This window comes from Massilicoli timonensis, from assembly GCF_900199515.1.
Classification (GTDB): Bacteria; Bacillota_I; Bacilli_A; order Erysipelotrichales; family Erysipelotrichaceae; genus Massilicoli; species Massilicoli timonensis.
The window spans coordinates 57,672-173,014 of sequence record NZ_LT963433.1 but is presented as its reverse complement, the minus strand read 5'-3'; the positions used below and the strand labels follow the sequence as shown (position 1 = coordinate 173,014).

Below are 115,343 nucleotides of genomic sequence, written 5' to 3'. Positions count from 1 at the left end.
GCGATGAAGCTGGCAAATCGGATTGCCGCAAATGCACCGATTGCCGTGGCAAATGCGAAAAAGGCGATCAATGACGGCTTACAGACAAATATGGACGCCGGTGTTTCCATTGAGGTAAAGGAATTCTCCGCTTGCTTTGCAACGGAAGATCAGAAATTGGCGATGAATGCTTTTGTCAATAAAGAAAAAGTAGAGCAGTTTCACAATAAGTAATCATATCGATCAGGCAGATGGCAGATGCCCTCTGCCTATTTTTGAAAGGAGCAAAAGGATGAGTAAAATCATAAGCTTAGAACAAGCGGTATCCATGATCAAAGACGGCGACAAGATCGGCATCGGCGGTTTTATCGGTTCCGGGCATCCGCAGGAGTTTTCAGTCGGGATCGAGGAATCCTTTTTGAAAAGCGGGCATCCGCGTGATCTGACGATCATGTTTTCTGCCGGAATCGGTGATGGAACCGATCGTTTGGGACTCAATAAGCTCGGTCATGAGGGACTGTTGAAGCGTATTATCGGCGGGCACTGGGGGTTGATCCCGAAACTGCAGCGACTGGTATTTGAAAATAAAGTGGAAGGCTATAATCTTCCTTTGGGAACGATCTCACTGTTGTTTCGTGAAATTGCCGGACATCGTCCCGGCGTTATCACCAAGGTCGGTCTAAAGACGTTTGTCGATCCGCGTTTGGAAGGCGGCAAGATGAATGAACGCTCGAAAGAAGACTTAGTAGAACTGATGCACATTGACGGGGAAGAATGGCTGCGTTATAAATCGTTCCCGTTAAATGTCGCCTTGATTCGTGCCACGTATTGTGATGAGGACGGCAATGCGACAATGGAAAAAGAAGCGGCGACGCTGGATTCTCTTTCGATTGCGCAGGCTGCTAAAAATTCCGGCGGCATCGTATTGCTTCAAGTGGAGAAAGTCGTACAGAACGGTACGCTTGATCCCCGTAAAGTAAAGATACCGGGCATTTATGTCGATGGTATCGTCGTATCACGTCCGGAAAATCACTGGCAGACGTATGAAGCGCCTTATAATCCGGCATTAAGCGGTGAAGTAAAGGTGCCGGTTGACAGTATTGCACCGATGCCGTTAAATCCGCGTAAAGTCGTATGTCGTCGGGCAGCGATGGAATTAGACCCTAAAGCCATCATCAATTTGGGCATCGGGATGCCGGAAGGCATTGCCAATGTTGCCAATGAGGAAGGACTGCCGGGCCTGAAATTAACCGTAGAGGCCGGCGGTATCGGCGGTGTGCCGATGGCGGGAACGGCTTTTGGTACTTGTACCAACCCGGATGCGATCATCGATCAGCCATATCAGTTTGACTTTTATGACGGCGGTGGTCTTGATCAGGCTTTCTTAGGATTGGCGGAATGTGATAAAGACGGCAATATCAATGTATCACGCTTTGGTCCGAAGATTGCAGGCTGCGGCGGTTTCATCAACATCACGCAGACAGCACCGGTCGTTGTTTACTGTGGTACTTTTACCGCAAGCGGTCTGAAAGAAAGCTTTGCAGATGGAAAACTAACGATCGTGCAGGAAGGAAAGATCAAAAAATTCAAGGAAAATGTGGAACAGATCACCTTCTCTGCTCAGTATGCGCATGAAGTCGGACAAAAGGTCATGTATGTGACAGAACGCGCTGTGTTTGAATTGCTGGAAGGAAAATTAACACTTACGGAAATTGCGCCGGGCGTGGATTTACAGAAAGATATTTTAGATCAGATGGAATTTATGCCGGCAATATCAGAAAACTTAAAAGAAATGGACGCCCGTTTATTCAGAGAAGAAAAAATGGGACTGGTATAGTTGAAAGAAAGCGGAGGAACTGCTGCGGCAGGGAATCTGCTTTTTTATTTGCGGAAGCAGGAGTAGCTAAAAACTTTAATGTAAATAAAGAAAATATGCGCTAAGATAAAGACCTACCATTCAACTGATTTGCATCTCTTTTGATAGAAATCCAGTTTGGCATTGTGAAAAGTGATGCAACGCGATAGAATAAAAGAATCAAAGAGGAGGGATTGGATGAAATACAGTTTCGCAAATGATTACAGCGAGGGATGTGCCGCAAAGGTGTTAGATGCCCTGATCGAAAGCAATGCGGTGCAGACATGCGGATATGGACTGGACGGGTATTGTGAAGAAGCGAGAAAAACGATTCAGAAGCTGATAAAGTGTGAAGAAGCAGACGTACATTTTTTAGTAGGCGGCACACAGACGAATTTAACGGTCATCGCTGCTGCGTTAAGGCCTTATGAGGCGGTCATTGCCGTAGATAGCGGGCATATCCATGTGCATGAAACTGGTGCAATCGAAGCGTGCGGGCATAAGGTCATCGCCGTCAAAGGAAACGATGGGAAATTGGAGGTCGAAGCGGTTAAGAGCGTATTGGATGTGCATATTGACGAGCATATGGTAAAGCCGAAAATGCTTTATATTTCTAATGCTACGGAAATCGGTACGATTTATAAAAAAGCAGAATTGCAGGCGCTGCGGCAATTTTGCGATCAGAACGATCTCTACTTGTTTTTAGATGGGGCAAGACTGGGATGTGCACTTAATGCGGAAGGAAATGATCTATGTTTTGCGGATCTCGCTGCATTATGCGATGTGTTCTATATCGGCGGAACGAAAAACGGTGCCTTGTTTGGAGAAGCGGTGGTCATTGTGAATGAGGCATTAAAGGCAGATTTTCGTTATATGATCAAACAGCGTGGCGGTATGCTTGCCAAAGGACGACTGCTTGGCGTACAGTTTTTGATCTTATTAAAGGATGGGTTATATGCGGAGTTGGCGAAGCATGCCAATGAAACGGCGCAGCATTTACAAAAAGGCATGAAAGAATTGGGATGTCAGCTGTTATTGGAATCACCGACCAATCAGGTGTTTGCGGCGCTTTCTCATGAAGAAGCCAAACGCTTATCACAAAACTATACGTTCAATCACTGGGAAAAGATCGATGCCTGCTGTGATTATTATCGCTTTGTTACTTCGTGGGCAACACCGATTGAGGCAGTTGATGGATTGCTGGAAGAGCTGAAACGAATCAAAGAGGAAATCGCATGCGGCTTGTAATGGCGGATGAACATCACTTGCCGGGCATGCTTGCCTGTATCGAAGCAGCACGTGCTTATTTTAAGGAAAAGCAGATTCCGCAGTGGCAAAGCAATCATTATCCGGGACGAGCAGATCTTTGTGCGGATATCGCAAAGAAAAATGCCTATGTCGTGATCGAAGCGGATCAGGTCATCGCAACGGCGGCGATTCAATTTACGCAGGATCCAAACTATGACAAGATTGACGGTGCGTGGATCTGTGATGGCAAATATGCAGTGATCCATCGCATTGCCGTATTGCCAAAATGGAAAGGGCAGCAAGCAGCGGCTTTATTTGTGGCATTCGCAAAGGGAAAAGGCAAAACCATAGGCTGTAAAAGTCTGCGTATTGATACGCATTGTCAAAATATCGCAATGATCCGTTTCATTGAAAAATGCGGTTATCGTTATTGCGGCGTCGTTGTTGTGGGAGATGGAACCAAGCGCAATGCGTATGAACTGCCGTTATAAGCTCATATAAGATGAAAAACAAAAAACAACATGCCGGTAAAACGTACATGTTGTTTTTGATTGCTTTATTGATAAGTAATCTGTTTTTGTATTTGCGAAGTGGCGATGATTTCATAATCACCGCTTTTTTTACGATCTGCTTCGCTCGGTGCCTTGCAGGTATCATCATATACCCAAATTGCCTCTGCTTGGATGCCTTGCGCTTTCAGGTTTTCGATCAATGCCAGTCCTTCTTCATAAGACATCGTAAACAGCGTGGTCGATAAAATATCGGCAATCGTGGAATCTTCACAGATTACGGTTACGCTGCGGGCATAGGTGGCAGGCATAGCGGTAGCAGGATCGATGATGTGATGATAACGAACACCATCTACTTCAAAATAGCGCTGATAATCGCCGCTGGTAACAAGCGAGGTTTCTTTTGGCAAGGCTACCTGCAATAAGGAAGTGCTGCTTTGCGCGGCAGGATCGGGAATTTGGATCCCGACATTCCAGTCGCCTTCAGGTTTCGTGCCGATCAGTTTGACATTGCCGCCGGCATCGACGATCCCGCTTTTCAAACCGGCTTCTTTTAATGCTTCGGCACATTTCTGTGCCGCATAGCCTTTGGCAATGCCGCCTAAGTCAAGAGAAGCATGGGGATCATTTAAGTAAACCTGATGACTGCTTTCCTCTAATTCTACATAAGCAAAGCCGGTATAGGCGCGTGCTGTTTCCAATTCTTCTTGATCAGGCAGCTGCGCGTTTTCAGGATCAGCCAAAGCTGCTTCTCTGGCATCATGCCAAAGCGACAAGACCGCTCCATAGCTGATATCAAAACGCTGATCGCTTAACCGGGCATATTCCTTTGCCAAAACGATCAGATCAAATAATTCCGCATCGACGCTGATCGCTTCTTTTCCGGCATGATCATTGATCGTTTTGACATTATTGACGCCTTCATAGGTATGATAGTTGTCAAATAAGCGGTTATAATGCAGAAAGGTCTTTTCTGCTAAAGCGAAGTATTCATCAAATTCACTTTGGCTCTCACAATAGGCATGAAGCGTAATTGCCGTATCAAAGCCCGCTGACAAAGTCGTGCGGGAATAACGTTTTGTTTCATTTTGTGATGCGCAGCCGTTTAGGGCAAACAGTCCGAGCAGCACTGTGAATGACAAGATTATTTTTCTCATAAGATCACCGTTTCAAATTATAGCATAAAATGAATAATTGTCTATTTAGAAAAGGCCGGGAAGTTTCGATTTCACATGATGTTTCGTGTATTTGGTATAGTGGGAAACAGCATTTTATTGTATAATAATATGGATTATGAGAATGAGGTGATGGTTTTGTCATTCGTAGATCAGTTGAATGAAAAGCAAAGAGCGGCAGCTACCTGTGTCGATGCACATGTTCGCATCATTGCCGGAGCGGGAAGCGGAAAAACCAGAGTGGTTACGACGCGCATTGCTTATTTGATAAAAGAATTGGGTATTTTGCCTGATCGGATCATGGCGATCACATTTACCAATAAGGCAGCCAATGAGATGAAGCAGCGAATGGAAGAGATGCTGGAAGAAAGTGTCGGGATCCAGATTTCTACGATTCATTCCCTCTGTGTGAGAATGCTGCGGGAAGATATTGCGGTATTGGATTATCCGCGCAGCTTCACGATCTTAGACAGCGATGATCAAAAAGCGATCTTAAAACGAGCGTATAAGGAGTATGGCGTCGATGCGAAAACATATAGCTATGGCAGTGTGATCGGCTATATCAGTGCCAATAAGACGGCGTTTGTATCAGTGGAAAAGGCAAAGGATCTGGCCGGTTCTTTTCAGAGCGAACAGATCAAGGCGCAGCTGTATGCGTATTATGAAAAGGAATTGGCGCAGATGAAAGCGCTGGATTTCGATGATCTGCTTTTATTTGTGTATCGGATCTTGGAAAAGTATCCGCTGATTCGTGAAAAGTGGCAGAATCGCTATGATTACATTCATGTGGATGAGTTTCAGGATGTGGATCGTTTGCAATGGGGGATCATTCGTCATCTGGTTTCCGATCAGTGCAAGCTATGCGTAGTCGGCGATCCCGATCAGACGATCTATACGTGGCGCGGTGCGGATATTGACATCATCATGCGGTTTGACCGTGATTTCCCCGACTGCAAGACGATCGTGTTAAATGAAAACTATCGTTCTACGCCTTCGATCTTAAACGGCGCCAATGCGGTCATTGCCAATAACCGCAACCGGATCGAAAAAGAATTGTTTACCAGAGCGAAGGATCAGGGAAAGATCGTGCATTTTTCGGCGATGGATGATGCCAATGAACCGGTCTGGATCGCTGCCAAGGTGCGGGCGCTGCATGCGTCCGGTGCGCGGTATCGGGATATTGCGGTGCTATATCGCAGCAACTATCTGTCGCGTTCATTAGAAAAAGCAATGCTGGATGCGCAGATTCCTTATCGGATCTATGGCGGCATGCGTTTCTATGATCGTGCGGAAATCAAAGACGCCTTATCTTATTTGCGGCTTTGTCTTGATCATGCCGCAATCGATCTGGCGGTAAGAAGGGTCATCAATGTACCGAAGCGGGGCGTCGGCGACCGTTCGCTGGAAGCCTTGGAAGCGTATGCCCTGTCGCATGGTGTCAATCTATATGAGGCGGTAAAAGCGGATGCTGTGGTAAAAGGCAAAGCGCGCGCAGCTTTAGGTCAGTTTGTGGAAGCGGTGGAAGCGGCACGCGCCAAGGTGCATGATGTGGCGATCTCGATCTTATTGCAGGAGCTGCTTTTAGACAGCGGTTATCTGCATGCCTTGGAAGAAGCAAATGAACAGGAACGCATCGAAAACATCAAAGAACTGATCGCGGACATCGAGCATTACGAGGAAGAAAACCCAGACGGCACGCTGGATGACTATATGCAGATGATCTCGCTTTATACCGATAAAGAGGAAACGGAGAGCAACCAGGATTTTATTCAGTTAATGAGCATTCATGCCGCTAAGGGGCTGGAATTTGATTATGTATTTGTTTACAGTTTGAGCGAAGGGGTCTTTCCCAATGAGCGCAGCGTGGCGGATGGCGGCGCAGCGGCGTTAGAGGAAGAACGCCGTCTTGCTTATGTGGCATTTACCAGAGCAAAGAAAAAGCTGTTCATCAGCGATGCGCAAGGATACAGCTTTGTACTGGATCGCTTAAAAAAGACCAGTCGTTTTGTTGCGGAGATCGACCCGGACTGCATCGAACATGTCGGCTTGGCAAAGCAGGAAACAAAACGAGATGGACAAGAGGTTGGCAGTTCCAACGCTTATATCAAAGCGAATACATGGCAAAACACGCAGCTGGAAAGCAACAGTCCTGCGAAACGCAAGGCACAGCTGCGCAAAGGGGATAAGGTCCAGCATCAGGCGTTTGGGGAAGGCATCATCGTGCGCGTAGATGATGGACTGGCGACGATTGCCTTTGCTCATAAATTCGGGATCCGCAAGATCCGCATCGATCATCCTTCGATCAAAAAGATCGGATAACGAAGCGAAGCAGTCATGGTATCAAAAAAGAACAAACGGGTATGAGATCGGTTGGATCGGTTATCATAGAAGCAAAACGAAAGGAGCAGTATATGGAAGCAGAAAAACGAATCAAAGAACTGCGGGAATTGCTGGAAAAGTTTTCGTATGAATATTATGTGCTGGATCAGCCCAGTGTAGAAGATCGTGAATATGATCGCTATTATCAGGAATTGGAGGAGCTGGAAAAAGCGTATCCACAGTTTCAGGACGCCAATTCGCCAACCCAGCGGGTCGGCGGTACGGTGCTTGCGGGATTTGCGAAGGTCGTTCATGAAAAGCCGATGCTTTCCATGGGAAACGCGTTTAACCTAGAGGATCTGAAAGCATTTGATGAGCGTATCCGCAATGAAGTCGGCGAGGTACATTATCATGTGGAATATAAGATCGACGGTCTGGCGATTTCTTTGCTTTATCGCGATGGACGTTTTGTAAGAGCCGCAACCAGAGGCGATGGTACGGTTGGAGAAGATGTTACCAATAATGTCAAGACGATCAAGAGCATTCCGATGGCGATTGCGGAAACCAAAGAGATGGAAGTGCGCGGCGAGGTGTTTTTGTCAAAGGCGCAGTTTGCCCGCATCAATGAAGAAAGAGCGGCACGCGGGGAAGAACTGTTTGCCAATCCGCGCAATGCGGCAGCCGGCAGCATTCGACAGCTCGACAGTGCGATCGTTGCCCAGCGCAAGCTAGATGCTTTCCTGTATACACTGGTCGATGCGGAAACATTCGGCATTGCCAAGCACAGCGATGCACTGGCTTATCTGGACCGTTTGCATATCAAGACCAATCCCAACCGTTATCTTTGTGATACGATCGAAGAAGTATGGGAGACGATCTTAAAGATCAGTGAGATCCGTGATACGCTGCCTTATGAGATCGACGGCGTTGTGATCAAGGTAGATGAACTGGAAAAGCAAGAACGGCTGGGCGCAACGGTCAAAGTGCCGCGCTGGCAGATCGCTTATAAGTTTCCGGCAGAGGAAGTGGAGACGAGACTTTTGGATATTGTCTTAACGGTCGGCAGGACCGGCCGTATCACGCCGAATGCGGTATTGGAGCCGGTGCGGGTGGCAGGCACCAGCGTCAAAGCAGCGCAGCTGCACAATGAAGATATGATCAAGGAAAAAGATATCCGTATTCATGATAAGGTCATCGTACGCAAGGCGGGCGAGATCATACCCGAGGTCGTGCGCGCATTGCCGCAAAAGCGGGACGGCACGCAGGTTCCTTATCAATTCCCGACTACTTGTCCGATCTGCGGCGGACATTTGGTGCGCTATCCGGATGAAGCGGCGCATTATTGCATCAATCAGGACTGTCCGGCACGAGTGGTGGAAAGCATGATCCATTATGCGAGCCGTGATGCGATGGATATCGACACATTGGGGGAAAAACGGATCAAGCAGCTGCATGATCTGGGTTTCTTGAATACGATCGAAGACATTTATCGCTTAAACAAGCGAAGAGAAGAACTGATTGCATTAGAGGGCTACAAGGATAAATCAGTGGATAAGATGCTGGAAGCGATCGAAGCAAGCAAGCAGAATCCATTAGAAGATGTATTGTTTGGCATGGGAATCAGGCAGGTCGGCAAAAAAGCTGCACAGATTTTAGCAAAGCGCTATGGAACGATGGATGCGCTCATGCAGGCGAGCGAAGCGGATCTGACGATGATCAAGGACATCGGTGCGATCACGGCGAAATCGATTCGTGATTTTTTCGATGAATCAGGCAATCAGGAGCTGATCGCGCATTTGAAAGGCTATGGGCAGCGCATGGACAGCGAAAAGGAAGAACGCATCGAAAGCATCTTTACGGATAAAACGGTCGTGCTGACCGGTACGCTGCAGCACTATAAGCGCAGTGACGCCAAGGCGTTGTTGGAAAAGCTGGGCGCCAATGTCAGCGGTTCGGTCTCGGCAAAGACAGATTATGTCATCTATGGTGAAAATGCCGGCAGCAAGTTGAAAAAAGCCAATGAGCTCGGTGTGGAAACGATGAGCGAGGAGGCGTTCATGGAGGAGGTGCAGGCGTATGAAGTGGAGTAAAGGAATCATTTTTGCCCTGAGTGCAATGATGCTGTTAGCGGGATGCGGCAGTAAGGATAACAGCGGCAGCTCGGACCAGATCAAGGTCAAACCGATCGAAGAGGGCGACTATGAAACGATCCTGGGGCAGGAAAGCAACCAGGCGCGGATCTTGAATAATAAGTCCAGCGGCAGTATGTTTGATGTCTATGAGATCGGCAAAGGACTGCAGGAACTTGCCAAGGCGCACTTTTCAGCAGACAGCTATCAGGTGCAGGAAGGACAGCTTCTCACTTACAGCAGTTTGGCAGCCTCTCAGAATGGACTTTTGGGAAATCAAAGCGACGATAACAAGACCGGCTTAAATCCAAAAGTCGGCGAAGCTTTTGATTTAGGAAACGGCGATACGACGGATGATCCTTTCATCTTGACCGGGATCCAGGAGATCGACTTCCTGCAAAACGGCGATCTGTCCGGTGTTGCGATCGCCATGGTGATGCGGCAGGAATGGTACGAGGATCATGAAAGCGGCTTGTATCAGGTGAAGAAGGAAATGACCGATGAAAAATTCAGACTGTTTGGCGAAGAAGCAGCGCGGAAGCTGGTCAATTATTTAAGAGCGCTGCCGGAGGTCGGTGATGAAATGCCGATCTATGTTGCGCTTTATAATGCCAACAGCGCTGATGATACACTGCCCGGTCATTATTTTGCGGAAGGTTATTTTGTTTCAAGAAGCACCAATTTTGAAGATATTGACGAACAGTGGTATATTTTCCCAAGCGATGCGGGCAGTGAGATCGACAGTGTGACAGCCGGCCGTATGGATACGCTCAAAGCATCGCTCTACGATCAGCTGCCGGAAAACATCGGCGTTGTCGGCAAAGGCAAATATGTGGATAAAGAGCTGCGGCAGTTGCATATCACCATTACGATGGATGCGAAAACCTATGTAGAGTGCAGTGCGATCGTACATTATACGCTGTCACTGATGAAAGACTTTAATCAGGATGATTATGCGATCAAGATCGAAGTTTACAGCAACAAGGATTTGATCGCCACGATGGTACGGGCAGAAAACGAATCGGATTTTACGACACACCTCATGCTTTGATGATGGAAGCGGGCATGGGAAACTAACAGTGTGAAGAAGAAAAATATAGAACGAATAAAGAAATAGAAAGGAAATGAAGGGAAAAGCGTATGGAACAGTTTGATGATGCGTATTTTCGGAAACTGGCGAATCAGATCATGTTTGATTTGTCAGAGGAAGAAATCAGGGAATTAAAGGAAGAATTTACGACTTTATTGGAACAGCTGGATCTGTTGAATCGAATTGATACGGAAGGTGTAGAGGAAATGATCTATCCTTTTGAAACACCGACTCATTATCTGCGCAAGGATGTGAGCGATCATGTTATATCCAAAGAGGAAGCGCTGCGCAATGTCGCTTCTGTAAAAGAAGGGCATGTTGCAGTGCCGAAGGTGGTGAAGTAGGATGAAGTATGCGGATTATCAAAGACAGGATGCGGCTGAAAATGTGAAAAACGCTTATGCGGATGCACAAAGGCTGCAAAAAGCGCTCAATGCGGTCGTTACTTTTGTCGATGTGGAAGCGCAGTTGGAACATTTGCGTGATGTTGATGAAAATGCGCCGCTGTATGGCATTCCGATCGTCTTGAAGGATAATGTATCCACGAAAGGGATCCGCACGACCGCATCATCACGGATCTTGGATAACTATGTACCGGTATATGATGCAACGATCGTGAAAAAACTGCGGGAAGCCGGGGCGATCTGCATTGCCAAGGCGAGCATGGATGAACTGGGCATGGGAGGAACCAACTTGAATGCCTACACCGGCAAGGTAAACAATCCTTATGATCTAGAACGCATCTCCGGGGGCAGCTCCGGCGGCAGTGCGGTTTTGGTAGCAGCCGGCGTGGTACCGATGGCGATTGGTACGGATACCGGCGATTCGGTGCGCAAACCGGCGGCATATTGCGGCGTGGTTGGCGTGAAGCCGACCTATGGCAGAATTTCCCGTTATGGGATCATCCCTTATGCTTCTTCACTGGATCATGTCGGTTATTTTAATACGAATGTGAATGACGCCGCTAAAACATTAGAAGTATTGGCGGGCCGTGATGATCTGGATATGACTTCTTCATCAGCGCATATCCCTGCTTTCAGCGAACAGTTAAACAGCGACCTGCATGGAAAGCGGATCGCGGTATTAGGCAACGTCCAGGACGCGATACAGGATACGCGGATCAAAGAACAGTTTACGGCGATGATAAAGAAATTAGAAAGCCGCGGAGCAATCGTGGAAACCGTTTATCTGAAAAAAGAACTGATGGAGGCGCTGCTTCCGACTTACTATATTATTTCTAATGCGGAGGCGGTTGCCAATCATTCTAACCTGGATGGCATTCGCTTTGGCATTCGGGAAGCGGGCGACAATCTGGAAGAAATTATGATCCATTCCCGCACCAAAGGCTTTTCCAGCGCAGTGCGCAAGCGTTTTGTGATCGGCAGTTATTCTTTGTTTGTGGAAAATCAGGAGAAACTGTTAAAGAAAGCACATCGGGTACGGCGGGTGATCGTAGATGCGTATCGGGAGCTATTTGCTTCGCATGACGCCGTTTTGGCAGTTGCGGCGCCGACAACAGCGCCCTATCCGAATGAAAGTGTTGATGAGCAGTTATCCGCATCTTATCTGATTGCGGAAAATCATATGTTGTTGGGAAACTTCTCCGGTTTTCCAAGTATGAGCGTACCAAGCGGCTTGATCGACGGCTTGCCGATCGCCATCAATGTCAGCGCCAAAGCGTTTGATGAGCAGACGATGTTCAATGTGGCCAAGGCCATCGAAGAAGAAAGCGGCATGGTCGGAAACTGTGTGGAGGTGAAAGCATGAGCTTTGAAACAGTGATCGGAATTGAAATTCACTGCGAATTAAAAACCGCAACCAAGATGTTTTCCGGGGCGCCGGTTTCTTTTGGGAAAGAAGCGAACAGTTGTGTGAATGAGATCGACTTAGGACATCCGGGTTGTTTGCCGGCAGTCAATGAAAAGGCGGTGGAGTTAGCGATTCGCGCTTGTACAGCGACGCATTGTGAAATCGACCCGCTGATTACGTTTGACCGCAAAAACTATTATTATTCGGATCTGCCGAAGGGCTTTCAGATCACCCAGCAGTTTCATCCGATCGGCAGCAACGGCTATGTGGAGATCGATACGGAAAACGGTCCGAAAAAGGTACGAATCAACCGCATTCATATGGAAGAGGATACAGCGAAGCAGTTTCATTATGCCAGCGGCACTTTGATTGACTTTAATCGTGCCGGTACACCGCTCATTGAGATCGTAAGTGAAGCGGATATGCGAAATGGGAAAGAGGCAGCCGCCTATGTGGAAAAACTGAGAACGCTGCTGTATTATCTTGGGGTAAGCGATGTGCGTATGGAAGAAGGATCGATGCGCTGTGATGTCAATGTTTCGATCAGACCGCATGGTTATGAGGGTTATGGTGTCAAAGTGGAAATCAAGAACTTAAATTCTATTTCCAACGTGCAAAAGGCGATCGAGGCGGAAGTCGCAAGACAAAGTGATCTCATCCTGCATGGAGGCGTAGTAGAGCAGGCAACGCTGCGCTATGATGAAGCGAGCAGAAAAACGGTAATGATGCGAAAGAAAGAGGGCAGCATTGATTATAAATACTTCCCGGAGCCGAATATTTTTCCGATTCAATTAGAGGAAGCGTGGATCCGTTCGATTCAGGAGCATTTGGGTGAATTGCCGGATGCGCGCAAGAAACGCTATATGGAAGTATGCGGTCTGAGTGAAAAAGACGCAAATCAGTTGGTTGCCAGCAAAGAAGTTTCCGAGTTTTATGATGAAGTATGCACGTACAGCAAGGAATATAAACTGAATGCGAACTGGGTATTGACGGAATTATTGGCGGTCTTAAATAAGGAAAATCTGACGATGGCACAAAATCCATGCCGGGCGGACTATTTGGGTGAAATGATCCTGATGATCAAAAACGGTGAAATTTCCGGGAAGCAGGCGAAGATCGTCTTTGAGGAAATCATCAAAGGAAAGGATCCGAAGCAGGTCGTAGAGGAAAAGGGCATGAAGCAGATGAGCGATGCCGGCGCATTGTTATCGCTGATCCAAACGGTGCTGGATCAAAATCCACAGTCGATCGAGGACTTTAAGAACGGAAAGGATCGCGCTGTTGGCTATTTGGTTGGACAGGTCATGAAAGCAAGTCGGGGACAGGCGAATCCGGCCATGACCAATCAACTGATACAAGAAGAACTGAAAAAACGATAAAAAGATGGTCAAACGGGCATTTTTCTAGTACAATAGGTATTGTTAGGAGTGATAATCTTGGCTAAGAAGGAAAAAAGTAATCATTCAGCACCGGGAAAATCAGGAACGGGAAAAGGAAAAAAGAATCGCAAGAGCAATATCATTTTGTGGATTGCGCTCATCGTATTTTTGATCCCGTGTTTGATTTTAGGATATATCATTTTGGATTCGACGGGGAATCAGCATGAGCCGGTAACGGCGGATCGTTTTAAGGGCGATCTGGATCCGGCGATCAAAGATGAGGAATTAAAAGAGATCGAAACGGCGCTGAAGAGCGATACGGTGGAATCGGTCAGTGTGAACTTGCGGCAGGCAACACTGCGCATTTTGATCGATACCAATGATGATCTAAGCAAAGAAGCGATCGCGACCATGGCGGAAAGCGCATATGGACAGGTTGCGAATGTGCTTCCGATCGATACTTATTTTACTAATCAGAAGCAGAAGATCATGTATGATCTGGAAATCCATGTCTATAATGTGATTCCGGATGGGGAGACAAGCACGGCGCAGATCTATTATCTGAAGTCGAAAAATGCGGCGGAAGAGGAACCGCTTTTGGAACTGCTGAGCGAAGCGAAAAATCCGGAAGTGGCAGATCCGCTGTTGAATCCGAAAACGGAACCGGAAGAAACGACTGAGGATGCGCAAAATCAATAAACAAGAGGGCAGTTTGCCCTTTTTCTATCGAAAGAGCAGGGATATGTATGAAGAAAAATGAAATTGTGGTCGGTGTTTGTGAAGATTATACAAATGAAGGACTGGGGGTTGCCAAGGTTGACGGCTTTCCGCTTTTTGTGAAGGGGCTTTTGCGCGGGGAAAGGGCTCGGCTTCTGGTCATGAAGGTCAAAAAGGGATATGGGTTTGCGAAGATCGTGGAGCTTTTAGAGGAGAGCGGAGAACGGCAGAAACCTTTTTGTAAGATCTATCAGTGGTGCGGCGGTTGTCAGCTGCAGCATATGTCGTTGAAAGAGCAGGCTTATTTCAAGCAGCAGAAGGTGGCGCATGCACTGCGGCGGATCGGGAATTGTGAGGCAAAGGTGGAGCCGATCTTGGCAATGGATTCTCCTTACGGCTATCGCAATAAAGGGCAGATTCCGGTCGGGGTGGACGCATATGGGGAAGTGGTATGTGGTTTTTATCGGATGAACAGTCATGATATCATTGATATGGAGGTTTGCCCGATTCAAAGTGATTTGATCAATACTTGTGTTGCGGTGATGAAGGAAGGGCTGCGGCGCTTTGGCTGTGCGGCTTATTTTCGGCATTTGTTAGTGAAGCATGCGTTTGCGAATGATACGGTGATGTTAGTGTGGATCGTGCGGGAGCGTGTATTTTCGCAGATGCAGGAACTGTGTGATTGGGTAGTAGGGAAGCTGCCGATGGTGAAGAGCATTGTGCTGAATGTGAATCAGCGAAAGGATAATGTGATTTTGGGGGAAGAGGAATTTTTGCTTTATGGGGAGCAGATGATCTATGATATGCTGGGCGGTATTGAGTTTGGGATCTCGGCAAAGTCGTTTTATCAGGTGAATCCGGTGCAGACGAAGGTGCTGTATGAGCAGGCGCTCGCATTTGCGCAGTTGAGCGGCAGCGAGGAGGTATTGGATCTATATTGCGGGGTTGGGACGATTTCACTGTTTTTGGCGCAGCATGCCAAGCATGTAACGGGAATTGAGATCGTGGGGGATGCGATTAGGAATGCCAAGGAAAATGCGCGGCGAAATGGGATAGATCATGTGGACTTTATATGCAGTGATGCGGCGCAGTATGCGGCGGTTTTGGCGGAAAGGGGGAAGAAGGTGGATGTGGTCGTGGTGGATCCGCCGCGTAAGGGGTGTGATGAATTGACGCTTGCTTCGATCTTGCAGATGGAGCCGAAGCGGATCGTGTATGTGTCGTGTGATCCGGCGACGCTTGCGCGGGATGTGCGTTATTTGGAGGAGCGGGGGTATGAATGTGTGCGGGTGCAGCCGGTTGATATGTTTGGGTGGAGTTATCACGTCGAGTGCGTAGTCTTGATGTCAAAAGTACAGAAGTAAATACCGAAAAAGGCTTGAAAACAAGGCATTTCCGAGCAAATGGCATATTGTTTTGATGGCTGCGTAACGGAAGATTTAACACCTGACGTATGGTGAAAATGATAGGTTGAGTTGACAGGTTGAAAATGGGCAAAGTCGAGTGGACAAGATGATTTTGCCTATTGTTGAGTTGATAGAATGGTTAATTGCACGAGGAGGAATAGAGTTGATTAATTTAGGAAAATTGAAAGAAATAAAAGACTTGAGAAAGGTATGGCCACATGAGGCAATAGACTTCACTCCTTGGCTTGCAGAAGAGGATAATCTTGCGTTGCTGGCGGATGCCGTTGGCTTGGAGATAACTGTTGATGAAACCGAGTCCAGCGTTGGAGATTTCAATGTGGACATTTATGCAACCGAAACCGGAACGGACAGAAAAATCATCATCGAGAATCAGCTTGAAGATACAAACCATGACCACCTTGGTAAGTTGATTACATATGCATCCGGCAAATCTGCTGATATTGTAATCTGGGTTGTTAAGAGAGCAAGAGAAGAACATCGCGCTGCAATTGAGTGGCTGAATAATCACACCGATGAGAATATTGCTTTCTTCCTGGTAGAAATCAAACTGTATCAAATCGGAAGTTCTGATATTGCCGTAAAGTTCGAAGTGGTAGAAAAGCCGAATGACTGGACAAAGGAAATCAAGCGTAACACCAGTAATTCCCCTACGTTGCAGGCGAGATATGACTATTGGGTTGCTTTCAACGACTATGCGTTCCAAAACCATGCATTTGCAAAGCAGTTCAATAAGAGGAAGGCAAGTACAGACCATTGGATGACTATGAGCGTGGGTTCCTCCGCTTGTCATATCAGCATCAATCAGATTCGCAAGGATAACCAGATTGTTGTAGAGTGGTACATTTCCGATGATAAAGAACTGTTCCATAAGTTTCATTCCCACAAGACGGAAATTGAAACGGATATGGACATGAAACTTGATTGGAGAGAATTGCCGGACAAGAAAGCCAGCAGAATCCTTATATCCCATCCGGCAGATTTTGATAATAAGGATAAGTGGTCTGAACAGTTCGATTGGGCGATGGACATTGCCTTGAAGATGAAAAATGCCTTCAAGAAATACTTATAAACAAGTGAATACTGATGGACTCGAAATCATAAGGGTTCCGGGGGTTGGAGGTATTCTTCTGACCCTCGGATTTTTTATTATGGCTTCCACACCCGAAACATCATCAAACATCAAGAAACATCACATAACCTATTGAAAACAGGCGGAAATAGTGATATAATATAAAAAGGAGTTTTGTAACCATCAACATTTGACGAGGTGAAAATAGTGAATGAAGTGATGAATGACAAATGGATAGGCATTGAAGAAGCCGCAGAATATTTAGGTGTTAAGCCTATTACAGTTAGAGACTGGATTAAAAAAGACACAGGTATTCCTGCCCATAAAATCGGAAAGAAGTGGAAGTTTAAATTCTCTGAATTAGATGCATGGGTAAAAAGCGGAAAGAGTGCTATCGAATGATAGTGTATATTTTAAAGAATAACTTATTAGAATGGAGATAAAAGAGGGCTATGGCTGTGAAGAAATCTGAATTGTATTCAATGCTCTGGGAGGCTTGTAATAAGCTGAGGGGCGGTGTAGAACCATCTCGATATAAAGACTATGTGTTGGTTTTACTGTTTTTTAAATATGTGTCTGACAGATATAAGGGGCAGCCGTTTGCTGAGTTCACAATCAGCAAGGGAGCATCCTTTGAAGATTTGATTGCCGCAAAAGGCAAAAGCGATGTAGGTGAACGTGTAGATAAGATTATCCAGAAATTCCTTGAGGATAACCGTCTGCAAGGTTCTTTGCCGGATGTCAGCTTTAATAACCCTGAAGAACTCGGATCTGGAAAAGAACTTGTTGACAAGGTTTCCGGTTTGATTGCTGTGTTCCAAAATCCGGCGATTGACTTTAAGAATAACCGTGCAAGCGGTGATGACATTATCGGTGACGCATACGAATATTTCATGATGAAATTCGCACAGGAATCCGGTAAGAGCAAAGGACAGTTCTATACACCAAGTGAGGTATCCCGCATTATTGCTCGTTTGATTGGTATTGGTGATATTAAGCAGATGCCTACAAAGAAGTGGACTCTTTATGACCCGGCAGCAGGTAGTGGCAGCCTTTTGATTAGAGCTGCAGACGAGGCTCCTGTTGATGAAAATGGGGATTCAATAGTAACTATTTTCGGGCAGGAAAAGTATCCGGATACTGCAGGTTTGGCGAAGATGAATTTCATCCTGCACAATAAGGGAACTGGAGAAATCAAGAGTGGCAATACGCTCTCCACCCCTCAGTATTTGGATGAGTTTAATGAATTAAAGAAATTTGACTTCATCGTTATGAATCCGCCGTTTTCCGATAAATCCTGGACGGATGGAATCAAACCGAGTGAAGATAAGTATAAGAGATTTGATGGGTATAGTATTCCGCCGGAAAAGAACGGTGACTATGCCTGGTTCTTGCACGTTTTGAAATCCTTGGACAGCAACGGCAAGGCAGGTATTGTTATGCCACACGGAGTGTTGTTTAGAGGAAATTCGGAAGAAACTATTCGTATTGAGGTATTGAAAAAGAGATATATCAAGGGTGTTGTAAGTCTGCCTCCAAACCTCTTTTACGGCACAGGTATTCCTGCCTGCATCATCATAATTGATAAAGAAGATGCAGAAACCAGAGAGGATATCTTCTTGATTGATGCCAGTCGAGGATTTAAAAAGGACGGTAGCAAGAATAGACTCCGTGAACAGGATATTGAAAAAATCGTACAGACTTTCATTAACCGCGATGTGATTAAAGGATACTCATGCACAGTTAAGTATTCGGATGTGTTGGAGCAGAATGGCGGAAATTTGAATATCCCACGTTACATTCAAAAGATTGACGATACTCTGCCACAGAATATTGCTGCTCATTTGAAAGGCGGAATTCCTGGTACGGATATTGATTCGCTGAAAAAACTGTGGGGCATTGCACCCAACCTTAAACAGGAAATCTTCACCTGCACGGATGTTGCTCACGATGTATATACCCTTGCCCTTCCGTCTGATGAAATTGAAGGTATTATCAATCAAGATGATAACATTCTTGCTGAAAAGAAACATGAAATTGAAGCACTGTTTTCACAGTGGAAATCTGCCATCAAGGATATTCTTTTGGGAATCGAATCCGACACAAACCCGAAAGAACTTATCCGTGCAATTGCAGCGAAACTCTTGGAAACCTATGAATCTGCAAGATTACTTGACAATTATGATGTATATGATTGCCTGCTGAATTATTGGAATGCCAAGTTGCAGGATGATGTATACGCCATCAAAGCAGGCGGTTATGTAGTAGGTCGTGAAATCGACTATGAATACGCAAAGAAAAAGCAGAAGGACGAAAGCGGTGAAACCGTTGAGATTGATGATACATCCAAGGTGAAATCTTTTGAAGGAGCACTGATTCCGAAAGAAATCATAGAGGAAGTATACTTTGCAGAGGAACTCGCCGAACTTACTGCCTTGATGGAGCAATCCGGTGCATTGGAAGCTGAACTGGATGAAATGCGTGAAGAAGAATCCGGTGATGAGGGCTTACTGAAAGAGGCACTCAATGAGAAGGGCGATAGCATTCCGAAAGCAAATCTAAATAAGCGTATTAAAGAATTGGATGCCAAGAAAACCTCGGCTCTCATGGATGCCATGACACAACTCTATGCACTGTTCGAAGAAGGAAAAACTGCTGAGATGGAAGCTCTTATTCGTGAAGTGCCTGAGTTGGCTGAATTTGATATTCGCAACAAAAATGGTACATTCGGCAAAGCAAAACTGAAAGCAGCCTTGAAACAGGCTTCTGAAACGGCTGCAGTGCCGGAAATCTATGCAGACGAATACGCCGCGTTGACTGCATATGCAGTGAAAGCCGCAGAAATGGATGCCGTGGATAAAGAGTGGAAAGCTGCTCGTAAGTCACTTGATGAAAAAGTGTTGGCAAAGTATGGCGAACTTACCGATGAGGAAATCAAACATCTTCTCTTCGATTTGAAATGGATGTATAAGCTGGAGAGCGATGTACGAGATGAAGTCGAACAGGTGATGAATACACTTTGTTCCAGAGTCTTATTAATTGCCAAACGTTATGAACGCACACTTGGAGAAATCGAGGAAAAGACAGCAAAATCAAGGACGGTTGTTATTGCTGCCCTGGAAAGGATGGGATACAAATGGTAACTTATCCAGAGGATTGGACTCCTGGCCAATTACGAGATTTTGGTTATATTCAAATGTGCCGTCGTATTTTTCAAAGTCAGACGAAGGCTTTTGGAGCCATTCCGTTCTATAAAATTAGTACTTTTGGCGGTAAAGCCGATGCATATATTTCGCAAGAATTATATGAAAAATATAAGATGCTTTATCCATACCCTGAAAAAGGCGATGTCTTGCTTTCAGCTGCTGGAACAGTGGGCAAAGCGGTTATTTTTGATGGTAAAGATTCTTATTTTCAGGATTCAAATATCGTATGGTTGAAAGTAGATAAAGATGTTGTTGACAGAAACTTTTTATGGTGGTTCTATAGGTCATATCCTTGGGATGCATTAGAAGGAACAACTATACAGAGATTGTATAATAACATCATATTAAACACTGACATCCATCTTCCTTCATTGCCTGAGCAAGAGGAAATTGCGCAGACTCTTTCAGAGTTTGATACCTATATCGATGACCTTACAGAACTGATTGAGAAAAAGAAGGGTATCCGAGATGGTGCGTTGGAAGATTTGATTTGTAGAAAAACACGACTTAAAGGTTTTTATGGCAGATGGAAAAAGGTGTCTTTCAATCAAGTTATTATTCCGAAAGCGAGAATCGGATGGCAAGGATTGAAAAAGCATGAATATCTGCGAAGTGGCTACAGTTATTTAATTGGTGGCACGGATTTTGACCACGGAACTGTTAGCTTGGACGCTATTTCATATGTGTCGCAGGAACGTTATGATATGGATGCCAATATTCAAGTTTCTGCAAATGATGTGTTGGTTACAAAAGATGGTACTATTGGTAAAGTGGCAATGGTGCCGGAATTGAGTAAACCAGCAACATTGAATAGTGGTGTGTTTGTTTTCAGAACTAAACAGGGGCTTTTACCCGTGTTTCTGTTCCGTGTATTACAGTCCTCAGTATTCAGAGAATTTATTGATACGCTGTCTGCTGGCTCTACTATTAAACACTTGTATCAGAAGGATTTGAAAAAGTTTGAATTTGAAATTCCTGATGACACAAAAGAACAAGAAGCTATTGCGGAAGTTCTTACAGCGATGGATAAGGAAATTGCAGACTTGGAAACAGAGCGAGAAAAAATCATTCAAATCAGAGAGGGCGCTATGGATGACCTGCTGACAGGTCGCGTCCGTTTAACTACGTAAGGAGGCGCAAGATGGCAACTGTAGATGCGGAGAAAAAATTACAAAAAAGAGTCCTGCATTGGTTGGTTGATGACCTTGGTTATACTTATCTTGGAAACCTTGAAGATATCGATAACACACCCGTTAAGGAAGATTTGCTGAAAGCTAATCTGAAAAAGCGTGGGTACAGTGATGACCAGATCAAAACTGCTATCAGTGAACTCTTGAGCAAGGTAAATAACCAGGTCGATACGCTTTATCAAATTAACCGAGGTGTATATTCCCTGCTCCGTTACGGACGACAGGGAGCGAAGGATGAGCATGGACGTCGCCAGACAGTACACTATATAAATTGGGACGATACCGACAGCAACGATTTCTATGTTGCGGAAGAAGTGTCTGTTCTGCGTTTTGATAAGGTGACGAGAAAACGTCCCGATGTTGTACTGTATATTAACGGTATCGCACTCGGCGTATTTGAATTGAAGAGTTCTTATGTCAGTGCCGGAAAAGGCATCCGTCAGATGTTGCAGAATCAGAAGCGTGAAAACATTCTGAATTTCTTCAGTACGGCACAGTTTCTGTTTGCGGGCAATGAAGCAGAAGGTCTTTTCTATGGTACAACCGATACGCCTGAAAAGTATTATCTGAAATGGAAAGAGGACAAAAAAGCAACCGACGATTTATCTGCTGCTGTGAAATTGTTACAGGTCAAAGAAGTTAACCGTTTGAGAGATGGCGTAATTTCCATTTGCCATAAGGAACGCTTCTTGTCTCTTATCCACGATTTTGTGATATATGATGCAGGCATCAAGAAGGTAACAAGACACAATCAGTATTTTGCTAATATTGCTGCCCGTAAGCGAATCCAAGATAAAGAAGGCGGTATCATCTGGAACACCCAAGGTTCCGGTAAATCGCTGATTATGGTTTGGCTTACCAAGTGGATTATTGAAAATGTCACAGACAGCCGTGTTGTTATTATTACGGACCGTGATGAACTGGATGACCAAATTGAAAGCCTTTTCATTGATGTAGACGAAAAGGTTCGCAGAGCAAAAAGCTGTGCTGACCTGCGTTCCATTTTGGATAAGAATGAGGATGCTATTGTGTGTTCGTTGATTCACAAATATGGACATAACGCAGGAAATCAGTCTGATATCGACCAGTACAGAAAAGAATTGCTGAAGGACCTGCCGAAGGATTTCTGTGCAAAGGGCAATATCGTGGCATTCATCGATGAGTGTCACCGTACCAATTCCGGCAAATTGCATGAGGCTGTAAAAGCGCTGATGCCTAACGCCGTTCTGATTGGTTTTACGGGTACTCCTCTTTTGAAAACGGACAAGCAGACGAGCCTGGAAACATTCGGTACATACATCCATACTTATAAATTCGATGAAGGCGTAGAGGACGGCGTGGTTCTTGACCTTCGTTATGAAGCGAGGGATGTAGATCAGGATTTGTCCAGCCAGGATAAAGTCGATTTGTGGTTTGAAAACAAAACACATGGATTGACTGAACGTGCAAAACTCCAATTAAAGCAGAGTTGGACTTCTATCAATAAACTGTATAGTTCCAAGCAGCGTCTGGAGAAAATTGCATCCGATATCGTTTTTGATATGAGCCTTAAGCCGAGACTTAAGGAAGACCGTGGCACAGCTATGCTTGTGGCAAACAGTATTTATGAGGCTTGCCGCTATTGGGAAATCTTCATGAGCATGGGATTTACCAAGTGTGCTGTTGTTACTTCTTATGAACCTACCACACAGAGTGTCAGAACGGCAACGACCGACCCTAATCAGGCAAGCGAAGACGAGTATAAAAAAGCAATCTATGAGCGTATGCTCGGCGGAAAGAAACTCGCTGAGTTTGAAAAGGAGGCCAAGGAACGCTTCAAACACGAGCCGGCGCAGATGAAACTGCTAATTGTGGTTGATAAACTGCTGACTGGCTTTGACGCTCCGAGCGCAACCTATCTTTATATTGATAAATCCATGCGTGACCATGACTTGTTCCAGGCTATCTGCCGTGTTAACAGACCGGATGGCGAGGACAAGGATTATGGATATATCGTGGATTATATGGACTTATTCCGTAATGTGCAGCTGGCGGTTGCAGATTACACAACCGAGGCCTTCGATGGCTACGATAAAGAAGATGTCGAGGGGCTCATTAAAAATCGCTACGATGAAGCAAAATCTGAGTTGGAAGGAACACTCACTTCCCTTGAGGCGTTGATTGAGAATGTTCCTATGCCACAGGCAGATACCGACTACATTGAATATTTCTGCGGTGATGACAGCGAAAGTGATGAGAAAACTGCAAGAAGAGACACACTGTATGCATTGACGGCGGCTCTTTCTCGTTCCTTTGCCAACTGCTGCGACAGATTGGTTGCTGATTATGGTTATACCGAAGAGGATGTAAATCACCTGCGTGGTGAAATATCCGGCTATAACAAAATCAAAGAAATGATTAAGTTGGCAAGCTGCGATTATATTGACCTCAAGCCATATGAGGCTGATATGCGCTATATTTTGGACACCTACATCCGTGCCGAAGACACAAAAGTGGTGAGCGAACTTGGAAATATGTCTCTTGTTGAACTTCTCTTACAAGGGAAAACGACAACTCCAGCGGATCTGGTTAAAGACCTGCCTGGTGACAACGAGGCAAAAGCTGAGACAATCGACAACAACATACAGCATGAAATTGTTAAGAAGATGAGTTCCAATAGTGTGTACTATGGAAAGTTGTCTGAGATGCTGAAGAAAATCATCATGCAGCGAAAAATTGAAGCTATGAGTTATGAAGAATATCTCAGACAGGTTGTTGAATTGGCGGAAGCCATTCTCCATCCAGAAACCAGTGGTAGCTATCCTGATGAGATTAAGGATAGCGCCGCAAGACGTGCGTTGTATGACTATTTTGAGCAGAATGTTGAATTGACGATTGATGTTGATGGAGCAATCCGAGTATCGATTCAACCGGAATGGAAGAGAAACTTTCAAAAACAGCAGCGTATAAGACTTGCTATTTATAAAAAATTATTGCTTCATAGCTATAGCGAAGACAAGGCGACCGAAGAAACCAATAATGTCTTCGATATTGCACAAAGGCAGGAAGAATACGATGCGTAAAGAAGAAATGGAAATCGGTGGGTTGACTGTTGAAATTATCAGAAAGAGCAATCTAAAAAATCTGTATATCAGAGTCAACCCGCCAGAAGGCAATGTGACTGTTAGTTCTCCTCTGGAACTGAAGGATGAAGATATAAAATTATTTGTCCTGAAGAAATTGCCGGAGATTACTAAGGTTCGTGACAGAATGTTGGCGCAGGAGCGTCAGAGCAAAAGAGAATATGTGTCCGGTGAGTCCCATTACTTGTGGGGTAAACCATACCGTTTGCAGGTCATCTATGAGGGCAAGCAACAGAAAATTGTAAAAACGCCAACCAAAATAGTAATGACTGTGCCAGAAGGTACATCAACGGATGCAAAAGAGAAATTATTTATTGAGTGGTATAGACAGGAATTGAGCCGTGTCCTGGATACCGTTGTAGCAAGTTGCGAAAAGAAAATGGAAGTCTATGCGAGTGAAGTTCGTATCAAGAATATGAGAACTCGCTGGGGCACGTGTAATATTGACAAGCGCAGGATTTGGATTAATTTGCAGCTTGCAAAGAAACCTGTGGAGTGTCTTGAATATGTGGTTGTTCACGAATTAGTGCATTTGTTAGAGAAAAACCACACACATAGGTTCCATGCTTTAGTAGAGCAGTATTATCCGACATGGCGTGAAGCAAAGAAATTGTTAGCTACTATGCCTCTTGATTACATGGAAAAAGGAGAATCCGATATTGATGACGAAGAAGCTGACATCGAGCGATATCTATGATATCAATAAAAAAACAGGAGCCTTGATTCTTGGCAAGAATCGCCTGGATGATTATGCAACTAAATATCTGACTAAGCATTGCAAAGAGGCTCTTCTGTCTCCGATGCCACTTCCCGTTGAGAAGATTCTCGCAGAAGCACAACTTACAGTCAAAGAAGTTTCACTTTCGAGAAATCTCGATATATTTGGATGTTGCTTGCTTTTAGATGGAGAGGTTGATGTATATGATGCCGATAATGGCACATCTCAGCCCGTTCACTTTCCTGCGGGGACAATATTGATTGACCCTGCCTCTGAGGCGGTTTACGGTGAGGGCGCAAAACGAAATACTCTTATACACGAGGCACTACATTGGGAAAAGGATAAGATGTATTTTGAAATTTTGGCATTGAAAAATGCTGCCGCATCAGAAAAACTGTATCCAATTATGTGCCGACAGTCTGAAACATTCTTTGAGCCTCCAGAAGGAAAAAAGACAAAAGAAAATGAGGTAAAGTGGTTGGAGTGGCAGGCACATAGATTGGCTCCAAGAGTGTTGATGCCTTTTGAAATGTTCAAACAGAAGGCACTGGAGTTAATAGCCAGTTATAACGACCCACAAAACGATATATTTCCATCCTGCGATATCCTTATTGAGGATTTGAGTACATTTTTTATTGTATCTCGTGTTTCGGTCAAGTACCGTTTGATTGAGGTTGGTTTGCTTGATAAACTCCGAATTTTTGATGATTTTGATGCAGTATTTGCGGAAATAACAGGAAGCAAGGAACTGGTGGCATTAACGCCGCTTGAAGCCTATCAACTTCTATCCGCAGACTCATCATTAAGAGAGTGGGTAGATGGAGGCCGTTTCGTATATGCAGATGGCTATTTTGTCCTTGCTGAGAAGCAGTATGTTCTATTAAAAGAAGGCGAACTCCATTTAACAGCAAAAGCAAAGAAAAAGCTGGCTCAATGTGCTATTAATATCCGAGAGTATAAGTACACTGAATACCGAAATGTATCGAAAGACTTGATTGGTTTTTCCGTTCTGCATCGTGTGGAAGGGATAGACCAACGAATATTAACATTTCATCCGAAATATCAGGCTAATTTTGCATACGAACCCGACGAGGCTTACGATGCGTTTCATGATTATATTTCTGTTTATGATGAAGCTGAAGAAATAGAACTGATGAAAAGATTGGGCGACCCGACGAGTACGCTATGCCAATGTCTGTGGTATTTGATGGAAAACAGAAAATGGAATTACCCGGAAGTGTTCAATGATAGAACAGGACTGCATAAAAATTATCACGGAAAGATAAAAAACGATAAATACAACAATATGGGTACGGATGTCCTTATGGCTATATGTGTTGGTATGAAATTAAGTCTTCGTATTACAGAAAAGATTTTTGAAAAGTCAAAGAATAAGCTGGACTATTACCATGACCCAGATAAAACCTATATTCGCATTATGGAGAATATGCCTGGTATTTCCGTACAGGATTTCAATAGCATCTGTAAAAGAGCAGGCGTTGATGAATTAGGAAGTACAATAAAAGATAATGAATAAATTTTGATAACTCACTGAGTTGGTTTTGGACCCCGAAAGGGGTCCTTTTTTTATGCCCAAAAACAGAAAACACCGATATTATGGGCATTCCTCGACCAACTCACCGAGTTGGTCATGAAAAATTTTAAAGAATTATAATGTCTATGACAATCAACACAAGGAGATTGTCAGAAAAAATATTCCAATGCCCGAAGTGGTCGACCTTAAGGCGGCGGGATACATCAAGAGTCAATTTCACGGTATAGCCGTGGACTGACCGCAGATGTACCCACCGTACTTTGTCATACCCATTTTCGGTATCAGAGTCGGTGTGTACCATCACATCGGCTCTTTTTGTGTCCCTGCCGCCACCCAATCGGGCGTAAAAGAAAGGCAGGGACTTTAAATGAGAAAGTTCAAAACAGCGGAAGACAACCGTACAAATTACATTTATTACTTCAACGATGGTACAAGCTATACCATCACTCCCGGCGAAAACGGAGAAAATGCAACCATCATCTCACAGCTTCATGGTATGGACGATGATGAACTGGATGCCGACCGTAGAGAGGCATATCACTGTCCAGTTCATTATGAAGGCTACCACGATGGGGACGGCGACGATGCGGATGACCGCAACCCGTATCTTGAGGATGATACTTACAATCCTTTGCAGCAGATTCTGAACTCTATCGCAAACGAAGAGCGTTCTCTTCAGATTGAAAAGTTGAAGGTGGCTCTTTCGGAACTGACGGACAAGCAGAAGGATACCGTGGTTAAGAAGTTCTATCGCAACATGACCAATGTGGATATTGCAGCAGAAGAAGGCGTTTCTGAGGCGGCTATCCGCAACAGGCTCACTAAGATTTATGCAACGCTGAAAAAGAAAATTTGAAAAAAGTTGATTTGAGGGGGTTCGATTCCCCCTCATTTTTCGCTTATGGACAGAGGGGTGAGAAAAACTCCTCGGAAAGGAGCCAAGTGCAATGGGAATTAAACACAAGGTATGTATCAACATTGCAAAACCCGGCGGCACACCTTCTCCGGTAGTCCGAAGCGGAACGATGCAGATTCGCAAGAGAATACTTGATTTTCTCTTCGGTCAGCAGGTCAACGTTCTGGTTCTCTCTCCAGGTGATTCGGTGCAGACCGTCGAGATTCACGAACTGAAAGGAGGCGAGAACCATGACAAACGCTAACAAATTTAATCTGCTCCTCGATGTGGTGAAGCTGATGCACTCACTGGCAGACGGACTGGAAGCTGTGGCTTACGCATTTGCTGACAGCCAGGAAATCTTCGTTGATGCCAAGGAAGTGTCGAAGCCTGTCGAAACAGGACAACCCACAAAGCAGATAGCAGAAAAGGTGCCTACTTTGGCAGATGTCCGTGCTGTGCTTGCGGTTAAGACGCAGAACGGTATGACAGCCGAGGTAAAGGGTTTGATTACCAAGTACGGCGGCAGCAAGCTGTCGGATGTGGACCCGAAGCACTATGCAGACCTTATTAAGGATGCGGAGGTGCTTGGCAATGGGTAATCACGCACTACTTTCCCCTTCCAGTTCCCACAGGTGGTTACAATGCACACCGAGTGCGGTCTTGGAAACGGAGTTTGAAAACAAGAGCAGCAACGCTGCCGAGGAAGGTACTGCGGCTCACGCTTTATGCGAACACAAGTTGAAGAAGGCACTCCGCAGGCGCAGTAAGCGTCCGGTATCCCCGTTTAATACGGATGAGATGGAAGAACATAGCGATGCTTATGTGGAGTTTGTCTTAGAACAGCTTGAAAAAGCAAAGCAGAACTGCCCCGATCCTTTGGTGCTGATTGAGCAGAAGGTTGACCTCTCCGATTATGTTCCGGGCGCATACGGAACGGCGGATTGCCTCATCGTCTCGGATAACAGTCTCCACATTATCGATATGAAATACGGACTTGGTGTACTCGTTGACGCAGAGGAAAATTCGCAGCTGAAGTGTTACGGCATCGCAGCACTCAGTGCCTATGAAAGCCTGTATGACATTAAGGAAGTTTCACTTTCGATTTTCCAACCTCGCAGGGAGAATGTTCAGACATGGACGGTGTCTGTGGAAGAACTGAAAGCCTGGGCGGAAAACGAACTGAAACCCAAGGCTCAGATGGCTGCCAAGGGCGAAGGCGAATATTGTCCGGGAGAATGGTGCCAATTTTGCCGTGCGGCGGTCAAGTGCCGTGCGAGGGCAGCAGAAAAACTCCGTATCGCAGAGGAAGAATTCAAACTTCCGCCTTTGCTTACGGATGAGGAGATTGAAGAAATTCTTCCGATGCTGCCGGACATCACCAAGTGGGCAAACGAAATCAGTGCCTATGCCTTGGAAGCGGCACTAAACCACGGCAAGTCGTGGAGCGGGTTCAAGGTTGTCGAAGGTCGTTCTAACCGTAAGTTTTCCGATGAGGATGCGGTGGCGGCAGCAGCCAAGGAACACGGGTACACAGACATTTACCGTCAGAGCCTTATCACTCTGACAGAAATGCAGAAGCTGATGGGCAAAAAGCAATTCGAGGAAATCCTGGGCGGCCTCGTTATCAAACCACCCGGAAAGCCTACCCTCGTTCCCCTTTCGGATAAGAGGCAGGCAATGAACGTATCAGACGCAAAAAACGAATTTATTATGGAGGATTAAAATTATGGCAAACGTAAACAGAACTAAGGTTATCACTGGCAAGAACACTCGTCTTTCTTACTTCCACGGTTGGGAGCCTGTCAGCATCAATGGTGGTGCTGAAAAGTATTCCGTATCCGTGTTGATTCCGAAGGACGATACCGAAACCATCAACGCTATCAACGCTGCAGTGGATGCTGCGATTGAGGAAGGCATCGCCAAGTTCGGCGGCAAAAAGCCTAACAAGGGTGCAATCAAACTGCCTCTTCGTGACGGCGATGTTGAAAGAGATGATGATGCCTACAAGGGTCATTATTTCGTGAACGCAAACAGCACTACGGCTCCTCAGATTGTGGACAAGGCGGTTAAGCCTATCCTCGACCGTGATGAGGTTTACTCCGGCTGTTATGCGAGAGTGTCTTTGAACTTCTACGCATTTAACAGTAACGGTAATCGTGGTGTTGCCTGCGGTCTTGGCAACATTCAGAAAATCCGTGATGGTGAGTATCTCGGTGGCCGTACTTCCGCAACCGATGATTTCTCCACTGTTGAGGATGACGATTTCTTGGCATAAGGATAACCCTGGCAGGCGGTGTGAAATACCACCGTCTGCCATAAACGAAAACTGCGAAATACGAGGTAAAACGATATGAACGAATTATACGAATTTATGAAACAGGTCGATGTGATTGTGCTTTTCTGCCTGATCTACGGTCTTGCCATCAACGGCATCGTGTGGACGGTATGTGAAATCATCAGCTTTATTGTCAAGAAGGTCAAAGCCTTCCGTGAAAAGCGTAAGCAGAAAAAGGCTGCACAGAATGAAGATGTGACCGAGTAAACATGACGGGCGGCGGAGGATATTCTTCTGCCGCCTTTGTCATAGAAAGGAATGTGCTATGAAAGTATTAAGTATAGATATTGAAACCTTCTCCTCGGTCAATCTGCAAAAATGCGGTGTGTACAAATATGCAGAGAGCGAGGATTTTGAAATATTACTGTTCGGTTATGCCGTGGACGGCGGTGCTGTGCAGGTGGTTGACCTTGCCTGTGGGGAGAGTATACCTGCAGAAGTTATTGATGCACTGACCGATGATTCCATTATAAAAACGGCGTATAACGCAACTTTTGAAAGAGTCTGCCTGTCCCGATATTTATCGGATATGGGTGTAAGCCTTGACCCGTTCTATGATAACCACCCTTTGTCGCAGGAGTGCGCCCGTTTCTTAAATCCGGCAAGTTGGCACTGTACTATGATTTGGGCGGCAACTTTAGGTCTGCCGCTTTCTCTTGAGGGTGTGGGTGCTGTTCTTGGTTTGGAGAAACAGAAGCTGACCGAGGGTAAATCCTTAATCAAATATTTCTGCGTTCCCTGTGCACCGACCAAGGTAAACGGTGGTCGCACAAGAAATCTGCCGGAGCATGATATGGAAAAGTGGCAGCAGTTTAAGGCATACAACCTCCGTGATGTGGAAACCGAAATGGGTATCCAGGCAAAGCTGTCACGCTTTCCGGTATCGGATAAGATTTGGGATGAATACCATGTGAGTGAAGAAATCAATGACCGTGGTATCGGTGTGGATATGGTGCTTGTAAAAGAGGCAATCGAAATCGACAGTAAGAGCCGTGAACATCTGACTGCCAGAATGCAGGATATGACAAATCTCGACAATCCTAATTCCGTGCAGCAGATGAAGATGTGGCTATCGGATAACGGTATGGAGATGGAGAGCCTCGGTAAAAAAGAAGTGGCGGCGGCAATCAAAACGGCACCACAGGATATTACCGATGTACTGTCCCTTCGTCAGCAGCTTGCCAAGAGCAGTGTTAAAAAATACACGGCTATGGAGAACGCTGTGTGCAGAGATAACCGTGCAAGGGGTATGTTTCAGTTTTACGGAGCCAATCGTACCGGACGATTTGCAGGAAGGTTGATTCAATTACAGAACCTACCACAGAACCACATGGAAGATCTGGCAGAGGCTCGTGGTCTTGTGCGTAGCGGAAATTACGATGCCTTGGAACTTTTATATGAAGATATCCCCGATACCCTGTCACAGCTTATCCGTACTGCCTTTGTGCCACAGAAGGACAGAAAATTTATCGTAGCAGACTTTTCTGCAATTGAGGCGAGGGTGTTGGCTTGGCTTGCAGGCGAACAGTGGAGAATTAAGGTATTCGAGGAAGGCAAAGACATTTATTGCAGCAGTGCATCGCAGATGTTTGGCGTTCCGGTAGAAAAGCACGGCGTGAACGGACATCTCCGTCAAAAAGGTAAAATCGCAGAACTCGCCCTGGGTTATGGTGGCTCGGTCGGTGCCTTGAAAGCAATGGGTGCCTTGGATATGGGCATTGCGGAAGAAGAACTGCAACCGCTTGTGTCTGCGTGGAGAAATGCCAACCCTATGATAACCAGGCTTTGGTGGGATATTGACCGTGCCGTAAAGACCTGCGTGAAACAGAAGACTGCCGTGGAAACGCATGGCTTGAAGTTCCACTATCAAAGTGGATTCCTGTTTCTGACCCTTCCGTCCGGCAGACAGCTTGCCTATGTAAAACCACGCATGGGAGAGAACCAGTTCGGCGGCGAGGCGGTCACCTATGAAGGTGTGGGTGCTACAAAGAAGTGGGAGCGTTTGGAAAGCTACGGTCCCAAGTTTACGGAGAATGCCGTGCAGGCCATTGCCAGGGATATTCTGATGTTCGCCATTCAAACACTCAGCCACTGCGACATCGTTGCCCATGTCCACGATGAAATTATCATTGAATGTGACCGTAGGGTTTCCCTGGATGCCGTTTGTGAGCAGATGGGCAGGACTCCGCCTTGGGCGAAAGGTTTGCTCCTTCGTGCAGACGGATACGAATGCGATTTTTATAAAAAAGATTAAAATTTGGGGGTTCGATTCCATCGGATTTTTCGCTTATAGGCAGAAGGATGATTTGTCCTTCTGTCTATTTCATTTTAAGAAGGAGGATTCGATATGGACGAATTCAGAAACAGAAAAGAACCGTACAAACCGATGGTGTATATCTGTAGTCCCTATTCCGGGGATACGCAGTATAACACTGAGCAGGCAAAAAAGTATAGCCGTTTTGCCTATGAACAGGGAGCGATTCCTATGACTCCCCACCTGCTTTACCCGCAGTTTATGTGTGATGAGAACCCTGCGGAGCGTAAGGATGCCATGCATTTCAATTATGTTCTTCTTGGCAATTGCTCGGAACTTTGGGTGTTCGGCAGCAGAGTGTCCGATGGTATGGCACACGAAATCGGTATCGCAAAGAAGAGAAAGTTGACCATCCGTTGGTTCAACGAAAGCTGTGAGGAGGTGTCCGGTAATGAGTGAATTCAAAGCAGTACAGACAGAGTATAAAGGATATTTGTTCCGTTCCCGCCTGGAGGCTCGTTGGGCGGTGTTCTTTGATACCCTTGGTATCCAGTGGGAGTATGAGCCGGAAGGCATTGTTTTAAGTGACGGCACACATTATCTGCCGGACTTTTATCTCCCTGACTTCCATTGTTTCTTTGAAGTAAAGAGAAAAGGCATCCGTGGAACTGCCGAAGGTGATGCTGCAATTGCAAAAATCAGTGACGGTCAGAACCATGACAGTTGGGCAGGCATTATCTGTTTCGGTGACCCGATGGACGATGACCTGTATATCTTCTGCCAGGAAACGGACGATGGCGGTGCTGGCAGTTATGAAAACGAAGTGACCATCGGATTGCATCCGGATACCCGCAAGCCGTATCTCTTTGCTTACAACGATAGACGTGACCGCTGTTTCTTTACCCACTTCGGTGAGGACATGGATGATGAGATGATTCCGATGCTCACCCATGAATACGGCAAGTACAGATATAGCGACTTCGTAACGAGCCGTGTCCGTTATGCCCGTAAAGTTGCAAGACAGGCGCGTTTTGAATATGGGCAGACACCGAAGGTAAGGAGGGACAGATAATGAGAAGTTTAGCACTTGCATACGGCAACAGCCGACAGGCAAAGACCTGGGTCAATAAAACCATCGGCTTTGATGAATTGAAGGAACGCTTAAAAGTCACTATCCGTACCCCGGAGTCGGCGGAAGAATACGCAAAGATGAATAAGGCACAGCGTGATCTGGCAAAAGACCACGGTGGATTTGTGGGCGGTGTCCTTAAGGGCGGCCGCAGAAAAATCGACACTGTGGAGTCACGCTCTATGCTTTCCCTGGACGGCGACCGTATTACAAAGGAATTTCTGGAAGGGTTTGAATCCACCTTTCCATATACCTCTGTGCTTTACACCACACATAGCAGCACGGAAGAAAATCCGAGGGCAAGAATCGTCTGCCCTCTGACCCGTGATGTAACACCGGAGGAGTTTGTTGCCGTATCTCGTTATGTGGCACATATGCTCGGTATCGACTATTTTGACGAGTGTTCCTATCTTCCCAATCAGCTGATGTATTGGCCGTCTACCCCGCAGAACGGCGTTTTCGCATACAAGGAAACGGACGGTGGTTGGATTGACCCCGATGAAATCCTCTCCGCACATCCGGAATGGACTGACCCCACAAGACTGCCTACTTCCTCCAGGGAGAGTAAGGCAAACAGCGTAACGCAGCAAAAGGTACAGGACCCGCTTTCCAAAGAAGGTGTGGTGGGTCTTTTCAACCGTGTCTATCATCCTATCTCCAAAGCATTGGAGATTTTCCTCTCCGATGTATATGAGCCGACCGATAACGAGAGCCGTTGGCATTTCATTCAGTCAAGTAGTATGGCGGGTGTGGAAATCAAAGAAGACAAGTTTGTCTACAGCCACCATGCCAAGGACCCTGCATATCTGAAACTCTGCAATGCCTTCGATATTGTCCGTATCCATAAGTTCGGAGATGCCGATGATAAAAAATCTTTCAATGCTATGTGCGAGTTTGCCATGCAGCAGGATGAAGTAAAACTCCTTGCTGCCAATGAAAGACTGGCACAGGCAAATGTGGATTTTTCTGCTGACAGTGATGAGGACTGGAAGAAAAAACTCCGTTATCAGCCGAGGTCAAGCCTGCTTGAAAACAGCGTGTATAACCTCAATCTCATCTTAAACAATGACCCCGATTTTCAGAATTTTGCGTTCAATGAGATGGCAAACCGTATTCAGATTACGGGTCCTCTTCCTTGGGAGCGTCCTGCGGGAAATGCATTCTGGCGTGATGCGGATACGGCGCAGCTTAAGTCTATCATTGACATCCGCTATTTGCCGTTTTCCAGCCGTAACCACGATGTTGCCTTTACCAAGGCTGCCGATGACCGACACTTCCACCCTGTTCGTGACTATTTGGACAGTCTGCCTGAGTGGGATGGTGTTAAACGTGTGGAAGACCTCTTTATCAAATATCTGCAGGCGGATGATACGGAATATGTACGCACGGTTACAAGAAAAACCTTTGCCGCCGCCGTTGCCCGTATCTATGTTCCCGGCATTAAGTTTGACTGTGTTCCTGTGCTTGACGGGGAGCAAGGTATCGGTAAGTCCACCATCGTAAAAGACCTGGTGGGTTCAGAGTATTATTCGGAAACCTTGTCCCTTACGGATATGGATGATAAGTCCGGTGCAGAAAAACTGCAGGGATTTTGGGCGGTGGAAATTGGAGAACTTGCAGGTATGAAGAAAGCCGACATTGAGAAAGTGAAGGCGTTCCTTTCTACCTGCGATGATAAATACCGTCCTTCCTATGGTCGAGTGGTGGAATCCCATCCAAGGCAGTGCATTATCATTGCTACGGTCAACGGTGAGCGTGGATATCTGCGTGATATTACGGGTAACCGCCGTTTTTGGATTATCAAGGTACATCAGAAGAAACAGAAAAAGACCTGGAACTTTACCGATGAATACCGTCAGCAGTTCTGGGCGGAGGCAAAAGCTATCTGGAAGTCCGGCGAGAAATTGTTCCTTGAAGGCGATGTGCTTGCGGAGTCCGAGAAGGTGCAGCAGTCTGCGATGGAAGTAGACGAGCGTGTCGGCATGGTGGAAGAGTACCTTAATGCCTTACTGCCGACCGATTGGGACAGCATGGATTTGTACCAAAGAAGAAACTTCCTGCAAGGAAGTGAGTTTGGGCAGCCTGATCATAAAGGCACGGTGGTTCGTACAGAAGTCAGTAATCCGGAAATTTGGTGTGAGTGCTTTGGCAAGAATCTGCAGGAACTGAAACCTTCGGACAGCTATGCCATTGCAGCACTGATGAGCCAAATCAGCGGTTGGGAGCGAACCAATTCCATCAAGCGTCAGCCGATTTACGGCAGGCAGCGACTTTACAAATTCGGAGGTTAAGAACACAAGAATGCGACACAACACAACTATTTCCCTTATATTCAAAATGGCTTTTATTTAGGGTATAAGTGAAAAACACCTGTGTATAGGCGCGTAAGGAATATATAGGGAATGGTTGTGATTTTGTGTTCTTGTGTCAAATGAGGTGTAGACATGAGAGAACAGTTTATAGAGAAAAAATTCACGGACGCAGTGAAGAAAATGGGAGGCATCGCACCGAAGTTTGTAAGTCCTGGTTTAGATGGTGTGCCGGACAGACTTGTGCTTTTGCCAATGGGAAGAATGGCATTTGTGGAACTTAAGGCTCCCGGTAAAAAGATGCGTCCTTTACAGATAAGACGTAGAAAACAGTTGGAAAGCCTCGGTTTTAAGGTTTTCTGCGTTGACAGTATCGAGCAGATTGGAGGTGTGATTGATGCGATACAATCCCCATGAATATCAGACTTATGCAACGAATTTTATACTGGAACATCCGGTGGCGGCGGTTCTACTTGAGATGGGTCTTGGTAAGAGCGTCATCACGCTGACTGCCATATACGAACTGATGCTGAACCGATTTGAAGTGCAGAAGGTTCTTGTGATTGCTCCCCTTCGTGTGGCAAGGGATACCTGGCCTGCGGAGATTGAAAAGTGGGAGCATCTGGAGGGTCTTACCTATTCCGTAGCAATTGGAACGGAGGCTGAAAGGCTTGCAGCCTTAAAGCGTCCCGCACACCTGTACTTAATCAACCGAGAAAATGTGGACTGGCTGATTACAAAAAGCGGTATCCCCTTTGATTTTGATATGGTGGTGATTGATGAGTTGTCTTCCTTCAAATCCCACTCAGCGAAAAGGTTCAAAAGCCTTCTGAAAGTAAGACCTACGGTAAAAAGAATGGTGGGACTTACGGGTACTCCGTCAAGCAACGGTCTTATGGATTTATGGGCAGAGTTTAGAGTGCTTGATATGGGTCAGAGGCTTGGCAGATACATCACCCACTACCGAAACAACTTCTTTGTGCCGGATAAGAGAAATCAGCAGATGATTTTCTCCTACAAGCCAAGACCTGGTGCGGAGGATGCCATTTACAGACTGATTTCGGATATTACGATTTCCATGAAATCAGCGGATTTCTTGAAAATGCCGGAATGCATCATCAATGAAGTGCCTGTTTCCCTTTCGGAAAAAGAGTGGTCGGTGTACCAAGCCTTGAAAGAGGATATGGTGGTTGACCTTAAGGATGAGGAGATTGATGCCGTAAATGCTGCAGCACTTTCCGGTAAACTTCTTCAGATGGCAAACGGTGCCGTCTATAACGAAGAAAAAGAGGTCATTCACATCCATGACCGTAAACTGGATGCCCTTGAGGATTTGATTGAAGGTGCAAACGGAAAGCCTGTGCTTGTGGCATATTGGTATAACCACGATTTGCAGAGAATCAAACAGCGTTTTTCTGTAAGAGAAATTAAAACAAGCCAGGACATCAAGGATTGGAACAACGGAAATATCCCTGTTGCCGTTATCCATCCTGCCAGTGCAGGACACGGTCTGAACATCCAGTTTGGCGGCTCCACGATTATATGGTTTGGGTTGACCTGGTCACTGGAACTGTATCAGCAGACCAACGCCCGCTTGTGGAGACAGGGTCAGCAGAGTACCGTTGTTATCCATCATATTATTACAAAGGACACCATTGACGAGGATGTGATGAAGGCACTCCGTAAAAAAGAGAAAATCCAATCGGCTCTTATCGATTCCGTGAAAGCCAGAATTGGAGGTGCTGCCCATTGACCGACCCTTATGAAAATCTTGCAAACAGCATCGTCCTGTTAGCTGTAAAAGACTACAGGGATGCCCTTAAGAAACTGAAAAAATGGCCCAGAAATGAGTCAGCGAAAATAATGAAAGATGAGGTGGAGAGGTTCTTCCGCTCTGCGTGGTATAGGGAACTTACCTCAGTGGATGGAGAGTATTTAATCTCCAAATTACAAGCGGAGGTGGAAGAATCGTGAAAGTTAAAGAATATTTAGGACAGGCATACCGACTTGACCAAAGAATCAACTCGGATATTGAGGAACTTGGGAAATTGAGGGAAATGTCGAGTAGCATTTCTTCTCCCACATGGGAGGAGCGTGTGCAGACTTCAAGAAATACGGATGCACCTTTTGTACGCAGCGTTTTTAAGATTATGGAACTGGAAGATAAAATAAACGCAGAAATCGACAACCTTGTGGAACTGAAAAAGCAGATACGCACTGTTATTGATGAGGTTTCCAATACCGATGAGCGTATGGTTCTGCGTTACCGTTATATCCATAACCTTACCTGGGAGCAGATTGGGGATGAACTCCACGCCGACAGAACCACGGTGTACCGTTGGCATAACAGTGCCCTTAACCATGTGGTGATGCCGGAAAACCCCATCAAAATATAAAGCCTGCACACTTTGCAACACTTTGCAACAAGATACCACAGTGGCAATTATGATATGATATAATCAGCGAAAAGCAGAATGATGAAAGCCTTGAGGGAGCAATCCTTCAGGGCTTTTCTTATGCCCAAGGGAGGTGAAACGAGTGCCAAGAAGACCAACGCGTCCCTGTTCTTTCCCCGGCTGTCCCAACCTAACGGACGGGAGGTTCTGTGAGAAACATGAAAAGCAGGAAAACAAACGCTATGAAACCTATGACCGTGACCCCGCTGTGCGTAAGCGTTACGGCAGAGCGTGGAAAAGGATAAGGGATTCCTATGCGGCTGCCCACCCGCTGTGTGAGAAATGTCAAGCCGAAGGAAAACTTACACCAACGGAAGAGATACATCACAAGCTGCCGTTGTCACAGGGTGGAACTCATGCAAGAGAGAATCTGATTGCTCTCTGCAAGCCGTGTCATGCAAAGATACACGCAGAAAGCGGCGACCGTTGGCATAATCACTGACCCTGCCCAAGGCGGTCAAAATCTCCGGGACCTTTATCCCGTGCAACGGGCGTGGGGTTTCGTGTGAAAAAATTGCGAAATCAAAAGGGTAATAAGACCCGCAGACAGAAAGACGGTGAGAAATGTGCCAACAAAATCGAATAACACAGGCGGCCGTGGTGGAAAACGTCCGGGTGCAGGTCGTAAGCCGAAGTCCAATTTAGAAAAGGCTCAGAACGGCAACCCCGGCGGTCGCAAACTTACGATGCTGGATATCCCCGATGTGGAGGGTATCCAGATGCCGAAACCAAATGAACTGCTCAGTGCAAAGCAGCGTGACGGTACGGAACTGAGAGCAAAGCAGATTTATGAGGATACCTGGAACTGGCTCAATTCCATCGGCTGTGCGGGTTATGTTTCCCCACAGACCATTGAACGCTATGCCATGTGCGTTGCCCGTTGGCTGCAGTGCGAGGAAATGACAAACGAGCTGGGATTTCTATCAAAGCATCCCACAACCGGAAAGCCTGTCACCTCCCCGTTCATCAACATCGGCATCAACTATATGAACCAAGCCTCAAGGCAGTGGGACAACATCATGCAAATCGTAAAAGAAAACTGTTCCGTGGACTTCTCTGGTACGAATCCGAATGATGACCTGGAACGACTATTGCACCAACGAAAGGGGTTTTAACTATGATTGAAAAAGTAAATCCGAGCCATCCGGACAAGGTGGCAGACAGAATCGCAGGAGCCATTGTGGATCTGGCTTATGCAAAAGAAGAAAATCCGAAGATTGCTGTGGAGGTTTTAATCGGCCATGGTGTGTGCCATGCCATTATTGAAACCACAGCAGATTTGGACAGAGCAGAAATTATAAACGCCGTGCATCGTATCGCAGGCGTGATGGATACGGACATCGTTATCGTTCCCCAGGATAAGCACCTGTCGGATAATCAGAAGGACGGTGTGCGTTGCGGAGATAACGGGATCTTTAAGGGTATGCCTTTAACACCCGAGCAGAAGAACCTTTCCAGAATGGCTCGTGAAATTTATGAGGAGTATCCGTATGACGGGAAATACATCGCAGACGGAAACAGATTTATTGTTTGTCAGAGTAATGCTCCGACCGACATTCTTCGTATCAAGTGTCCTCTTACAGAGGTAAATCCTCTCGGTGATTGGACTGGCGGCACCAATGTAGATACAGGTGCTACCAACCGTAAACTCGGTTCGGATATGGCTGATTCCGTTACAGGTGGCGGTCTGCACGGTAAGGACTTATCCAAGGCGGATGTGTCTGTAAATATCTATGCGTTCCTTAAGGCACAGAAAATCAAAGAGCCTGTGCAGCTTTGCTGTGCCATCGGAGATGACACCATTGATGGTAAGCCTTATGCGGAAATCGTAGACATTGCCCGTCAGTACATTCACAGCCTCGGCGGTTTTGAAAAGTTCGCTGAATGGGGTCTGTATTAAGGAGGGTGCTATGGGAAGAACAACAACGCAGATGGAACTCGTTTCCATTACAAAATTAGTGCCGTATGTAAATAATGCCCGCACCCATTCTCCGGAGCAGATTATGAAACTCCGTTCTTCGCTCCGTGAGTTCGGCTTTATCAATCCCGTCATTATTGATAAGGATTACGGTATCATTGCCGGACACGGCCGTGTGATGGCTGCCAAGGAAGAAGGCATCGATGAGGTGCCTTGTGTTTTTGTGGACTACCTTACCGAGGCACAGAAGAAAGCCTACATCCTTGCAGACAACCGTATGGTGCTTGATGCAGGATGGGACGAGGAGATGTTAAAAATCGAAATCGAGTCCTTGCAGGGCATGGATTTTGATATCGGCCTGGCAGGCTTTGACGATGATGAAATCGCAGACCTCTTTACAGGAGATGATAAGTCTGATGTGGAAGAGGACGATTTTGATTTAAGCGATGCCTTGGAAAAGGCTGCCTTTGTGGAACGTGGTGATGTGTGGACGGTAGGCAGACACAGACTGATGTGCGGTGATGCCACAAATCCCGATGACGTTGCAACACTTATGGATGGTAAGAAAGCCAACCTTGTGCTGACCGACCCTCCATATAATGTAGCCTTTGAAAGTTCCGATGGTCTGTCCATCAAAAACGATAAGATGGCAAGCGAGAAGTTTTATGAATTTCTGCTTTCGGCATTTCAGAATATGGCTGCCCACCTGGAAAAAGGCGGTGCTGCCTATGTGTTCCATGCTGATACGGAAGGCTTGAATTTCCGTAAGGCATTTATCGATGCAGGCTTTCATCTTTCCGGCTGCTGCATTTGGGTGAAAAACTCCCTGGTGCTTGGCAGAAGTGATTATCAGTGGCAGCACGAACCCGTGCTTTACGGTTTCCTTCAGAACGGCAAGCACTACTGGAGCAAAAACGCAGGCAGAAGTCAGACCACCATCTGGAACTTCGATAAGCCGAAGAAAAATAAAAACCATCCGACTTCCAAGCCACTTGACCTGCTTGCCTACCCGATTGGAAACTCAAGCCGTGAGAATTCCATCGTGGTCGACACCTTTGGTGGCAGTGGTTCTACGCTGATGGCTTGTGAAAGAACCAATCGCATCTGCCATACGATGGAACTGGATGAAAAGTACGCATCGGTCATCCTCCGCAGATATGTGGAAGATACAGGTGATGCAGACGGTGTCTTTGTTATCCGTAACGGTGTGCAGATACCGTATGCCGACCTTGTGAAGGAGGTTGGTGCAGATGAATAAAAAACCTATGACCCTCGGCAGCCTCTTTGACGGCTCCGGGGGATTTCCTCTGGGAGGCTTGATTTCCGGTATTACCCCTTTGTGGGCATCGGAAGTTGAGCCTTTTCCTATTCGTGTAACAAGCAAGCGTATTCCGCAGATGAAACACCTCGGTGACATCTCCACCATAAGCGGTGCGGAGATTGACCCCGTGGATATCATCACTTTCGGTTCTCCCTGCCAGGATATGAGTGTGGCGGGAAAACGCAGTGGTCTTGATGGAGAACGCTCCTGCCTGTTCTACGAAGCAATCCGAATCGTAAAAGAAATGAGGTGTAAAACCAATGGTGAGTATCCAAGATACATCGTGTGGGAAAATGTCCCCGGCGCCTTCTCCTCAAACGCAGGAGAGGATTTCAAAGCAGTCCTCGAAGCAGTCGCATCCGTCAAAGGCGACTATGCTGTGCCTTGTCCTCCAAAAGGAAAATGGACAGGAGCAGGAGAACTGTTGGGAGACGGTTTCAGTATCGCATGGAGATGCGTTGACGCGCAGTATTGGGGAGTTCCCCAGAGAAGAAGACGTATCTATCTTGTCGCAGATTTTAATGGTGGGTGTGCCGGAAAAATATTATTTGAGTCAGAAGGCCTGTTTGGGAATCTTGAGGCGAGCCGATGCCCGTGGAAAAGAACTGCCGGAACTTCTGAAGAAAGCACTCCTGCGACAGGCATCGTCTTAAATGACCAGGGTGGTAACCGTATGGATGTCACCGATGATGTTACCTGCACTCTCCGAGCCGAGGCACACCATCCGCCTTGCGTAATGGAGTCTGCGGGATTTTGTACGGAACATTCTGCTGATAGCCGTGGCATCGGTTATGAGGAGGAAAAATCTCCGACGCTCCGAGCGGGAGTCGTTCCTGCAACGGTTTATGAAAATCACTCCCAGGATACCCGCTATGTGGGCCCCCTTGATGTTGCACAGACCGTGGCGGCTACTTACGGCACAGGCGGAAACAATCAGCCGTTTGTGGTAGAGCCGACCGCTTTTGGTGTCTGCTCCAAGGACAGCAATGCCATGAAATCGGCAAACCCCAACAGCGGTTTTTATAAAGCAGATACCTCCCGTACCCTTGATGGGAACGGTGGTAACCCCACCTGCAACCAGGGCGGCATTGCCATCGTGGAAGGCAACGGCTCCCGTCCTTCCCACCACGGCAACGGTTATGCGGAAAGTGATGTCATGTACACCCTAAACACCGTAGACCGTCACGCCGTTGTTTACGCTATCGACCGTGAAAGTTATAACTGCGGTCAGAACTTCGCAAGGAATATGGGAATCAGTGATGAGGGCATCAATTCTACACTGAAAGCCACGGGACCCGATGCGGTTGCCGTTCCCACCTACTCAAGCAGTAAGGCATCGTTCTTTACTTCTGCGGAAGAGGAACTTGCCAACACTTTAGTAGCTACGGATTACAAAGATCCTCCGCTTGTCAATGACACAGATTCGGATCTGGAATACATTGTCCGCAGACTTACCCCTACGGAGTGTGCAAGGCTCCAGGGATTTCCAGATTGGTGGTGCGCTGACCTTGGTGAGAAACTTCCTTCTGAAGAGGAACTCACACGGTGGGCAGAAATCTTTGAAACACATCGTAAGATTGTGGGAACATCAAGCAAACCAAAGACACGGAAACAAATCTTCAAGTGGCTGCAGAATCCTCATTCCGACTCGGCGGAGTATAAGATGTGGGGCAACGGCGTGGCACTGCCCAATGTGGTGTATGTGCTGACAGGCATCGTGTACTATACACAAAATGAAGGGGTGTAAATCTACAACTATTCTCCCTTATATTTTGCACATATGACTTGCTATTTATCGGTTTTAGAGCGAATATGTGTACTACCAAAACGATAGGAGGTTTTGCACATGAAAATTCATTACAATGTTCCCGGTAAAAAACGCAAGGAACTGGCACAGACCATAGCCACCTGGCTTGAGGTCGATTGCAGGTATAAGGGAGTCCCTTCCTGCGCATACGAAGTAGACTACTTCACAATCGACAAGGAAGGCAACCTGCTGTTTGATGATATGGCAGACAGCGAGGTCATTGAAAGACTTCTGGAGCATCTTTACGATGCAGGCTTTGAGAGTGACTTCTCCCGTTATGACAGCGAACAGCAGGAGGCCGTAATTTCCGAAGAAGAGCCGACGGAAGATTGCCCGTCGGATTACCTTGCCCCTTCCGAAAACGAGCCACAGGGCGAAACGGTGGGGCTTACGGTGGCGATTCCCCTTGATAAGGTTGCGGTCGGTAACCTTAAAAATCTTCTGGATGCCAAGGGCAGTCTTATCAAGAAGGCACTGGGCATTTCGGCAACACCAATCGAAATCGGCGAGGACAGGGTTTCCTTCCCTTGGTTTGAAGAAGGATTGGATGCCGATGAGGTCAAGGCTTACAGCCACTTCATTGCCGCCCTTTGTGAAATGAGCAAAAATCAGAAACGCATCAATGCCACGGAAAAAGCGGTGGACAATGAGAAATACGCATTCCGCTGTTTTCTCCTCCGCCTCGGCTTTATCGGAAATGAATACAAGACCGAGCGAAAAATCCTGCTCCGCAACCTTTCCGGCAGCAGTGCTTTTAAGGCACCGAAAACGGAAAAGACCTACCGAGTGGAACTTGACGATGATAACTTCAAAATCTTCACTGCCACAAACAGTGTGGAGGCTGAACGCATCGGTGCGGACATTGCAGAAGAACTTGGCAGTGGATACTGCCTTGTCGAGGAGGTGGCAGAATGAGATTTCCGGATAGAGAAGCGGTTGAGCGTGTCAGAAAAGAATACCCTGTAGGATGCCGTGTGGAACTGGTACAGATGGAAGATGTACAGGCACCACCTATTGGAACAAAGGGTACGGTCAGAGGCGTAGATGATACCGCATCCATCATGGTTCGTTGGGATACAGGCTCCGGCTTGAATGTGGTGTATGGTGTCGATATTTGTCGAAAACTGGATGCTGTGAAGATTACCTGCTACGGTCAGACGGAAGTTTGGGACAGCAGAAAAGAGGCTGCCGATTTCTACCTTAGAGCCATTGCGGGTTCCGAGGGCAGCGAGTGTGAACGCTACACCAAAATTTACACGGAACTTCTTATGGGCAAGGAGGTCTGCACCGATGAATAAAATCAAGGAACAGATTCTCGCCATCCGAGCAACCGGACGTACCAATATGTTTGATGTGCCGATGGTACAATACATTGCCAACGAGATGCATTTTTACGAATTAGTGGTGTATCTTGAGGAACACCGAAAGGAATACACCCACTTCATTCTTACAGGCAAAATGGAGGACTGACTATGTGGAAAGAAGGAACAATCGGTATTCCGCAAAAGGACGGCGGTTACAAGGCAGTCCACTACTGGATTAAGGCTTATGAGGAAGGCAGCCGGTTCGGCATCAACGGCGGAAAAATCAGCAAGCTGATGCTGAAACTCGATGGCGGGATTATTGCCAACTACGACAGAGGTTGGGATGTTGAACCCATAACCGAAGAAGCAAACCTTGCTCTTTGCATTTTGCTGAACGAACACAATTAAAAAATCCTGTAAAGGCAGGACGGAGCCGTGAGGCTCTGTTCCTCGTATACGAAGGTCGCACCGATTACGGTGGCGGCTATTTTTTATGCCATTTTTGAGGAGGTGACGGCATTTGCGAAAACTGAAAAACTACAAACCAACCCGCTTTATGGCGGAGGGCAGCTATTACGATAAAGATGCTGCCGACCACGCAGTATGCTTTATCGAAAAATTCTGCTGTCATACCAAAGGCACATGGGATGGAAAGCCATTTGAACTGATTGACTGGCAGGAGCAGATTATCCGTGATATTTTCGGTGTTCTGAAACCAAACGGATACAGACAGTTTAACACAGCTTATATCGAGATACCGAAGAAACAAGGCAAATCGGAACTTGCAGCGGCTGTGGCATTGTATCTTCTGTGTGCTGACTTTGAGCCGGGTGCAGAGGTTTACGGCTGTGCTGCGGATAAAGACCAAGCACGAATCGTATTTGACGTTGCTTTGGAGATGGTAAGGCGAAGTCCTCTGCTGAAAAATAAAATGACCATCCAGGCAAGCCAGAAGACCATGACCTACAATCCTACAGGAAGTAAGTACAAGGCACTGTCTGCGGATGTGGCAAACAAGCACGGTTTCAATACCCACGGCGTTATTTTTGATGAGCTGCATACCCAACCGAACAGAAAACTGTTTGATGTAATGACCAAGGGTTCCGGCGATGCAAGAATGCAGCCGCTTTATTTCCTGATCACCACGGCGGGAAACGATACACAGTCCATCTGTTATGAAACCCACCAGAAGGCAAAGGACATCATCGAAGGTCGAAAAGTTGACCCTACCTTCTACCCTGTGATTTACGGTGCAGAGGACGATGACGATTGGACAGACCCGGAAGTATGGAAGAAAGCAAATCCATCCCTGGGTGTGACGGTTGGCATCGACAAGGTGCAGCAAGCCTGTGAACAGGCAAAGCAAAACCCCGGAGAAGAGAATGCCTTTCGTCAGTTAAGGCTTAATCAATGGGTCAAGCAGGCTGTCCGTTGGATGCCGATGGCGGTGTGGGATGCCTGTGCGTTTCCTACCGACAAATCTGAACTGGAAGGCCGTGTCTGCTATGGTGGTCTTGACCTTTCTTCCACAACGGACATCACAGCTTTCGTGTTGGTGTTCCCACCGGAAGATGAGGATGATAAATACATCATTCTTCCATACTTCTGGATACCGGAAGATAACATCGACCTGCGTGTGCGGCGTGACCATGTGCCGTATGACATTTGGGAACGACAGGACTTGCTTATGACCACCGAGGGCAATGTAGTCCATTACGGTTACATTGAGAAATTCATCGAGTCATTGGGCGAGAAATACAACATCCGTGAAATCGCATATGACCGTTGGGGTGCTGTGCAGATGGTGCAGAACCTTGAGGGTATGGGATTTACAGTAGTGCCTTTCGGTCAAGGGTACAAGGATATGTCTCCTCCAACCAAGGAGCTAATGAAACTTGCGATGGAGAAGAAACTGGCACACGGCGGGCATCCCGTTCTTCGTTGGATGATGGATAACATCTACATCAAGACCGACCCTGCCGGAAACATCAAGGCTGACAAAGCCAAATCCACAGAAAAGATTGACGGTGCTGTTGCTACCATTATGGCGCTCGACCGTGCAATCCGCTGTGGCAACACCAATAGTGCCAGCGTGTACGATGACCGCGGCATTTTGTTTATTTAGGAAGGAGCGTGATTTGATATGGGTATTTTTACGGGAATGTTTAAGTCCAGAGATAAGCCTGAAAACAGAACGGCAGGCAGTGCTTACACCTTTTATATGGGCGGTACGACTTCCGGCAAAGCAGTGACAGAGCGTTCTGCCATGCAGATGACGGCGGTGTATTCCTGTGTCCGTATCCTGGCTGAAGCCGTGGCAGGCTTGCCTTTGCATTTATATAAATATAACGATGATGGTGGCAAGGAAAAAGCCATCGACCATCCTCTTTACCGATTGCTCCATGATGAGCCGAATCCGGAAATGAGTTCTTTCGTATTCCGAGAGACCCTCATGACCCATCTGCTCCTGTGGGGCAATGCCTATGCCCAGGTTATCCGAAACGGCAAGAATGAGGTGGTTGCCCTGTATCCGCTGATGCCAAACAAGATGAGTGTGGACAGGGATGAAAACGGACATCTGTACTACACCTATTACCGTGGTCCCGATGAGGCTATCAAAAATAAGGAGTTTGCAGTAACCTTGCAGCCTTCCGATGTGCTTCATATTCCGGGACTTGGGTTTGACGGCCTTGTGGGATACAGTCCGATTGCTATGGCAAAGAACGCCATCGGCATGGCGATTGCCTGTGAGGAATACGGTGCCAAGTTCTTCGCCAACGGTGCAACGCCGGGCGGTGTGTTGGAACACCCAAGCACCATCAAGGATCCGCAGAGGGTCAGAGAAAGCTGGCAGGCTGCCTTTGGCGGCAGTTCCAACTCCAATAAGGTGGCTGTTCTGGAAGAAGGAATGAAGTATACACCGATTTCCATCTCCCCGGAACAGGCACAGTTCCTTGAAACAAGGAAGTTCCAAATCAATGAAATTGCTCGAATTTTCAGAGTCCCTCCCCATATGGTGGGCGACCTTGAGAAGTCGAGCTTTTCTAATATAGAGCAGCAGTCCCTTGAGTTTGTGAAATACACCCTTGACCCCTGGGTCATTCGTTGGGAGCAGTCCATTCAGAGGACGCTCCTGTCACAGGATGAAAAGAAATGCTACTTTGTGAAATTCAATGTGGAAGGCCTGCTCCGTGGCGATTATCAGAGCCGTATGAACGGCTACGCCATTGGTCGTCAGAACGGTTGGATGTCGGCAAACGATATCCGCGAACTGGAAAACCTCGACCGTATCCCTGCGGAAGAAGGCGGCGACCTTTACCTTATCAACGGCAATATGCTCCCTCTGAAAGATGCGGGTGCTTTTGCAAATGCAACCGACAATGACGGAAAGGAGGAAAATTCCGATGAAGAAGTTCTGGAAGTGGAAGAACCAGGCACAGACGGAAACGATGCCGGAGGCGAGGACACTGTTTCTGAACGGAACAATCGCAGAAGAAAGCTGGTTTGACGATGACGTCACTCCACAGCTTTTCAAGGACGAACTCATGGCAGGCTCCGGTGATATTACCGTGTGGATTAACTCACCCGGCGGTGACTGCGTGGCAGCAGCCCAGATCTACAATATGCTGATGGATTACAAGGGCAATGTCACGGTCAAGATTGACGGCATCGCTGCCTCCGCAGCATCCGTGATTGCGATGGCAGGAACGAAAGTGCTGATGTCCCCGGTATCCATGATGATGATTCACAATCCTATGACGGTAGCATTCGGTGATTCCGGCGAAATGCAGAAAGCCATCGATATGCTCGGTAGTGTCAAGGATTCCATCATCAATGCCTATGAGATTAAGACAGGATTGTCCCGTACAAAGCTGTCCCACCTCATGGATGCAGAAACATGGATGGACGCAAACAAGGCCGTGGAACTTGGCTTTGCTGATGAAATCATGCAGAGAACTACCACGGACGAAGTGGAAGTGCCGCAGGTGTCTATGCTTTATTCCAAGGCAAATGTGGTCAATTCCCTTATGGATAAGGTTGCCGCCAAGTGTGCAATCAAGTCCGAAGAAACCCGAAAAACCAAAGCCGATGACCTTATGGACAGGCTAAATCTTATTAAAAATTGGAGGTAATTTATTATGACTATCAACGAACTGCGCGAAAAGCGTAACCAGGCTTGGGAGGCTGCAAAGGCTTTTGTGGAAACCAAGCGCGACAAGGACGGTCTGCTTTCCGATGAGGATGCAAAGACCTATGCACAGATGGAGAAGAAGGTTCAGGACTACGGCGCTGAAATCGAGCGTATGGAGGCTATGTCCGCTATGGATGCACAGCTTTCCAAGCCTACCTCTGCTCCCATCACTGAAAAGCCTATGAACGGCAAACCTATGGACGGCAAGAAGGAAAAGACCGGACGTGCTTCCGATGCCTATAAGGACGGTATGCTTAAGGCTCTCCGTACCAACTTCCGTAATGTTTCCAATGTTCTCCAGGAGGGCGTGGATGCAGACGGCGGTTATCTCGTACCCGAAGAGTATGACACCCGCCTTATCGAGGCATTGGAGGAAGAGAACATCTTCCGTAAGCTGGGGCACACCATCACCACAAGCGGTGAGCGTAAAATCAACATAGCTGCCACTAAGCCTGCGGCTGCGTGGATTGACGAGGGTGAGGAACTCACCTGGGGTGATGCGAAGTTCGCCCAGATCAACCTGGACGCACACAAACTCCATGTTGCCGTTAAGGTAACCGAGGAACTTCTGTATGACAATGCCTTTGGTCTTGAGAATTACATCATCCGCCAGTTCTCCAAGGCTCTGGCAAATGCCGAAGAGGATGCCTTCCTCAACGGTACCGGCACTGGTCAGCCTTTAGGTCTGCTTGCCGAGGAAGGCGGTGCTGAAATCGGTGTGACTGCCGCATCTGCAACAGAAATCACTTCCGATGAAATCATAGACCTTGTGTACTCCCTTAAGCGTCCTTACCGTAAGAATGCTTGTTTCCTCTGCAATGACCGTACTTTGGCAGCTATCCGTAAGCTGACTGACAAAAACGGCCGTTACCTCTGGCAGGATTCCATCCAGGAGGGAGAACCTGGTCATTTGCTGGGTTACAAGGTCTATACCTCTCCTTACTTCCCTGAAATTACTGCCGGACTTCCTGCAGTGGCATTCGGTGACTTCCACTACTACAACATTGGCGACCGTGGTACTCGTTCCTTTGCGGAACTGAAGGAACTCTTCGCCGGAAACGGTATGGTCGGCTTTGTTGCGAAGGAGCGTGTGGACGGTAAGCTGATTCTTGCCGAAGCCGTGAAGCTCCTCAAGATGGCTGCTGCCTAAGATGGGAGGTGGCAGTGATGAGCGAACTTCTTAAGAAGGTCAAAGAAAATCTGATACTGGAGCATTCGGTGGATGATGGACTGATTGAAAGGTTCATCACTGCCGCCGTTTCTTATGCGGAAAGCTATCAGCACATCCAAGCAGGATATTATACGGAAAATGCGATGCCCGCTACCACGGAACAGGCCGTGATTATGTTGGCATCGCATTTCTATGAATCAAGGGACGGCTCTACGGGCGGTTTCTTTGCCGACAACGTGCAAGCCGGACAGCAGGTCTGGAATACGGTCAATCTTCTATTAAGGCTCGACCGAGATTGGAAGGTGTGACATGAGTTTCGGAAAAATGAACGGCTTTGCTGATATTGTCATTACAAAACGCATTAAGGACAGCGAGGGTTTCACCACTACGGCGGATGAAATCCTCGCATCTGTCCGTGTGTACAGAGAAGGTCGCCACGGCAGTGAACGGTGGGCAAACCTCGCTGCGTTCTCCGAGGCAACCGACCTGTTCCGATTCCGATGCATTCCCGGTCTTGCCATTACCACAGACCATATTTTGGTATGTGAGGACGGACGCTTTGAAATCACATCCGTTGAAGATGTGAAAGGCAGAGGGATGTATACGGAGGTGCTTGCGAAAAAGGTGGTGGCGACCAGTGGCTAAAGTGGATATTAAAATGCCAGAGGAGTTTTTGCAACGTGTTTCACGGCTCGGCTCTAATTTTGACCCCGTGGCAGAAAAGATGCTTGAAGCCGGAGGCGAGATTGTTCTTGCCAAGGCACAGAGCAATCTTTCTTCCGTAATCGGAAACGGTACAAAATATGAGTCCCGTTCCACGGGGGAACTGGAGTCGGCGCTTGGTCTGTCCTCTGTGAAGATGGATAAGAACGGCAATCACAACATCAAGGTTGGCTTTGCAGAACCCCGCCGTGATGGCATCAGCAACGCAAAACTCGCCAATATCATCGAATACGGCAAACACGGTCAGCCTGCCAAACCTTTTATGAAACCCGCAAAAACAGCATCCCGTGCTGCCTGTATCAGTGCCATGCAGGATAAATTTGAAGAGGAGGTCAGAAAGCTGTGAGCGTACTTTCAGATATCAATACGGCTCTGGAGCCTTTGGGCATCCCGCTTGAAACGGGTGTCTTTAAGGATGATGCGCCGGAGAAATATATCGTAATCGTGCCGATGGCAGACAGCTTTGCACTTCATTCGGATAACGCTCCCGGATGCGATATCCAGGAGGCACGAATTTCCCTGTATGCCAAAGGCAGCTATACCAAAGAGAAAAACGCAATCGTCCGTGCCATGCTTGGTGCGGATTTTACCATAACTGACCGAAGATACATCGGTTATGAAACAGAAACAGGCTACTTCCATTACAACGTGGATGTGGCAAAACATTATGAAATGGAGGAATAATCAATGGCTACTATTGGTCTTGACAAACTGTATTATGCCAAAATCACCGAAGACGAGAACGGAAACGAAACCTATGCATCTCCGGTACAGTTGGCAAAGGCAATGACCGCCGATTTGTCGGTGGAACTTGCAGAAGCAACCCTTTATGCCGATGACGGTGCATCGGAAATCGTGAAGGAATTTAAGGCCGGCACTCTTTCCCTGGGTGTGGACGATATCGGTGCTTCTACGGCATCTGACCTTACAGGCGCTACCATCGATGCAAACGGCGTTGTGGTTTCCACAAGTGAGGACGGCGGTGAGCCTGTGGCTGTGGGTTTCCGTGCCAAGAAATCCAACGGCAAGTACAAGTATTACTGGCTTTACCGTGTGAAGTTCGGTATCCCTGCCACAAACCTTGCCACCAAGGGTGACAGCATCACTTTCAGTACGCCTACCATCGAGGGTACGATTCTCCGCCGTAACAAGGTGGACGGTCAGAACAAGCACCCTTGGAAGGCAGAGGTTACAGAGGGAGATTCTGCTGTTGCAGCGGATGTTATCACGAACTGGTATCAGGAAGTGTATGAACCTTCCTACGCTACCGAGGCCGCGGAATAAGGAGGATATGACACATGGATAAAGAACGCTCTGCAAATATCAATATTGGCGGTGACGAGTATACTTTGCTTCTCACTACCCGGGCAACCAAGGAAATCGCAGGACGCTATGGCGGTCTTGAGAACCTTGGCGATAAGCTGATGAAATCCGAGAACTTCGAGATGGCTATCGGCGAAATCGTGTGGCTGATTACCTTGCTTGCCAATCAGTCCATCCTTGTCCACAATCTGAAGAACAAGGAAAACAAGAAGGATGTCCTTACAGAGGAGATGGTGGAACTTCTGACCACACCTCTTGATCTGGCAGATTACAAGACCGCCATTACCGATGCTTTGTATAAGGGCACCAAAAGAAATGTGGTCAGTGAGGCTGACTCAAAAAACGCAGTGGTCGAGTAAGTGACGATGAGTTATTTACTCGACTTTTATATTACGGCATCGCCCACCTGCATCTGACCCAGGATGAGGTGTGGCTGATGCCGTTTGGTCTGCTCCTGGATTTATGGGAGTGCCACAAACAGTATAACGGGCTTGCGAAGCCTGTAAGGGAATATTTCATTGATGACATTATTCCTGTCGGAATCTGATGAGGGAGGTGGTTTGAAGTGGCAGATGATTTTGGCTTAAAAATCGGTCTTGAGGGCGAGAAAGAATTCAAGAAGGCACTGTCCGAAATCAATCAGTCCTTCAAGGTTCTCGGCTCGGAAATGAAAGTCGTTCAGTCGCAGTTTGATAAAAACGACAGTTCCGTAGAAGCTCTTACGGCAAGAAACAAGGTGCTGAATAAGGAAATCGAGGCACAGAAACAGAAAATCGAAACACTCCGTTCTGCTCTTGCCAATGCCTCCGAGTTCTTCGGAGAAAATGACCGCAGGACACAGAACTGGCAGATTCAGCTTAATAATGCGACAGCCGCCCTTAACAATATGGAGCGTGAACTGGAGCAGAATGAAAAAGCCATCGATGAACTCGGAGATGAGATGCAGCAGGCAGCAAGGCAGGCTGACAATTTCGGTGATGAGATGGAGGGCACTGCCAAGGATGCGGATGACGCATCTTCCAAATTGGATAAGGTCGGTTCTGTAGTAAAGGGTCTTGGTGTTGCCATTGGTGCTTCCGTTGCGGCGGCGGGTGCTGCCCTTGCAGGACTGACAAAGAGTTTTCTTGATTTGGCGGAATCCACACGGGAATACCGTGAAGACCAGGCAAAACTGGATGCTGCGTTTACTACCGCAGGCTTTACGGCGGAACAGGCAGGCAATGCCTACACGGACTTTTATTCCATTTTGGGAGAGGAAGACCGAAGTGTTGAGGCGGTCAACCACCTTGCAAAACTGTGTGAAACCGAAGAGGAGCTGACGCAGTGGACAGATATTGCCGCAGGCGTATGGGCAACCTTCGGTGACAGCTTGCCCATTGAAGGCTTGACGGAGGCTGCCAATGAAACGGCAAAGACCGGACAGCTTACGGGTGTCCTTGCCGATGCACTCAATTGGGCGGGTACATCGGAGGATGAATTCCAGGCATCCCTTGATGCGTGTAATTCCGAACAGGAACGAGCAGCACTGATTACAAAAACCTTAAACGGTCTGTATGAAGATGCCGCTGAAAATTACAAGGAACTAAACGGCGATGTGATGGACGCAAGACGCGCCCAGGCAGAACTGACCGATGCCTATGCACAGCTTGGTGCGATAGCAGAGCCGATTATGACCACGCTTAAATTTATGGCAGCAGATGTGCTGAATGAGATGATTCCCTTTGTTGCCATGATGGGAGAAGGACTGCAGGGCGTTCTGGAAGGAACAGCAGGCTCGGCAGAAACCTTTGCAGAAGGTATGAGGGGCATCGTGGATGTTCTTCTCACACAGCTTTCCACTATCATTCCGATGATAGGTCAAGCCATATTAACGAGCCTTCCGACACTGCTTCAGGCAGGAGTGGATATCATCGTTACCTTGCTTGACGGTATCGTGTCGGCACTGCCTACCTTGGCAGAGGCGGCGGTCATGATTGTCCTTGAATTGGTAAACGGTCTGCTTAGTCTGTTGCCACAGCTTGCAGAGGCAGCCATGCAGGTAATTGCCACACTGGCCTCCGGCATTGCAACGGCACTTCCGGAGTTGATTCCGACCATCATTGAGATTTTAACAACAGTGGTACAAACACTGATTGAAAATCTGCCGTTGATTTTGGATGCAGCACTTCAGCTTGTCATGGGATTGGCACAGGGACTTCTTGCGGCAATTCCGGTACTGATTGAGGCTCTGCCGTCCATTATTTTGGCAATCGTGGAATTTGTCCTTGGTGCGATTCCTCAAATCATAGACGCAGGCATTCAGCTTTTGACATCCCTGGTATCTGCATTGCCGGAAATCATCGTGGCTATCGTGGAGGCAATCCCTCAGATTATTGAGGGTATCATCACAGCCGTGCTTGGCTCCATTCCGCAGATTATCCAGGCGGGTATCGACCTGCTCGTTGCCCTTATCCAGGCACTGCCGGAAATCATCACAACCATTGTGGCGGCAATTCCGGAGATTATCGGTTCTGTGGTAAATGCTCTTATAAACAGCATTCCGCAAATCGTACAGGCAGGTGTAACGCTCTTTGTATCACTCATTAAGAACCTGCCGACCATTATCGTGGAAATCGTGAAAGCCGTACCGCAGATTCTGTCCGGCTTGGTTTCTGCTTTTGGAAAGGGTGTATCGCAGCTTGCAAGCGTGGGTGCAAACCTTGTCCGTGGCTTGTGGCAGGGTATCCAGTCTTTGGCATCCTGGCTTTGGAACAAGGTATCCTCTTGGATTTCTTCCATTTGGGATGGTATCTGCGATTTCTTCGGCATTCACTCGCCTTCGGATGAGATGGCATGGATTGGTGAAATGCTTGTGGAAGGTCTGGCAGGCTCCATCAATACCAATGGCAAGGATGCGGTTGCCGCCGCTGAAGGCATGAGCAAGGACATCAACGATGTGATGCACAGCCTTGCAGATGATATGACCACGGCACTTCCTGCGGACTTTAGTGTGAATGGCACGGTCAATCGCAATGACACGGTATCCGGCACAGGATTCGGTGGCAGTGCGCTGATTACCATTCAGCAGATGATTGTCCGAAGCGAAGAAGATATCCGCAAGATTTCCCAGGAACTTTACAATTTGATTCAGAGTGGCTCCCGTGCACAGGGGCACTTCACTACGGCATAAAGGAGGGTTTTGACCTATGGGTTTTATTTTTAATGATATTACGTCGAGCAGCATGGGCATCAAAGCCCGCCTGACTTCCTGGCAGGTGTGTGGTAAGATGCGTAATTTTACCACCACCGTGCCGGGTAAATACGGTGTGGCGGATTCCGGCGCAGATTTTGACTATCGTGAAATCAATGTCCACTGCAACATTTACCCGAAACACAATTTTACGGCATTGGTATCTGCCTTGGACGATATCGCAGCATGGCTTGACCCTGTGCAGGGGTTGCGCCAGCTTATTTTTGATGATGTGCCGGACAGATACTTCATGGCAAGGCTTAACGATGCGGTGGACTGTGAAAGGCTAATCCGCTCGGCAGGGTCTTTTGATTTGAAGTTCTTCTGTCCAGACCCTTTCGGTTATGCCATCACGGATGAAACTTTCTCCATCACGGCAGAAGGCACTCACACCGTGACCCGTGCCATTGGCAATATTGAGTCGTTGCCCGTCTATCGTATCAGCGGTGTGGTGACCGCCGGGGCAAGCAATTATATCAGCATTACCACAAACGGCATGGAACTGAAAATCGTAAACGCAACGCTGTCAGAGGGAGAAACTCTTGTTGTGGATACGGATAAAATGACCGCTTATGTGGTGGATGAAAACGGCGAGACACTCCGAAACGGTCTGCCATATTTACAGGAATTGAACTTTCCGACCCTTGCTGTCGGAGATAATACCGTCACGGTGGAAGTGAATAATGCTACACTGACGGAACTACAGATACAAGCCAAGAGCAGATGGAGGTGACGGCATGGCTCTGAAAATGATACTGAACAAGCAGACGGATTTCACAGGAGAGTTTCCTGCGGATTATGCCGCCTCCGGTCTTTGGCGTTTCAATGAATCTGCACCGGATGAAGATACGGCTCTTGCTGATTCCTCCGGTTATGGCAGAAATTTTACTGTTGTGAACTGGAGTGGTACAACAGCCAACCTTTCAAACAGTCCGAAAGGCAGACAGATTCGTTTTAATATCAATAATCCGACCACAGAGAAAACTCACCTGCAGGTGACCAATGACGGCAGTATTTTCGCAAACCTCGGTGAGCGTATCATCGTGGGCGGCTGGATGTGTCCGACCACCTATTCTGTCGGTAACACTTTCTGCCCGATATTCAATACCCGTTATGGCCCTGGACAGCCGATTTTCTATCTGTCCCTGTATTCCGGTAAGCCGAGAATTATGCTCTATAATTCCTCCGGTAGCTTGATTTTGGATAAGACCGTTACACCGTCTTTTTCTTTGCAGAACGGTAAGTGGTATTTTATCGCAGGGGTCATTGAGCCGAATAACAAGCAGTTCACTTATGTTGTGGGCGACCGTTCTGCAGGAGTGGTTTGGAAGTCCGAGGTGCTGACCTTTACGGGAACGCTGAATGCATTCTGCACAGCGGATCTGGTTATCGGTATGCACGCCGACACCTATTATTACGCAGGTGGTTTTGATGAATGGTTCCTGGACTGCGACTCTCAACTTACCGCAGATGATTTGGTGGATTATTTCAACGCCACCATTCTCTGCAACGGTGCTGACAGTTCCGCTGATGTGGATGCCCTTACCGATGCAAGCGGTGTAACGCTGAAAGCTACAGATGGTGTCTACCCGGAAAGCGGTGTCCTTTATACCAAGGCGGCAGAATGCAACCTCTCCGGCACAGGCAAGGTGTCCTACACAAGTGAGTATGTGGCAGGCACAACGGCTGTGGCTTCGGTGGAAACATCCACCAGTGATGACCTCACCGATTGGAGTGATTGGGTAGCTGTGGGAATGGACGGCAAGCTGCAATCTCCGAACCGAAATTATATCCGTTTCAAGGTCACACTGACCACTACGGATACAAGCAAAACACCGAAGTTGGTGGACATCCGCCTTTATGACATTCCAAAGGCTCCTTATAAGAAAATCGGTTATGCACGTCCTGTGGTGCTTGATGATAACGGTGCGTGGGAGGCCATTTTGGAGAATGCCTATGACATCATCGTTACGGGCGAAATCAATGGCGAAGACACGCTGACCTTTTCCATTCCGTTCCGTGACAGTAAACGAAAGTACCTGGAAAACGAGAAGAAAATCCAGATCGTAGATGATGTGTATAAAATCCGTACCGTTACCGATGTGAAGGACAGCACCGGAAACACCGTCACGCAGATTTATGCCGAAGCGGAGTTCTACGATTTGACCTTTTCTGTTCGTAAGGAAGAAAAGAAGTTTGATGCGGAAACGGCAGATGTTGCGATGGCGTATGCCCTTGCAGATACCGAGTGGAGTGTGGGAACGGTCAATGTTACCTCAAAGCGTACCTGGACTTCCACAGAAAAGAACGCTCTGTCCATCCTCCGCAGCGTTGCCAACCTCCACGGCGGTGACCTTGTTTTTGACTGTCCGAACCGACTGGTGCATCTGCTGACAGTAAACGGTAAAGACAGCGGTGCTTTGTTTGCATACAAGAAGAACATGAAAAGCATCGAACGTGTGGTGGACACCCGCTCCCTTGTAACAAGGCTTTATGCGGTCGGTGCTAACGGTATGACCTTTGCCGACATTAACGGCGGCAAGCCTTACCTTGAGGATTTCACCTATTCCAAGGAAGTGCGTATCACCACCCTGGATTGTTCTTCCTTTACCAATCCATATCAGATGAAGGAATACACGGCTATGCGCCTTGCGGAATACTGCAAGCCTTCCGTTTCCTATGTGCTGAATGCGATGGACTTGTCCGTGCTGACAGGATATGAGCATGAAGCCTGGAATCTTGGCGATTATGTCCGTGTGGAAGATAAGGATTTGGGACTTTCTGTTACCACCCGTATCGTGCGCCGTGAATATAACCTGCAGGAGCCTTGGAATACCGTGTTGGAACTTTCCACTACGCTCAAAAACCTCGGCAGTTCGGTCAGTTCCATTGATACCATTGCTGATGCGTTGGAAGGCACAGGAATGGTATCCAACAACGATATCCGTGAACTGGTGCCGTTCAATCATCTGCGAAACTCCCGTGCCGATGACGGTCTTGCTTATTGGGTCAGTTCCGGTTTTGAGGCTGACGGAGAAAACGGTGCATCCGGCACAGCATCCTTTAAGGCTGTGGGTGTGGAGGGTATGACCTTGAGTCTTGCTCAGACCGTGTATCCGTCCAACCGCAGCAGTTATACACTGTCGGCGCAGATTGCCTCAGATGACTTAAAGAAACTATCCGATGATGCCCAGGTCGGCATTGAGGTGGTCATTGAATATGAGGACGGCAGTATAGAAACGAGATTTATTGATTTGTACTGATGGAGGTGCTTATGGCTTATTTTTCTAAAACCTCGGAGAAGATTACGCCGGAAAGCTACTTCTCCAAAGTAAAATCCATTACGGTGCGTGTGTGCGTTACAGACTGCACAGGCACTTTATATATCACAGACCTCTTGCTGCAGCCCGGTTCTGTAGCCACGGGATGGGTAGGTCATCCCTGCGAGATGAAGTGGGTGCTGGATGGCTAATCCTGTATTCATCCGTCTTGCAGAGGTCATAAATAAAAAGCAGGATATGCGTGTCATGAGCGTTACGGTGAAACCTACCGTCACCAACTGCTCCGGCACGATTTGGTTTACCGACCTGCAACTGCAAGAGGGACCGGCACTGACAGGCTATGTGCCACATACTGAGAGTCGACTTAAGGAAGATACCAAGGTATGGTTCAACGGTGTGGTTCGTTCCAAAGAAACAGTCATTATCTGCAATGTGGGAGATACCTCCGGCGGCTTGGATGTCCATATCTATCCGAAATCCGATATGGCGGCAGGCTCGGTACAGCTTGCCCAGGGTGTGGGCGGTCAAAGAGTAACATTCCCCAATGCTCTGTCTGCGGAGGATGATTTGGCTCTGCTTGCTTCGGTGCGTGAATGCACCAGGAATGGTGTGACCGAGCCGAAAGAGGGTTTTTATCAATACAGTGCCGCTTGGGATTCCAAGCACAAAGTTACCTTGGAGGACGGTAAGTCTGCCAGGGTGCTTTTTGAGTTGCAGCAGATGACGGATGGGGGTGTGTCGATTTGAGGGATAAATTAAAAGGCAAACGCATCATGGTGTGGACTTTCATGGGAAATTCCAGAATGTATGAGGCTCTCCGCGATTACGGTGACCGTATCGACACCATTGGTCTGTTTTCCTTCAAGGTGGATAAGACCGGAACGATTACCGAAAGCGGTGTGGCAATCAGCAATATGCTGACCTATATCAATAAGTGGCCACATATCCGTTGGCTACTCACCGTTGCCAATGACGGTGCGAACAGCATCTTCAAGGCTCTGCGTGATAACACAGATGGTGCACAGGACACCTTCTGCTCGGAACTTGTCCGTATCATGGAGAAATACCCGTGGTGCAGCGGCGTGGATATCGACCTTGAAAAAGGAGATGGCTATTCCACCCACGAAGCGTCTACGGCAATGTTCAAGCACATCTACGAAACAGTCAAAGCCTATGACTCCACCAAGGAGATGAACATTTGTCTTCCCGGTATGACTTCTGTCAACGGCTCGGTCGGTGGCGAGAACTGGTGCGTATATGGTGATCTGGATAAATATTGCGATACTGCATCCATCATGAGTTACGGTATGGCTTGGTCGGGTTCTGCTCCGGGTCCTGTTTCTCCGAGGAGTTGGCTTGAGGGCATTTACGATTATGCCACCAAGGTAATGAACCCCGACAAGGTGTTCCTTGGTATGCCTGCCTACGGATGGAACTGGCAGATTTACGATACCCCGGAGAACCTCGGTAAGTATTATCGTGGTACATCCCACACCTATTACGCTGCGAAATACTGGATGCAAGGTCTGTATAACTTTACGGACGATGCACCTCCGCAGCCTTTCATCCCTATCGTTTCCTATTGGGATGACTACGATATGGGACCATGGGCATTGCCTCATGTGTATGACTATATGGAAGGCAGAGATGCCGTTTACAAGGAATATCCGCAGATGTCGGAAACCTACAACCGAAGAAGGTATCTGACGGCTTATGCTAAACAGCAAAAGACGGAGTTCGGAGATATTATTATCGACCACAATGCCGAGCCGGACAGTTATTCCGGCGTGGTTTCTGTGTCTGAAACCCTGGTCACTTTGGGTGATGAGGGTTCTGCCACCTATAAGTTCACCATTGATGAAGAAGGCATCTACGATGTTGCCATTCGCCTTTGTTATCCGTTTTGGGATAAAAACAGCATCTACGCATCGTTGGATGGCAGCACAGTACATTTCTCCGAGGACAGGCTTTGGTGGTCGTATTGGAGAACTACCTTCTGGACTACGCTTGCCAAGGGTGTGAGCCTTTCTGCCGGAGAGCATACACTGACCATTTCAGTTGGCGTCAACGGTGTTCAGTTCTATGGCTTTAGGGTTTGCACTAACTTCTCCGAGGAGCCGACCGCAGGGCAAGCGGAATACACCCTTGCTCCGAGAAAGTTCAAGGATGTAAACGGTGATATGGTGGGTCCTGCCACAGGCTTCAAGCTGACCCTTGAGATGCTACGCAGAAAGCCTGACTCGGCACTTGTTTGGTATGAGGACTTCCGTGATGAACAGAAAATCCCCGAAAGCTACTGGACGGTTCTCTCCGGAGAGTGGGATGTGTGGCAGGAGGATTTGCCCTATGGTGATACGAGCCGACCTTATTCACAGCTTGAGGGTTACGGTCAGCTTGCGTGGAACTACAACGGCTTTTCCGATATTCATTTGAGGGCGCAGATTATCTTCCCGGAAGATGGTGGCGGCAAAGCGGGTGTGTTCCTCGGTTCGCTGTTCTGCTGTTTCAATTATGACAGCCAATGCATTGAACTGTATGAGGGGTCAACGCTGAAAGGTAGCTACGCTACGGATTTTTCCAAAACAGCAAAAGCAGACCTGCGTACCAATCCCAATGTCTATACCATTGAGATGCGTAAGCGTGGAAATAAGGTGCGTGTTTATTCCTCCGCATCCAATACGCTCAGATTCACGGCAACGGTCAGCAGTGGCGGCGGTTATGCGGGCATCCGTTCCGATAACCAAATCAACTGCCAATTGCTCCGTCTGGGTGATGCCTGGACATATGAGCCGTATGAGAGGTTCGATGTGGTGATGCCGGACGGTACGGAGACTACCTTCGGCAGGATTGAGCGTAGCAACTGCACTTGGGATGAGGAGTTCCAGGTATTCACGCTGACTTCCGATGTGGAGGAATCCTCTACCAGAAGCGAAAGCATCTCCTTGGACTATGAGTTCTACCATTCCCACATCATGCCACTTGAGTGCGGGAATGATTACACGGCAAAAATCATCCCAAGGGACATCAACATTTGGATTTCACGATTGTTCCTTGGGGATTCGGACGGCTTTTCCATTCTGTATTACCAGGATGTGGACAGCCTGATCTATTGGGCGAACCAGGCAGCATACCGATGGAAACTTCGAGGGATGTGTATGTGGTCCCTTGGACAGGAAGATATGCGAGTCTGGGAGTGGCTGCCCAAGCAAACTGAATAACGGCTTTAAGGGTATCTGCCATGTGGTGGACGCCCTTTTTGTATATCAAAAAATTTATGAAAGCGAGGATTTTACTATGAAGGATTTATGGAACACCATTCAAATCATTTTTGCCGCCATTGGTGGTTGGCTCGGCTGGTTTCTTGGCGGGTTTGACGGTCTGCTTTATGCATTGATTATTTTCGTGGTTGTGGATTACATCACGGGAGTCATGTGTGCTGTTGTGGACAAGAACCTCTCCAGTTCGGTCGGGTTTAAGGGCATTTGTCGAAAAGTGTTGATTTTTGCGATGGTAGGAATCGCACACGTCTTGGATGCCAATGTCATCGGCGACGGCAGCGTACTGAGAACGGCGGTTATTTTCTTCTATCTCTCCAACGAGGGCGTGAGCCTTTTGGAAAACGCATCCCACCTTGGTTTGCCAATTCCGGAGAAGATGAAGGATATTCTGGAGCAGCTCCATGACCGCGATAATAAGGAAAGCGAGGGCAAATAACATGAATTTACGCAAACTTATTTTAACGGAAAACGCCTGCTACAAGGCAGGCAGAAAAATCACGGTTAAAGGCATCATGGTTCATTCCATGGGTGCAAATAACCCGAACCTCAAGCGTTATGTAGGACCCGATGATGGTCTGCTTGGCAAGAACCAGTACGGCAATCACTGGAATACTTACCATCCCGGCGGTAGAGAGGTCTGCGTTCATGCTTTCATCGGCAAGTTGGCTGATGGCACGATTGCCACTTACCAAACGCTCCCTTGGAATCACCGTGGATGGCACGCCGGGGGCAGTGCAAACAACACACATATCGGATTTGAAATCTGCGAGGACGGTCTTACGGATTATGCCTACTTCAAGAAGGTGTACCGTGAGGCCGTTGAACTTTGTGCCTATCTCTGCAAGGAGTACGGCTTGACCGAGCAGAACATCATCTGCCACTCCGAAGGATACAAACAGGGCGTTGCATCCAACCACGGTGATGTGATGCACTGGTTTCCAAAGCATGGCAAGAGCATGGATACCTTCCGTGCAGAGGTCAAGGCACTCCTGGCGACAGCCGATGAGGAGAAAGACGAAACTCCTGCAGGACCTACGGTGACTTATCCAGAAAAGCTGACCACAGGTTATTACCGTGTGCGTAAGACCTGGAAGGACAGCAAGTCCCAGGTGGGCGCTTATCGTATTCTCTCCAATGCGAAGGCGACGGCAGATAAGAACCCCGGCACTTTTGTTTTTGCCAATGACGGCACTGCCATTTATCCTGCGGACAGCACGGCAGAGCCGGATTATCGTGTTCACACGGTGGTCAAGGGAGATACCCTTTGGGATATTGCCGTGCAGTATCTCGGAAAAGGCAGCAGATACACTGAAATCAAAAAACTGAACGGACTGACTTCCAACGTGATTTACAGCGGTTGGAAACTCAAGATTCCAAACTAAGATGATGCCCTTTGGGGATTTTTCCTTGGAGGGCATTATTTTTTTGCCCGTTTGGGGGTTCGATTTATCCGGTCTTTTCGCTTATAGGCAGAGGGGAACATTTCCACCGTTCCCCCAGATTGGAGGAATTGATATGGAAGTAAGACAAATTGAGAATTTTAAGATACCCAATGCCGTGGCACACGAAATCACACAGGAAGAATTGCAGCGTGAATTTGACTATTACAGGGCACAGCAGATGCTTGAAACCATGTTTATGTTCGGCATGATTTCTGTGGATGAATTCCACAAAATATCGGCTTATAATCGCAAAACTTTCTCCCCTTTTCTGGCGGAGATTATGGGCTAAATGACTTGATATTTCCGCAATAGTACGGGAATATGTCACTACCCAAAAAGCGAGGTGAGTTGATGAAAAGGATAACAAAAATCGGGGCAAACGAACCCCTGATTCAAAAGAAAAAATTAAAAGTGGCTGCCTACTGCCGTGTATCTACGGCAAGTGACGAGCAGCTTATCAGCCTTGATGCACAAAAGGCCCATTACGAAAGTTACATCCGTTCCAACGATGAATGGGAGTATGTGGGTCTTTACTATGACGAGGGTATCACGGGCACGAAGAAGGATGTCCGTGCCGGACTTCTTTCCATGATTGCAGGCTGCGAGGATGGGAAGATTGAGTTCATCATAACCAAGTCTATCAGTCGTTTTGCCCGTAATACTACAGACTGCCTGGAGATGGTGCGAAAACTGACAGACCTGGGCATTTCCATTTTCTTTGAAAAAGAGAATATCAACACAGGTTCGATGGAGAGTGAATTGATGCTTTCCATCTTGAGCAGTCTGGCGGAAAGCGAATCGGTGTCCATTTCCGAAAACAGCAAATGGTCGGTTCAAAGACGCTTTCAGAACGGCACTTTCATCATTGCCTATCCACCCTACGGATATGACAACGATAACGGCACGATGGTCATTGTGCCGGAACAGGCAGAAGTGGTAAGAGAGATTTTTGCAGCCTGTCTTGCGGGAAAAGGTACACACGCCATTGCCAAGGAACTGAATGCCAGAGGACTAAAAACCAAAAAGAATGGCAAGTGGGGTGCGGGAGCCGTAAACGCCATTCTTACTAACGAGAAGTATACGGGCGATGTGATTTTTCAAAAAACCTACAGTGACAGCAGCTTTAATCGCCACATCAATTACGGCGAGCGTGACCGTTTCCTTTGTCAAAACCATCATGAGCCGATTATCAGCCACGAGGATTTTGACAGGGTTCGTGCAGTTCTCGACCAAAGGGCGATGGAAAAAGGCAACGGCACTGACACTTACAGATATCAGAACAGATATTGTTTCTCCGGCAAAATCAAGTGTGGAGAATGCGGTGCCACTTTCAAGCGTAGGCAGCATTACAAACCGAGTGGAGATTATGTGGCTTGGACTTGCGGAACACACCTGGAAAGCAAAGAGAATTGCTCTATGCTCTACATTTCCGATGAGGGCATTAAACTGGCTTTCCTTACCTTGATAAACAAGCTGGTCTATGGTCACAATGCCGTGCTGAAACCACTCCTGCGAACACTACGTGGTATGGACGATAAGGACAGGCTGCTCCGAATACAAGAACTGGAAAACCGCATGGAGGAGAATACTGACCGAAAGCAGACTCTTACAAGCCTGATGGCAGCAGGGTTCTTGGAAGCTGCAGTTTTCAATAAAGAGAATAATGCCCTTGTGGTGGAAGAACAACAGCTGCGACAGGAAAAGGAGCAGTTGATGAATTCCGTAGGCGGAGATAAGGTCAAAATCAAGGAACTGCAAAAATTGATGGCTTTTACCTCAAAGGGTGAGATGCTGACAGAGTTTTCGGATGAAACGTTCCTCGCCTTTGTGGATAGCATTACAGTGGAAACAAGGGAACGGATTGTGTTCCACTTGAAAAGCGGTCTGAATTTAACGGAAAGGTTGGTGATGTAAATGACAGCACATATTCCCTACGGATATCGCATAGAGGACGGCAAGGCTGTGGTGGATGAAATTCAGGCAGAGCAAGTCAGAACCTTCTTTAAAGAGTATATTTCCGGCAAAGCACTGAAAGTGGCTGCCGAAACGGTAGGCTTGAAGATATTCCACGGTAGTGCCGGGCGAATGCTACGAAATACCCATTACCTTGGTGATGATTATTATCCTGCCATTATAGATCAGGAACTGTTCGATAAGGCGGAAGAGGAACGTCAATCCAGAGCAAATCAGCTTGGCAGGGTCAGAGAATTAAAGGTTAAGGAAACGCCCTCTGCACCCCTGCATTTTACGATGGGAAAGCAGATACAACAATTTGAAAATCCATTCAGACAGGCAGAATACGTCTACAGTTTGATAGAAAGCGAGGTGGAAATGAATGGAGGTAACTAAGAATATAACAGTGATTCCGGCACGAAGACGTGTCGGCAATACCGTAAACAAAGAAGAAAAGCCGAAGCTGAAAGTTGCTGCATACTGTCGTGTTTCCACGGACAGTGATGAACAAGCCACCAGTTATGAGGCTCAGGTGGAGCATTACACCGATTTTATTAAAAAGAACCCTGAATGGGAGTTTGCCGGAATATTTGCTGACGATGGTATAACAGGCACGAACACCAAAAAGCGTGAGGAGTTCAATCGCATGATTGATGAGGCTATGGCAGGAAGAATTGATATGATAATTACCAAGTCCATCAGCCGATTTGCCCGAAATACACTGGATTGCCTTAAATACATCCGACAGCTTAAAGAAAAGAACATCCCTGTATATTTCGAGAAGGAAAACATTAATACGATGGATGCCAAGGGCGAGGTTCTGCTTACCATTATGGCGAGCCTTGCACAGCAGGAAAGCCAGTCCCTCTCCCAGAACGTGAAGTTGGGATTTCAGTATCGATACCAACAGGGGCAAATGACCGTAAACCACAACCGTTTCCTTGGATTTACCAAGGATGAAAAGGGGCAGCTGATTGTTGAACCCGATGAAGCGGTAGTGGTCAAACGCATTTACAGAGAATACCTTGAGGGCGCAAGTTTGCAGCAGATTGGCAGAGGCTTGGAGGCTGACGGTATTCTTACGGGTGCCGGAAAAAAGAAATGGCGACCGGAAACCTTGCAGAAAATCCTCAAGAATGAAAAGTATATCGGTGATGCACTTCTTCAGAAGACTTACACGGTGGATTTCCTTGAAAAGAAACGTGTGCCAAATAATGGCTTGGTGCCACAGTATTATGTGGAAAACAGCCACGAAGCCATTATCCCCCGTGACCTTTATATGCAGGTGCAAGAAGAAATGATTAGACGAGCCAACCTCCACAGCGGACAAGACAGGAAAAAGCGTGTGTATAGCAGCAAGTACGCACTTTCCAGCATCGTGTACTGTTCCAAATGCGGAGATATTTACCGTAGAATTGCATGGAACAACAGGGGTAAACATTCCATCGTATGGCGTTGCTGCACCAGGGTGGAACACGGTCCGGGAGCCTGCGATGCAGATACCATTCAAGAGTCGGAACTTCAAAACCTCACGGTCAGAGCCATAAACCTGGCACTTGGCAAAAAAGAAACCATGAACGAAACCTTACAGAAAAATGTAGAGGCAGTGCTTACCGGAGCAGATGGCATTCCACTTGATGAGATTGACAGCCGTTTAGAGCAGCTACAGAAAGAACTTCTAAAGGTGGTCAACGCCAAAGGCAACTATGACAGCATCGCAGATGAGATTTACCACCTTCGAGAAATAAAGCAGAATGCGTTGGTAGACAATGCCGAGCGTGAAGGGATGAAACAGCGAATCAGTGAGATGCAGCAGTTCCTTTCGGAGCAGACACAGGAAATCACCGAATACGATGAGCAGTTGGTTCGCAGGCTGATTGAGAAAATAACGGTCTACGAAGAAAAGGTCACAGTGGAGTTCAAATCAGGCACAAGCGTAGATGTAAGAAGATAATACGGCATAAAGTAACGAACCTCGGTATCAGAATGTACAGATACCGAGGTGTTTTTATGGTTGATGCTTGTGAATTAGTCTGTTAGTATTGACAAAATTACTAATTTGTAGTATAATTTATGATGTATTATTTTATGTGAACGGAGGCAATTTGATGAAGAAGAACATTTCATTTAATGTAGATGCAGATGTATATGATAAATTTAATATGGCACTTAATCTTTCCGGTGAAACATCAGACGAGGCTGCAGAATCGTGCCTTCGTTGGTATATAGCTAAGACTTTTGAGAGTGCATCAAAGGAATATACACCAAAGGTAACAAGACCAATAGACACTGATGAAAAAGATTTTTATGGCAAGGCTGTGCAGCGTATACCTATGTGGGCATTGAAACCTAACCAATATAACCATAAAATCATAAAAGCATATTTTATGTCTGTAGACATTGCAGGAGAGGCTACTTTGAATATGATGGAGCGTTTATGTAGTGATAAAGAACGCCCAGATTTATACGTTCCTACTTTCAAGAATAACTACTCTCAGATGAAATTAGATGGTCCTAAATCGCACGGTAAAGTTTTTGAGGACGATGGTGAGAGGGTTTGGATTTGGGACGAAGTAGAAGAAACCCTTATGAAATATAAAAATAGCTTTTATATCGAGGAGGCATAACGATGAGCGTTTTGATAGATAATAGCATCACTATTTATGAGGCTTTGGAAAATATAAAAAACGGCAAATATGTTATGCCGGCGTTCCAAAGACAGTATGTGTGGAATATGGAGCAGATTGAAAAACTGTGGGACTCCATTCTTTTGGATTACCCGATCGCTACATTCCTGTTCTGGCACGTGGACGATGATAATGTCAGTTGGGATACATATTTCTGCAACTTCCTATCCGAGGTAAGTTTCGATAGTAGAAAACAGGCTGTTAGCGTGAACTACGAATTAAGCAACATTAATGTGAAAATAACCGATACTGCTGTGTTAGATGGGCAGCAGCGTCTTACATCTCTCTTCTTGTCACTTCTCGGTCAAGCATATGTGAAACAAAAATATGCGAGAAGGACAGCAGTTGGTGGTACGGTGGTTAAACTTGTAATTGAATTGAACAAGCATAAGCTCACCGTTGATGAAGAAGAGTACAACAGTAAAAAATATGATATAAAATTCACCGAGAAGGTGGGCAAATTAAGTCCTACGCAGTTCGAAATCAAGGAAATTCTCGGTAGTAAATTCCAGGATGAAACCACAAGAGAACAAGCCATAGAGGCGGCTATAGTGAATGTTCCTGCTGACAGCAAGGATTATGCTCGTGGTATTCTTAATAAACTATACAACAAGATTTTTGTAGAAAAGTTGATTCGATATACAGAAATCCAAAATATGAACCAGGACGATGCTTTGGAAATGTTCGTCCGTTTTAATAGCGGTGGTAAGGCTCTTAAAAAGCACGAAATAACTATGTCTATTTTGGAGGCATATTGGCCTAACGCCAAAACAGAATTCGGAAGACTTCTGGTTGACTCATACGAGGGGTTCGGTTCGGATTTTATTGTCCGTTCTGCTCTTATGCTCTATGGTGATGTTATTAAGTCTAATATCAATAAGCAGATTGCAGAAGACCTCAAGAACAACTGGCAGGACTTCAAGAAGGCGTTGAAAAATCTTGAAACTGTGCTTAAGGGTATGAAAATCGAGGTTAGCCGTTTCGCAAGTAGCTGGAACGTGCTTTTGCCTATCATTTATTTCATATACTACAATCCCGACTATGCAAATAATCTTGACGGTATCAAGGCATATTTGATTAGAGCCGTTCTGTTTACATATTTCCAATCTGGCACAACAAGTAAACTGCAGCAGATGAAGAGCAACATCAATAATAACGAATACGAAATCACTATTGATATGCTTGAGCAGATGAATGACCTGCGTGTAACAGATGGTAAAATCGATGACATTATAAATTCTGAAAAAGGTAGCCGTGTTGCTGGCGAGGCTCTTTACTTCTTGGGTATCGACTGGATAAACAAAACCTTTAAATACGAGCAAGACCATCTTCATCCGTATGATAGGTTTGACAGTACTAAGCCTATCAGCGTTTCAATGGAGGATTGGCGTAGATGGCGTGGCAACCGAAATCGCCTGCCGAATCTTCAGTTGCTGGAAGGCAGAAGTAACGGCAGTAAAAATGCTATGCGCCTTGTAGATTACTACAACGATATGAATGACGAACAGAGAGCAATGTTCCGTAAAGAGGCACTTATCCCGGATGATGTTTCTCTTGAACTGGAGAACTTTGAAGAGTTCTATGAAAAGCGTAAAGAACTGCTGACTGCTAAGATTCGTCAGTTGCTTGGATAAAAGTAGAAGTAAACAGATAGGAGGTGTACCACAGTGGCTGATATGAAACAGATACACGATTTCGCTGTGAAATGGTGTGATAAGTTCAGAGACCAAAACATCAACTACATAGAACTTGTTGACCACTATATGGCCGACGATTGCGATACACTTGGTTTTGAGATGGACTGTGGTCATGCCTTTTCAGAGAAATATGGCAACGCCGCAAACAATCATGAGGCTTTAGACAGGATTATTGATGATGTGACCGATATTCCCTTGCTTGGTTCTGCAATCTATTCTCAATGGCGCTATTTCAATCATTGGGCATACACAGGTGCAGAAATCTTGGAGCCGCAAAACCGTGCATGGTTTATCCTGGCATTAAGCAGGCTGGCATTGCTGTCTGGGGAGAACCCTTTTATATTCCAAGGCACACTAAAGAAGATGCGTATCGTATCAAATAATATCTGCTACGGTCCTATGCCGGAGCCGGATGAAGAGGTGGAACAGCATCTGACAATCAATAATGAAGGGCGTGTTTGGTTTTCGGGATATAATTATGGCTACGGTGGAGAACGATACGAGAAAGCCAGAAGTAAGAACTTCAAAATTGATAAGTCGGCAGCAGACAATTTGTTTGGAGCAATAGCAGCTTATTTTAGCAACGAATATACAGAAATTTTTGCAACGGATATTGGTGATTGGGTCATGGAACTAACCAACACCGAAGGTATCACATATAAATTCAGAGGTTCTCTGTGTGCTGAATTTGATTATGAAGGCACAGATTTATCAGACCTTGTCCGTGATACTGTTGGTATGGATGATTTGTATGTTTTTGATGGAAATTGCAAACCGGACATGATAAATAAAATCACGCTGGATTACCACAGGGTCACAAAAATAAAACCCGGTCAGAAACCGGAAGACGCAGATTGGGAATTTGTAACCTGGGATTATACCGAGCGGCTGATTATCGATAGAACCACGGAAACATTGGAGCATATTCAGAATATCGGTACCGGATGTAAAGTTTCTCGTAAGTATGAAATTGAAGGCGGAATTGAGAGCCTGCTTGAAAATTTCGATGCAGAGGACTTGTTTACTCGCACTGAAGGAAATCCCGATGATGTGATAGACACACCAAACGAAACGAAAGATTATACCATAACAATTGAGTATAAGAAAAATCCGCCCCGTACCATCATGGGCAGTTACGATAAAAATGGTCTGCCAGAGGACTTTTCGGATTTTGCGGAAACAGTGTTTGATTTCATTCGTTTCTATGGTTTGGGAGAAATTCTTGACCCATCGGTCTACGGCAAAGCAAAACGCCGCAAGTCGGAATACATCTTTTGCAGCGTTACCTTTGATGAAGGATATAAGAGTTATTATTATCTGACCGAGGATGATAGCATTGAAATCGGTGATTTCGTGCTTGTACCCGCAGGCAAGGACAACCATGAGGCGGTTGTAGAGGTAGTAAACATCGAATATTTCAGTGAAGAAAATGTTCCACTACCTATTGAGAAAACAAAGCGAATCATTCGTAAGTGTGCGGATGAGGATTTCGACCCACCAGATAAATTAAATTAAGGAGAAGGAAGAATGGAATATACAAGCAACGAAAAACAAATTCTCTCTCTTATGGAAAGAACAGACTTTAGAAATTTATCAAAAAATGATGTGTTGAGCTATGCGTCAAAACTAAATGAGTTGCGTCCGGAAGTTGCTCAGCAAGTAATCGCACAGTTCCCTGAACTGGCAAAACTCATACAATCCACGATGGCCGAATATAAAGATATTTTGGAAAAGATTGTTGCGAGTGACGATGAAAGTACAAATCAGGTCTATGGAATTATAAGCAAAGAAGTAGACAATGCATCTGACAGCAGAAAAGAATTTATAGAGTATGCAGACAAGGTTCGTGCGGATTTAAGCAAGTGCCTCGATAATCCAAATTTAACACCGGAACAGCAAAAGGATATACTGGACCGTCAGATGGAAATTTTTAATGCTGTAGATAAAAAGGATACCGAAATTCGTGAACACGAGATGGAAATGGCTCGTATGGCCGATAAGAAGGATACGGAAAAGAAAGAGTTTAACTGGAAAGTTCTTGGTGCAGCAAGTTTTGTTGTGCTTACTGCGGTAGGAATTGGCACGGCTGCATTAGGTGGAAAATTCGACTTTAAGTTGCCGAAAAAGAGTTGAATTATAGATATGTTCCCACAAACGGCTAAAACACGGAAAAGGCTGTGGATATGTTCCCTTGCTCGTAAAATCGACGAAGACATTCAGCCTATCCAGTCAAGCCACGTGGAGACGGTGGTACTTTTGTCCCACAAGTCACCGGATAGTGTTATAAACGTAAAGGTGGAATTTGGAGAAAGCGATGATAAGATATCGTTGGATGCGATTGCAGAACGGGCGAAAAAGTATCACCCGAAACCGAAAATTACATATAAAATGATACAGGAGTATGTTGAGAAGAAATATGGATTCAAGGTACATACTGCATATATCGCAGAAGTAAAAAGGTCTCTGGGGCTGACAATGTATGATGCCTCTAATGCTGTTGAAGAATTGAACCAACCGAGAAAGCATCCACCGAAAGAGAAAGTGGAGGCAATAAAGGATGCTCTTAAATATTTTGAGGTGATTTGATGGAAGAAAGTACATATCAGATTGCGGAGAAAATCAGTAAACTTTATCAAGAAGCGTATGGTGTCTATTTGCCATTGGTTGAAGATGTGTGTAGCAGAAAAGTATCAGAAGATGAACTGTCACATATTCTAGATTGTTTACTGGATTTTGCATGGGATGAAAAAAATATTGGGGCTGTATAAAAAGGCGTGTAGAAGATATTTATATGTTTACCCGAGATGCATCAAATTTTATATTGAAGCGTATCGGGAGATGTGGGAAGATGAAAGTAAGAAGTAAAAGACTTTAAGTAAGATGTTAGTAACAAGAAGAAAATATTGGACATGGTTGTAGGAGGTACAATGGGAAAGGTAATAAAAGAAACGATTCATGCCAATGGGATAGATATCAGAATTTATACGCAGGACTTTGAAAATGAATTTATTTCATTGACAGATATCGCTCGATATAAAAGTGATGACCCAACAGCGGTTATACAAAATTGGATGAGAAATAGAGATGTAATAGAATTTTTGGGATTATGGGAAAGACTGCACAATCCAGATTTTAACCCCCTCGAATTCGAGGGGTTTAGAAAGCAGGCAGGAGCAAATGCATTTACAATGTCACCAAAGAAATGGATAGAAACTACGAATGCGATTGGTATTGTATCAAAAGCGGGACGTTATGGCGGAACGTATGCTCATAGTGATATTGCCATGTCTTTTGCAACGTGGATTTCTCCAGAATTCCAGTTATATATCATGAAGGATTACAGGAGATTAAAGGCAGATGAGAATAGCCGGTTATCTTTGAATTGGAACTTAAACAGAGAAATATCTAAACTAAATTACAGGATACATACAGATGCAATTAAGGATAATTTGATTCCACCAGAATTAACACCTGCACAGGTGGCATATACCTATGCCAATGAAGCGGATATGTTGAATGTTGTTTTGTTTGGTAAGACAGCGAAACAGTGGAAAGATGAAAATCCAGCAGCAAAAGGGAATATGCGGGATGTGGCAACTCTAAATCAGTTGTTGGTGCTTGCAAATTTGGAAAGTTATAATGCTGTTCTGATTAATCAAGGGAAGAACCAAAAAGAGCGAATGGAATTACTTCGGCAGTTAGCAGTACAGCAGTTGCAGACGCTGGAAACGGTAAGTTTAAACAATCTGCCACAATTAGGAAAGTGATTAATGAGAAGAATAGAGCGATAAGAAAAATCAGCAATGTGTATAGAAAGCTGTTTTGGTGATCAATGACAGCAAAAGATAAAAGGGAAAGGAAAATGATTAAATGGACGGATTGGATAAATTAGCACAAGGAATGGGAAAGGCAATAGACAAAGTACCAGAGGTATATGATGATGGTTTAAAGGATGCAACTAAAGAATCTGGAAAAGTACTTGCATTAATTCCGCAAACCATTAATGCAGCATTGGCACCACTTAGACAATGGATTGCACAAAAGGAATACAATGTTGCTGAAACAAAAAAACTATTGGCTCAAAAACTAGAAAAAGTAGAATATGAAAAAATTATATCACCAGAGTCATATGTTGCCGTTCCAGCTATACAGGCTATTGCATACAGCATGAATAGTGAAGAATTGCGAAACTTATATGCAAATCTTTTGGCAAAATCAATGTACATTGAAACGAAGGAATTAGTACATCCATCTTTTGTCGAAATAATTAAGCAGATATCACCTCTTGATGCTCTTATATTTAAGAAAATTATGGAGAGGGAAATAAATCCAATGATTAATTTGGTTATGAAGAATAAAGAAGGACACTTTAGAACAATTATTACAAATGTTACGGATATCAATATTGCATCGCAAGAATTAGTTGGTGTATCAATTGATAATTTAGCCAAACAGAATTTGATTTCTGTTCCTGCTGATGATTATTATACCAATGAAAAGGTATATGATAGTATCATACAGACTAATTTCTATAAAAATCAGAAAAATCTAAATCGTAAAACCGTGGATGGATTTGAATTTTCTTATTCTAAAAAGATGATAAATAAAACGAATCTTGGAAAATTGTTTTATAAAATATGTGTAGCAGAACTGTAGTTTTTTGTGGGAATCTGGTAGTACCGTTGAGACGGTTTGTTTGCTAGTGAAGAATTGCACAAACGAATAAGCTCATAAATAAAGGATTTTTGGCATATCGAAGTAGCCAAAAAAGTAGATGATAAAAAGTGAATTAAACTGCTACTAAACAGATATTGACCTGATTTTCATCGTAAAGTCAGGTTTTTTAATATTCAAAAAGTGTTCGGGGGAAAACGCGATTTTATTTGATCACTTAAGGAACATAGAACGTATATGCACCTGGCAAGAGACGAGTGTAATTAGTTACAGATTTAAGTGATAAATTCGTCCGAAAAACCCCGGAATAAAAATAAGAAAAAAAACGGAATTCATTGAGACATTTTCATTTCCGCTTGACACTCTTGTTTTTATTTCAAAGCCAAATACGCAAGATTAGGAAGCCATCAGATTGTAGGCTTGCTTGTAATATGCCGCATTATATAACTAAACGCTAAAGAAAGAGATAGATAGCAGTTCCTATTTGTGCTATGATTTTGATGAAGACAAACGGATAGAAAACAGGAGGATATGATATGAACATCAAAAGAGTGTGTGTCCTTTATTTCAGCCCAACCGGCGGTACTGAGAAGATTGCTCATCTTGTGGCAGAAAATTTATCTGAAAAACTGAATATAGAGTGTACGTTTTTTGACATTACACAACCAAAGAATCGTTATAATGAATACCATTTTAGTGAAGATGATCTGGTGGTGATGGCATCTCCTGTGTATGCCGGACGCCTTCCTAATAAACTGGTACCGGAATATAAGGCTAAGATTTGGGGTGAAGGAACACCAGCAGTTCCAATCTGTGTTTTTGGCAATCGAAGCCCGGACGAAAGCTTAAGAGAGTTAATGATTTTGATGGAGGATAATGGGTTTTCGATCGTAGGAGCAGCGGCTTTTGCCGGACGTCATGCCTTTTCAGATCAAATTGGAGCCAAGCGACCAGATGAAAACGATTTGGATGAAATTGCAGCCTTCACTTCTAAAGTAGTACAGAAACTAACAGACAATAGAAAAATGTTTTTGAAAATAGACCATAGTGAATTAGGCGCCTATTACACACCGCTCAAAGAGGATGGCACACCTGCGAAATTTCTAAAAGCTAGACCTTATACAGATGCAGATCGATGTATCCATTGCGGTTTATGTGTTGAAAAGTGCCCTTTGGAGAGCATTGATATCAATACTATGGAGACTGTCGGTTTATGTATAAAATGTCAGGCTTGTGTCCGCTGCTGTCCGACGCATGCGAAATATTTTGATGATACTGATTTCCTTTCTCATGTTGCAATGCTGGAAAAGAATTATAAAAGACGGGCAAAAAATATCATGATCATTTAATGTTGGGGACAGTTGGCAAAGATCGTGGCAAAATCGTGGAGCGCTTTTCGTAGGAGAATCTGATGTACCTCCTATTTCCTTATGTTCCACGTCAAGTCCTTTATCAGTTAAGGAAAATGAAGAAAATCAAATCAGTTTATAACGATGTGAGTTGTTAATAACTTGCATCTTTTTATGTATGAAAGAACTGAAAGAAAAAGTAGCATATAAATAGCTAAATAAAAATGCAAATCATCGAATAAAATCTATAAATAACTAAAAAAGTTAAAATTCATACTATCCTGTGCAATATGGAAATGAAATCACTCCTCTAACTGATCATATTTCAAATTCAAAAAATTCGTCGAAAAATGATAAGTTCATTTTCCATTACTTGTATAATATTCCTCGAAATGATAATAGGAGGACTTTATGACAAAATACGCATATATACGGGTATCATCAAAAGATCAAAATATTGCAAGACAGGTTGAAGCGATGCTTGCGTGCGGGATTACCGAAAAACAAGTCATTCTTTCATTTAAGCAGCACCTTATCTGTAAATAAAATGTATTTTTTCCATTGTTACAAGTTCACTTTACTTATTGCTCTTTTATTGAAAAGTGTTAATAAAAAGCTTATGTCATTTTCTTTGTATTCAAGCAACAAAAGCGCCAAGTACAGAGAATGATCAGCAATCACCTCTGTACTTACTCCTACCTCCAAGTAAAAATAAACATTTTCCTCAAAACAGTGAAACCGATTGCACAAAACAAAAACAAAGATTGGGCTTTATAATTTTTTCTCCTCCGTATATACTTTAATTGCCAATAAAAGCGAGGTGGGACGATGATAAAAGATTTACTGAAAAAAGAAAACATAAAGATGTTAGACCATGCACTGGAGTGGGAAGACGCGATCCGATACTGCGTGCAGCCTCTGGTCGACTGTCATTGTGTCGAAGCAAGATATGCAGAGGAAATTATTGCGAATACATTAAAAATGGGCCCTTATTATGTAATTGCAAAAAACCTTGCATTGATTCATGGCAGAAGCGATCAAGGCGTCATTGCAAAACAGCTTGCGATCACCCTTTCCAAAGAAGCAATCATCTTTTCAAAGGAAAAGAAAGCCAAACTGTTGGTGGTGCTTGCGGCGGAGGACAGCGAATCACACATCGGTGCGTTGAGCAAGCTGGCTGAGATCTTTATGGATGAATCGAGGATTGAAAAAATATGTGGATTTGACAGCATTGAGGAAATTTATGAGGAGTTTCTGAAAGCAGACAAAGGAAAGTAGGCGAGTTTATGCAGTTTTTGTCAATTATTTTGAATATTTTAGCCACTCCGGCTATTCTGGTCGGTCTTGTGGCATTGCTTGGATTGATTCTACAAAAGAAACCGATAGAAGAGGTCGTAAAAGGGACCGTGAAAACAATCGTAGGTTTTCTTGTTCTTACAGCAGGTGCAAGCTTTTTACAAAGCGGTTCGTTAAATGATTTTGGAACACTATTCAATTATGCGTTTGGCATTCAAGGCGTTGTTCCAAACAATGAAGCGATCGTATCGCTTGGGTTGCAGCAATTTGCTTCTGAAACCGCGTTGATCATGTGCTTGGGAATGGTCGCAAATATCGTGATGGCAAGATTTTCCAGATTAAACTATATTTTCTTATCCGGGCATGTTACCTTATACATGGCATGTATGCTGGCGGTGATCCTGCATGTCGGCGGTTTGCGCGAAACAACTTTGATCATAACCGGTGGACTGTTACTGGGACTGATCATGGTTTTGTCCCCGGCAATTTGTATGCCGACGATGAAAAAGGTAATGAAAACGGATACCATCGCACTGGGACATTTTGGCGGTGTAGGCTATTGGTTTGCCGGTCAGGTCGGACGCATTGTGCGTGGAAATAAAAAACAGATCAAATCAACCGAAGATATCAAATTCCCGCAGCGAATCAGTTTTCTGCGTGATACGACCGTGGCAATCGGATTGACGATGGTGCTTTTCTTCTTGATCGTTACCGGTGTTGCAATCGCCAAAGGCGGTTTACACGATCCGGTGATCGCGGCGATGTTTGCATCAGGAGATACCAAGACGCATTGGATCGTATGGGCGTTGATTCGCGGCTTCAATTTCGCGGGAGGAGTGTTCATCATCTTGTCAGGGGTTCGATTGATCATCGGCGAGATCGTTCCTGCATTCAAGGGAATTGCTGAAAAGCTCGTGCCGCATGCCAAGCCTGCGCTGGATTGTCCGATTATATTTCCTTCGGCGCCAAATGCGGTACTGATCGGATTTTTAGTTTCATTCTTAGGCGGTGTCGTCGGGTTATTCATTTTAGGACTTATGAACAATGCCGGTATCGCGATTGCATTGATTTTGCCGGGAGTCATTCCACATTTCTTCTGCGGTGCTACAGCAGGTGTCTTTGCGAATGCCGAAGGCGGTTTGAAAGGATGTATCATCGGTTCCTTCTTACATGGACTTTTGATTACCTTTTTACCGGCGCTTTGTATGCCGGTAATGGGTTTGCTGAATTTTGCGAACTGTACTTTTTCCGATACCGATTTCTCGGTGGCAGGCATTTTATTAGGATACGTCGCGCAGTTGGTACATGGCAACGGTTTATTGATCTTAGCGATCATTTTATTTCTGCTGCCGATCCTGTATCACTATATCGTTCCAAAGAAATATCCAAATGAAGAAAAGGGAGAATAAAGGAGAAATAGAAAATGACAGTCAAAAGTATTATGTGCTGCTGCGGATCAGGCCTGGGCTCCAGTCTGCTGGTTCGTATGAATGTAGAAAAAATCATGAAAGAGTTAGGATACAGCGGCATCGAGGTGCTGCACTCCTCCTTGTCAACTGCTGCTAACGGTGTCGCTGATTTGTTTGTGATCGGCAAAGACTTAGAAGCAAGTGCAAGTGAATTAGAGAATAAGATCGTATTGGATAATATTCTTGATATGACGGAATTAAAAGAGAAACTGGAAACAAAATTGAAGCAGTCATGCAACTAGTCGCTGCTTTATCAATACTTTTCCATATGGAAGCATAAAGTATTTATGCATACAGAATATGTTAATAAAATAGTATACAGGTGCGTACAGAGAAAATGTATCAGAATGAAGCAAGGTATGAGTGAAGATTTCATACCTACAAGGAAAGAAGCCTGTGAGGAATGTGTCCTGTAAACATATTGCGGCGGGGGTCCATACTGATTTGATAGTAATGGGCCCCTCAAATTGTTAGAGAACAAAGCATTGATGTAAAAAAGATCACCTGCAAGAAAACTTTAAGTGTGATCGAGAGGAGGACGCCATGCTGTTGGATTCACGAAGCAAGGATATTTTACACTTTATATTGACACAGTATGAATATGTATCGTTAGGCGCTTTGATGAAAGAGTTTGACATATCAAGAAGAACGACTTATTACGCAATTCAAAAAGTGAATGCCTGGCTTTCCGAAAATGGAATTGCCGGACTCGAAATCGAGAGAAACAAAGGGATCTTCTTAACCAATATTCAAAAGCATGCGATTCAAACGAAATTACAGGAAGAAAAGCATATGAGTGAATATGTCTTTTCTCCTTTGGAAAGAATCTATATTATGATTTGTTTGATGATTGTCATAGATGAGCGCATTACGCTTGAATATTTGATGAACTATTTTTTGGTCAGCCGTAATACGATCATTTCTGATTTGAAGAAGATCACAAAGATACTTAAACAATATCATCTCTGCATGACAAATGAAACGAAAAAAGGGTATCAAATCACAGGCGATGCGATCAAAATAAGGGCGGTCTTTTTTCTCTATATCAATATGTTAGATCCTTTTATCAAAAATGAAATCATGAATCTTTTTGACAGAGAAGATATGAAACAATATTGCACAAAATTAAAAAGCATGGAAGCGGAATTACAGGTAACTTTTGTGGAAGGAACGCTTGAAACGCTGGCGATGCTGTTGCCGCTGATGCAGACAAATGCACAAAAAGTGAGAATAAAAGGCATTTCGCATAAAAAACTTGCCTCTACACAGGAGTGTTGCTTGGTAAAAAAGTATTTTCCTTCGCTTTCTGATGAAGAAGCCTGTTATCTGACGTTACATTTGTTAGGATCCAGACTGCAGTCGATTCCAAGTGATGTCGTACAGTACGGTGAGGATGAGGAAACGCGGGAACTGACAAGACTTTTGGTCAATGAATTTAAGCGAGTGGCTTGCGTCGAATTTGAAAATCAAGCGGAGATCGAGCGAACTCTGTTTGCCCATTTGCATACTTCCTTGTATCGTTATAAATATGGAATCCAGTTGGGGAATCCGATGATGGAAGAAATCATGAATCAGTATGCGGCACTTTTTGCGATTACAAAAAAGGCAGCGCAGGTATTGAGCGATCATATCGGCACTCCGATCCCTGATTCGGAAATTGCGTATTTGACATTGCATTTCGGTGGCTTTTTGCGGGCGATGAAAACAAGTGTAAATATCCTTAAAATTCTGCTTGTTTGCCCAAACGGCGTTTCGACCGGCAATATGTTAAAAGCAGAGCTCCAAACCTTATTGCCAAATGCAACGATTACAGCGGCGATTTCATCAAAAGAATTTATGCAGGGGAATTGGGAATGTGATTTGATCGTTTCGACGATTCCCTTAAAAACAGATCTTCCGTTAGTAGTGGTGCACCCGATCATGACTGATGTAGACCGGATACAAATATTGAAAAGAAGCATGAGCAAGACGTTGCTTCAAAATCGATCCGCGAATACGAAAGAACTCTTCCAGATCGTTAAAAAATATGTAGATCCTGGTCAGTATAAAAATTTATACAGTGATTTAGAAAGCTATATCGTATCACTTCATATGATCGAATCGAGTGCATCATCACTATTCAAATCTCACGCATTGATGGACTTTTTAGATCTGACGCATGTTGCGATCGTAAAGGAACCGATGGGATGGGAACAGGCAATTCATTACGCATGCAGAACCTTGTTAGAGGAAGAGGCAATAACAGAAAATTATTGTGCATCTATCATAGCGCAGTTACAGAAATATGGACCTTATATGTTTATTACTCCTGATGTAGTGTTAGCACATGCCAAAAGTGAAGATGGTGCGAATCAGTTAGCATGTAGTCTGGTTGTTTTTCAGGAGAAGGTCGTATTTGCAAAAAAACGAGAAGCAAAGATCATCCTTGTACTTTCAACACCTGATGCGGAGAGCCACCTGGCGATCTTGCAGGACATCAATCAAATATTCAGTGATCCTGCGAATACAGAGAAACTATGCAGTTGTATGGAGGAACAGGCGATATTGGAGGAATTAAATATGGTCTTGGATCAGTTGCAGGAATCATTTGACTGACATTGTGTTTGCCACAAAATCTTTATATAAGCAGGGTGCTGCATCAGTATGCTATCATAGCGCCCTGTTTTTTTGTTTGGAATAACCGGAGATGATTGGAAGATCTTTTGATGATAAGAACGGTTACTATTGAAAAGGGCAAAATGTAAAATATTATTTGTATGTCATGTTTATTCTTGACAAGCAACAAGATAAGGGTGTATTATAACAGTGTTATATATCACTGTTATATGGAGGCTTAAAAATGCAGGAAACATCAAGCTTGACATTGGAAAAGATTCAACAGGCGGCTCTTGACGAATTTTTGGATAAGGGGTTTAATGGATCTTCTTTACGTCAGATCGTTAAAAATGCTGGTGTAACGACAGGCGCTTTTTATGGTTACTTTTCCAGTAAGGAAGCTCTATTTGCTTCAATTGTGGAACCTCACGCGAAAGCTTTGATGTCAAGATTTATGGATGCTCAGCTTTCTTTTGCCAAATTGCCCGAAAAAGAAAAAATAACACATGTTGGAGTAGAATCTGGATCTTGTCTTCGCTGGATGGTGGATTACATTTGCGAACATAGAGAACCGGTCAAATTGTTGATATGTGGCGCTGATGGTACGGATTATGAGAATTTTATCCATAATATGGTTGAAGTTGAAGTGGAAAGTACGATGCAATATGTGGAAACGCTTCGTAGTTTAGGGTATGAAGGACATGAATTGAGTCATTCGCTGTGCCATATTATTGCTAGTGGTATGCTGGGTGGAATTTTTGAAATTGTAATCCATGATATGCCTAAAGAAGAAGCAATGCGTGATGTCGAACAATTACGAGAATTTTATACTGCTGGATGGCTAAAACTATTTCCTATATAACGTAAGGAGTCTGTTGAAAAAATGATATATAATGGTTTTCAGACTTTATCAATAAGAGGAAGGCCTAGAAATTTTCTTTTTTTAGAGTTTGAGTTAGTTATAACTAACTTATTAAGGAGGGATTGCCATGGAAGAAAAGAAAAAAAGTGATATCACGGTTTTGTTAGGATATGCGGGTAAGCGTAAAGGATTGACTTTTTTAGGATTAGTCTTATCAGCAGTATCAATGCTTTTAAGTATGGTGCCTTACATTTGTATCTGGCTGGTAGCACGCGATCTCATTGCAGCAGCACCAAATTGGACGCAGGCACAAGATGTCTCTCAATATGGCTGGGCAGCCTTTGGTTTTGCAGTTGGTGGAATTATCCTATATTTTATAGGCTTGATGTGTACGCATCTTGCAGCTTTCCGTACTGCGGCGAATATTCGCAAACAGGGTGTTGCCCATATGATGAAAGTGCCTCTTGGCTATTTTGATTCCAATGCCTCTGGGTTGATTCGTGGACGATTGGACGCAGCAGCGGCTGACACAGAACAGCTTATGGCACATAACTTAGCTGATATTGTGGGTACAATCGTGCTTTTTATATCAATGATAGTCATGATGTTTGTTTTTGACTGGCGCATGGGATTGGCATGTTTGATGACAGTGGTTATTTCAGTGATTGCGATGTTTTCGATGATGGGTGGCAAAAACGTACAAATTGTTGGGGAGTATCAGGCAGCTCAAGATCGTATGACAAAGGCAGGAACGGAATATGTTCGAGGAATTCCAGTCGTCAAAATTTTCCAGCAGACTGTTTATTCTTTTAGAGCATTCAAAGAGGCAATAGAGGCTTATAGCAATAAGGCTGAATATTATCAGGCGGATGTCTGTCAAATTCCTCAAACAATCAACTTGACTTTTACAGAAGGTGCGTTTATTTTTCTAGTACCTGTTGTTCTATTTTTAGCACCTAATTCTTTAGCAAACGGACAGTTTGCGGAGTTTATCACTGATTTTGTTTTCTATGCTGTTTTTTCTGCTATTATTTCTACGGCTCTTGCTAAAATTATGTTTGCTTCTTCAGGAATGATGCTGGCGGGTACAGCATTGGATCGTATTCGTCAAGTCATAGAAGCACCAACATTAAAGAAACCTGATCATCCACAAATGCCGCAGAATAATAAAGTAGAGTTTAAGGATGTCAGTTTTACTTATGGTGGAGCCATAAGACCAGCACTTTCACATGTATCTTTTATAGCAGATTCAGGACAGACAATAGCGCTGGTTGGTCCTTCTGGTGGAGGGAAAACAACGGCTGCTAGTCTGATTCCGAGATTTTGGGATGCCAGTTCAGGTGCAGTAGAAATTGGGGGTGTGAATGTTACACAAATGGATCCTCATGTTCTTATGGATCAAGTGGCTTTTGTTTTCCAAAACAATCGTTTATTCAAAACATCTATTTTAGAAAATGTACGTGCTGCACGTCCACAGGCATCAAGAGAACAAGTCATGGAAGCATTGATGGCAGCTCAATGCAAAGATATTATTGATAAGTTACCTGATGGTATTGATACACAGATTGGAACAGAAGGAACTTATCTTTCTGGCGGGGAGCAACAGCGTATTGCATTAGCTAGAGCAATTTTGAAAGATGCGCCTATTGTTGTACTGGATGAAGCGACGGCTTTTGCTGATCCAGAAAATGAAGTGCTCATCCAAAAAGCATTTGCTATGCTTACAAAGGGACGCACTGTCATAATGATTGCCCATCGTCTTTCTACTGTTGTAGGAGCCGATAAGATTATCGTATTAGAAAAAGGAACGCTTGTCGAACAAGGTACACATGAAGAATTGGTTAATGCTGATGGTTTGTATGCTAGAATGTGGCAAGATTACAACCAAGCAGTTCAATGGAAAATTACAAGTGATAAGGAGGCAAAGTAAATGTTTGGAGAAAAATTTAAGCGCAAATATGCTCTCACGGATCAAGGTGTACAAAACATCAAAAAAGGAACATTTTGGACAGTCGTTGTTAATTTGATCGTTATGATGGGGATGAGTATTCTCTACTTGATGATGTCTGATTTTATGAGTGCTCTCATAGATGGAAGTTCATTATCTCATACCATACTTATTCTTACTTTACTTGTCGTATTTGTGTTCTTGTCTTTTATAACACATTTACAGCAATATAAAGCCACTTATGGACTTGTGTATAATGAAGTGAAAGCAACTCGTTTGCGTCTTGCTGAACGACTTCGCAAGCTTCCACTTGGATATTTTGGCAAGCGTGATTTAGCTGATTTAACAGAAACGATTATGGGCGATGTCAATCGTATGGAACATGTCTGGTCACATGTCTTAGGCTATCTCTATGGTGCTTATATTTCTACGACAGTTATCGCAGTTTGTTTATTTGTCTATGATTGGCGACTCGCTGTGGCTTGTCTGTGGGGTGTTCCAGTTGCTTTTGCTTTATTGTTTGGATCAAGAAAATTTACTGCTCAAGCATCGCAAAGAACAAAAAGTTATGCTATTCGTGTTTCTGATGGTATTCAAGAAACGTTGGAAAATATTAGAGAAATACGAGCCACCAATCAGGAAGAACGATATTTAGAAGAATTATATCAGAAGATTGACGATCATGAACGTGTCATGATCCAGGGAGAACTGGGAACGGGACTTTTTGTCAATGCAGCGAGCGTGATCATGCGTCTTGGTGTCGCAACAACAATGCTTGTAGGAACACATCTCATTTTATCCGGAAGTATTGATTTTATGCTTTTGTTCTTATTTTTGATGGTTATTACACGTATTTATGCTCCTTTCGATCAAAGTCTGGCTTTGATTGCGGAAATGTTTGTTTCTCAAATATCTGCCAATCGTATGAATCAAATCTATGAAACATCTTTGGCAGGCGGTATAGAAAAGTTTGATCCTCAAGGACATGATATTGTATTTGAACATGTCAGCTTTGCTTACGATCAAAATGAAGTTTTACATGATATTAGTTTTACTGCCAAAGAGGGAGAAGTGACAGCATTGGTTGGACCCTCAGGTTCAGGAAAGAGTACTTGTGCAAGATTGGCAGCCAGATTATGGGATATTTCTAAAGGTACAATCAAGGTAGGAGGTGTGGATATTTCCACAGTTGATCCAGAGATATTGTTAAGTGACTATTCAATGGTATTTCAGGATGTTGTTTTATTTGATGATACTGTTATGGAAAATATTCGTCTTGGTAAGCGAGGAGCAACAGATGAAGAAGTACTGGCAGCTGCCAAAGCAGCAAACTGTGATGAATTTGTGGATGTGTTACCTCAAGGATATCATACATTTATTGGTGAAAATGGGGCGAAGCTTTCCGGTGGGGAAAGACAACGCATATCCATTGCCAGAGCTTTGTTGAAAGATGCTCCGATCATTTTATTGGATGAAGCTACTGCTAGTCTTGATGTCGAAAATGAAACGAAAGTTCAAGAAGCTTTATCAAGACTCTTAAAAAATAAAACAGTATTAGTTATTGCACACCGCATGCGTACTGTTCAATCGGCTGATAAAATTGTTGTACTGGAAAATGGACGTGTTAAAGAACAGGGAACGCCAGCGCAATTGTATGCGCAGAAAGGACTATATCATCATATGGTTGAATTACAAAATGAAAGTTCTCATTGGCAGCTCGATAATGAATCGTAAAAAAGGGTTTAACGATAGAAAATAAGATCGGTTACTGAATAAAACCTAAATTCAAATTTACGCTCTTTTCATTCATTTGATAAAAAAGACTAAGAGAATTGGTATGATGACATCTATCCTTAACCTTAAAAAGCAGATTCTTCTGCTTTTTTCTTTAATAAATGTTTTTATCATTTTACTTGTCGTTGTTGTGCTGGTTTTACATATTAGAGATCTGAAGACACGACATTATCCCTTTCCTGTAATTCTTTCACTTTTCGCATAAACTGCTCCGCCGCTTTTGAGAACACTTGGTATTTTTTCCACACGATAAACATCTCTGCTTCCACGCTTGGATACAAAGGTCGAAAACACAGCTTGCTGTTTTTGCCGGTGTGAATGATCTTGTCAAGACCGATCGCATAGCCAAGTCCTTCTTCTACCAGTAAAGAGGCATTAAACAACAAATTATAAGTAGCGATGATGTCTAACTGCTCTACATCTTTTTTTAGCCATGTGTAAAACGCACCCTCCTGATTTTTTTGGTGGGAGAGAATCAAGGGCAGCTCCCATAAATCTTCAGGTGTGATCGCTGCTTTTTTTGCAAGTGCGCAATCCTTCCGCATCAGCACGCCCCAAGTATCTTTTATCGGCATTTTCAAAGCATTATATTTTGTAAAATCAACATTGCCGAACACGATCCCAAAATCAATCAGCCCTTTTTCCAACTGCTCCAATACAAATTCCGCATTGCCGCTGGAAAGATGATAATGAATACCGGGATGTGATTGGTGCAGCGCTTTGGCGGCTTGGGCAAGCAGTCTGAGCGCATCGGTTTCTCCGGCACCGATATAGACATCGCCGACTACGCCATGATCAGAAAAGGTGATCTCTTTCTCTGTTTTTTCAACGAGATGCAGAATTTCCTCAGCGCGCTTCTTTAAGATCATCCCTTCTTCCGTCAAAGTTACCTTTCGTGATCCCTTACTGCCGCGCACCAATAACTGTTTGCCTAATTCCTCTTCCAATTTGCGGATCTGTGTAGATAGTGTCGGTTGTGATAAATGTAAGGAAGCAGCTGCTCGAATGATGCTTTGTTCCCTCGCAATCGCAAGGAAATAGCCAAGTACCCGTAGTTCCATATCGTTTCCTCCTCTTGTTCTGCTGTTTACAGTAATGACCTGTTATCAGCATAGCAAAATATTGTATAGTTTTCAACTATACAAGTCTATTATTTATAAGTATTTGTTATTTTCTATAAATTCCTTTATGATAGGAGCAGATAAAAAGTAAAGGGTGATGATATGAAGCTGGAACAATCGATCTGTTATGGTTCGCGGCAGGCAGTCATGCAAAATCTGATCGATGCCGGTTGTTCAAAAGACATGATTGACGATCTGATGAAGCAGCTGGCAGAGGATGATATGGAATCATTGTTGCAGATGTTGGAACAGCATCGTGCGTGTCTGCTTAGCATGGTGCATCAGAAAGAAAAGCAGATTGACTGTGTGGATTATCTGGTTTATCAGATCAAGCGCAGTAAACAGGAAAAATAGAGGAGAGGAAGGATGAATATGAAGATCATAAAGGAACAGCGTTTTGATGAAGAACGGGCATTATACGGTTTGAACGAGGCATTGGTAAAAGAATGTGCTTTTGATGGGCCTGCTGACGGCGAGAGCGCTCTAAAAGAGTGTCAAGCAATTACCGTAGACCACTGCTTCTTCAATTTGCGTTATCCGTTTTGGCACAATCATGATTTACAGATTGATCATGCGGAAATGAGCGAGCTGTGCCGGGCTGCTTTATGGTACTGTGATCAGGTAAAGATCGAACATTCGCAGCTGCATGGCATTAAAGCGCTGCGAGAGTGTGCCAATGTGAGCATTGCGCACTGTGATATTGATTCTATGGAATTCGGCTGGTTTACCAAAGGCATCAAAATGAGCGATACCGATGTTAAAAGTGAATATTTTATGATGCGTTCCAATGATCTGCATTTTACCAATGTGCAGTTTCAGGGAAAATACTCGTTTCAATATATCAAAGATGCTTATTTTGAGAACTGTGTATTAGACACAAAAGACGCATTCTGGCATGCGGAAAATGTAACTGTAAAAAACAGTGTTGTGAAAGGAGAATATTTAGCGTGGTACAGCGATGGTCTGACTTTGATCAACTGTAAGATCATCGGCACGCAGCCGCTTTGTTATTGTAAAAACCTGCTGCTCATCAACTGTGAGATGATCGACACCGATCTTTGCTTTGAACGTTCTGATTTGCAGGCAGTCGTTACTTCTGCCATTGACAGTGTGAAAAATCCATTAAGCGGATTCATCTGTGCACCGCAGGTAGGGGAAGTGATCATGGATCTGGATGCTGCCAAAGGTGTGGTCTTGACAAATAAGATCGATCAAGACGACGCAAGCGTACAAAAACAAATAGATAAAAACAAAGCATTCCTCGAATGTTTCATCGAAACACAGCTTGCGCAGATGCAGATGAGTCCCTATGCGGATACCGATTATTTACAGCTGCAATTGATCGAACCATCGATCTCTGAAAAAGATTTCGCAACTTATCTGCGTGAAGCCTACGATCTTTTTCTTCCTTATGGAAAAAACCATACGGCAGATGCAAAAGGCTTCTTACGCATCAATACTGCCTGTTCCTTTGAAGATCTGGAAGCATTGATGATGCAGCTGAAGCAGGCATTGACAGATTTTTTGAAGCTGCATGAGCAGAAGGAGAAATCCGCATGATGAAAAAAAGAAACAAACTTTTATTGTGTATGGTGTTTGCGCTTTTGTGCTGTGCCGGGTGCATGAGATCAAAATCATCGACAGCGGTGGAAAAAGAGCAGACATCACAAAGACAAGATCGCGAAGAAAATGACGCTTCACAGGAAACAGATACCGCAACATCTGCGACGAAGGAGGAAGAAACGATGAATATCAGCATCCGTACAGATACGATCACACTCATCTATGAACTGAATCAAAGCCAAGCTGCCCGCTCCCTTTATGCACAGCTTCCACTCACTTTAGAAATACAGGACTACAGCACCAATGAAAAAATCTTTTATCCGCCGCAGGAACTGTCTTTAGAAGATACACCGCTTGCCGATGCAAAACAGGGAACGCTTGCCTATTATGCGCCTTGGGGCGATGTCGTTTTGTTCTATGATGATTTTGGGAAAGGAAGTCAGTTATACGCATTAGGTGAGATCATCAGCGGGAAAGAACAGATAGAAAATTTACAAGGAAATGTCACGATTGCTCCCTATCAAGAATAAATAGGGAGCTTTTTTTAGCTTGGCAATGCGGCTTCGATCATGGATCATCTTCCTTTTTGCTTATCTTTTTCGTTGGCATGAAGGCAGTGCTTTTTTATAGCGCTTCTCTAAAATGCACGATCTTTTCATCTTTTTCCTTTTTTTCATTTTACGTTCATTTAACAAACGCTTGAATACAATCTGATAATCAGCGCTTTATAATAAGCGTGCATGAGGAAAGACATACACAGTATGCAAAAGGAGGAATCAGCATGCGTTTTATGAAGAAATTGATGGCAGTAGGATTTGCCTGCTTGATGAGTGTATCACTAGCGGGATGTGGCGGAGATGAAAAAACAAGCGAAGGGGTAAGCGGCGCATTCCAGGTTTACACCAGAGATTCATCCAGTGGTACCAGAGAAGCGTTTGAAAAGGGAGTGGATTTTGAAGGGGAACTTACGAAAAAGGCACATGAAGTTGCCAGCAACGATGACATGGCCGCAAAAGTCGGTGCGGATCTTAATGGGATCGGTTATACCTCATTATCTACTGATTTTGAAAAGAACGGGGTAAAAGCGCTGAAATATGAAGGTGTTGAAGCGAGCACCGAGACCGTATTAGATGGTTCTTATGGCTTACAGCGTCCGTTCATGTTCGTTACTCGAGCAGCAGGTGATTTCGAAAGCGAAGAAAAAGAAACACTGGTAGCCGCATTCTTAGATTTCATGCAGAATTCAAAAGAAGGTATGGCAATCGTGAAGAAAAACGGCGGAGAAGTAGATGAGAGCAAGGCGGTTGCATGGAGCGAACTGGCGCCGAAATATGAATCGGTATTGAATCAGGACAATTCCGGCATCACCATTACGACAGCAGGCTCTACTTCCGTAGAAAAAACACTGAAAGCATCTTTGGAAGCATTTTCGCCGATGGCCGGAAACTTCAAATTCGTGATGAATCAGTCAGGAAGCTCTGATGCTTATCCACGTGTGTTAGGAGCTGAAAAAGACGGTGCGAACCGTGCGGATATCGGTTTTGCATCCCGTACCTTTAAGGATGAAGAACCGGTAGATGGTGCGATGCTTTCCGGACAGTACTGCATTGATGCTGTTGTGGCGATCGTAAACAAAGACAATGCGATCGAAAATCTGACACAGGAACAGTTAAAGGGAATCTTTACCGGTGCCACCAAAAACTGGGAAGATTTAGAGAAATAAGCGCCGCAAGCGTGAAATGGAAGAAACGGCCTGGTGATCTGGGCTGTTTCTTATTGAAGATGATAGGATTGGTGAATGATGAAAAGTTTTGTGAGAGATGTGATAAGCACAGAGAAAAATGAAAAGAAGCTCAGAAAAGACAAACGAATGCGTGCGTGCTTTTTTACAGCTGCGCTGCTTTCTTCCAGTGCGATCGCAGTCATTGTCATATTTATCAGTATGAAAGGCATTACGCCTTTCCTCCAAGAAGGAGTGGATTTCTTTTCCTTTTTGTTTGGAACGACATGGCGCAAGGATCAGGGAATCTACGGTGTCGGATTCATTATTGTCAATACGTTGGTTTCTTCGTTCGGTGCACTGCTGCTGTCGTTTCCTTTATCGGTGCTGACCGCTTTGTTTATTACGAAGATCGCACCTAAAAAACTGTCGGCGATGATGACGACGGTCATTGAGCTGCTGGCATCGATTCCTTCGGTCGTATATGGGGTGTTTGCATCCGGTACGATCACGCTTCTGGTCAGCACATTGGCAGCGCAGTTCGGCTTGGTGACGGCTGGGGGCAGTTCGCTGCTGGCAGTCATATTACTGCTGGCAATCATGATCTTTCCGACGATTACCTCGCTTTCCATTACGGCGATCCGGGCAGTTGATAAAGATGTAGAACTGGGTTCTCTTGCTTTGGGCGCGACTCGCACGCAGACAAATTTCAAAGTCGTATTGACCAGTGCGAAATCCGGCATATTTGCCGGAGCGATATTAGGACTTGGACGGGCGTTTGGCGAAGCGACGGCAGTGGCAATGGTCGCCGGCAATAAGATGTTCGGTCCGACATTTAATCTGTTTGATACAACGCGGACTTTGACGACGACAATGCTTTCCGGGTTAAAAGAAACGACCGGTCTGGATTATGATATTCGCTTTTCGGCAGGGCTGGTCTTAATGGCAGTGATTCTGCTTTCTAATTTGATTTTGAATCTTGTGAAGAAGAAAGTGGGGAATATGAAATGATGCAGGTAAATGCGGCTGTAAAAAAGAAACGGAAGATCAAAGATGCCTGTTTGAATGCCATTACTTATTTATCCAGTGGCTTAGGCGCGTTTATTCTGATCGCCATCTTTGTTTTTATTTTTTCCAAAGGGTTTTCCTCACTGGGCTTTGATCTTCTAAAAGGCAACTACTGGTCTAATAATTATTTGGTAAGCGTTGAAGAATCCTATAATCAGGCGGGGAATTATCAGGCGCCGGCTGATCTGAATGAGGGCGCTGCTTTCTCAAGCAAATGGGGGATCGCCTTTGTGGATGCGCAAGATCAAAATAAGGACAATGTGATTTTGATCGAATATGTAGATGAAGCTTCTCCTTTTGCAAGGCTGTTAGATGACAGTATCAAAGATAAGCAGGTAACGCTGTCTGCGGAAAGCGGCTTTCAGGTGGAACGCATCAGTTATCAGGATGAAAATGGAATCACCTATACGGCAGGCAATATCATGTCGCAAAATGCAAAAGAGCTTTGTGAAGCGTTGGATCAGGCGGACGTGATCGAACAGGCATATTTTAAGACGCCGGGCGGCGGTATTCGCGGTTCGATCCTTTCGACCCTGTATTTGATCCTCGTTTCCTTGCTGATCGCTTTGCCGCTTGGCATTGCGGCGGCGATCTATCTGCATGAATATGCAAAGCAAAATAAGGTAACGGCGCTCATTCGCAGTGCGATCGATATGTTGACAGGCGTGCCGAGCATTATTTTCGGTTTGATGGGGGTTACTGTTTTATTCCCGGTTACCCAGCTGTTTGGCGCCACGACCACCAATATTTTATTAGGGGCGTTTACGATGGCGGTCATCTTATTGCCGACGATCATACGCTCGACGGAAGAAGCGCTGATCGTCGTGCCGAAATCCATGCGAGATGCTTCGCTTTCTCTAGGAGCGAACCAATCCCAAACGATTTTCAAAGTTGTGCTTCCATGTGCGATTCCTGGAATCTTGACCGGTGTGATGCTCAGTATCGGGCGCGTCATCGGTGAAAGCGCCGCTTTGATCTATACGATGGGGACTTATGTGAACGATGCACCGCATCTATTGTCACAGGGTACATCACTGGCTGTGCATATCTATAACATCATGAGCAGTGAGCAGCCAAACTTTGAATTAGCAAGTGCGATCTCGATCGTGATCCTGATATTTGTATTGATCTTAAATATCACGGTAAAACTGCTTTCTAAGAAATTGAATAAAGCATGGTATTAGGAGGAATGGATATGAATGCTGAAACAATCTTTCATGTAGATCATCTGGATTTGTTTTACGGTGATAAACAGGCGTTAAAGCAAATCAAGATGGATATTAAACGAAACAAGATCACGGCCTTGATCGGTCCCAGCGGCTGCGGCAAATCGACTTTCCTGCGCTGTTTGAATCGCATGAATGATCTGGTGGACGGCTGTAAGGTCAGCGGTACGATCGAACTGGATGGAAACGATATTCACAGTACGCAGATGAATGTCGTTGATTTGCGTACCAAAGTGGGCATGGTTTTTCAAAAGGCCAATCCTTTTCCAATGTCGATCTATGACAATATCGCCTATGGACCAAGATGTCAGGGCATCAAAAGTAAAAAAATTCTTGATGAGATCGTCGAACAGTCTTTGACAAAGGCAGCTTTGTGGGAAGAGGTAAAAGATCGTTTACAAGAGAGTGCATTTGGCTTATCCGGCGGTCAGCAGCAGCGTTTATGCATCGCCAGGGCAATCGCAATGGAACCGGAAGTGATCCTGATGGATGAGCCGACCAGCGCTCTTGATCCGATTTCCACCAGCAAGATCGAAGAAATGGCGATGGAACTGAAAAAAGATTATACGATCATTATCGTTACGCACAATATGCAGCAGGCAGCCCGTGTCAGTGATGAAACAGCTTTCTTCCTGATGGGCGAAATGGTAGAATTTGATGAAACGAAAAAGATCTTCCAGCAGCCAAGCGATAAGCGTACGGAAGATTACATTACCGGACGATTCGGATAAGGAGAAAACACATGATTAGAATTGAACGTAAATTAGATAAAATGGAAACTTGTATCATGCACATGTCGGAAAAAGTCATCCAGATGCACAGCAGTGTCATGGATGTCCTGCTGAAACCGGATAAGACAAAAGAATTAGATATCATTCAGGCAGATGATCGCATCAATCGTCTGGAAGAAGAAATCAACGATATGGCGGTAGAATCACTGGCTCTGCTTTCTCCGGTTGCCAGCGATCTGCGTAAAGTGATCGCGGCGATCAAGATCACTTCGGAGCTAGAACGGATCGGCGACTATGCCAAGCATATTGCCATTTATTTGATCAAGCATGAATCATTAGATGAAAAAGTACGCGGTGCGGCGCACCAGATGGAACAAAATCTGATCATCATGCTGGAAGAAGCAATGCAGGCATACATGGATCATGACAGTGAAAAAGCATTTCAGATCCCACAGCGCGATGCTTTGATCGACGAGCAGTATCAGGAATTAAAGCAGCTCGTAAAAAACAGCGATGACCTGGTCGATCTGGTATTTGGCATTAGCAGCATGCTGCGTAATATCGAACGTGCCGGCGATCATGTAAAAAACATCTGTGAACATATCATTTACATGATCAAGGGGCAGCACTACGATTTCGGTTAAACGGTAAAAACGAGGATATAAAGACAATCGATGTAGGAGTTTCTAAACATCTGAACAATGTTTTTGCATTTTCGATTTATCTTTTGCTTGATCAAGCAGACAGCTTTGCTTCCCTTTATCAATGTCTTTTTTATGATTTGGAAAAGAAATGATCGAAAAATCAAATATTTACAAATCATTAAAATTAACATATACTGTTATGGTAAAAAATGTTTTATGATCGATCCTCTTTCTGTCGTTTGAAGAAACGATGGGCAACCATATAAGTTCATATGATAACTATTGTTTCATGCCTTTGCGCTTTATTGATCGGGTTGAGGATCTTCATAATTGATTTTTAGAAAGATGCGCGTTTTAGAAAAAAGGCGCCATGTAAAAAGAAAGGACCATGAAGGAAGCAGTTATGAAAAAATTTGTTCAGGAATTTAAGGCGTTTGCGATGCGCGGCAATGTGCTGGATATGGCAGTCGGTGTCATTATCGGTGGTGCGTTCACTTCCATCGTGAACAGTTTGGTGGCCGATGTATTCACACCGATCATCGGTATCATTACCGGTGGTGTCGATTTCAGCAATCTGTCGATCGGCATCGGCGGTGCGCAGATCATGATCGGTAATTTTCTCAATGCCATAGTTTCTTTTCTGTTGGTAGCGTTCAGTGTATTCTGCTTTATCAAAGCAATCAATTCGTTTAAGAAAAAACAGGAAGAAGCGCCGGCAGAAGCACCGCAGCCAAGTGCGGAAGAAGTATTGCTCACCGAGATCCGCGATTTACTGAAAGACAAGCAATCCTAAGCTTTCATAATCCCTCCCCTCACTTCATAAGATAGAAGGGGAGGGATTTTCAGTGATAAGCATGAAAACCATGCAGCTGCACGGAGAGTATTTTATCGCCGTTACGATTCGTTTGCCGCATAATGAGATACGTCTCATTACCTCTACACATGGCATTTTATGTACTGCGCAGTTTTCCGTTTCCTTTACGCAGGAGCATCGCAGTCAGTGTGTCATGGCAATCGTGGAACAAGGGGACAGCTTTGAAGAATTGTTGGAAAGTCAGATCATTTCCTGTACGGCAGCGGCAGCAGCTAAGGGCATTACGGTAGGGATGAGCGGGGAAGAAGCACTGTTTGGCATGTTTTCATGAAACAGAAAAAGAAACGCATCCGTTTGCTTGTGCTCATCGGTGCGCTTTTGTATTTGCTCATCAGCACCAGTATTTCCTTTAATCAGTTTATTCAGCCCCGCTTAAAGGCACAGGCGAAAACACAGGTGTCTTTAGCGGTAAACCGTATCGTATCCAGTGTATTAAGCAATATTGATTATGATACAGAGGATCTTTTGATCATTAACCGCGATGCACAGGGGAATATCACTTCGATCGAATATGACACGCTGCTATTAAATCAGCTGTTGTATTCCGCTTTACAAACCATTGATGAAAGCTTGATTGCCGCACAAAACGGTAAAGATGATCCATTGCTTGATGAAGTTTTTTTTGCGGATGGCATCATTTATGAAATGCCGTTAGGCTATTTAAGTGGCATTGGCTTTTTACAGGATCTTGGACCGAAGATCCCGATTCGCATGAAGCTGCTCAACGATGTGAACGGAGAATTGAAAACAAAGACCGAAGCGTATGGCTTAAACAATACGAAGATCGAGATCGTTTTGGAAATCAGTATCAAGGCACAGGCGATCACTTCTTTAAGTGTGGAAGAAATGGTCGTTTCCACCCAAGTTCCGCTGGTGATCCAGTTGGTAAATGGAAAAGTGCCGCAGCTTGTTCCTTATAGTGATTTGCATAATCAGGACAATTAGTATATGATAAGTGCAAGAGGTGAGAGCGATGAAGAAAATTCTATGGATCAGCGCTTTTCTGCTAGTGCTTTGCGGCTGTAATGACAAGGTTGCATTCAGTGAATTAAAACGGCTTCATTTTGATGAACTGGATCAGAAATTGGAGCAGCGGGAAGATATGGTCGTCTATTTCGGATGGACGCAAAACTGTGAAGATTCCATTCATTTTCAAGAAAATTATCTGGCTGATCATTTAAGCGAGGATTCTGCCTTTTTAGAACTGTATGTCGTTGATCTGGATGAAGAATTGCCGGATGCCTTGACGGATAAGGAGAAACGGGAGCCGATGTTTGAGCGCTATGGAGTAAAATATTCTCCGACATTGGTGCAGTATGAAAAAGGGGAAATTGTAAAGTTATTAGAGTGGACGCCGGAAACGACCGATAAAGAAACCGGTATTTTGGCGTCGCGGTTAGATCGCTTTTTCACGGAAGTCGGTTATTTGAAAAAGTGACAGGGAAACATCATAAAAAAGCAGCTGGAGCGATGGTATCTGCATCTATGCAACTGCTTCTATTCGATCATGGATCAATGTAGAGAAGATAGGGATATGCACCGAAACGATTTTTTAGATTATTTTGGTCGGATGATCGCCGTCTTGCATTTCCTGTTCCATTTCTTTTTCATTATAATAGAACGTATGTTCATCAAGACCGCGGTTTTCGATCGGAATCTGCGGCTTTAACTTTTCATAGAACGCTTCCAGATGAAGCGGTGAAAGAAAGACAAGATGATAGCGCGCAACCCCTTTCGATTTATATTCAATGCGGATCCGTTTGGCGCTATATGCGGTAGCCGGTGTAAAGTTGGTGCAGATCGTGCCGTTTTTGATATTTTGATAGGGGATCACTTCTTCAAATACCAGCATGCTTTTAATCACCAGCGCATCTTCACGCAGTGTATAAGTGGTGCTGGCATAAAGGAAGAAAGTCAGTAATAAAAGTCCAAGCGGCGTTGTCAGTTTGGAGATAAAATCGACATCCTGATGCGAAGTGATGATGACAAAAAGGCTCCAAGCAGCTAATAATGGCCAAATGAGCAAAAAGATCCCAAATTTTGAATGTTCTTTCATAGTGGATTCCTCCTTGTTTGATTAGATGTAATAATGATAGCACATTTTATATAAAAAGGCACTGCTGTTTCCAAATGCATGCAATAAAAAAAGCACCGCAGTGCTTTATTCAGCCAAACGCACATCGACAATGCCCGGCACTTCCTCTAAGAGCAGGGAAGCGACACTGTCCTGCAACGTAATGGAGCGAGAAGGACAGCCGGCACAGGCGCCGGTCAAATTGACATAAACGATGCCGTCCTCCAATTTCACAAATTCCACATCGCCGCCGTCTCTTTGAATAAAGGGGCGGATCTTGTTGAGCGTACGCAGCACTCTGATGACTGTTTCTTCCATAAATAACCTCCTATAACATAAATACGAAAAAATAAAATACAGTGGATACCAAGATACCTAAGAAAATACCGCCCAGCGCTTCGACAAAACGATGGCCCAGCACATCTTTGATCTTTTCATCATAGATCGGATCATGAAAGCGCAACTGGGTATTCGCCTCCAGGTCCTCGATCAGCTGTTTCGTGAGCTGAATGTTTTTACCTGCGTAGTAGCGCACATTGACCGCATCATAAATGACGATGAAGGCAAATACAGCGGTTACCGCAAACAAAGAAGAAGAAAACCCTTCACTGAATCCGACCGCCATCATTAACGCGACGACGGTGGAAGTATGGGAAGATGGAAAACCGCCGCAGGCAATCGTCTCATGAATATCGAATTTACCGGTGCGGATATAGAGAAAAACCGGTTTGAGTCCTTGTGCGATAAAATTAGACAGCAAGGCGGCTGCCAGCACAAATAAAGAACCGTTCATACTTTCACCTCAATCTCTAAAAAACACATCTCATTATAACACAAGTGAGAAAGATATGATATAATGTGTTCAATAAAAGAGGTGATGAAATGCTGTATCCGATCGGCAGCGTCGTTGAAGGGATCGTAACCGGAATCAAGCCGTATGGCGCATTTGTGAGCATTGATGATACGCATACGGGACTGATCCATATTTCTGAGATATCCGGCGGCTATGTAGATGATGTATCGAAATTCGTGCATCTGCATGAGAGAGTAAGAGTCAAAGTATTGGATATAGATGAAGATCAGCACCTAAGGCTGTCTTTGAAAGCCCTGCACCGTAAAAATAAACGGGTAAAGAGCGCAAGAGCGTATCGCCTGCCGAAAAGTGAAAAAGGCTTTTCCACACTGGCGGCGCATTTAGATGCGTGGATCGAAGCGGCTTTGCAAGACTGAAGGAGGTTAAACATGATTCGATTTGATGAAACACATGCGTTTTTGAAGGAGGATTTTGACGCTTATCAGGAAGCGGTAAACCGTTGTCATGCGATGCTGATGAACAAAAGCGGAAAAGGCAATGATTATGTGGGCTGGGTAGAATGGCCCAATACCTATGATAAAGAGGAATTTGCCCGTATAAAGAAACGCGCTGCGTGGATTCGGGAAAACTGTGATGTATTTTTAGTTTGCGGCATCGGCGGCAGTTATTTAGGCGCAAGAGCGGCAATCGAGATGATCAACGGCTTATATCCAAGTCAAAAACCGGAGATCATCTTCATCGGCAATACATTTTCTTCCACTTATATCGCACAGGTCTTACGCTATATCGAGGGCAAACGTGCCGTTGTGAATGTCATTTCAAAATCCGGTACGACAACGGAGACCGCACTGGCATTTCGCTTATTGAAGCAGTACATGGAAAAGACGTATGGCAAGGAAGAAGCCGCAAAACGCATCGTGGCGACGACCGATCATGCCAAGGGCACATTAAAACAGATCGCAGATCGGGAAGGCTATGACACTTATACGATTCCCGATGATATCGGCGGCCGTTTTTCGGTCATGACTGCAGTAGGACTTTTACCGATCGCGGTTGCCGGCATTGACATTGATGAACTGATGACAGGTGTGCAGGCGGCTTATGCGGATCTGAGCGATCCTGATTTGCATCATAATCCGGCCTATCGCTATGCGGTGGCACGCCGTATGCTGCAGAATGCCGGAAAAGATGTGGAAATGCTGGTAACTTATGAATTGCAGATGACATCTTTCGGTGAATGGTGGAAGCAGCTGTTTGGAGAAAGTGAAGGAAAAGAGGGAAAAGGCATTTTGCCGCATTCCGCTACTTTCTCTACCGATCTGCATTCACTCGGTCAGTTTGTGCAGGAAGGCAAAAAAGTATTGTTTGAAACGGTCATCAATGTATCGAAGCCAAGTGAGGATCTGATCTTCCCAAGCGATGAAGAAAATATGGACCAGATGAATTATCTCAGCGGCAAGAACTTGCATTGGGTCAATCAGATGGCTGCCAAAGGAACACTGGAAGCCCATGTGGAAACCGGAAAGGTGCCGAATTTGTTGATCGAAATCCCTGATATGAGCGCACATTCTTTCGGTTATCTGATCTATTTCTTCTTCAGAGCGATCGGTATGACATCCTATCTCATTGACGTGAATCCGTTTAATCAGCCGGGCGTGGAAGTGTATAAGAAAAATATGTTCCGTCTGCTCGGCAAACAATAATAAAATAACATACGATAAAAGACGCTGTTTCCGATCGGGGAGCCGTCTTTTTTCTATGTGTGCAGGCAGAGCGCTTGCTTTTGTTTCTTTTGAACGTGGAAAGCAAGTGTTTTTATGCTTTTCACTTTGCATTCAATTTCCGATTTTAGTATAATACATAAATATCAGGAAAGGGGCTGACAGAATGATAAGACGCTTTATTGCTTATTACAAACCGCATCGGCGATTGTTTCTGCTTGATCTGATCTCGGCATTTTTCATTTCGGTCTGCGATCTGTTTTACCCGATCATCACCAGAGACATGTTGAATGATTTTATTCCTAATCATGAGATGCGTTTATTATTTATCTGGGCATTTGTTCTGCTTGTGATCTACATCATAAAAGCTTTGCTTGGTTATTTTGTGCAGTATTATGGACATTTGGTAGGAGTTTATATGCAGGCGGATATGCGCCGCGATATTTTTATTCATTTACAGAAACTGCCGTTTTCTTACTATGATGAGCATGAAACCGGGAAGATCATGAGCCGTATGATCAATGATTTACAGGATATTGCGGAATTGGCGCATCATGGACCTGAGGATCTGTTTATTTCTTTGATCATGATGATCGGCGCTTTCGCTTACCTTTGTACGATCAATGTTTCCCTTACGATCATTATCTTTATTTTCATACCGATCCTGATCTTCTTCTGTATGCAGATTCGCAAAAGCATGACGGCAGCCTTTATGGAAAGCAGGGTAAAGGTAGCGGTCGTGAATGCCAATTTAGAAAACAGCATTTCCGGTATCCGGGTATCGAAAGCATTTACCAATGATACTTTTGAAGTGGATAAATTTCAAAAGGGCAATCGGGCTTTTGTCAAAGCACGGGAAAAAGCTTATAAGGCAATGGGACATTTTTACAGCGGTTCGAATTTCATCATTGATTTGTTGAATGTGGTCGTGCTGGTGGCAGGCGGCTATTATACGTTTCAGGGGTGGATCAATTATGGAGATTTTGTTGCTTATATGCTGTTTATCAATCAGTTCATCAATCCGATCAAAAAGCTGATCAACTTTATGGAACAGTTCCAAAACGGCATGACCGGCTTTCAGCGCTTTTGTGAGATCGTCGATGAACCGATAGAGGAAGAAAGCGCTGCGGCGCATGAATTGAAAAACATTAAAGGAGAAATTACTTTTGATCATGTTTCTTTCCATTATGCGGATGGCAAAGAAGTGTTGAATGATGTTTCCTTACATATCAAGCCGGGTGAAAAACTGGCGTTAGTTGGCCCTAGCGGCGGCGGCAAGACGACGATCTGTCATTTGATTCCGCACTTCTATCCGCTTGATCAGGGAACGATTGCGATCGACGGACAGAATCTGAAGGATCTTACTTTCGCATCACTGCGTAAAAATATCGGGATCGTACAGCAGGATGTGTTTTTGTTTAACGGTTCGATCAAAGAAAATATCGCTTATGGCGATTTGGGGGCAAGTGAGGAAGCGATCATCGAAGCTGCCAAGCGTGCCAATATCCATGACTATGTGATGACGCTGCCAAATGGTTATGATACCAATATCGGCGAACGTGGGGTCAAACTGTCGGGTGGACAGAAACAGCGATTGTCGATTGCACGGGTATTCTTAAAAAATCCGCCGATCTTGATTTTAGATGAAGCGACCAGTGCATTGGATAATACGACAGAAATTTTGATTCAGGAAGCGCTGGATGAATTATGCAAAGGCAGAACGACATTGGTAGTGGCACATCGTTTATCAACGATTAAAAATGCCGATGAGATCGTCGTCATCACCGGCGGAGAAGTACGGGAGCAAGGAACCCATGAGGAATTGCTTGCGCAAAACGGCATTTATCATAAATTATATGAAAGTCAGTTCCGCACCCAGGAGGAAATGCGTTAAAAACGTGTTTCCTTTTTTATTTTATAAGATAATGTTAATGGGAAGTGATCCACCAGTGCGGCGTCAATTCTCCTAAAGAAACGGTTTTCTGATTCTTGATATCTGCCATGATCTCAATATTTTGATAAGTGTGCGGCATGAGCTGTACCATCAATTCCCGGCAAGCGCCGCAAGGCATGGCACAAGAGCCATCCGGCATCAAAGTCAATATTTTTTGAATTTCCTGTTCGCCGTTTGTGATCATTTGAAAGATCGCATTGCGTTCAGCACAGATTCCTAAAGAGCAGCAGGCATCAATACAGACACCGGTATAAATATTGCCTTTCGCGGATAACAGGGCGCACGCTGTTCCACCTGCTTCTATATAGGCGGAAAGGGTCCTGTCATTTTGGATGCGGCATGCTTCGTCATATAAAGTATTCCAAATCGATTTCATTCTGATGATCTCCTCTTTATTTTTGAAAATACGCTTTTAATCCCGCAATACATTCTTCCTTTCAGACACCTGCGGTTACTTTCGGCTTCAGATAAGAATGTGCAAAGACCATTTCACTGCAGGCACATCCCTGTTCACCGATCAGATTGCATAAATCGATGCTGTTTACTCCATAGACAAGTCGCCCCAGTTTGGTCCACACCATTGCGCCGCTACATATAAAGTGTACTGCCTCTGCCATAAACTGATGATCAAGTTCCATAATAAGATCCTCCTTTGCATGGTGGTTACATCCATTGTATCATGACACCGAGAAACTGTCATCGGGATATAAAAATAACGCAAAAGGGAAGGTATGGCAAAGTCTAAGGGAACGTGATACAATAATAAAAACAAAGAAAGTAGGGTGTCATATGAAACTGGAAAATGCTTCGGCAGTCGTAACATTTTGTGAAAAGGGCGCAGAGATCGCCAGCTTTATCAACAAAGAAAACGGCCTGCAATATATGTGGCAAGGCGAGGAAGCGTATTGGACGGGAAAGAATCCGACCTTGTTTCCGATGGTAGGCAATACTTATACGAAAACGTATGAGATCAATGGAAAAAAATATGCGATGAAAAATCATGGATTGCTTCGTTACGTGGATTTTACCTGTATCAAAGCGAATGAAGAAGAAGTGATCTTTCAATATGAAGCGGATCAGGATGCGCTCTCGCAGTATCCTTTTCCTTTCACATGCAGAACGATTTATCGCTTAGATGGTCTTACCTTAACGGTTCGCTATGAAATAGAAAATACCGGAGATCAGACGATGCCGTTTCTATTTGGTCTGCATCCGGGATTCAACTGCCCGTTGGTGCAGGGAGAAGCATTTGAAGATTACACGATTTGTTTTGATGAAAACGAGCATTTGGAACAGCTGATCATCGATCCTAACGCGCCAAAAGGGGTAACCGGCAAGATGCTGGAATTAAAGGAACTGCCGCTGGACTATGCGTTATTTGAAAAATACGGGACATTGATCTATCGTGGCATGCACAGCGCCTATGTCACCTTAAAAGGGAAAGAACACGGTGTGCGGGTAAGCATCGGCGGCTATCCGCTGCTGGCTTTTTGGACAGCGAAACGCGGCGCGCCGTTTCTCTGTATTGAACCATGGTATGGACACGGCGATTTCTATGACTGCAAGGAAGATTTTTATCATCGTGAAGGAACGATGCTATTGGCGAAAGGGCGGATGTTTACGACCGCTTATACGATTACTCTTTTTTAGAGACAATCGGGCCAAAGTGTTACATTGAAATTCATTTGATTTCGTGATATGATGAAAACAGTTAGAAATAGGAGGAACGAATTGTGGAAGTAATTGTTTTGAAAAATTATGATGAAGTATCAAAAAAAGCGTTTGAAGTGATGAAAGAAGTAGTCGCAAATAAGAAAAATGCGGTACTTGGTTTGGCAACCGGTTCTTCACCGATCGGTCTTTATCAGAACATGATCAAGGATCATCAGGAAAACGGCACCAGCTATGCGGATATCACCTCATTCAACCTAGATGAATATGTGGGCATCGACCGCAATCATGAACAGTCCTACTATACATTCATGCATGAGAACCTGTTTAAGGGAATCGACATCAAAGAAGAGAACGTGCATGTGCCATACGGCGATACAAAGGCTGACTGCGATGCTTATGAAAAAGCAATGGAAGATTACAGCGTAGATATTCAGGTGCTGGGAATCGGCGCTAACGGACATATCGGTTTTAATGAACCGGGCACACCGTTTAGTGAAACAACGCATATCGTTACCTTGACTGAAAAAACCCGTCAGGACAATGCTCGTTTCTTTGAAAACGACATCAATCAGGTGCCGACGCACGCGATTACGATGGGAATTGCTACGATCATGAAAGCAAAGAAGATTTTGCTGGTGGCAACCGGTGAGAATAAGGCAGACGCGGTTGCGGCAATGGTAAACAAAGCACCGGATGTGAATTGTCCGGCATCGGTATTGCAGAATCATCCGGATGTTGTCGTGATCGTGGACGAAGCAGCAGCCGCAAAACTGTAAATTGGAGAAGATAAAAACATCTGTGATAAGCAGGTGTTTTTTTCATGAATGAATCGAAAAAGGGAATTTATAAACAGTGAAAAGAAAGCAGGTGTTTTTAGGATCATCTGTCATTTCATGTTGATACGATATGCCTAAGGATCGTTTGAACAATAAGCAACGCTTCGACACTTTCTAAAATGAAAAAGATGATTTTAGAAAATTGTAAAAAAAGAACAGGATCATAAAAATTGTAAAAAAAGAACAGGATCATCTTGACAAAAAAAGTGATTTAATTATAATAGTAATTGATAATGAGTATCAATAAGGAGGTTGTATATGAAGCGTAACACATTACAAAGACAGATCGTTATGAACGCCTTAAAGAAGATGCACAATCATCCGACTGCCTCACAGGTCTATGCGTATGTGCGCGCCGATTATCCGACGATCAGCAAGGCAACCGTCTTTCGTATCTTAAATCAAGAGAGCGAAGAAGGTACGATCATGAAGGTGCCGGTAAATGATTCGGAAATGCACTATGAATTAAAAAATCCTCCTCATTATCATCTGCGCTGCCGTATCTGTGGCAAGGTAATCGATGCACCATTCCCTTATCAGGCGCACATGGAAGATGTAGAGCAGGTAAACGGTTTTTTGATTGAAGGACATTCAATCGAGTTTTATGGGATTTGTGAAGAATGCCGCAAAGCGGAAAAAGGAGAATGAGATGAGCAGACATGAACCATTGAGCGTCAGAGTTGCGATCGATACCGATAATCCGGCGATCGTAAGAGTTGAAGAAAAATGTATTCGCTGCGGTATGTGTAAAGAGGTCTGTGAAAAACAAATTGCAGTACACGGCACATATTCGCTGGAGGAAACCGGTGATCGGGCCATTTGTATTTACTGCGGACAGTGCGCCAATGTCTGTCCGGTAGACAGTATCATGGAAAGAGATGATACAAATGGCATCAAAGAAGCGCTGAAAGATCCGAATCAAATCGTGATCGTATCCACTTCACCGGCTGTCAGAGCTGCCTTGGGCGAGGCGTTTGGCATGGAAAGCGGCGCCTTTGTAGAAGGAAAGATGGTGGCATTGCTGCGCAAACTGGGATTTGACTATGTGCTGGATACCAATTTCGCTGCCGATCTTACGATCATGGAAGAAGCGAGCGAATTAGTAGAGCGCATTCAAAACGGCGGTGTCCTGCCGCAGTTTACGAGCTGCTGCCCGGCATGGGTCAAATTTGTTGAAACCTATGAGCCATCGATGCTCGCAAATCTATCATCGGCAAAAAGTCCGATTTCCATGCAGGGACCAACGATCAAAACTTATTTTGCCAAGTATCGAAATATCGATCCAAAACGTATCGTCAATGTCGCATTGACGCCGTGTACGGCGAAAAAGTTTGAGATCAAGCGTGAAGAAATGCATGCGGCGCAGGATTATCTGGGATTAGAAGATCTGCGCGATATGGACTATGTCATGACGGCAAGAGAATTGGCGCGATGGGCAAAGGAAGAAAACATCGCTTTCGAAGCACTGGAGGATGCGTCCTATGATGCGTTAATGTCAGATGCGTCAGGGGCAGGCGTTTTATTCGGCAACAGCGGCGGTGTTATGGAAGCCGCATTACGTACGGCTTATTATCTGATTACCGGAAATAACCCACCGGCTGATTTACTGCATTATGAGCCGGTGCGCGGTTTAGATGGTGTAAAAGCCGGCAGTGTAGAGATCGCCGGTATCCCGTTGAGCTATGCGGTCATCTATGGCACGGCAAATGCCAAACAGGTATTGCAGAAATTAAAAGCAAAAGAAGTGCGGTATGATTTTATCGAGGTCATGACTTGTCCGGGCGGCTGTATTGGCGGCGGCGGTCAACCGAAAGAAGCATTATTGCAGGAAAATGTGCATGCAAAACGCATGCAGGCGTTGTATGATCGGGATGAGGCGATGACGATTCGCTGTTCGCATGACAATCCTGAGATCATACAGATTTACGAAACGTTTTACGCAAAACCGCTCAGCGATTTGGCGAAACGAATATTACACACCACTTATGTGGATCGCTCAGGCGACTTAAAGAAAGGAAAGGTACAGAAAATGAAGAAATTTAAGTGTAAAGTATGTGGTTATGTTTATGAAGGAGAAGCGCTTCCGGCTGATTTTACTTGTCCGTTATGCCATGTTCCGGCTTCCCAGTTTGAAGAAATCGTAGAAGCAAAACCGGCAGGCGCAAGCAAATATGCAGGTACAAAAACAGAAAAGAACCTGATGGAAGCATTTGCCGGTGAAAGTCAGGCAAGAAATAAATACAAATATTTCGCACAGAAGGCGGCACAGGAAGGTTACGAACAGATCGCGGCGATCTTTATGGAAACCTCTGAACAGGAATCGCAGCATGCGAAAATGTGGTATTCAGAATTCCATGGCATCGGTGATACTGCCGCAAACTTAGAAACGGCAGCTCAGGGCGAAAACGATGAATGGACTGATATGTATAAGCGTATGGCGCAGGAAGCACGCGAAGAAGGCTTTGAAGAACTGGCAAAGAAATTCGATCTGGTTGCCGGTGTGGAAAAAGCACATGAAGAACGCTATCGCACATTGTTGGATCGTCTGAAAAAAGGTGAAGTATTTAACGAAAACGGAGAGATCTTCTGGATGTGCCGTCAGTGCGGACACCTGCACTTTGGCAAAGAAGCACCGGAAGTATGCCCGACTTGCGGATACTCACGCGCTTACTTTGAAAGAAAATCAACAAACTACTAAGATAGAAAGAGGCTGGGAATCAGCCTTTTTTCTTTTGGGGAAAAGAGAGCAGATCCTTTTATCCTGCCTGTTGCAGGGAAAAGGTGTGTCAGTAAAAGTACATCGTTTCAAGAACCATTCTTCTTGATCCTGTTTTGTTCAAACCTTGGCTGGTATGTATTTATACAAAAAAGCGGGGGCAATTTACGAATTTACAGCAATAAAAAACAAAAAAAGGATAAAAACTGTAAATTATGAATGATTTTTCTTTCAATATGATGTAAAATCTATATTGTGAAGATTCATAAGAAAGGATTTATGAATAATTGGAGGATTATTATGTATAACGATCGTGATGAAATGTATGAAGTGAGTGATTTAGATCAGGACATCGCTTTGCGCAAGGAATTGATTGCGGAAGCGAAAGAACTGATGGCGGCAGAAGAACCGGATGCGCGTGCCGTTGCAAATTTAAGAAAGGCATGGAACCTCATCGCTTATTGGGAAAGTGTGTTGGAAGATGAATTGATGGAAGAATTCGATCAATATCTGGATGCATACTATGCAAAGAAGCGGGCGAGTTATGAAAGCATCCAGGCAGTAAAGGAAGCGATCATCGAGGAAGCAAAGGCACTGTTGGAAGCACAGGATTTCAATAAAGCGGCTCAGGAAATGGATGCGCTGATGACACGCTGGAAAGAAGCAGGCAATGCCGGAAAAGAAAAAGATGATGAGCTGTGGGAAACATTCCATGCAATTCGTAAACAGTTTTATGAATTGAAGCGTGCTTATTGGGCAAATCGAAAAGAACAGTTTGAAAAAGCGCGCGCCGTAAAAACAGAATTGATCGCCAAAGCACGCGAGTTAGCCGATTCTGAGCAGTGGCAAAAAACAAGCAACACATATCGTGAGCTGATGGAAGAATGGAAGGCAGTCGGCAGTGCCGGCCGAGAACATGAAGATGAATTGTGGGATGCGTTTAAGGAAGCCCGCCAGCAGTTCTATGACAGAAGAAATGCACATTACGATGAACTTCATGAGGAGCAGCATCAAAAATACGAAGCGAAACAGGCGCTGATCGCACAGGCGAAAGCCATTGCCGATACAAAGGAATATACGAAGGAACATACAGCGGCGATGAAAGAGCTTGGCGTCAAATGGAAAGCGGTTGGCTCTTGCGGAAAAGAAAAAGAAGATCAGGTATGGAAAGTATTCCGTTCCATCATGGATGATTATTTTGCGGGATTGAAGGCTTGGAATGAAGAAAAGCATGCGAACTGGTTACAACACATGCAAGAGATACGAAACCGCAAAGCAGAACTGATCCAAAATCAGAAGCGCCAGATCGAACACATGAAGCAGGATATGGTCGGATTGCTTGGTCAGCGGGCGATCGATGAGATGGAAGAAGCCATTGAAGATAAAAAGGCGTTTATTGAAGAACTGGAAAAAGAAATTGCAGATATCGATGCACGATTAACAGAAGCATAAACAAAAAAACTGTTCCATAGGATAGATCGATGATGATCTGAGTAGAGGAACAGTTTTTATATGAAGCAGTATGCGGGAAAGGATATAGCGTGCTGTGAGAGCATCTTGTTTCCTGCTCTTTGAAAGGGCGTTGTGAAAGCAGCGCTTATCCATATTGATAAATGTCTTTGAACAGACGCAAATATAACAAAGATACAAATAAAGTAAGCAGCTCAGCCAAAGGAATCGAAAGCCATACACCATCCACACCGATGAGAGATGGCAAGATCAAGACGCATGCGACAATGATGACAAAGGTGCGTAAGAAAGAGATGATGGCTGATACTTTTCCATTGGAGAAAGCGGTAAATAAAGCAGAAGCAAAAATATTGATGCCCGCAAACAGGAAATTGATCGCAAACAGATAAAAACCATGCAGCGCAATATCATGAGTCGGATCCTGCGGCGTGGTAAAAATGGTGATCAAAGCTGAAGCACAGAACATCGAAATCAATACGACGACGATCGAACTGCCGATGATGAAGCGCATGCAGATCCGATAAAGCCGGCGCAGGACATCGCTGTTTTGGGCGCCGTAATGATAGCTGATAATCGGTGCGACTCCCATCGAGAAACCAAGATACAGTCCATTAAATAAAAACTGGGCGTACAGTACGATGGTAATTGCGGCAACCCCGTTTTCTTTTAACAGCCGCATCATGATCAGGTTGAACAGATATGTGATCACGGCATTGGAAAGATTGCTGACCATTTCACTGGAACCATTTGTACAGCTTTCAAACAGCACGCGTCCATTCCACTTCGGCAGCACATAATGTAAACCGTTATGATTGGTAAAGAAGAAAACAGAACCGACGATCACCGGAATGAGCTGACCGATACCGGTGGCCAATGCCGCTCCCGCAATCCCCATCTGCATCGGTCCCATAAATACATAATCCAATACCATATTGCTGATACCGCCAATGATCGTAACACTTAAACCAAGAGCAGGTTTTGATGCTGTGACAAACAGGGTCTGGTAGATGAGCTGCATCATCGTAATCGGCGCAAAGCAGCCCATGATCAGCAGATACGTTTTGCTGTCCTGCAATAATAAATCATTTGCTCCAAGTATGCGGCAAAGCGGTTCAAGAAACAAGACGATCAACAAACAAATCACAGCGCTGATCACAAGTGCCGCCACACTGATCAAAGAAAAGTTTTCATAAGCTTCTTGCTTTTTATTTTCTCCCAGCTTGCGGGCGATGATCGCACTGCCGCCGGTTCCCAACATGATACCGATGGCTAAGATTCCACTGAGGATCGGATATACGATATTCAAAGAAGAAAGGGCATTGCTGCCGAGCAGTCTTGATACAAAGATTCCATCGACGATCGTGTATAAGGACATAAATACCATCATGATGATCGTCGGGAAAACAAATCTCATCAAAGAAGGAAAGGTAAAATCCTGTGCAATATGATTTTTCATTTGATCACTTCCTTTCGATATCGACATGTGCTATCATAAACGATAGGGTAACCCGATAGTCAAGAGGTGATGACAATGAAACCGGAAAATGATCGTTATCTGTCATGCGGCGAATTTGCCAAAACGGTCGGAACGACCAAACACACGCTGTTTCATTATGATGAGATCGGCTTGTTTCAGCCTGAGCTTGTAAAGGAAAACGGATATCGCTGTTATTCGATTTCCCAAATCGATCTTTTTCATGTGATCGAACTGTTGAAAGAATTAAACATGCCGCTGAAAGAGATCAAAGCCTATTTAGATAATCGTGATCCGAAGCGCTTTCTCGCTTTGTTAAAGGAAGAAAACCAGCTGTTGGATGCGCATATCCGCAGATTAAAAGAAATGAAATTATGGGTCAATGAGCAGATGCGCGTGATCGAAGAAGCACTGTCGATCAATGTAGAAGAAATACAGATTATGTCATTTCCGAAGCAATATTTATATGCGGCTCCTTTGTCTGCTTATGATCATTATACGCTTGCTAAACAGATCAGCGAATTGATCATAAAAAGCAAGAGCGGCAGTTTTTGTTCACCTTACGGCATCGGTGCCAGCATGAAACGGGAAGCAATCGAGAAAAAGGGATATGGATGCTATGAACAAGTCTATTTCTTGATGAATCATAGACCGAAGCGTCTTTCTTATACGATCAGGGAGGCCGGTACTTATCTTTGCGCCTATCATGTCGGTTCCTTTGATCAGGCATATCGCTGCTATGAGCGGTTGATGCAGGCGGTTTCAAAGAATGGCTGGCGGATCGATGATCGTATTTATGAGGATGTACTGATGGATGAAATCGCGGTAAAAGGGGAGGATCATTATGTATTGCGGCTTTGTGTCAGAAAGATCGAGGATGAATCAAGCCTGATGGAAAAGCAGACAATTCACGATCGTCATAGGAAATATGGGAAATAGGAATCTATTGATAAAAGCCGTTTGCAGTGATTAGCATCATCGCCTTGTTGCCTATAAAGAAGTTTTCTTTACGGAAATGATATTTGGCAAACGGATGAGTGCTTATTTCAAGAGATACGATCAGCTCTTGCTTTTTATAGCATCGCCATTGCGGTTGCTTGCATGTCTAAAAAAGAAGGACTATAATAACAGCGGTAAGGAGTGAGAACATGAAAACGGCTTTGGTGTTAGAGGGAGGCGCTTTGCGAGGTGTTTATACTTCCGGTGTATTAGATGTATTGATGGAGCACCATTTATATTTAGATGATGTTGTCGGCATTTCAGCCGGTTCTTTGAATGGCCTTTATTATATTTCAAGACAGAAAGAAACATCGATTCAGTTAAATTTGAATTATGTCAATGACAAGCGTTATATGGGTGTCGGCAATCTCGCAAGGGATCGCAGCTTTTTTAATTTTGATTTTGTATTTGATGAGATCTTTTCTCATTTACTGCCCTTTGATTTTGAAACATTTTATGCTTCCAAGCAGCGTTTTTATGTCGGTATCTCAAATTGTGAGAGCGGAAAATTAGAATTTGTGGAAAAAGGTGAGTATGAAGATTTTTTGAAAGTTTGTCAGGCAAGCAGCAGTATGCCGTTATTAAGTGCCCCGGTCGTGATCCGTGATCAAAAGTATCTGGATGGAGGCGTTACTTGTGCAGTACCGCTGTTTGATGAGCTGCCCTTTGCATGTGATCAGCTGGTATTGATCTTGACGCGCAATAAAGGATATCGCAAAAGCAGTGTACCGCCTATTTTACAAAGCATTTACCGCAATCACTTTAAGTCTTCACCGGCGTTGGTGGATCGTTTGATCACCGCTCCGCTTCGCTATAATGAACGAATGGACGAGATCGATCGATTGGAGGAAGAAGGAAAACTGTTTGTGATTCGTCCTAAGGAACCGGTCAGTGTATCACGTATCGAAAAGAACCGTGAAAAGCTGGAACAGCTTTATGAACAGGGCAGAAACGATGCCCAAAATGCTTATGTGCGATTATTACAGTTTTTAGGCAGACAGGAAATCGAATAAATTGTTGGGCAATGCGGTTGCGTTTCTTGATGATGCTGTTATAATGGAGATAGAAAGCGATCATTTGCATCGCAAAAGGCGAAAGCCATAGGAGGATAACATGAAAGTATATAAATGTTCAGTTTGCGGTAATGTAGTGGAAAAAGTATTTGATAAAGGGGTTCCGGTATTCTGCTGTGGGAAACCGATGGAAGAATTGACACCAAATACAACGGATGCGGCAGTGGAAAAGCATGTACCGGTCGCAAGTGTGGAAAACGGTGTTGTTTCGGTCAAGGTTGCGGATGTTGAGCATCCGATGACACCGGAACACTGGATCACTTGGATCGCGGTAGCTTATGATGGACATGTGGCAAGAGTGAACCTGAGCGCCGATGACAAACCGCAGGCGGTATTCCCGATCGGAGATTATCATGGACCGATCACTGTGTATGAATATTGCAATCTGCATGGTCTTTGGAAGAGCGAAATCGAAGCATAGGCAAGCGTACTAAACAAGAAGAAAAACACCCCGACAGATGTGGAAAGCACGATCGTGTTCCTTATCCAAAGGGTGTTTTTTTTACTTTGCTTGGCAATAGCCGTTAGGATATAGACAGATGGATAATAAAGCGGTTTGGCTTGCTTGCGCATCACGATAGATGTTTTTTTTGATCACTGATCTTTCATGATCGCTGATCGGATGGAAAGAGGTAAGAAAAAGAAAGGAAATGCTTTTTAATTAGATATTTTCAATTAGGGTTTTACATGTTAAAATCTACTGGTATAGATTGATGAGATGAAAAATACGATGAAAGGATCGTCTTGGAAGGAAAAGGAGGGAAATGGGATGGCTTTTTTACCGACAACGAAAGAAGAAATGCAGGAGCAGGGCTATGAACAGGTCGATTTTATCTATGTACTGGGTGATGCCTATGTCGATCATCCTTCTTTTGGCTGTGCCATCATTACCCGCACCTTGCAGGCATTTGGTTATAGCTGTGCCATTCTTGCGCAGCCTGACTGGCATAAGGATGAGGAGTTTTTACAATTCGGTACGCCGCGCCTTGGCTTTTTGGTGTCCGCCGGCAATATCGATTCAATGGTCAATCATTATTCAGTGAATAAACGAAGAAGGGATCAGGATGCTTACAGTGATGATGGGATCATGGGGAAACGACCGGATCGGCCGACAATCGTTTATACGCAGATCCTAAAACGCTTATTTCCCGATGTGCCGGTACTGATCGGCGGGATCGAAGCGAGCTTGCGAAGACTGGCGCATTATGATTATTGGGATGATAAAGTACGGCGGTCGATCTTGATCGATTCACAGGCCGATCTTTTGATGTTTGGGATGGGAGAAAATACGATCGTTGAAGTGGCTGATGCTTTGAACAGCGGTTTGGCAGTGCAGGATATTTGTTATATCAGAGGAACGGTGTGGAAAAGCAAAACTTTGGATATGATCGTTGATGACTATATTCTGCTGCCGAGCTATGAACAGGTAAGAACCGATAAACGCGCCTATGCGAAAAGCTTTATGATCCAGTATGAAAATCAGGATGCGATCAATTCTAAAATGCTGATTGAAGCTTATGAGGGCTGGTATGTGATCTGTAATCAGCCGCCGCTGCCATTGACACAGGAACAGATGGATTTCACTTATTCACTTCCCTATGAGCGCACCTTTCACCCTAAATATCATTATGTGCCGGCGATCGAAGAAGTACAGTTTTCCATTACGAGCAACCGTGGCTGCTTTGGCGCATGTGCATTTTGTGCCATTACCTCTCATCAGGGGCGTGTCATCTCGACACGAAGTGTGGAAAGTGTTGTAGCGGAAGCCAAAACGATCACACAGATGAAAAATTTTAAGGGATATATTCATGATGTCGGCGGACCCAGTGCTAATTTTTCCCGACCTGCCTGTGATAAGCAGCAGACACATGGCGCCTGTGCGAAGCGGCAGTGCTTATGGCCGACGCCATGTCCGAATCTGAAAGTGAATCACAGTCATTATGTCGATATGCTGGATCAAGTCAGAGCGCTGCCAAATGTCAAAAAGGTATTTATTCGCTCCGGTATCCGCTATGATTATCTGATGTATGACAAGGATGAAACCTTTTTTGATCGTTTGGTGCAGCATCATATCAGCGGACAGTTGAAAGTAGCACCGGAGCATGTCAGTGCACCGGTTTTGGATAAGATGGGGAAACCGCGTAAAGAACTGTATTTGCGTTTTGTCGATCGTTATTATGAGAAAAATAAACAGTTCGGCAAGAAACAGTTTCTGGTGCCCTATCTGATGAGCTCACATCCGGGCTGTGATCTCAACAGTGCAATCGAATTGGCGTGTTATCTGAAAAAGATCCATCATACACCTAAGCAAGTGCAGGATTTCTATCCGACGCCCGGAACTTTGGCAACCTGTATGTATTATACCGGATTGGATCCGCGTAATATGAAACCGGTCTATGTTGCGAAAACCTATGAAGAAAAGCTGGAACAGCGGGCGCTGATGCAGTTTAGCTATCCGAAAAACTATGAAATCGTTTATCGGGCATTGAAAAAGGCTCATCGTGAAGATCTGATCGGGAATGGTCCGAAATGCCTGATTCCCAAAAACAAACCAAAGCAAAATGCTTCATTCAAGCAGGAACGCGCGCATCGACAGAAGCGCTATTCAAAAACATGAGTACGAGGCAGCTGACCCGTACGGCGATCATGGCGGCGGTACTGTATGCGATCTTTCGGATGTTTGCGGATATTTTATATCTGGAATTGATCACCTTTTCACTGCTGTTATTTGCGCTGGTATTTGAACGCAGGGAAGTGATCGCTGCGGCGGGGATCTTTGCGCTGCTGCAGTTGCTGCTTCATGGCATCATGCTGTGGAATATCGCATACCTCATCATCTTTCCCACTTATGCGCTGCTGTTTTCGCTTTCACGGAATTGGCTGCGAAAACATGAGGGAATCATACCGTTTTATTGCGCATGTTTTTCGTTTTTATGCGGACAACTGGTCGATCTGCCGTTTCTTTTGTTTGATGCAAGAGTTACGATGCTTTATGTTTTGATGGGAATGAAGACCTCTTTGATTCAGGCAGGATTGACTTTTATCGCTGCCCTGTTCCTTTATGAACCGCTGTTTCATGTTTTGACGAGGATCAAAAAGCAGGTTGGCTGATAAGGAGCAGGTAAGCGGATCCTAGCGAAGAAAAGTGAAATAAGATGTGTACATTATGCGGATAGCAGCGATAGGTCGAGCATCCAAGGTAGGGGGATTTAAGAAAAGGAGAATTGGGATATGAAAAGAAAAATGGTATATGCGCTAATGGCACTGCTTCTGATCCTTTGTGTGGCAATCGTATCTGAATGGATGAAGCCATCCGCGGAAACAGGAGAAAAACAAATCACGGTCATCGTCATGGATGAAAGCGGGGATACATCAAAACAAGTATGGGAGAAAACCTATCAAACCGACACAGAGAATTTAACGGCTTTTTTGAAAGAAAAAGAGGAACTGGATGCGGCAATCGTTGAAAGTGAATACGGTTCGCTGCTGAATGAGATAGCCGGGTTAAAGCAAGATATGGAAAAAGGACCATGGCTTGTGTTTGAATCGGAAAACAATCGTATTTGTGTGGAAGCGGGGATGTGCCCGGCAATGGATGATGTGTTGATAGAGGATCAAGATGTCTTTGTATTTCGCTTGATCTCATCTTTTTCTTCATAAGCGGAAGATGAAGTGCTCATGATACGGTGAATGAAGCAGAGAAGTATGCTGGTTGAAGGTAGTTTCTTTATTTATGCAAAGGGAATGACTAGATAAGCGGCAAGAAGTGAAAAAGGGAGTGAATGACAATGAAACGATTAGAGGAGCGGATCCGTAAAGACGGCGTGGTCAAAACGAGTCAGGTTTTGAAGGTAGACAGTTTCTTGAATCACCAGATGGATGTTACTTTCTTTTATGAAATGGGAGCAGAATTCAAACGGTTATTTGCGGATCGGCCGATCAATAAGATCTTAACGATCGAGGCGAGCGGAATCGGAATTGCGATCATGGCAGGTCTACATTTCGATGTGCCGGTCGTGTTTGCGAAGAAAGCACAGACAAGCAATATGGATGAAGATGTCTATGCGACACAAATTCATTCTTTTACGCATGATCGAATGAATCGGGTCGTGGTGTCAAAGCAATATCTGCATGCGGATGATCACGTATTGATCATTGATGATTTCTTGGCGAATGGCTGTGCGCTGGAGGGGCTGATCGATTTGGTGAAACAGGCGAACGGAACGGTAGAGGGCATCGGCATCGCCGTGGAAAAAGGGTTTCAGAAGGGCGGCGATCGTTTGCGAAAGCAGGGATATCGCCTTGCATCATTGGCGATCGTAGAGTCGATGGATGAAACAAGCGGAGAGATCGTATTTCGTGATCAGAAGGAGCAGTAAAAGTGAATCAGATCAGCAGAAA

116 protein-coding genes and 1 pseudogene (1 of these 117 only partly in view) are annotated in these 115,343 nt (G+C 44.9%); 109 read left to right on the top strand and 8 right to left on the bottom strand.

The features are described 5' to 3' along the window. The 4 genes from C1712_RS01420 to C1712_RS01405 all read left to right on the top strand — a co-directional run. Positions 1 to 213 carry the end of a short-chain-enoyl-CoA hydratase gene (locus C1712_RS01420; RefSeq protein WP_102266130.1) on the top strand. 567 nt of this gene lie to the left of the window's left edge, so only the last 213 of its 780 coding nucleotides appear in the window; the start codon falls outside the window, past its left edge; its stop codon occupies positions 211 to 213. Positions 214 to 271: 58 nt separating this feature from the next. After that, entirely contained in the window at positions 272 to 1,816 is a 1,545-nt protein-coding gene (locus C1712_RS01415; RefSeq protein ID WP_102266128.1) for an acyl CoA:acetate/3-ketoacid CoA transferase, read from the top strand. 216 nt (positions 1,817 to 2,032) lie between these two features. Then, the gene (locus tag C1712_RS01410) at positions 2,033 to 3,082 is read left to right on the top strand and encodes a threonine aldolase family protein (RefSeq protein ID WP_102266127.1); all 1,050 of its coding nucleotides are present in this window, start codon (positions 2,033 to 2,035) and stop codon (positions 3,080 to 3,082) included. Then, complete coding sequence (locus C1712_RS01405; RefSeq protein ID WP_102266125.1) at positions 3,070 to 3,573, top strand: GNAT family N-acetyltransferase; 504 nt, start codon at positions 3,070 to 3,072, stop codon at positions 3,571 to 3,573. The genes C1712_RS01410 and C1712_RS01405 overlap by 13 nt, the downstream gene beginning before the upstream one ends. A gap of 65 nt (positions 3,574 to 3,638) precedes the next feature. On the opposite strand, the gene C1712_RS01400 is transcribed toward C1712_RS01405, so the two are convergent. Beyond that, on the bottom strand, positions 3,639 to 4,748 hold the full coding sequence (locus tag C1712_RS01400) for an FAD:protein FMN transferase (RefSeq protein ID WP_102266124.1): 1,110 nt from the start codon (positions 4,746 to 4,748) through the stop codon (positions 3,639 to 3,641). A gap of 78 nt (positions 4,749 to 4,826) precedes the next feature. Between C1712_RS01400 and C1712_RS01395 the strand changes: the two genes are divergently transcribed. From C1712_RS01395 to C1712_RS01010, 77 genes are all read left to right on the top strand, one after another. After that, positions 4,827 to 7,085, top strand: coding sequence for an ATP-dependent helicase (locus tag C1712_RS01395; protein WP_425435990.1), 2,259 nt, complete (start codon positions 4,827 to 4,829; stop codon positions 7,083 to 7,085). A gap of 92 nt (positions 7,086 to 7,177) precedes the next feature. Continuing rightward, positions 7,178 to 9,175: an NAD-dependent DNA ligase LigA gene (ligA, locus tag C1712_RS01390; protein WP_102266123.1), complete on the top strand. Its 1,998-nt coding sequence runs from the start codon at positions 7,178 to 7,180 to the stop codon at positions 9,173 to 9,175. Continuing rightward, on the top strand, positions 9,162 to 10,265 hold the full coding sequence (locus tag C1712_RS01385) for a CamS family sex pheromone protein (RefSeq protein ID WP_102266121.1): 1,104 nt from the start codon (positions 9,162 to 9,164) through the stop codon (positions 10,263 to 10,265). The genes ligA and C1712_RS01385 overlap by 14 nt, the downstream gene beginning before the upstream one ends. Positions 10,266 to 10,354: 89 nt before the next feature. Then, positions 10,355 to 10,648, top strand: coding sequence for an Asp-tRNA(Asn)/Glu-tRNA(Gln) amidotransferase subunit GatC (gatC, locus tag C1712_RS01380; protein WP_102266120.1), 294 nt, complete (start codon positions 10,355 to 10,357; stop codon positions 10,646 to 10,648). Between the two features lies 1 nt (position 10,649). Continuing rightward, a complete protein-coding gene (locus tag C1712_RS01375) occupies positions 10,650 to 12,071 on the top strand; it encodes an amidase family protein (RefSeq protein ID WP_102266119.1) in 1,422 nt (473 codons plus the stop codon). Then, on the top strand, positions 12,068 to 13,492 hold the full coding sequence (gene gatB, locus C1712_RS01370; protein ID WP_102266117.1) for an Asp-tRNA(Asn)/Glu-tRNA(Gln) amidotransferase subunit GatB: 1,425 nt from the start codon (positions 12,068 to 12,070) through the stop codon (positions 13,490 to 13,492). Before C1712_RS01375 ends, gatB begins: the two co-directional genes overlap by 4 nt. A gap of 57 nt (positions 13,493 to 13,549) precedes the next feature. Continuing rightward, entirely contained in the window at positions 13,550 to 14,191 is a 642-nt protein-coding gene (locus C1712_RS01365) for a hypothetical protein (protein ID WP_102266116.1), read from the top strand. Positions 14,192 to 14,238: 47 nt separating this feature from the next. Further along, positions 14,239 to 15,573: a 23S rRNA (uracil(1939)-C(5))-methyltransferase RlmD gene (gene rlmD, locus C1712_RS01360; protein ID WP_102266115.1), complete on the top strand. Its 1,335-nt coding sequence runs from the start codon at positions 14,239 to 14,241 to the stop codon at positions 15,571 to 15,573. 205 nt (positions 15,574 to 15,778) lie between these two features. Continuing rightward, the gene (locus C1712_RS01355; protein ID WP_102266114.1) at positions 15,779 to 16,705 is read left to right on the top strand and encodes a DUF4268 domain-containing protein; all 927 of its coding nucleotides are present in this window, start codon (positions 15,779 to 15,781) and stop codon (positions 16,703 to 16,705) included. Positions 16,706 to 16,912: 207 nt separating this feature from the next. Further along, entirely contained in the window at positions 16,913 to 17,107 is a 195-nt protein-coding gene (locus tag C1712_RS01350; RefSeq protein ID WP_102266112.1) for a helix-turn-helix domain-containing protein, read from the top strand. 56 nt (positions 17,108 to 17,163) lie between these two features. Then, positions 17,164 to 19,848 carry an N-6 DNA methylase gene (locus C1712_RS01345; RefSeq protein WP_219718823.1) on the top strand — a complete coding sequence of 895 codons (2,685 nt, stop codon included), beginning with the start codon at positions 17,164 to 17,166 and terminating at the stop codon, positions 19,846 to 19,848. Then, positions 19,842 to 21,041, top strand: coding sequence for a restriction endonuclease subunit S (locus C1712_RS01340; RefSeq protein ID WP_102266109.1), 1,200 nt, complete (start codon positions 19,842 to 19,844; stop codon positions 21,039 to 21,041). Before C1712_RS01345 ends, C1712_RS01340 begins: the two co-directional genes overlap by 7 nt. An 11-nt stretch (positions 21,042 to 21,052) precedes the next feature. After that, positions 21,053 to 24,163 (top strand): type I restriction endonuclease subunit R, encoded by a 3,111-nt coding sequence (locus C1712_RS01335; RefSeq protein WP_102266108.1) that lies wholly within the window; start codon positions 21,053 to 21,055, stop codon positions 24,161 to 24,163. Continuing rightward, positions 24,156 to 24,920 carry a M48 family metallopeptidase gene (locus C1712_RS01330; RefSeq protein WP_102266106.1) on the top strand — a complete coding sequence of 255 codons (765 nt, stop codon included), beginning with the start codon at positions 24,156 to 24,158 and terminating at the stop codon, positions 24,918 to 24,920. The genes C1712_RS01335 and C1712_RS01330 overlap by 8 nt, the downstream gene beginning before the upstream one ends. Then, entirely contained in the window at positions 24,886 to 26,478 is a 1,593-nt protein-coding gene (locus C1712_RS01325) for a hypothetical protein (RefSeq protein ID WP_102266104.1), read from the top strand. Before C1712_RS01330 ends, C1712_RS01325 begins: the two co-directional genes overlap by 35 nt. Before the next feature lie 385 nt (positions 26,479 to 26,863). Next, positions 26,864 to 27,352: a sigma-70 family RNA polymerase sigma factor gene (locus tag C1712_RS01320; RefSeq protein ID WP_102266102.1), complete on the top strand. Its 489-nt coding sequence runs from the start codon at positions 26,864 to 26,866 to the stop codon at positions 27,350 to 27,352. A gap of 91 nt (positions 27,353 to 27,443) precedes the next feature. Next, complete coding sequence (locus C1712_RS01315; protein WP_102266100.1) at positions 27,444 to 27,656, top strand: hypothetical protein; 213 nt, start codon at positions 27,444 to 27,446, stop codon at positions 27,654 to 27,656. Next, entirely contained in the window at positions 27,643 to 27,993 is a 351-nt protein-coding gene (locus tag C1712_RS01310) for an rRNA biogenesis protein rrp5 (protein WP_102266098.1), read from the top strand. Before C1712_RS01315 ends, C1712_RS01310 begins: the two co-directional genes overlap by 14 nt. Then, positions 27,932 to 29,116: a DUF2800 domain-containing protein gene (locus C1712_RS01305; protein ID WP_342744930.1), complete on the top strand. Its 1,185-nt coding sequence runs from the start codon at positions 27,932 to 27,934 to the stop codon at positions 29,114 to 29,116. The genes C1712_RS01310 and C1712_RS01305 overlap by 62 nt, the downstream gene beginning before the upstream one ends. A gap of 4 nt (positions 29,117 to 29,120) precedes the next feature. Continuing rightward, a complete protein-coding gene (locus tag C1712_RS01300; RefSeq protein WP_102266094.1) occupies positions 29,121 to 29,669 on the top strand; it encodes a DUF2815 family protein in 549 nt (182 codons plus the stop codon). Positions 29,670 to 29,744: 75 nt separating this feature from the next. Further along, positions 29,745 to 29,936: a hypothetical protein gene (locus tag C1712_RS01295; RefSeq protein WP_102266092.1), complete on the top strand. Its 192-nt coding sequence runs from the start codon at positions 29,745 to 29,747 to the stop codon at positions 29,934 to 29,936. A 58-nt stretch (positions 29,937 to 29,994) separates the two neighbouring features. After that, a complete protein-coding gene (locus C1712_RS01290; protein WP_102266090.1) occupies positions 29,995 to 31,983 on the top strand; it encodes a DNA polymerase in 1,989 nt (662 codons plus the stop codon). A 93-nt stretch (positions 31,984 to 32,076) separates the two neighbouring features. Further along, a complete protein-coding gene (locus C1712_RS01285; RefSeq protein WP_102266088.1) occupies positions 32,077 to 32,442 on the top strand; it encodes a DUF7768 domain-containing protein in 366 nt (121 codons plus the stop codon). Further along, positions 32,435 to 33,055 (top strand): PDDEXK family nuclease, encoded by a 621-nt coding sequence (locus C1712_RS01280; protein WP_102266086.1) that lies wholly within the window; start codon positions 32,435 to 32,437, stop codon positions 33,053 to 33,055. The genes C1712_RS01285 and C1712_RS01280 overlap by 8 nt, the downstream gene beginning before the upstream one ends. Next, entirely contained in the window at positions 33,055 to 35,403 is a 2,349-nt protein-coding gene (locus tag C1712_RS01275) for a virulence-associated E family protein (RefSeq protein WP_102266084.1), read from the top strand. The genes C1712_RS01280 and C1712_RS01275 overlap by 1 nt, the downstream gene beginning before the upstream one ends. 153 nt (positions 35,404 to 35,556) lie before the next feature. Next, positions 35,557 to 35,838, top strand: a complete 282-nt coding sequence (locus C1712_RS01270) for a VRR-NUC domain-containing protein (RefSeq protein ID WP_102266083.1) — start codon at positions 35,557 to 35,559, stop codon at positions 35,836 to 35,838. Further along, the gene (locus C1712_RS01265) at positions 35,819 to 37,174 is read left to right on the top strand and encodes an SNF2-related protein (protein ID WP_102266081.1); all 1,356 of its coding nucleotides are present in this window, start codon (positions 35,819 to 35,821) and stop codon (positions 37,172 to 37,174) included. The genes C1712_RS01270 and C1712_RS01265 overlap by 20 nt, the downstream gene beginning before the upstream one ends. Then, complete coding sequence (locus tag C1712_RS01260; protein ID WP_102266080.1) at positions 37,171 to 37,395, top strand: hypothetical protein; 225 nt, start codon at positions 37,171 to 37,173, stop codon at positions 37,393 to 37,395. Before C1712_RS01265 ends, C1712_RS01260 begins: the two co-directional genes overlap by 4 nt. After that, positions 37,392 to 37,817 carry a DUF1492 domain-containing protein gene (locus C1712_RS01255; protein ID WP_102266079.1) on the top strand — a complete coding sequence of 142 codons (426 nt, stop codon included), beginning with the start codon at positions 37,392 to 37,394 and terminating at the stop codon, positions 37,815 to 37,817. Before C1712_RS01260 ends, C1712_RS01255 begins: the two co-directional genes overlap by 4 nt. A 142-nt stretch (positions 37,818 to 37,959) precedes the next feature. Further along, positions 37,960 to 38,319, top strand: coding sequence for an HNH endonuclease (locus tag C1712_RS01250; protein ID WP_102266078.1), 360 nt, complete (start codon positions 37,960 to 37,962; stop codon positions 38,317 to 38,319). 124 nt (positions 38,320 to 38,443) lie between these two features. Beyond that, positions 38,444 to 38,992: a terminase gene (locus C1712_RS01245; RefSeq protein ID WP_102266077.1), complete on the top strand. Its 549-nt coding sequence runs from the start codon at positions 38,444 to 38,446 to the stop codon at positions 38,990 to 38,992. Between the two features lie 2 nt (positions 38,993 to 38,994). Beyond that, positions 38,995 to 39,777, top strand: a complete 783-nt coding sequence (locus C1712_RS01240; protein ID WP_102266075.1) for an S-adenosylmethionine synthetase N-terminal domain-containing protein — start codon at positions 38,995 to 38,997, stop codon at positions 39,775 to 39,777. A gap of 10 nt (positions 39,778 to 39,787) precedes the next feature. Next, entirely contained in the window at positions 39,788 to 41,053 is a 1,266-nt protein-coding gene (locus tag C1712_RS01235) for a site-specific DNA-methyltransferase (protein WP_102266073.1), read from the top strand. Further along, complete coding sequence (locus C1712_RS01230; protein WP_102266071.1) at positions 41,046 to 42,863, top strand: DNA cytosine methyltransferase; 1,818 nt, start codon at positions 41,046 to 41,048, stop codon at positions 42,861 to 42,863. Before C1712_RS01235 ends, C1712_RS01230 begins: the two co-directional genes overlap by 8 nt. Before the next feature lie 99 nt (positions 42,864 to 42,962). Continuing rightward, the gene (locus tag C1712_RS01225; RefSeq protein ID WP_219718822.1) at positions 42,963 to 43,838 is read left to right on the top strand and encodes a virulence; all 876 of its coding nucleotides are present in this window, start codon (positions 42,963 to 42,965) and stop codon (positions 43,836 to 43,838) included. Beyond that, positions 43,835 to 44,221, top strand: coding sequence for a DUF4314 domain-containing protein (locus C1712_RS13175; protein ID WP_102266069.1), 387 nt, complete (start codon positions 43,835 to 43,837; stop codon positions 44,219 to 44,221). Before C1712_RS01225 ends, C1712_RS13175 begins: the two co-directional genes overlap by 4 nt. After that, a complete protein-coding gene (locus C1712_RS01215) occupies positions 44,214 to 44,393 on the top strand; it encodes a DUF5049 domain-containing protein (RefSeq protein ID WP_102266067.1) in 180 nt (59 codons plus the stop codon). Before C1712_RS13175 ends, C1712_RS01215 begins: the two co-directional genes overlap by 8 nt. A gap of 2 nt (positions 44,394 to 44,395) precedes the next feature. Further along, complete coding sequence (locus C1712_RS01210) at positions 44,396 to 44,635, top strand: DUF7678 domain-containing protein (protein WP_102266065.1); 240 nt, start codon at positions 44,396 to 44,398, stop codon at positions 44,633 to 44,635. Positions 44,636 to 44,747: 112 nt separating this feature from the next. Next, the gene (locus C1712_RS01205) at positions 44,748 to 46,352 is read left to right on the top strand and encodes a terminase large subunit (RefSeq protein ID WP_180963034.1); all 1,605 of its coding nucleotides are present in this window, start codon (positions 44,748 to 44,750) and stop codon (positions 46,350 to 46,352) included. A 36-nt stretch (positions 46,353 to 46,388) separates the two neighbouring features. Then, positions 46,389 to 47,735, top strand: a complete 1,347-nt coding sequence (locus tag C1712_RS01200; RefSeq protein ID WP_245858032.1) for a phage portal protein — start codon at positions 46,389 to 46,391, stop codon at positions 47,733 to 47,735. Beyond that, complete coding sequence (locus tag C1712_RS01195) at positions 47,632 to 48,360, top strand: head maturation protease, ClpP-related (RefSeq protein WP_102266061.1); 729 nt, start codon at positions 47,632 to 47,634, stop codon at positions 48,358 to 48,360. Before C1712_RS01200 ends, C1712_RS01195 begins: the two co-directional genes overlap by 104 nt. Positions 48,361 to 48,366: 6 nt before the next feature. Then, positions 48,367 to 49,569, top strand: coding sequence for a phage major capsid protein (locus tag C1712_RS01190; protein WP_102266059.1), 1,203 nt, complete (start codon positions 48,367 to 48,369; stop codon positions 49,567 to 49,569). Positions 49,570 to 49,586: 17 nt separating this feature from the next. Continuing rightward, positions 49,587 to 49,898: a head-tail connector protein gene (locus C1712_RS01185; RefSeq protein ID WP_102266057.1), complete on the top strand. Its 312-nt coding sequence runs from the start codon at positions 49,587 to 49,589 to the stop codon at positions 49,896 to 49,898. 1 nt (position 49,899) lies between these two features. Then, positions 49,900 to 50,235, top strand: coding sequence for a head-tail adaptor protein (locus tag C1712_RS01180; RefSeq protein ID WP_102266055.1), 336 nt, complete (start codon positions 49,900 to 49,902; stop codon positions 50,233 to 50,235). Beyond that, positions 50,228 to 50,659, top strand: coding sequence for an HK97-gp10 family putative phage morphogenesis protein (locus C1712_RS01175; protein WP_102266053.1), 432 nt, complete (start codon positions 50,228 to 50,230; stop codon positions 50,657 to 50,659). Before C1712_RS01180 ends, C1712_RS01175 begins: the two co-directional genes overlap by 8 nt. After that, entirely contained in the window at positions 50,656 to 50,997 is a 342-nt protein-coding gene (locus C1712_RS01170) for a hypothetical protein (RefSeq protein ID WP_102266051.1), read from the top strand. Before C1712_RS01175 ends, C1712_RS01170 begins: the two co-directional genes overlap by 4 nt. Positions 50,998 to 51,000: 3 nt before the next feature. Continuing rightward, the gene (locus tag C1712_RS01165) at positions 51,001 to 51,597 is read left to right on the top strand and encodes a major tail protein (protein WP_102266049.1); all 597 of its coding nucleotides are present in this window, start codon (positions 51,001 to 51,003) and stop codon (positions 51,595 to 51,597) included. Between the two features lie 14 nt (positions 51,598 to 51,611). Further along, positions 51,612 to 51,995, top strand: coding sequence for a hypothetical protein (locus C1712_RS01160; protein ID WP_102266047.1), 384 nt, complete (start codon positions 51,612 to 51,614; stop codon positions 51,993 to 51,995). Positions 51,996 to 52,201: 206 nt separating this feature from the next. Next, entirely contained in the window at positions 52,202 to 54,805 is a 2,604-nt protein-coding gene (locus tag C1712_RS01155; protein ID WP_102266045.1) for a phage tail protein, read from the top strand. A gap of 16 nt (positions 54,806 to 54,821) precedes the next feature. After that, entirely contained in the window at positions 54,822 to 55,598 is a 777-nt protein-coding gene (locus C1712_RS01150; RefSeq protein ID WP_102266044.1) for a distal tail protein Dit, read from the top strand. A gap of 4 nt (positions 55,599 to 55,602) precedes the next feature. Continuing rightward, the gene (locus C1712_RS01145; RefSeq protein ID WP_102266042.1) at positions 55,603 to 58,128 is read left to right on the top strand and encodes a phage tail spike protein; all 2,526 of its coding nucleotides are present in this window, start codon (positions 55,603 to 55,605) and stop codon (positions 58,126 to 58,128) included. 11 nt (positions 58,129 to 58,139) lie between these two features. After that, positions 58,140 to 58,337: a hypothetical protein gene (locus C1712_RS01140; protein ID WP_102266040.1), complete on the top strand. Its 198-nt coding sequence runs from the start codon at positions 58,140 to 58,142 to the stop codon at positions 58,335 to 58,337. Then, on the top strand, positions 58,330 to 58,893 hold the full coding sequence (locus C1712_RS01135) for a hypothetical protein (protein ID WP_102266038.1): 564 nt from the start codon (positions 58,330 to 58,332) through the stop codon (positions 58,891 to 58,893). Before C1712_RS01140 ends, C1712_RS01135 begins: the two co-directional genes overlap by 8 nt. Further along, positions 58,890 to 61,364 (top strand): glycosyl hydrolase family 18 protein, encoded by a 2,475-nt coding sequence (locus C1712_RS01130; protein WP_245858025.1) that lies wholly within the window; start codon positions 58,890 to 58,892, stop codon positions 61,362 to 61,364. Before C1712_RS01135 ends, C1712_RS01130 begins: the two co-directional genes overlap by 4 nt. After that, on the top strand, positions 61,312 to 61,860 hold the full coding sequence (locus C1712_RS01125) for a phage holin family protein (protein ID WP_425435987.1): 549 nt from the start codon (positions 61,312 to 61,314) through the stop codon (positions 61,858 to 61,860). Before C1712_RS01130 ends, C1712_RS01125 begins: the two co-directional genes overlap by 53 nt. 1 nt (position 61,861) lies before the next feature. Further along, positions 61,862 to 62,806 carry an N-acetylmuramoyl-L-alanine amidase gene (locus C1712_RS01120; protein WP_102266036.1) on the top strand — a complete coding sequence of 315 codons (945 nt, stop codon included), beginning with the start codon at positions 61,862 to 61,864 and terminating at the stop codon, positions 62,804 to 62,806. A 133-nt stretch (positions 62,807 to 62,939) separates the two neighbouring features. After that, positions 62,940 to 63,155: an SHOCT domain-containing protein gene (locus C1712_RS01115; RefSeq protein WP_102266034.1), complete on the top strand. Its 216-nt coding sequence runs from the start codon at positions 62,940 to 62,942 to the stop codon at positions 63,153 to 63,155. A 62-nt stretch (positions 63,156 to 63,217) separates the two neighbouring features. Beyond that, entirely contained in the window at positions 63,218 to 64,780 is a 1,563-nt protein-coding gene (locus tag C1712_RS01110) for a recombinase family protein (RefSeq protein WP_102266032.1), read from the top strand. Further along, the gene (locus C1712_RS01105) at positions 64,781 to 65,215 is read left to right on the top strand and encodes a recombinase (RefSeq protein ID WP_102266030.1); all 435 of its coding nucleotides are present in this window, start codon (positions 64,781 to 64,783) and stop codon (positions 65,213 to 65,215) included. Beyond that, on the top strand, positions 65,202 to 66,773 hold the full coding sequence (locus tag C1712_RS01100) for a recombinase family protein (protein WP_102266028.1): 1,572 nt from the start codon (positions 65,202 to 65,204) through the stop codon (positions 66,771 to 66,773). Before C1712_RS01105 ends, C1712_RS01100 begins: the two co-directional genes overlap by 14 nt. Positions 66,774 to 66,927: 154 nt before the next feature. After that, on the top strand, positions 66,928 to 67,446 hold the full coding sequence (locus tag C1712_RS01095; RefSeq protein WP_102266026.1) for a hypothetical protein: 519 nt from the start codon (positions 66,928 to 66,930) through the stop codon (positions 67,444 to 67,446). Positions 67,447 to 67,448: 2 nt separating this feature from the next. Then, positions 67,449 to 69,140 (top strand): DUF262 domain-containing protein, encoded by a 1,692-nt coding sequence (locus C1712_RS01090; protein WP_102266024.1) that lies wholly within the window; start codon positions 67,449 to 67,451, stop codon positions 69,138 to 69,140. A 42-nt stretch (positions 69,141 to 69,182) separates the two neighbouring features. Beyond that, a complete protein-coding gene (locus tag C1712_RS01085; protein ID WP_102266317.1) occupies positions 69,183 to 70,718 on the top strand; it encodes a hypothetical protein in 1,536 nt (511 codons plus the stop codon). Positions 70,719 to 70,730: 12 nt separating this feature from the next. Further along, positions 70,731 to 71,336 (top strand): hypothetical protein, encoded by a 606-nt coding sequence (locus C1712_RS01080; RefSeq protein ID WP_102266022.1) that lies wholly within the window; start codon positions 70,731 to 70,733, stop codon positions 71,334 to 71,336. A 162-nt stretch (positions 71,337 to 71,498) separates the two neighbouring features. Then, on the top strand, positions 71,499 to 71,789 hold the full coding sequence (locus tag C1712_RS01075; protein ID WP_245858024.1) for a hypothetical protein: 291 nt from the start codon (positions 71,499 to 71,501) through the stop codon (positions 71,787 to 71,789). Further along, the gene (locus C1712_RS01070) at positions 71,789 to 71,971 is read left to right on the top strand and encodes a hypothetical protein (RefSeq protein ID WP_245858023.1); all 183 of its coding nucleotides are present in this window, start codon (positions 71,789 to 71,791) and stop codon (positions 71,969 to 71,971) included. The genes C1712_RS01075 and C1712_RS01070 overlap by 1 nt, the downstream gene beginning before the upstream one ends. Positions 71,972 to 72,130: 159 nt before the next feature. Beyond that, entirely contained in the window at positions 72,131 to 72,970 is an 840-nt protein-coding gene (locus C1712_RS01065; protein ID WP_102266020.1) for a KilA-N domain-containing protein, read from the top strand. Between the two features lie 103 nt (positions 72,971 to 73,073). Continuing rightward, positions 73,074 to 73,859 carry a DUF4393 domain-containing protein gene (locus tag C1712_RS01060; protein WP_102266018.1) on the top strand — a complete coding sequence of 262 codons (786 nt, stop codon included), beginning with the start codon at positions 73,074 to 73,076 and terminating at the stop codon, positions 73,857 to 73,859. Between the two features lie 554 nt (positions 73,860 to 74,413). After that, positions 74,414 to 75,226, top strand: a complete 813-nt coding sequence (locus tag C1712_RS01055) for an EFR1 family ferrodoxin (protein ID WP_102266016.1) — start codon at positions 74,414 to 74,416, stop codon at positions 75,224 to 75,226. Between the two features lie 411 nt (positions 75,227 to 75,637). Then, positions 75,638 to 75,772 (top strand): recombinase family protein, encoded by a 135-nt coding sequence (locus C1712_RS13080; protein ID WP_281254595.1) that lies wholly within the window; start codon positions 75,638 to 75,640, stop codon positions 75,770 to 75,772. 282 nt (positions 75,773 to 76,054) lie between these two features. Continuing rightward, positions 76,055 to 76,504 carry a PTS sugar transporter subunit IIA gene (locus tag C1712_RS01040; protein WP_102266012.1) on the top strand — a complete coding sequence of 150 codons (450 nt, stop codon included), beginning with the start codon at positions 76,055 to 76,057 and terminating at the stop codon, positions 76,502 to 76,504. An 8-nt stretch (positions 76,505 to 76,512) separates the two neighbouring features. Next, positions 76,513 to 77,931 carry a PTS ascorbate transporter subunit IIC gene (locus C1712_RS01035; RefSeq protein WP_102266010.1) on the top strand — a complete coding sequence of 473 codons (1,419 nt, stop codon included), beginning with the start codon at positions 76,513 to 76,515 and terminating at the stop codon, positions 77,929 to 77,931. 14 nt (positions 77,932 to 77,945) lie between these two features. Then, positions 77,946 to 78,233 carry a PTS sugar transporter subunit IIB gene (locus tag C1712_RS01030; RefSeq protein WP_102266009.1) on the top strand — a complete coding sequence of 96 codons (288 nt, stop codon included), beginning with the start codon at positions 77,946 to 77,948 and terminating at the stop codon, positions 78,231 to 78,233. A gap of 301 nt (positions 78,234 to 78,534) precedes the next feature. Further along, positions 78,535 to 80,586, top strand: coding sequence for a BglG family transcription antiterminator (locus C1712_RS01025; protein ID WP_102266007.1), 2,052 nt, complete (start codon positions 78,535 to 78,537; stop codon positions 80,584 to 80,586). A 244-nt stretch (positions 80,587 to 80,830) separates the two neighbouring features. Then, on the top strand, positions 80,831 to 81,448 hold the full coding sequence (locus C1712_RS01020; protein WP_102266005.1) for a TetR/AcrR family transcriptional regulator: 618 nt from the start codon (positions 80,831 to 80,833) through the stop codon (positions 81,446 to 81,448). A gap of 127 nt (positions 81,449 to 81,575) precedes the next feature. Then, positions 81,576 to 83,378, top strand: a complete 1,803-nt coding sequence (locus C1712_RS01015) for an ABC transporter ATP-binding protein (RefSeq protein WP_102266003.1) — start codon at positions 81,576 to 81,578, stop codon at positions 83,376 to 83,378. Beyond that, positions 83,379 to 85,130, top strand: coding sequence for an ABC transporter ATP-binding protein (locus C1712_RS01010; RefSeq protein ID WP_102266001.1), 1,752 nt, complete (start codon positions 83,379 to 83,381; stop codon positions 85,128 to 85,130). Positions 85,131 to 85,336: 206 nt separating this feature from the next. Here C1712_RS01010 and C1712_RS01005 read toward each other — a convergent pair whose 3' ends face one another. Further along, positions 85,337 to 86,251, bottom strand: coding sequence for a LysR family transcriptional regulator (locus tag C1712_RS01005; protein WP_102265999.1), 915 nt, complete (start codon positions 86,249 to 86,251; stop codon positions 85,337 to 85,339). Positions 86,252 to 86,413: 162 nt separating this feature from the next. Between C1712_RS01005 and C1712_RS01000 the strand changes: the two genes are divergently transcribed. The 12 genes from C1712_RS01000 (at position 86,414) to C1712_RS00940 (ending at position 95,575) form a co-directional block, all read left to right on the top strand. Continuing rightward, the gene (locus tag C1712_RS01000) at positions 86,414 to 86,665 is read left to right on the top strand and encodes a hypothetical protein (RefSeq protein WP_102265997.1); all 252 of its coding nucleotides are present in this window, start codon (positions 86,414 to 86,416) and stop codon (positions 86,663 to 86,665) included. An 18-nt stretch (positions 86,666 to 86,683) separates the two neighbouring features. After that, the gene (locus tag C1712_RS00995; RefSeq protein ID WP_102266314.1) at positions 86,684 to 87,871 is read left to right on the top strand and encodes a DUF3737 family protein; all 1,188 of its coding nucleotides are present in this window, start codon (positions 86,684 to 86,686) and stop codon (positions 87,869 to 87,871) included. A 62-nt stretch (positions 87,872 to 87,933) separates the two neighbouring features. Beyond that, a complete protein-coding gene (locus C1712_RS00990; RefSeq protein ID WP_219718820.1) occupies positions 87,934 to 88,404 on the top strand; it encodes a cyclophilin-like fold protein in 471 nt (156 codons plus the stop codon). A 251-nt stretch (positions 88,405 to 88,655) separates the two neighbouring features. Then, entirely contained in the window at positions 88,656 to 89,597 is a 942-nt protein-coding gene (locus C1712_RS00985) for a substrate-binding domain-containing protein (protein ID WP_245858022.1), read from the top strand. Between the two features lie 78 nt (positions 89,598 to 89,675). Next, on the top strand, positions 89,676 to 90,605 hold the full coding sequence (gene pstC, locus C1712_RS00980; protein ID WP_102265995.1) for a phosphate ABC transporter permease subunit PstC: 930 nt from the start codon (positions 89,676 to 89,678) through the stop codon (positions 90,603 to 90,605). Next, complete coding sequence (gene pstA / locus C1712_RS00975; RefSeq protein ID WP_102265994.1) at positions 90,602 to 91,846, top strand: phosphate ABC transporter permease PstA; 1,245 nt, start codon at positions 90,602 to 90,604, stop codon at positions 91,844 to 91,846. The genes pstC and pstA overlap by 4 nt, the downstream gene beginning before the upstream one ends. An 11-nt stretch (positions 91,847 to 91,857) precedes the next feature. After that, on the top strand, positions 91,858 to 92,619 hold the full coding sequence (pstB, locus tag C1712_RS00970; RefSeq protein ID WP_102265992.1) for a phosphate ABC transporter ATP-binding protein PstB: 762 nt from the start codon (positions 91,858 to 91,860) through the stop codon (positions 92,617 to 92,619). Between the two features lie 11 nt (positions 92,620 to 92,630). Next, a complete protein-coding gene (gene phoU, locus C1712_RS00965) occupies positions 92,631 to 93,263 on the top strand; it encodes a phosphate signaling complex protein PhoU (protein WP_102265990.1) in 633 nt (210 codons plus the stop codon). A gap of 403 nt (positions 93,264 to 93,666) precedes the next feature. Continuing rightward, on the top strand, positions 93,667 to 94,056 hold the full coding sequence (gene mscL / locus C1712_RS00955; protein WP_102265986.1) for a large-conductance mechanosensitive channel protein MscL: 390 nt from the start codon (positions 93,667 to 93,669) through the stop codon (positions 94,054 to 94,056). A 61-nt stretch (positions 94,057 to 94,117) separates the two neighbouring features. Next, positions 94,118 to 94,408, top strand: coding sequence for a DUF1805 domain-containing protein (locus C1712_RS00950; RefSeq protein WP_276833585.1), 291 nt, complete (start codon positions 94,118 to 94,120; stop codon positions 94,406 to 94,408). After that, positions 94,405 to 95,082 carry a sporulation protein YunB gene (gene yunB / locus C1712_RS00945; protein WP_102265983.1) on the top strand — a complete coding sequence of 226 codons (678 nt, stop codon included), beginning with the start codon at positions 94,405 to 94,407 and terminating at the stop codon, positions 95,080 to 95,082. Before C1712_RS00950 ends, yunB begins: the two co-directional genes overlap by 4 nt. A gap of 28 nt (positions 95,083 to 95,110) precedes the next feature. Continuing rightward, positions 95,111 to 95,575, top strand: a complete 465-nt coding sequence (locus C1712_RS00940; protein WP_102265981.1) for a DUF6568 family protein — start codon at positions 95,111 to 95,113, stop codon at positions 95,573 to 95,575. 114 nt (positions 95,576 to 95,689) lie between these two features. Here the strand turns inward: C1712_RS00940 and C1712_RS00935 are convergent, their stop codons facing one another. The 3 genes from C1712_RS00935 to C1712_RS00925 form a co-directional block, all read right to left on the bottom strand. Next, positions 95,690 to 96,193: a PH domain-containing protein gene (locus C1712_RS00935; protein ID WP_102265979.1), complete on the bottom strand. Its 504-nt coding sequence runs from the start codon at positions 96,191 to 96,193 to the stop codon at positions 95,690 to 95,692. 105 nt (positions 96,194 to 96,298) lie between these two features. Then, positions 96,299 to 96,529 carry a NifU family protein gene (locus tag C1712_RS00930; RefSeq protein WP_102265977.1) on the bottom strand — a complete coding sequence of 77 codons (231 nt, stop codon included), beginning with the start codon at positions 96,527 to 96,529 and terminating at the stop codon, positions 96,299 to 96,301. 10 nt (positions 96,530 to 96,539) lie between these two features. Continuing rightward, the gene (locus C1712_RS00925) at positions 96,540 to 97,004 is read right to left on the bottom strand and encodes a divergent PAP2 family protein (RefSeq protein WP_102265975.1); all 465 of its coding nucleotides are present in this window, start codon (positions 97,002 to 97,004) and stop codon (positions 96,540 to 96,542) included. Between the two features lie 89 nt (positions 97,005 to 97,093). Here C1712_RS00925 and C1712_RS12935 point away from each other — a divergent pair, with 89 nt between their 5' ends. From C1712_RS12935 to C1712_RS00915, 3 genes are all read left to right on the top strand, one after another. Then, a complete protein-coding gene (locus tag C1712_RS12935) occupies positions 97,094 to 97,441 on the top strand; it encodes a CvfD/Ygs/GSP13 family RNA-binding post-transcriptional regulator (RefSeq protein WP_178200741.1) in 348 nt (115 codons plus the stop codon). A gap of 12 nt (positions 97,442 to 97,453) precedes the next feature. Continuing rightward, on the top strand, positions 97,454 to 98,728 hold the full coding sequence (locus tag C1712_RS00920; protein ID WP_178200717.1) for a glucose-6-phosphate isomerase: 1,275 nt from the start codon (positions 97,454 to 97,456) through the stop codon (positions 98,726 to 98,728). A 184-nt stretch (positions 98,729 to 98,912) separates the two neighbouring features. Then, the gene (locus C1712_RS00915; protein ID WP_102265973.1) at positions 98,913 to 100,640 is read left to right on the top strand and encodes an ABC transporter ATP-binding protein; all 1,728 of its coding nucleotides are present in this window, start codon (positions 98,913 to 98,915) and stop codon (positions 100,638 to 100,640) included. Between the two features lie 34 nt (positions 100,641 to 100,674). On the opposite strand, the gene C1712_RS00910 is transcribed toward C1712_RS00915, so the two are convergent. Further along, complete coding sequence (locus C1712_RS00910) at positions 100,675 to 101,076, bottom strand: cytidine deaminase family protein (protein ID WP_102265971.1); 402 nt, start codon at positions 101,074 to 101,076, stop codon at positions 100,675 to 100,677. 61 nt (positions 101,077 to 101,137) lie between these two features. Beyond that, positions 101,138 to 101,338: a tRNA-specific adenosine deaminase gene (locus C1712_RS00905; protein ID WP_102265969.1), complete on the bottom strand. Its 201-nt coding sequence runs from the start codon at positions 101,336 to 101,338 to the stop codon at positions 101,138 to 101,140. A gap of 151 nt (positions 101,339 to 101,489) precedes the next feature. Between C1712_RS00905 and C1712_RS00900 the strand changes: the two genes are divergently transcribed. The 6 genes and pseudogenes from C1712_RS00900 to C1712_RS00880 all read left to right on the top strand — a co-directional run bounded on the left by C1712_RS00900 (position 101,490) and on the right by C1712_RS00880 (position 107,378). Continuing rightward, a complete protein-coding gene (locus tag C1712_RS00900) occupies positions 101,490 to 102,350 on the top strand; it encodes an aldose 1-epimerase family protein (protein WP_102265967.1) in 861 nt (286 codons plus the stop codon). An 83-nt stretch (positions 102,351 to 102,433) separates the two neighbouring features. After that, the gene (gene nagB, locus C1712_RS00895) at positions 102,434 to 103,150 is read left to right on the top strand and encodes a glucosamine-6-phosphate deaminase (protein ID WP_102265965.1); all 717 of its coding nucleotides are present in this window, start codon (positions 102,434 to 102,436) and stop codon (positions 103,148 to 103,150) included. A gap of 318 nt (positions 103,151 to 103,468) precedes the next feature. After that, positions 103,469 to 103,858 carry a Fur family transcriptional regulator gene (locus tag C1712_RS00890; protein ID WP_102265963.1) on the top strand — a complete coding sequence of 130 codons (390 nt, stop codon included), beginning with the start codon at positions 103,469 to 103,471 and terminating at the stop codon, positions 103,856 to 103,858. Further along, positions 103,815 to 105,194: pseudogene (locus tag C1712_RS00885) on the top strand ([FeFe] hydrogenase, group A); the annotation flags it as partial. The gene C1712_RS00890 and the pseudogene C1712_RS00885, both read left to right, overlap by 44 nt. A gap of 45 nt (positions 105,195 to 105,239) precedes the next feature. Further along, complete coding sequence (gene rbr, locus C1712_RS12850) at positions 105,240 to 105,908, top strand: rubrerythrin (RefSeq protein WP_219718828.1); 669 nt, start codon at positions 105,240 to 105,242, stop codon at positions 105,906 to 105,908. Positions 105,909 to 106,226: 318 nt separating this feature from the next. Next, entirely contained in the window at positions 106,227 to 107,378 is a 1,152-nt protein-coding gene (locus tag C1712_RS00880; protein ID WP_102265959.1) for a DUF349 domain-containing protein, read from the top strand. Between the two features lie 145 nt (positions 107,379 to 107,523). On the opposite strand, the gene C1712_RS00875 is transcribed toward C1712_RS00880, so the two are convergent. After that, on the bottom strand, positions 107,524 to 108,852 hold the full coding sequence (locus C1712_RS00875) for an MATE family efflux transporter (RefSeq protein WP_102265956.1): 1,329 nt from the start codon (positions 108,850 to 108,852) through the stop codon (positions 107,524 to 107,526). Positions 108,853 to 108,927: 75 nt separating this feature from the next. Between C1712_RS00875 and C1712_RS00870 the strand changes: the two genes are divergently transcribed. From C1712_RS00870 to C1712_RS00840, 7 genes are all read left to right on the top strand, one after another. Further along, a complete protein-coding gene (locus C1712_RS00870; protein ID WP_180963033.1) occupies positions 108,928 to 109,809 on the top strand; it encodes a MerR family transcriptional regulator in 882 nt (293 codons plus the stop codon). Between the two features lie 209 nt (positions 109,810 to 110,018). Beyond that, entirely contained in the window at positions 110,019 to 110,882 is an 864-nt protein-coding gene (locus C1712_RS00865; RefSeq protein WP_102265952.1) for a patatin-like phospholipase family protein, read from the top strand. A 100-nt stretch (positions 110,883 to 110,982) separates the two neighbouring features. Next, positions 110,983 to 111,363, top strand: coding sequence for a desulfoferrodoxin family protein (locus C1712_RS00860; protein ID WP_102265950.1), 381 nt, complete (start codon positions 110,983 to 110,985; stop codon positions 111,361 to 111,363). Positions 111,364 to 111,711: 348 nt separating this feature from the next. Continuing rightward, entirely contained in the window at positions 111,712 to 113,559 is a 1,848-nt protein-coding gene (locus C1712_RS00855) for a YgiQ family radical SAM protein (protein ID WP_102265948.1), read from the top strand. Then, a complete protein-coding gene (locus C1712_RS00850) occupies positions 113,556 to 114,053 on the top strand; it encodes a cytochrome B (RefSeq protein WP_102265946.1) in 498 nt (165 codons plus the stop codon). The genes C1712_RS00855 and C1712_RS00850 overlap by 4 nt, the downstream gene beginning before the upstream one ends. 120 nt (positions 114,054 to 114,173) lie before the next feature. Continuing rightward, the gene (locus C1712_RS00845; RefSeq protein WP_102265944.1) at positions 114,174 to 114,602 is read left to right on the top strand and encodes a DUF4430 domain-containing protein; all 429 of its coding nucleotides are present in this window, start codon (positions 114,174 to 114,176) and stop codon (positions 114,600 to 114,602) included. 128 nt (positions 114,603 to 114,730) lie between these two features. After that, a complete protein-coding gene (locus C1712_RS00840; protein ID WP_102265942.1) occupies positions 114,731 to 115,321 on the top strand; it encodes a xanthine phosphoribosyltransferase in 591 nt (196 codons plus the stop codon). Positions 115,322 to 115,343 lie beyond the last annotated feature (22 nt).

What these genes read in the sequence shown, in the direction of transcription:
- C1712_RS01415 (WP_102266128.1), top strand. Translation starts at nt 272, where the DNA reads ATGAGTAAAATCATAAGCTTAGAACAAGCGGTATCCATGATCAAAGAC.
- C1712_RS01410 (WP_102266127.1), top strand. Translation starts at nt 2,033, where the DNA reads ATGAAATACAGTTTCGCAAATGATTACAGCGAGGGATGTGCCGCAAAG.
- C1712_RS01405 (WP_102266125.1), top strand. Translation starts at nt 3,070, where the DNA reads ATGCGGCTTGTAATGGCGGATGAACATCACTTGCCGGGCATGCTTGCC.
- C1712_RS01400 (WP_102266124.1), bottom strand. Translation starts at nt 4,748, where the DNA reads ATGAGAAAAATAATCTTGTCATTCACAGTGCTGCTCGGACTGTTTGCC.
- C1712_RS01395 (WP_425435990.1), top strand. Translation starts at nt 4,827, where the DNA reads ATGTTTCGTGTATTTGGTATAGTGGGAAACAGCATTTTATTGTATAAT.
- ligA (WP_102266123.1), top strand. Translation starts at nt 7,178, where the DNA reads ATGGAAGCAGAAAAACGAATCAAAGAACTGCGGGAATTGCTGGAAAAG.
- C1712_RS01385 (WP_102266121.1), top strand. Translation starts at nt 9,162, where the DNA reads ATGAAGTGGAGTAAAGGAATCATTTTTGCCCTGAGTGCAATGATGCTG.
- gatC (WP_102266120.1), top strand. Translation starts at nt 10,355, where the DNA reads ATGGAACAGTTTGATGATGCGTATTTTCGGAAACTGGCGAATCAGATC.
- C1712_RS01375 (WP_102266119.1), top strand. Translation starts at nt 10,650, where the DNA reads ATGAAGTATGCGGATTATCAAAGACAGGATGCGGCTGAAAATGTGAAA.
- gatB (WP_102266117.1), top strand. Translation starts at nt 12,068, where the DNA reads ATGAGCTTTGAAACAGTGATCGGAATTGAAATTCACTGCGAATTAAAA.
- rlmD (WP_102266115.1), top strand. Translation starts at nt 14,239, where the DNA reads ATGAAGAAAAATGAAATTGTGGTCGGTGTTTGTGAAGATTATACAAAT.
- C1712_RS01340 (WP_102266109.1), top strand. Translation starts at nt 19,842, where the DNA reads ATGGTAACTTATCCAGAGGATTGGACTCCTGGCCAATTACGAGATTTT.
- C1712_RS01335 (WP_102266108.1), top strand. Translation starts at nt 21,053, where the DNA reads ATGGCAACTGTAGATGCGGAGAAAAAATTACAAAAAAGAGTCCTGCAT.
- C1712_RS01330 (WP_102266106.1), top strand. Translation starts at nt 24,156, where the DNA reads ATGCGTAAAGAAGAAATGGAAATCGGTGGGTTGACTGTTGAAATTATC.
- C1712_RS01325 (WP_102266104.1), top strand. Translation starts at nt 24,886, where the DNA reads ATGACGAAGAAGCTGACATCGAGCGATATCTATGATATCAATAAAAAA.
- C1712_RS01320 (WP_102266102.1), top strand. Translation starts at nt 26,864, where the DNA reads ATGAGAAAGTTCAAAACAGCGGAAGACAACCGTACAAATTACATTTAT.
- C1712_RS01315 (WP_102266100.1), top strand. Translation starts at nt 27,444, where the DNA reads ATGGGAATTAAACACAAGGTATGTATCAACATTGCAAAACCCGGCGGC.
- C1712_RS01310 (WP_102266098.1), top strand. Translation starts at nt 27,643, where the DNA reads ATGACAAACGCTAACAAATTTAATCTGCTCCTCGATGTGGTGAAGCTG.
- C1712_RS01305 (WP_342744930.1), top strand. Translation starts at nt 27,932, where the DNA reads ATGTGGACCCGAAGCACTATGCAGACCTTATTAAGGATGCGGAGGTGC.
- C1712_RS01300 (WP_102266094.1), top strand. Translation starts at nt 29,121, where the DNA reads ATGGCAAACGTAAACAGAACTAAGGTTATCACTGGCAAGAACACTCGT.
- C1712_RS01295 (WP_102266092.1), top strand. Translation starts at nt 29,745, where the DNA reads ATGAACGAATTATACGAATTTATGAAACAGGTCGATGTGATTGTGCTT.
- C1712_RS01290 (WP_102266090.1), top strand. Translation starts at nt 29,995, where the DNA reads ATGAAAGTATTAAGTATAGATATTGAAACCTTCTCCTCGGTCAATCTG.
- C1712_RS01285 (WP_102266088.1), top strand. Translation starts at nt 32,077, where the DNA reads ATGGACGAATTCAGAAACAGAAAAGAACCGTACAAACCGATGGTGTAT.
- C1712_RS01280 (WP_102266086.1), top strand. Translation starts at nt 32,435, where the DNA reads ATGAGTGAATTCAAAGCAGTACAGACAGAGTATAAAGGATATTTGTTC.
- C1712_RS01275 (WP_102266084.1), top strand. Translation starts at nt 33,055, where the DNA reads ATGAGAAGTTTAGCACTTGCATACGGCAACAGCCGACAGGCAAAGACC.
- C1712_RS01270 (WP_102266083.1), top strand. Translation starts at nt 35,557, where the DNA reads ATGAGAGAACAGTTTATAGAGAAAAAATTCACGGACGCAGTGAAGAAA.
- C1712_RS01265 (WP_102266081.1), top strand. Translation starts at nt 35,819, where the DNA reads ATGCGATACAATCCCCATGAATATCAGACTTATGCAACGAATTTTATA.
- C1712_RS01240 (WP_102266075.1), top strand. Translation starts at nt 38,995, where the DNA reads ATGATTGAAAAAGTAAATCCGAGCCATCCGGACAAGGTGGCAGACAGA.
- C1712_RS01235 (WP_102266073.1), top strand. Translation starts at nt 39,788, where the DNA reads ATGGGAAGAACAACAACGCAGATGGAACTCGTTTCCATTACAAAATTA.
- C1712_RS01230 (WP_102266071.1), top strand. Translation starts at nt 41,046, where the DNA reads ATGAATAAAAAACCTATGACCCTCGGCAGCCTCTTTGACGGCTCCGGG.
- C1712_RS01225 (WP_219718822.1), top strand. Translation starts at nt 42,963, where the DNA reads ATGAAAATTCATTACAATGTTCCCGGTAAAAAACGCAAGGAACTGGCA.
- C1712_RS13175 (WP_102266069.1), top strand. Translation starts at nt 43,835, where the DNA reads ATGAGATTTCCGGATAGAGAAGCGGTTGAGCGTGTCAGAAAAGAATAC.
- C1712_RS01215 (WP_102266067.1), top strand. Translation starts at nt 44,214, where the DNA reads ATGAATAAAATCAAGGAACAGATTCTCGCCATCCGAGCAACCGGACGT.
- C1712_RS01210 (WP_102266065.1), top strand. Translation starts at nt 44,396, where the DNA reads ATGTGGAAAGAAGGAACAATCGGTATTCCGCAAAAGGACGGCGGTTAC.
- C1712_RS01200 (WP_245858032.1), top strand. Translation starts at nt 46,389, where the DNA reads ATGTTTAAGTCCAGAGATAAGCCTGAAAACAGAACGGCAGGCAGTGCT.
- C1712_RS01195 (WP_102266061.1), top strand. Translation starts at nt 47,632, where the DNA reads ATGAAGAAGTTCTGGAAGTGGAAGAACCAGGCACAGACGGAAACGATG.
- C1712_RS01190 (WP_102266059.1), top strand. Translation starts at nt 48,367, where the DNA reads ATGACTATCAACGAACTGCGCGAAAAGCGTAACCAGGCTTGGGAGGCT.
- C1712_RS01185 (WP_102266057.1), top strand. Translation starts at nt 49,587, where the DNA reads ATGAGCGAACTTCTTAAGAAGGTCAAAGAAAATCTGATACTGGAGCAT.
- C1712_RS01180 (WP_102266055.1), top strand. Translation starts at nt 49,900, where the DNA reads ATGAGTTTCGGAAAAATGAACGGCTTTGCTGATATTGTCATTACAAAA.
- C1712_RS01165 (WP_102266049.1), top strand. Translation starts at nt 51,001, where the DNA reads ATGGCTACTATTGGTCTTGACAAACTGTATTATGCCAAAATCACCGAA.
- C1712_RS01160 (WP_102266047.1), top strand. Translation starts at nt 51,612, where the DNA reads ATGGATAAAGAACGCTCTGCAAATATCAATATTGGCGGTGACGAGTAT.
- C1712_RS01150 (WP_102266044.1), top strand. Translation starts at nt 54,822, where the DNA reads ATGGGTTTTATTTTTAATGATATTACGTCGAGCAGCATGGGCATCAAA.
- C1712_RS01145 (WP_102266042.1), top strand. Translation starts at nt 55,603, where the DNA reads ATGGCTCTGAAAATGATACTGAACAAGCAGACGGATTTCACAGGAGAG.
- C1712_RS01140 (WP_102266040.1), top strand. Translation starts at nt 58,140, where the DNA reads ATGGCTTATTTTTCTAAAACCTCGGAGAAGATTACGCCGGAAAGCTAC.
- C1712_RS01135 (WP_102266038.1), top strand. Translation starts at nt 58,330, where the DNA reads ATGGCTAATCCTGTATTCATCCGTCTTGCAGAGGTCATAAATAAAAAG.
- C1712_RS01120 (WP_102266036.1), top strand. Translation starts at nt 61,862, where the DNA reads ATGAATTTACGCAAACTTATTTTAACGGAAAACGCCTGCTACAAGGCA.
- C1712_RS01115 (WP_102266034.1), top strand. Translation starts at nt 62,940, where the DNA reads ATGGAAGTAAGACAAATTGAGAATTTTAAGATACCCAATGCCGTGGCA.
- C1712_RS01110 (WP_102266032.1), top strand. Translation starts at nt 63,218, where the DNA reads ATGAAAAGGATAACAAAAATCGGGGCAAACGAACCCCTGATTCAAAAG.
- C1712_RS01105 (WP_102266030.1), top strand. Translation starts at nt 64,781, where the DNA reads ATGACAGCACATATTCCCTACGGATATCGCATAGAGGACGGCAAGGCT.
- C1712_RS01100 (WP_102266028.1), top strand. Translation starts at nt 65,202, where the DNA reads ATGGAGGTAACTAAGAATATAACAGTGATTCCGGCACGAAGACGTGTC.
- C1712_RS01095 (WP_102266026.1), top strand. Translation starts at nt 66,928, where the DNA reads ATGAAGAAGAACATTTCATTTAATGTAGATGCAGATGTATATGATAAA.
- C1712_RS01090 (WP_102266024.1), top strand. Translation starts at nt 67,449, where the DNA reads ATGAGCGTTTTGATAGATAATAGCATCACTATTTATGAGGCTTTGGAA.
- C1712_RS01085 (WP_102266317.1), top strand. Translation starts at nt 69,183, where the DNA reads ATGAAACAGATACACGATTTCGCTGTGAAATGGTGTGATAAGTTCAGA.
- C1712_RS01080 (WP_102266022.1), top strand. Translation starts at nt 70,731, where the DNA reads ATGGAATATACAAGCAACGAAAAACAAATTCTCTCTCTTATGGAAAGA.
- C1712_RS01070 (WP_245858023.1), top strand. Translation starts at nt 71,789, where the DNA reads ATGGAAGAAAGTACATATCAGATTGCGGAGAAAATCAGTAAACTTTAT.
- C1712_RS01065 (WP_102266020.1), top strand. Translation starts at nt 72,131, where the DNA reads ATGGGAAAGGTAATAAAAGAAACGATTCATGCCAATGGGATAGATATC.
- C1712_RS01060 (WP_102266018.1), top strand. Translation starts at nt 73,074, where the DNA reads ATGGACGGATTGGATAAATTAGCACAAGGAATGGGAAAGGCAATAGAC.
- C1712_RS01055 (WP_102266016.1), top strand. Translation starts at nt 74,414, where the DNA reads ATGAACATCAAAAGAGTGTGTGTCCTTTATTTCAGCCCAACCGGCGGT.
- C1712_RS13080 (WP_281254595.1), top strand. Translation starts at nt 75,638, where the DNA reads ATGACAAAATACGCATATATACGGGTATCATCAAAAGATCAAAATATT.
- C1712_RS01040 (WP_102266012.1), top strand. Translation starts at nt 76,055, where the DNA reads ATGATAAAAGATTTACTGAAAAAAGAAAACATAAAGATGTTAGACCAT.
- C1712_RS01035 (WP_102266010.1), top strand. Translation starts at nt 76,513, where the DNA reads ATGCAGTTTTTGTCAATTATTTTGAATATTTTAGCCACTCCGGCTATT.
- C1712_RS01030 (WP_102266009.1), top strand. Translation starts at nt 77,946, where the DNA reads ATGACAGTCAAAAGTATTATGTGCTGCTGCGGATCAGGCCTGGGCTCC.
- C1712_RS01025 (WP_102266007.1), top strand. Translation starts at nt 78,535, where the DNA reads ATGCTGTTGGATTCACGAAGCAAGGATATTTTACACTTTATATTGACA.
- C1712_RS01020 (WP_102266005.1), top strand. Translation starts at nt 80,831, where the DNA reads ATGCAGGAAACATCAAGCTTGACATTGGAAAAGATTCAACAGGCGGCT.
- C1712_RS01015 (WP_102266003.1), top strand. Translation starts at nt 81,576, where the DNA reads ATGGAAGAAAAGAAAAAAAGTGATATCACGGTTTTGTTAGGATATGCG.
- C1712_RS01010 (WP_102266001.1), top strand. Translation starts at nt 83,379, where the DNA reads ATGTTTGGAGAAAAATTTAAGCGCAAATATGCTCTCACGGATCAAGGT.
- C1712_RS01005 (WP_102265999.1), bottom strand. Translation starts at nt 86,251, where the DNA reads ATGGAACTACGGGTACTTGGCTATTTCCTTGCGATTGCGAGGGAACAA.
- C1712_RS01000 (WP_102265997.1), top strand. Translation starts at nt 86,414, where the DNA reads ATGAAGCTGGAACAATCGATCTGTTATGGTTCGCGGCAGGCAGTCATG.
- C1712_RS00995 (WP_102266314.1), top strand. Translation starts at nt 86,684, where the DNA reads ATGAAGATCATAAAGGAACAGCGTTTTGATGAAGAACGGGCATTATAC.
- C1712_RS00990 (WP_219718820.1), top strand. Translation starts at nt 87,934, where the DNA reads ATGAGATCAAAATCATCGACAGCGGTGGAAAAAGAGCAGACATCACAA.
- C1712_RS00985 (WP_245858022.1), top strand. Translation starts at nt 88,656, where the DNA reads ATGCGTTTTATGAAGAAATTGATGGCAGTAGGATTTGCCTGCTTGATG.
- pstC (WP_102265995.1), top strand. Translation starts at nt 89,676, where the DNA reads ATGAAAAGTTTTGTGAGAGATGTGATAAGCACAGAGAAAAATGAAAAG.
- pstA (WP_102265994.1), top strand. Translation starts at nt 90,602, where the DNA reads ATGATGCAGGTAAATGCGGCTGTAAAAAAGAAACGGAAGATCAAAGAT.
- pstB (WP_102265992.1), top strand. Translation starts at nt 91,858, where the DNA reads ATGAATGCTGAAACAATCTTTCATGTAGATCATCTGGATTTGTTTTAC.
- phoU (WP_102265990.1), top strand. Translation starts at nt 92,631, where the DNA reads ATGATTAGAATTGAACGTAAATTAGATAAAATGGAAACTTGTATCATG.
- mscL (WP_102265986.1), top strand. Translation starts at nt 93,667, where the DNA reads ATGAAAAAATTTGTTCAGGAATTTAAGGCGTTTGCGATGCGCGGCAAT.
- C1712_RS00950 (WP_276833585.1), top strand. Translation starts at nt 94,118, where the DNA reads ATGAAAACCATGCAGCTGCACGGAGAGTATTTTATCGCCGTTACGATT.
- yunB (WP_102265983.1), top strand. Translation starts at nt 94,405, where the DNA reads ATGAAACAGAAAAAGAAACGCATCCGTTTGCTTGTGCTCATCGGTGCG.
- C1712_RS00940 (WP_102265981.1), top strand. Translation starts at nt 95,111, where the DNA reads ATGAAGAAAATTCTATGGATCAGCGCTTTTCTGCTAGTGCTTTGCGGC.
- C1712_RS00935 (WP_102265979.1), bottom strand. Translation starts at nt 96,193, where the DNA reads ATGAAAGAACATTCAAAATTTGGGATCTTTTTGCTCATTTGGCCATTA.
- C1712_RS00930 (WP_102265977.1), bottom strand. Translation starts at nt 96,529, where the DNA reads ATGGAAGAAACAGTCATCAGAGTGCTGCGTACGCTCAACAAGATCCGC.
- C1712_RS00925 (WP_102265975.1), bottom strand. Translation starts at nt 97,004, where the DNA reads ATGAACGGTTCTTTATTTGTGCTGGCAGCCGCCTTGCTGTCTAATTTT.
- C1712_RS12935 (WP_178200741.1), top strand. Translation starts at nt 97,094, where the DNA reads ATGCTGTATCCGATCGGCAGCGTCGTTGAAGGGATCGTAACCGGAATC.
- C1712_RS00920 (WP_178200717.1), top strand. Translation starts at nt 97,454, where the DNA reads ATGATTCGATTTGATGAAACACATGCGTTTTTGAAGGAGGATTTTGAC.
- C1712_RS00915 (WP_102265973.1), top strand. Translation starts at nt 98,913, where the DNA reads ATGATAAGACGCTTTATTGCTTATTACAAACCGCATCGGCGATTGTTT.
- C1712_RS00910 (WP_102265971.1), bottom strand. Translation starts at nt 101,076, where the DNA reads ATGAAATCGATTTGGAATACTTTATATGACGAAGCATGCCGCATCCAA.
- C1712_RS00905 (WP_102265969.1), bottom strand. Translation starts at nt 101,338, where the DNA reads ATGGAACTTGATCATCAGTTTATGGCAGAGGCAGTACACTTTATATGT.
- C1712_RS00900 (WP_102265967.1), top strand. Translation starts at nt 101,490, where the DNA reads ATGAAACTGGAAAATGCTTCGGCAGTCGTAACATTTTGTGAAAAGGGC.
- C1712_RS00890 (WP_102265963.1), top strand. Translation starts at nt 103,469, where the DNA reads ATGAAGCGTAACACATTACAAAGACAGATCGTTATGAACGCCTTAAAG.
- rbr (WP_219718828.1), top strand. Translation starts at nt 105,240, where the DNA reads ATGAAGAAATTTAAGTGTAAAGTATGTGGTTATGTTTATGAAGGAGAA.
- C1712_RS00880 (WP_102265959.1), top strand. Translation starts at nt 106,227, where the DNA reads ATGTATAACGATCGTGATGAAATGTATGAAGTGAGTGATTTAGATCAG.
- C1712_RS00875 (WP_102265956.1), bottom strand. Translation starts at nt 108,852, where the DNA reads ATGAAAAATCATATTGCACAGGATTTTACCTTTCCTTCTTTGATGAGA.
- C1712_RS00870 (WP_180963033.1), top strand. Translation starts at nt 108,928, where the DNA reads ATGAAACCGGAAAATGATCGTTATCTGTCATGCGGCGAATTTGCCAAA.
- C1712_RS00865 (WP_102265952.1), top strand. Translation starts at nt 110,019, where the DNA reads ATGAAAACGGCTTTGGTGTTAGAGGGAGGCGCTTTGCGAGGTGTTTAT.
- C1712_RS00860 (WP_102265950.1), top strand. Translation starts at nt 110,983, where the DNA reads ATGAAAGTATATAAATGTTCAGTTTGCGGTAATGTAGTGGAAAAAGTA.
- C1712_RS00855 (WP_102265948.1), top strand. Translation starts at nt 111,712, where the DNA reads ATGGCTTTTTTACCGACAACGAAAGAAGAAATGCAGGAGCAGGGCTAT.
- C1712_RS00850 (WP_102265946.1), top strand. Translation starts at nt 113,556, where the DNA reads ATGAGTACGAGGCAGCTGACCCGTACGGCGATCATGGCGGCGGTACTG.
- C1712_RS00845 (WP_102265944.1), top strand. Translation starts at nt 114,174, where the DNA reads ATGAAAAGAAAAATGGTATATGCGCTAATGGCACTGCTTCTGATCCTT.
- C1712_RS00840 (WP_102265942.1), top strand. Translation starts at nt 114,731, where the DNA reads ATGAAACGATTAGAGGAGCGGATCCGTAAAGACGGCGTGGTCAAAACG.